Source organism: Lentzea sokolovensis, assembly GCF_033949975.1.
In the GTDB taxonomy this organism is placed as follows: Bacteria; Actinomycetota; Actinomycetes; order Mycobacteriales; family Pseudonocardiaceae; genus Lentzea; species Lentzea sokolovensis.
The window spans coordinates 397,068-506,651 of the sequence record NZ_JAXAVU010000009.1; the positions used below are offsets into that span (position 1 = coordinate 397,068).

The window sequence follows — 109,584 nt, forward strand, 5'->3', positions numbered from 1 at the left end:
AGGTCGACGTCGATCCGGGACCTCACCGCCTACATGGTGAAGATGCTGTCAGCGCCGCTCCAGCGCTCCATGCACGATCTGGTCGGTGACATCGCTGTCGGGCAACAGGAAGTGTGGACGCTCATAGCCGCTGTGCTCAGTGCGGCCGAGTCGCTGAATGGTGCTCCGCCTCGCGTGGGGGGAGCGGGGGGACTTCAGGTGAGGTCGATCGTGCACGACTGCGGCGGCGCCGCGCTGGCCTGGATGGCGATGGCCCAGGCGCACGGCAACCTCCGCGAGCCGTGGCAGTTCCGCGACGTGGTTCACGAGAGCGGTGCGTTGGCCACCACTTCTTCGGTTCTGCGCGGCACGGAGATCATGTTGTCGGACTACCTGAGTGTCGCGGTGCAAGCCGTGGACCACGGCCTGGCGGTGGGCACGGCCATCACTTCGCTCGCCCGCCCAGATCAGGGCGAGCACGCTCTCCTCGACGATGGTGCGCCGGCCGAGGACGACGAAGCCGACTCTCCGTCAGGCGAGATCGAAACTCTTTCGGAACCCGACTGGGATGGCCTGAACGAGGCGCTGTGGCCGGTCGTAGTCACTTCGGAGCTCGCCTGCATCGAGTCCGTGGGATACATGAGCGGCCTCGTCCTGCGAGGCCGCTTCAAGATCAAGCTGAGACGGTCCGACGTCATCGGCTTCGAAACCAATCACGCCGCCATCGTGCTGACGGTCAGCAACCGCAGGTATTGGCCTGACCGCGAGACGATGACCTTCGTCGTTCTCTTCGTCATGTCGACACCCGAACTCATAAGTGACCTGCACGCATGGCTGGCGTGACCGCTCACTTGATCTGCATGCCTGAGATCATGCGGGACACCACCAGCCGCTGAATCTCCGAAGTCCCTTCGAAGATGGTGAAGATCTTGGCGTCGCGATGCATCCGCTCCACCGGGTGCTCCCGCGTGTACCCGGCCCCACCCAGGATGTGGATCGCCCGCTCGGTCGCCCACACCGACACCTCGGACGCCTTGAGCTTCGACATCGACCCCTCGCCGGCGGTGAACGGCACGTTGTTGCGCCCCATCCACGCCGCCCGCCACACCAGCAGCCGTGACGCGTCGATCTCCATTCGCATGTTCGCGAGGTCGAACGCGATCGACTGGTTCTCGATGATCTTCCGCCCGAACGCCTCGCGGTCCTTCGCGTAGTCGAGCGCGTACTCGTAAGCGGCACGTGCGACACCGACCGCCATCGCGCCCACGGTCGGACGCGTGGTCTCGAACGTGGCCATCGCCGCCTGGCCGCCTGCCTTCAGGCCTTCGCGGGCACGGGCGAGCCGCGCCTCCAGTCGTTCCCGGCCGCCCAGGACGCAGCGACCTGGGACGCGCACGTCGTCGAGGAACACGTCGGCCGTGTGCGAGGCGCGCATGCCGTGCTTCTTGATCTTGCCGGGGGATGACAGGCCGGGTGTGCCGGGCGGGACGATGAAACCGGCCTGGCCACGAGAACCCAGCGCGGGATCGACGACGGCGGTGACCACGTGCACGTTCGCGATGCCGCCGTTGGTGGCCCATGCCTTCTGGCCGTTGAGCACCCACTCGTCGGTGGCCTCGTCGTAGCGCGCGCGAGTCCGGTAACCGGCGACGTCGGAGCCCGCCTGGGGTTCGGAGGCGCAGAAGGCGGCCAGCTTCGGGTCCGACTCGTCGCCGAAGCACTCCGGTACCCACTCGGCCAGCTGCTCGGGTTCGCCGCCCGCGAAGATGCCCGCGACGGCGAGGCCGGTGCCCATCAACGCCAGTGCGATGCCGGCGTCACCCCAGAAGAGTTCCTCGGTCGCGATCGGCAGCGACAGGCCGATCGGGTCGGCGAACCAGGTCGCGAGGGACTCGAAGCCGTAGAGGCCGATCTTCGCCGCCTCCTGGATCACCGGCCACGGCGTCTCCTCGCGCTCGTCCCACTCCGAGGCCGCCGGCCTGATCACGTCGCGGGCGAAGCCGTGCACCCAGTCGCGCAGGTCCGTCTGGTCTTCGTTCAGCTCGAGCGAGAAGCCACCCACAGAAAGTCTCCTAAGCCTTCGGGATGTTGAACAGGCTCATGAACCCGGCCGCGAACCCCAGGTCGCCCTTCACCTTCAGCTTGCCCGTCATGAACAGCACGGGCGCGGACGCGTTGCCGGTCGCGAGCTTCAGGAAGTCGGCGGGCGTCAGCGTCACGATGGCACGGGCCTCGCGCGTCACGCCCTTGTTGATGGTGCACTGGGCGTCTTCGATGATGGCCTCGTACACGTCTTCCAGCACGTGGAAGTGCACGACGGCACGAGTGGAGCCCGCCCGGTCCGAACGGAAGTGGACCTCCATGCGGCGGAACACCTCGTCCAGCACGCGCACGCGCAGGGCGGGATCCGCGACAACGGCCTCGATCTGGTCCTTCGAGGCGCGCGAGATGATGCGGGCGAAGTTGGACGGGTCCATCTTCGACAGGTCGAGGTCGGCGCCGCCGTCGGCGAGCGCGCCCAGGGCGTTCAGCAGTGCGGCGAAGTCGTCCTTGCCCAGCTTCTTCGGGTCGATGCCGCGGGCGATGACGTCGATGTTCACATCGACCAGCGCCGGGTCGTCCGGCGTGATCTGCTGCAACGTGCTGATCAGCTCGGCCGGGCTGAGCTTCGCGATCGCCTCGGTGGTGAGGTCGAGCGTCATGGACACACCTCCTGGTACCTACTCGCGAGTAAGACTACTCACCAGTAGATAGAGCGGCAACCCGATCGGATAATCTTGCTGCTCCGAACCGAGGGGTAATGATGCGCACAGAAGGTCGAGCCAAGCGCTTGCCACGCGCCGTGCGTGAGCGGCAGATCATGGATGCCGCCGTCGACGTGTTCTCACGGCTCGGCTTCCACTCGGCGTCGATGGACGAGATCTCCGAGGTCGCGGGCATCTCCAAGCCGATGCTGTACGCCTACCTCGGCTCGAAGGAGGAGCTGTTCGCGACCTGCATCCGGCGTGAGGCCACCCGCATGATGGAGGCCATCGCGACGGGCGTCGAGCCCGATCAGGAACCCGACGTGCAGCTGTGGAGCGGCCTGCGGGCGTTCTTCGGGTTCGTCGGCGAGAACCGGGCGAGCTGGCAGGTGCTGCACCGGCAGGCGTCCACGCAGGGCGGTCCGTTCGCGATCGAGCTCACGGACATGCGCGGCCGCGCGGTCTCACTGGTCGCGGCGCTGCTCACCCAGTCCACGAAGGCGCCGGCGACCAAGCTGGAGGCCGAGTCACTGGCCGCCGCGCTGGTCGGGGCCGGCGAGTCGCTCGCGGACTGGTGGCTCGATCACCCCGAGGAACCGGCCGGCGTCGTCGCGGCCCGCCTCATGAACCTCGTCTGGATGGGCTTCGGCGACCTCGTCGACGGCAACGTCTGGCATCCACCGTCACGCCGCTGAACCGACCAGGTGGGGCCCCTTGCTCCACACGGCGAACTCCCAGCCGTCCGCGCCCTCGGCCGCCGAGAACTCGACACGACCGGGGATGAGCAGCGGCTTCTTGAACCGGACGTCCACCGTCACGGCCTCGGGAAGCCGCCCCTCCAGCGCGGCCAGGCAGCGCGCCTTCGTCCACATCCCGTGGGCGATCGCCCGCTTGAAGCCGAACAGCCTGGCGCTCAACGGATGCAGGTGGATCGGGTTGCGGTCGCCGGACGCCGCGCCGTAACGCCGCCCGATGTCCGCGGGCATCCGCCACACCGCCGACCCGGCCGGACGCTGGAGCACCTCGCTCTGTCCCGAGGAGCCGCCGGTGCGCCGCAGATAGGTCGAAACCCCTTCCCACACACCGGAAACCGACGTCACCACGTCGACCTGCGTGCCCTGCGGGTGGGGCCGCAGATCGCGCGCGGACACCGTGATCTCCAGCGGTTCGCACAGCTTCAGCGGACGCGACTGCGTGATCCGGTTCGCGATGTGCACGAGGCCGGGCAACGGGAACGGGAACCCGGCGCCCGACATCAGCTTCATCTGCGACGGAAAGCCCAGCACGTGCGGGTACGTCAGCGGCAACGCGTCGCGCAATCCGAACCCGCACACCGCGTTGTACGCCGCCAGATGCTTCAGCGACACGTCCAAAGAAGCAGAAACCGGTTCCGCGGCAAGGGTTTCCCCGCGCCGGAACGACGTCAGAGCGGCACGCAGCAACATCAGGCCCCCAGCAGCATCTGACCGCACACCCGCACGACGTTCCCGTTCACACCACCGGAACCCGGCGACGCGAACCACGCCACGGTCTCCGCGACGTCCGCCGGCAACCCGCCCTGCGACAGGCTGTTCATCCGCCGCCCGACCTCGCGCGTCGCGAACGGAACGGCCGCGGTCATCTTCGTCTCGATGAAACCGGGCGCCACCGCGTTGATCGTGGCCCCGCGAGCGGCCAGCACGGGCGCGAGCGTCTGGACCATCCCGATCACGCCGGCCTTCGACGTGGCGTAGTTGGTCTGGCCGACGTTGCCCGCGATGCCGGCGATCGACGACACCCCGACGATCCGCCCGCCGTCGCGCAGCACGTCGCCGTCCAGCAGCGCGGCGTTGATCCGTTCCTGGCAGGCGAGGTTGACCTCCAGCACCGAGTCCCACAGCGAGGAGTCCATGCGTGCCAGCGTCTTGTCGCGGGTGATGCCCGCGTTGTGCACGACGACGTCGACGCCGCCGTGCCGTTCGAGCAGGTACGAGGTCAGCCGGGCGGGATCTCCGGTGATGTCGAGCTGCAACGCCGACCCGCCGACGGCGTTCGCGACCTTCGACAGTTCGTCGCCGGCCGCGGGCACGTCGAGGCAGACCACGTGCGCGCCATCGCGTCCCAGAGCCGTGGCGATCGCTTCGCCGATGCCCCGGGAGGCACCCGTGACCAGCGCGACCTTGCCGTCCAGCGTGCCTGTCGGAGAGTTCCCGGACACGTGGACGACCTGCCCGGACACGTACGCGGACCGCCCGGACAGCAGGAACCGCAGCGTCGACTCGACCCCGTCCTCGGCGCCGTCCGCCACGTAGACCAGGTTGGCCGTGCCGCCGCGGCGCAGCTCCTTGCCGACCGACCGCACGAATCCTTCGAGCGCGCGTTGTGCCACGGAGTCCGGCGACCGCCCGATCACGATCACCCGCCCGCACGGCCCGAGCTGCGTGATCGCCGGGTGGAAGAAGTCGTGCAGCTGCCGCAGGTCTCCGACCGAACCGATCTCCGACGCGTCGAACACCAACGCGCCGTAGGGAGCCGCGCCTGTTTCCAGCTGCTTCAGAAAGGGCAGCCGGGAAGCGCCACCGACCAGAACGGGTGTCGCCAGGGCGGCGTCACGGCGGAGTGGATACGGGTTCGGCAGGCCGAGCCTGCGCACGAGCTGGCGGCCCAGCCCCGACGTCGCGAACTTCTGGTACCTGTCCACGTCACACAACCTACTCGCTAGTAAGTCTACCCGCTAGTAGGTAGTATGGCGGCATGCGAGTAGCGATCATCGGCGGCAACCGCATCCCGTTCGCCCGCTCGAACGGCCCGTACGCCACCGCGTCGAACCAGGACATGTTCACGACGGTGCTGGACGGCCTGGTCAGCCGCTTCGGTCTGCAGGGCGTACGCCTGGGCGAGGTGGTCGCCGGCGCCGTGCTGAAGCACTCGCGCGACTTCAACCTCGTCCGCGAGTCGGTCCTCGGCAGCAAACTCAGTCCCGAAACGCCCGCGTACGACCTCCAGCAGGCGTGCGGCACCGGCCTGCAAGCGATCATCGCGGTCGCGAACAAGATCGCGCTCGGCCAGATCGAGGCGGGTATCGCGGGCGGCGTCGACACGACCAGCGACGCGCCGATCGGTGTGAACGAGAACTTCCGCAAGCTCCTGCTGGAGTTCAACCGCACCCGCAAGGTCAGCCTGCTGACGAAGCTGCGTCCCAGCCACGTCGTCCCGCACCTGCCCCGCAACGGCGAACCGCGCACCGGAATGTCCATGGGCGAGCACGCGGCCATCACCGCCGCCGAGTACGGCATCACGCGCGAGGACCAGGACGACCTCACCGCGCGCAGCCACCAGAACCTCGCGCGCGCCTACGACGAGGGCTTCTTCGACGACCTGGTCACCCCGTACTTGGGCCTGACCCGCGACCAGAACCTCCGTCCGGACAGCAGCGCCGAGAAGCTCGCCAAGCTCAAGCCGGTCTTCGGCGACACGATGACCGCGGGCAACTCGACCCCGCTCTCCGACGGCGCCTCCGCGGTCCTGCTCGCGACCGAGGAGTGGGCGGCTGAACGCAAGCTTCCGGTCCTCGCCTACCTGACGTTCGCCGAGACCGCCGCCGTCGACTACGTGCACGGCGACGAGGGCCTGCTCATGGCACCCGTGCACGCCGCACCGCGCATGCTCGACAAGGCGGGCCTCACGCTGCAGGACTTCGACTTCTACGAGGTGCACGAGGCGTTCGCGTCGCAGGTGCTCGCCACGCTGAAGGCCTGGGAGAAGGAACTCGGCGAGATCGACAGGTCCAAGCTGAACGTCAACGGCTCGTCGCTCGCGGCAGGCCACCCGTTCGCCGCCACTGGTGCCCGAATCGTGGCGACCTTGGCGAAGTTGTTGCACCAGAAGGGAAGTGGGCGCGGGTTCGTGTCCATTTGCGCCGCCGGCGGTCAGGGCATCACGGCTATCTTGGAACGGTGACGCTGCAGACGCTGCTCGAGTCCCACCGCGACACCGTTCCGGCCTCGGTCGCCGTCATCGCCCGAGGCGACGCCGTCGAGTTCGCGGCGGTCGGAGAGTCCCGCGAGGCGGTCTTCCCGATCGCCTCGGTCAGCAAGCCGATCGTCGCCACGGCGGCGGCGCTCCTGGTGCGGGACGGCAGGATCGGGCTCGACGACCCGATCGCGCACTGGCTGCCGGAACTGGCGAACCCGCTGGTCGTCCGCACGCCGGCCAGCGAGATCACCGACGTCGTCCCGGCAACCGGGCCGATCACCGTCCGGCACCTGCTGACGTCCCGTTCGGGCTGGGGCTTCACCGCGGACTTCTCGTTGCCCGCCACCGCCAAGCTCTTCGAAGAGGCGCATCTGCACGGCCACGCCGACCTGCCGTCCCCGGACGGGTGGCTCAAGCGCCTCGCCCAGGTGCCGCTGCTGCACCAGCCCGGCGACGGATGGCTCTACAACACCGGATACGACGTGCTCAGCGTCCTCGTCGACCGCGTCACGGGCTCACTGCCCGGCTACCTGGCCGACCGCTTCTACGAGCCGCTCCGCATGACGAACACCGGGTTCATCAGCGACACCTTCCCGTCCGGCGCGGGCGGCATGCAGTCCACTGTGGACGACCTGCTGGCCTTCTTCCGCTTCCTGCTGACCAGCGACCTGCTGCCGTGGCTGGCGACCGACACGACGTCCGAGCAGGAACGCGAGGCCGCGCGCATCTTCCTGGAGGGCCAGGGCTGGGGCATCGGCGGCAGCGTCGACATCGCCGAGATCGACCCGTGGAACTCGCCCGGCCGTTACGGCTGGGTCGGCGGTTCCGGCACGGCCGCGCACGTCGTCCCGGCCCAGGACGCGATCACGATCCTGCTCACCCGCACGGCCATGACGAGTCCCACCCCGACCGCGATCATGCGCGACTTCTGGCGGTACGCGGCCGAGTAAGGCTTGCCGAACCGGACGGTCCTTCATGCACACTCACAGTGTCGCGTCGCTGCGACACTGGGGGTGGGGGAATGCCGGACCTGCAGGTCGATCCCGAGAAAGATCCGGTGCTGGCGCGCGCACTCGTCGGCACCCTTCGCGACGAGTGGAGACCGGCCGCCGACGCGATGCGGTCGGCGCGAGAGTGGGAGCGCCGCGCCTACATCATGCTGACGCTGGCAGCGGCCGCCAAACGCCGCGTCAAGTGGCTCAAGAACTGGCTCAAGGCCCGTCCGGGCGACCGCGACGCCGTTGCGGTGCACAACACGATGGAATCACTCAACGGCCACTAGCGATCGTGCTGTCGATCCACGCCTGATGCGGCGCCACGGCGGTGTAGACGGTCCAGCCTTCGCCGCCGCACGGCCCGATGGGACCACGGCTCGTCACCGCGACGACCTTGCCGTCGACGACCGCGGGCGTGCCCGAGTCACCGTGGCACGCGGCGGCGTCGACGGTCTGCTTCACGCAGATCTCGTCGTCCCCGCCGCACTGGCCGAGCACCTCGGTGTCGAGCTGCTTCAACTCACGCGGTGACGTCGGCGACGACTGCGCGTCCATGCCCCAGCCCAGCAACCGGATCGGCCCGGACACCGGCATCGGTCCGACGGTCAGCGGCGCCTCTGCCACGGGGTTCTTCAGCTTGACCAGGCCGATGTCGCCGTAGTCGCCCTTGTGCACGCTCTCGACGGCGACGACGGTGCCGCCCTCCAGCCGGTCGTGCGAACCGATCCGGATCGGCGTGCCCACCGCGACCGTGCCCAGGCAGTGTTCGGCCGTCACGACCCACCGCGAGGCGACCAGACCGCCACCGCAGCCGTGCCCGTTGTCGTCGTGCCCCAGATCGGCGATCCACGTGTGCTTCCCGGCCGCCGTCTCCCCGCCGATGATCGCGTGCGCCGGCGCGATGGAAGCCATCGCGGCCGCCCCGACGACCATGCCGATCAACAAGTTCCGCATGGAGCAGAACGCTAGGTGCGGACGCCGTCAGCGCGGATCACGCCGCGGCATGATCCGCGCGTCAGACCTCAGGACTACCGCGTCACCCGCTGCCGGCCGCCGCACACGAGGACGAGTTGTCGTAGGTGCCGTTCGGCTTGGCGCGGTACTGGTAGCGCCCTTCCCCGCGCCCGCGCCGCACTCGGCGGCCGGCCAGGACCAGGCCAGTGAAGATGATCAGGAAGAGCACCGTCACGCCGACGATGCCCAGAAGCAGTCCTGTCGGCATCGTCAGTCCAGCAGCGACCAGGCGGCGGTGCACGAAGCCGAGACGGTGATCTGCTGCGCCTTCAGGTTCAGCTGGTCGACCATCCCGGCGGGCCCCGCCATGTCGAACGACGCGGCGCCGCTCATCATCCGCGGCTGGTAGTGCGCGCCGCCCTCCGTGTCGCCGATGCGCAGCAACGGCCCGAGCCGCCGCCCCAGTGCCGACGCGTAGCCCTCGGCACGGCGCAGCGCGTCCGCCACTGCTTCTCGTTGCGCCTCACGGATGGCCTCGGTGTCGTCGACGAGCGTCCACGACGGGCCGTTGATCCAGGACGGCTCCGCCTGCACGAGTTCGGCCAGCAGCCCGTCGAGGCGGTCCAGGTCTTTCACCCAGATCACGTACTGCTGCGACGCGCGGCTGCCGACGCGCTGGTTGTTGTCCCAGTTGTCGTGCGCGGACAGCTGCCGCGATCGCACCTCGAACTCCGTGAGCAGCGGCTCGATGGCGGAAATGCGCTGGTTGAGCGTGCTCACCGCCTCGGAGCGTTCGGCGCCGAGCGCCTCGAACGTCACGTCCACCTGAGCGCGGTCGGCGGTCCGCTCGACCTCGCCGGTCCCCTTTGTCACGACTTCAGCCACGTGACGCAGCCAACCGGCACCGGGGTTCATCCGCAACTATCAGCGTCTATTGCTCAATCACTAGATAAAGGTATACAGCGGCATCCGGCCCCACTTCGAGGTTCGTCTGCGCGTCTCTAGAGGCGTCGCTAGAAACGCGGATACGGTGCGAGCCATGGACCCGGTGCGCAATCCGTTCGCCCCCGGTGCAGGCCAGCGGCCTCCTGAGCTCGCCGGCCGGGACAAAGAGGTCGGCGCGTTCGAGGTGGTGCTCGAACGAGTGGCCCGCGGCCGTCCCGAGCGCAGCCTCGTGCTGACGGGGCTGCGGGGCGTCGGCAAGACCGTGCTGCTCGGCGAGCTGCGGTCGATGGCCGTCAAACGCGGCTGGGGCGCGGGCAAGATCGAGGCCAGGCCCGACGCGGATCTCCGCAGGCCCCTGTCGGCCGCGCTGCACCGGGCGATCCGCGATCTCGCGGTCCGGCACCGCGCGCCGGACCGGGTCGAGGCGATCCTCGGGATTCTCAAGGCGTTCGCGCTGAGGGCGGCCCCGGACGGCGCCAAGCTGCGCGACCGCTGGCAGCCAGGCATCGACGTCCCGGCGTCGTCCGGCCGTGCGGACTCCGGTGACATCGAGATCGACCTGGTCGAGCTGTTCACCGACGTCGCCGAACTCGCGCAGGACGTCGGCACGGGCGTCGCACTGCTCATCGACGAGATGCAGGACCTCAAGCCGGACGACATCAGCGCGTTGTGCGCGGCGTGTCACGAGCTTTCGCAGATCGGCGCGCCGCTGGTGGTCGTGGGCGCCGGCCTGCCGCACCTGCCGGCGGTCCTGTCCGCGAGCAAGTCGTACTCGGAACGCCTCTTCCGCTACGTCCGCATCGACCGGCTCAGCCGGGAGGACGCCGACCGCGCGGTGCTGGCCCCGGTCGAACGGGAGGACGCGGGCATCACGGACGAGGCGCTCGACGCGTTGTTCGACGCGTCCGGCGGCTACCCGTACTTCATCCAGGCCTACGGCAAGGCCGCCTGGGACGCCGCCCCGGCAGACCCGATCACCGCGACGGACGTCTCCGTGGCCGCCCCGGAGGCCGACGCGGAGCTGGCTGTGGGCTTCTTCGGCTCCCGATACGAGCGTGCGACGCCCGCTGAACGCGAGTATCTCCGGTCGATGGCCGAGTTGACCGACGGAAAAGATGCGGGCGTCAACACCGCCCAGGTGGCCGACCACCTGAAGCGCAAGCCCTCGTCGCTGTCGCCCGCGCGGGACTCGCTCATCAAGAAAGGCCTGGTCTACAGCGCGGAACGGGGTCAGATCGCCTTCACCGTGCCGCACTTCGGACGGTTCCTGCTCGGCCGCGAGGAGTGACCTGGCGCACCCCGACGTTGTCCGGCTGTTCACGTTGTCTGCCGATGATTCATCGGCATGTGCCCCAACTCACCGGATAATCGCGTGCTTTCACGCGCGTGCAGGTGCATACTTGGGTTACCAACCAAACAGACCTCACAGAGGGAAGTGCAGACCCAGATGAACTTCGCAGCGAAGCTCCGCGCCCGTCGTGCCGAGGCGCGTAACCGGAAGGCCGTGGCTCGCGCGATCGACATGGCGACCACCCCGTCCATGCGTCACGAGCTGATGGCCATCGCCCAGGCTCAGGTCACCACCCTCCGCTGACCACGACCCGGCACTCGCACGGCGCCCCGTCGCGAGTGCCTCCCTACGGGAACCCCTGGAGCACCTCCCGCGCTCCAGGGGTTTCATTCTGTTAAACGTGATCCACGCCACAGTATGATGGCGTTGTAACAGCGCACGTCGGTCCGCCGATGTCACTGTTGACCCCGCGGTGCTGTCGGACCCCCGACCTGGCAGCACCGCGGGGTTTCTTGTTTGCTGGGGGACATGAAGATCGCCGTGCTCGGCACCGGCCTCATGGGTGCCCCCATCGCAGCCAACCTCGCCGCGGCCGGACATGAGGTCCGGGTCTGGAACCGCACGCGAGCCAAGGCCGAACCGCTCGCCGCGCAGGGCGCCACCGTCGCCGACTCCCCCGCCGCCGCAGTCGAGGGCACGGAGATCGTGCTGACGGTGCTCAACGACGGCGCCACGGTCACCGCGGCCATCCAGGCCGCCGCCGAGTCCCTGCCGCACGACGCCGTGTGGATCCAGGCGTCCACGGTCGGCATCGCGTTCACCGAGGACCACATCGCACTCGCTCGTTCGCTCGGGCTGGAGTTCGTGGACGCGCCGGTGCTCGGCAGCACGAAGCCCGCCGCCGAAGGCAAGCTCGTCGTGCTCGCGTCCGGCGCCGAGGAGCTGCGCGAGCGCGTGCAGCCCGTGTTCGACGTGATCGGCGCACGCACGATGTGGGTCGGCGAAGCCGGTGCGTCGTCGAAGCTCAAGCTCGTCGCGAACAGCTGGGTGCTCGCGCTGACCGCGGCGGTCGGCGAGGCCGTGTCGCTGGCCGAGGCGTCCGGGATCGACCCGAAGCTGTTCCTCGACGCCGTGTCCGGTGGAGCGATGGACTGCGCGTACCTGCAGATGAAGGGCAACGCGATCATCGAGCGGTCCTTCCCGCCCGCGTTCACCGTGCAGAACGCGCTGAAGGACGCGTTGCTGGTGAACGAGGCCGCGGTGCGCGCCAACGTGCACCTCGACGTCGCACAGGCGTCGAGTGCGCGGCTGAACCGCGCTGTCACCAAGGGGCACGGCGACGAGGACATGGCCGCGTCCTACTACGCCAGCTACGAATAAGCCCGACGATCGGCCGGTCCGGCGGGGCGTGCGGGCTCAATAGCTTGGCCTGGTGAACAGACTCGCACGCTCCCTGCTGGCGTTCGGCCTGGCATCCGCGCAGGTCGTGGCCACCGCGGCGGTCGTGTCCGCCGCCACCGACATCAAGGACCGCATCGCCGCCATCCCCGGCGTGCGGATCATCAGCGAGGGGACGTCCGGCGCCGCGCGGACGTTCGTCCTCGGCATCCAGCAGCCCGCGGACCACCGCAGGCCGCGCGGCACGAGGTTCGAGCAGCGCTTCTCGTTGCTGCACAAGGCCGAGTCGAAGCCGATGGTGCTGCACACCACCGGCTACAACCTGCCCGGCACGATCAGCCCGTCCGAGCCCGCCCGGCTCGTCGACGGCAACCAGATCAGCGTCGAGCAGCGGTTCTTCACGCCCTCGCGGCCCACGCCGGCGGACTGGGACGACCTGAACATCTGGCAGGCCGCCAACGACCACCACCGGATCGTCGCCGCGTTCAAGAAGATCTACGGCGCTCGCTGGCTCTCCACCGGTGCCAGCAAGGGCGGGATGACGTCGATCTACCACCGCCGGTTCTTCCCGCGCGACGTCGACGCGACCATCGCGTACGTGGCGCCGAACGACGTGGTGAACGACCGCGACATCTACGGCGAGTTCATTCGCAAGGTAGGCAACGACCCGACGTGCAACCGTCGCCTCGAAGGCGTGCAGCGGCAGGTCCTGCAACACCGCGACGAGATCGTGTCGCGGCTGGAAGCCAAGGGCTACACGTACGAGCAGTTCGGCAGCGCGCACAAGGCGCTGGAGATCCTGGTGCTGGACACGCCGTTCACGTTCTGGCAGTACGGCACCCAGGAGCAGTGCGCGCTGGTTCCCGGCGCGGGCGCCTCGGTGGACGACCTCTGGACGTTCATCGACAAGACCGTCGGCTGGGACTTCTACAACGACGCGGGCGTCGCGCCCTACACGGCGTACTACTACCAGGCGGGCACGCAGCTCGGCTGGCCGGAAGCGGACGAGTCGGCGGTGCGCGACCTGTTGCGCCACCCCGGTTCCTCGGTGCCGCGCTCGATGGTGTCGCCGGACATCAGGTTCCCGCGTTTCGACCGGTCGGCGATGCGCGACGTGGACTCGTGGGTGCGCTACCAGGGCTCGCGGCTGCTGTTCGTCAACGGCCAGAACGACCCGTGGAGCGCGGAACCGTTCCGTCTCGGGCGGGGCACGCGCGACTCGCTGTCGTTCACGGTTCCCGGTGGCAACCACGGCTCGAACATCGCCAAGCTGCCCGAGAAGGAACGCGCTGCCGCGACGGCGGCCGTGCTGCGCTGGGCCGGAGTCTCCGCCGCTCCCGTTGCGGCACTTGCCGTGGACGAGGGCCCGGACTCGCTGGACGCACTGCGGGCACGCCGGGGCTGAGGCACCCTGAGGACGTGAAGCCGTTGCTCGTGGTCGATGCAGCCAACGTCGTGGGATCGGTCCCGGACGGGTGGTGGCGCGACAGAGCGGGCGCGGCCGAACGCCTCCGCGACGCCCTGCGCGGCCGCGACGAGGAGGTCGTCCTGGTCGTGGAAGGCAAGGCGCGCAACGTTTCTTCCGTCGACGACGTCCGGGTGGTCTCCGCTCCCGGCGAGGGCGACGACACGATCGTCGAGGTCGTGCGGGCCGAAGGTGCCGGACGAGTCGTGACGGTGGTGACCGCTGACCGCGCGTTGCGGCAGCGGGTGATGGCGCTGGGCGCCGGGGTGGCGGGACCCACCTCGGTGCCGCGCCGCTAGAGCCTGAAGAGCTGTTCGAGGACCTGCGCGACGCCGTCCTCGGTGTTCGGCGGCGCGTGGTTGGCGCAGGCCTGCTTCACGAGCGGGTGCGCGTTGCCCATCGCGTACGCCGTGCCGGCCCAGCCCAGCACCGACAGGTCGTTGGGCATGTCGCCGAACGCGATGACCTCGTGTTTGCCGATTCCCCTTGTGTTGCACAGGGATTCGAGCGTGGCCGCCTTCGAGACACCCGGCGGGCTGATCTCCAGCAACCCGAGCCCGCCCGAGTGCGTGACCGTGACGTGCTGCCCGACGGCCTCTCTGGCGATCTCCATCATGTGGTCGGCCTCGGCGTCCGGCGCCCAGGCGAGCATCTGCACGACCTGGTGCGCCTCCTCGAAGACGTGGGCGAGCAACTCCAGTGTCCTGTGTGGATTCTTCGGCCCGAACCCCTGGAAACCAGGCTCTGACAACACTTCCAGCCCGGTCTCGACCGCGATGCCGACGTTCGGGATCACCTCGGCCAACGCCTCCGACACCTTCCGCACGACGTCCAGCGGCACCGTCTGCGCGTGCGTGACCTCGCGGTTCGTCAGGTCGTAGATCATCGCGCCGTTGGAGCAGATCGCCGTGCCGGTCAGTTCCAGGTCCTGCACGAACCGCGGCGGCCGCGCCGTGACGACCACGACGTCCGCGCCGACGGCGTGGAGCGTGGCGCGGGTGCGGTCGCTCAGCACTCCGCCCGGTTGCAGCAGCGTGCCGTCGAGGTCGGTCGCGATCAACCTGATCATCGGCCGATTATCGGGCAGGGACTACTGATTGCGGGCGAGAAGCCCCGAAGCCGTCACCTCGACGGCACGGCGCACGACGTCGGTGAAGTCGACGCACATCACGTCCAGGGCCGGATCGGCGGCGTAGGCGTCGAGGACCGCCTGAGGGGGGCGGCTGGCCGGCCAGGCGGCGACCGCGACCAGCATGACCGTCTGCATCAGGGCGGCGGCGTCCTCGTGGCCCAGTTCGGGGAGGTGCGTTCCGGCGAACCGGACGAGCGTCTCGAGGTACCCGTGGACGGCGCGCTTGTGCTGGAGCGCGGTCTCGGCGGAGATGTTGTGCTCCAGCACGGTGGACTGGGCACTGACCAGGTCGCACAGCGCGGGGCGGCGCACCAGTGAGGTGGCCAGCAGATCTGCCAGCCGGTCTCCGCGTTCCCGGACGGTGCCGCCGCCGGGGAACGCCGCGGACTCCAGTTCCGCGATCCAGTCCGCGACCTCCGCTTCCAGCAGCGCCAGCAGCACGGCCTCCCGCGACTCGAAGTAGCGCAGGACGTTGGCCTTGGCCAGACAGACCCGGCGGCTGAGCGCGGTGAGGGTCAGGTCGGCGACCGGCATCTCGGTGAGCATCGCGGCCGCGGCGGCGAGGATCTGCCGCCGCCGTTCGCTGCGCTGCTCGTCCGTGCGCGCCCGCTGGAAGCTCATGTCACGCATATTACAGACCAGCGGTACTTTACTAAGATACCGACGGTCCGTTATGTTGGAGGAATAAGAGACCGACAGTACTTAAGGGGTGTTCGTCGTGTACCAGGTTCCTGACCAGCGAGGTAAGCGCATCGTCGTGACCGGCGCGAACAGCGGCACGGGCAAGGAGACGGCCAAGCGACTGGCGGGAGCCGGGGCCGACGTCTTGCTCGCGGTGCGCACGGAGGCCAAGGGCGAGCAGGCGAAGGCGGAGATCCTCGCCGCGCACCCCGGCGCCCAGGTCGAGGTCCGCCGGCTCGACCTGGCGGACCAGGGGTCGGTGCGCGTGTTCGCCGACGCCCTGATCGCCGAGGGCAAGCCGTTGGACGTGCTGGTGAACAACGCCGGCGTGATGAACGTGCCCGCTCGCACCGAGACCGCCGACGGCTTCGAGCTCCAGCTGGCCAGCAACTTCCTCGGCCCGTTCGCGCTGACCGTCCGGCTCCTGCCGTTGCTGCTGGTCGCTCCCGCGCCCAGGGTCGCCACGATGAGCAGCGGAGCCGCGTTCCGGGGGAAGATCGACTTCGACGACCTGCAGTCGCGCCGCCGGTACAGCCCGATGCTGGCCTACTCCCACTCCAAGCTGGCCGACCTGCTGCTGACGGTGCGCCTGGCGGACCTCGCGCAGGAGCGGGGATGGCCGCTGCTGTCGGTCGCCGCGCATCCCGGCTACACCCGCACCAACCTGATGACCTCCGGTCCGCATCTGAACGGTGGACGGCCCGGCCTCGTCGAGTCGGTGGGGTACAAGGTCCTGCCCTCGCAGGGCGTCGAGCAGGGCTCCGAGCCGCTGCTGTACGCGGCGGCCGACCCCGGCGTGGTCCCCGGCGGCTACTACGGCCCGCGCTGGGCGCTCGTCGGTCCGACCAGGCCCGCCTCGCTGCCGCGGCCCGCCAGGGACAAGGCGCTCGCCGCACGCCTGTGGACCGAGGCCGAACGCCTCACCGGGACGTCGGTGGAGGTCGTGGGCCGGTGACCCCACGTTCGGGCAAGATCGAAGCATGACCCATCGAGTTGACGACATGCCGTTGCCGGTTTGGCTCCCGGAGTCCGGTTCCGGCCCCGGCATCGTGCTGATCCAGGAGATCTTCGGCCTGGACGGGTACCTGCGCGGTGTTGCCGAGAAGCTCGCCGCGCTCGGCTACGTCGTGGCCGTGCCCGAGTTGTTCCACCGCTTCCAGCCGGGTTGGGTGGGCGAGCACGACGAGGCCGGCATCGCGAAGTCGATGGAGGTCGTCGGCAACCTCGACTTCCCGCTCGCCGTGCAGGACGTCGTCGCGTCGGTCGAGTACCTGCGCGGCCTGCCCGAGGTCACCGGCGGCGTCGGCGTGTTCGGCTTCTGCCTCGGCGGCACCCTGGCCTACTCGGCGGCCGTCGCCGACGGCCCGGACACCGCCGTGTCGTTCTACGGCTCGGGCGTGCCGGACCAGATCGGCGCGCTGGACCAGGTGTCCTGCCCGATCCAGTTCATCTTCGGCACCGAGGACGCGTTCATCACCGGCTACCAGAAGGTCGCGGACGCGGTGCCGTCGCACGAGGGCGCCGAGATCCACCTGGAGGCCGCGGGTCACGCGTTCCTCAACCACCTCGGCCCCTGGTACGACAAGGACGCCGCCGACCGCGCCTGGGACCAGTCCGTGAAGTTCCTCACGCGCACGCTTCCCGCCTAGGCGATGCACGGCACCGCGAGCTGCTGCGAGAAGAACCTCTCCAGCGGCTTGCGGTGCAACCGGCGTTCGACCGCGATCAGCTCGTTGCGCCGGTAGTGCCTCACCTGTGTGCTCGTGACGACGAACCCGTTGCGTTCGGCCGTCGGCATCTCGTCGTAGAGCAACGCGTGCTGTCCTTGCGTCACAACGACATCCGCCAGCCCGTCCGGAATCTCGCCGGCCCTCGTCGCGATGGTGGCGGCGAGCGCGTCCGGCCGGTTGCGCAAGCGGCGATGCGGCCACGGCACCCCGTGGTGCTCGGCCTCCAGCGTCCGGTGCAACGCCCTGGCCGCGTGCCGGATCGCCTTGATCGAGTCGCCGGTGAGCACGTGCGCCTCGGGCGCGTCCAGCGTCGTGTCCCTGCGGAACCCGGTGCACACGATCACCCTGTCGTACCGCAGCTCGCCGGTGCCGTCGATCGTCGCGACGAACTCGTTGCCCTCCTTGACGACCCGCTGCACCGTCCGCCCGACGGTGTGCGTCACCCGTGCCGTGGACGCGATGTTGTCCGCCGTCTCGAACGCGCTGTGCCCACGTCCGATGATCAGCACCCGCTTCCCCGCGTACTCGGTCGGATCGGTGCTGGCCGTCGCGTACGTCTCCGCGTGCTCGACGCCGGGAATGCTGGGCAGACAGGGCTTCTTGCCGGTGGCGACGATGACGTGCCGCGCGTTGTACTGCCCGGCGTCGCGGACCGGCGTGTTGTAGCGGACGTTCAACGGCCGCGCGAAGTCCTCCAGGTACCGCACCAGGTCGTCCGCGTTGGGGAAGGACCGCTTGCTGTAGCGCGCGAACGGCACGCCTTCGAACAGCGAGTTGTCGTCCGTCGAGAGAACACGATGCCGCGGGAACGTCCGGAAGAAGCTCGCCGGCTCCGGCCCCGCCTCGACGATCAGGTAGTCGCGGCCTGCACGGTGTAGAAAGCGCCCCATCTGCAAGCCCGCCGGACCCGCACCGATCACCAGGTACTCCACCATCACGCACCTCCCGGCGTCCTCTACGCCGAGCACGGCGAAAAGGTTCAGACGGGCGGTCTGCCTCCATGATGACCGCTACCGGCGAGTTCTGGCCAACCTTCCCGCCTGCCGGACACCCGGCACGCGGATAGGCTGAACCGATGAGGTTCATCGCGGTGCCGGCACTGGCTTTGCTGCTGGCCTCCTGCGCCTCCCAGGCCGCGCCTCAACCCACTCCATCCCCCGAGCCCACGAGCGAGTCCTCCATGCCGCCGACGCCACCCGGGCAGGAACCGTTCGAGATCACGACGGAGGTCAACGGCGTCCGCGAGTGGCAGAACTCCCCGGAGCAGATGGGATTCGTCTACCGCGTGCAGCCCATCGACTTCACCCTGACAGCCCGCAACACCGGCAGCACACCGCAGTCGGACGCCCGGATCAGGTTTGTCGTCGAGGACATGGACGGCGAGGGCGACCTGACCGTCGGCGGCGAAGGATGGACGTGCGAGGGCGGCCGCGACATCGCCTGCACCGCCACCGGCACCACAGCAGCAGGCGGCACCTGGTCCCCGCTCACGCTGACGATGCGGCACACCAAGGCCGGGCAGACCAGCGTCGTCGTCCACTGGGGAGACGTGGCGCCCGACGTGATCTTCCGTTACGACGCCGGCACCTGATCTCCGCCACTACGCTCGCGCCGTGGCGAAGGCTGATCGCGAACTCTGGTCGATCCGGACGCACATCGGCACGGTGGTGCTGATCGGCCTGGCGGTCTTCGCGGTGGCCGCCACCCTCCTGTGGCTGGCCCTGAGCATGCCGACCGCGGTGAACACCCGAGTCGACATCATCAAGATCGCGCTGTCGGTGGTCGCCGGCGTGGGCGGTGTGGTCGCGCTGGTGGTGGCCTACCGCAAGCAACGCGTGGGCGAGTCCGCCGAGAAACGCGAACACGCCAAGGTCCTCAACGAACGCTTCGCCACCGCCTGCAACCAGATCGGCCACGACAAGCCCACAGTCCGCCTGGCCGGCCTCTACGCCATGGCATCGCTGGCAGACGAGTGGACCGCGCAACGCCAGACGTGCATCGACGTCCTGTGCGCGTACCTCCGCATCCCGTACGAGCCGTCGCTGGACTCGGAATGGGACCACGACGAGGAGACCGAGGTCCGCCTCTCGATCACCAGCGTCATCGCCGCCCACCTCCGCGACGACGCCCCGACGAGCTGGCAGGGCCACGACTTCCACCTCACCAGGGCAGTGCTGCGCGCCGCGGACTTCGCCGGAATCCACATGACCGGCGGCAACCTGGTGCTCAGCCTGGCGCGCTTCCCCGGCGGCTGGGTGTCGTTCGACGGCATGAAGGTGAGTGGCGGCGAGGTGTGGTTCGGCGGCGCGACCTTCGCCGGCGCACGCGTCACGTTCCACGGCGCGCAATTCGCCGGTGGCCGCGTGAGGTTCGAGGGTGCGGAGTTCAACAGCGGCGAGGTGTCGTTCCGCGGAGCCCGGTTCGCCGGCGGTGAGGTGGACCTGTCGGAAGCGGTGATCACGGCGGCGCCGGTGTTCGACGACGGCGAGAAGCCGGGACTGAAGCTCCCGTGATTGTCAGGGGTGCCTGCCAAGATCGCCGCCATGGGCACCTGGGACATCGGTCATTTCGACAACGACACCGCCGCGGACTTCTCCGGTTCGCTCGACGAGGCACCGGAGGCCGAGCGCGAGAACATCATCCGCACCACGCTGACCCGCACGATCGAGGCCGACGAGTACCTCGACAGCGATGAGGCGTGCGAGGCCCTGGCCTCGGCCGCGCTGATCGCCGCACAGTGTCCGGGCGGAACGCCGATCACCACGGCGTACGGCCCCGACGAGCCGCTGCCGGTCTTCTCACCCGACCTGCGACCCCTCGCCGTGCGGGCCCTGGACCGCGTCCTGGCAGCGGATTCTGAGCTCCCGGAACTGTGGGACGACACCGAGCACGGCCCGCAGTGGCGGCAGAGCGTCGCCGACCTCAAAGCCGTCCTTCTCACCTGATGGACGTCGGAACACCCCCACCGTCCACAGTGTTGGATACGGCCGTGACGACTGTGAAGCGCCGTGCCCGTGTCCGTGCCCCTGAGCTGGTAGGACGGGGCTGGCTGAACACCGGCGGCGAGCAGATCAGCCTCAAGGACCTGCGCGGCAAGATCGTGCTGCTCGACTTCTGGACCTTCTGCTGCATCAACTGCCTGCACGTCCTGGACGAGCTTCGCCCCCTCGAGAAGGAGTTCGAGGACGTCCTCGTCACCATCGGCGTGCACTCCCCGAAGTTCGTCCACGAGGCCGACCACGAGGCGCTCAAGGCCGCCGTCGAGCGGTACGAGGTGCATCACCCGGTCCTGGACGACCCGGAGCTCACGACCTGGCAGCACTACGCGGTCAAGGCGTGGCCGACGCTCACGCTGGTCGATCCCGAGGGCTACGTGGTGCACGTCGCCGCTGGTGAGGGGCACGTCGAAGCTCTCAGGACCATCATCAAAGAGCTGATCGACGAGCACGACGAGAAGGGCACGCTGCATCGCGGCGAAGGTCCGTACCAGGCGCCGGAGCCGGCGAACACCACGCTGCGGTTCCCGGCGAAGGCCATCGTCACGCCGCGCAACACGATCCTCGTCAGCGACTCCGCCCACCACAGCATCGTGGAGCTCGAAGCGGACGGCGAGACCGTCATCCGCCGCATCGGCACCGGCGAACGCGGCCACCAGGACGGCACCTCGCCCACCTTCTCCGAGCCCGCGGGCCTCACCGAGGTCCCGAACACCCACGGCTACGACGTCGTCATCGCGGACACGGTCAACCACCTCCTCCGGGGCCTCAACCTGGAAACCGGCGAGGTCACGACCCTCGCGGGCACCGGCGAGCAGTGGCGTGACGGCGAGACGGACGGGCCCGCCGACAAGATCGAGCTGACCAGCCCGTGGGACGTCGCCTGGTGGAACGGCGGCGTCGCCATCGCCATGGCCGGCAACCACACGCTGAGCTTCTTCGACCCCGCCCGGAACACCGTCGAAAGGCTCGCCGGCACGACGGTCGAAGGCATCAACGACGGCGCGGCGAACCAAGCTTTCTTCGCGCAGACGTCCGGGCTCGCGGCGGACGGCGACCGGTTGTGGATGGTCGACTCCGAGACGAGCGCGCTGCGCTATCTCGAGAACGGCGAGGTGCACACGGTCATCGGCAAGGGGCTGTTCGCGTTCGGCCACAAGGACGGCGACGCGGACGAGGCGCTTCTGCAGCACCCGCTGGGCGTCACGGTCCTGAGAGACCACTCGGTCGCCATCAGCGACACCTACAACAACGCCATCAGGCGCTTCGACCCCGAGACGAACACCCTCACCACCATCGCCACGGACATCGCCGAGCCGTCCGACGCGCTGATCATCGACGACGAGCTCGTGGTCGTCGCGAGTGCGGCGCATCGGCTCGAACGGTTCGCGGCGGCCGCGACGAAGATCGACGGCGCGGCCCACGAGGTGAAGCGCCCGTCGAGCGACATCGGGCCGGGCGCGTTCGAGCTCGCGGTCGTCTTCACCCCGCCGACCGGGACGAAACTGGACGAAAGGTACGGACCGTCCACTCGTCTGGAGATCACCAGCTCACCGCCGGAGCTGATCCTGGAAGGCGCGGGCGTCGGCACGGAACTGGTACGCGCGTTGCGGATCAACGATCAGGTCACGAACGGCGTTTTGCACGTCGTAGCGCAGGCCGCCAGTTGCAGTGACGATCCTGCCGACGAACACCCGGTCTGTCGCCTGACCAGGCAGGACTGGGGGGTGCCGGTTCGAGTGGTTGCCGATGCACCTACCAGGTTGCCGTTGCTCATGGGCGGCATGGACGAGGAGCCTTCGCAAGCCACGTAGACTCTGCGGGTGCCTGATGTCAAGCTCGAGATCCAGATGCTGTACGACCGTGTCATGGTCCGCATCTCGCCGGAGGACGGCGAGCGGCGTTCCAGCGGAGGCATCGTGATCCCCGCTACGGCCCAGATGGCGAAGCGGTTGGCGTGGGGTGATGTGTTCGGAGTCGGTACCAGCGTGCGCCACGTGAAGGTCGGCGACCGGGTGATGTTCAACCCGGAAGATCAGCTTGAGGTCGAGGTGCACGGCACCACGTATCTCGTGATGAGGGAACGCGATCTGCACGCGGTTGCGACGGAGCTCACCGAGCACGGTACTGGTCTGTATCTATGAGCCGCCGGTTGTGATCGACGCCTGATAGCTGCACACATTTGCCACCTCAGGAGAGACAGGGCGACGGGGAGAGCTGTGCCGTACGACGCTGACAAGACGAGAGCGATGCCTCCGGTGGGTCCCGGCGGCACCTCCTCCGAGCAGACGACCAAGATCACTCCGGTCCGGGTGGACGCCTCGACCGAGGCGTGGCCGTCCGAGGAGCCGGACCCGAGCGAGCCGACCGTCACCGCTGCCGTGCCCGGTGTCGGGTTCCCGGCCAGCGAGGACGCCACCGAGTACATGAAGCCGGTGCTGCCGCCGGAACCGCGGCCGGAGGACTCCGGTGTCTACGGGCCGGTGATGATCGAGCCCGGCGAGGACGAGGCCCAGCCGAAGTTCAACCGGAAGCGAGCGGTCATCGTGGCCGCGGCCGTGGTCGGCGCCTTCGGCCTGCTCTACGGCCTCGACATTCTCGTCTCCAGCGGCAACGTGCCGCGCGGCGTGACGGTGGCGGGCGTCGACGTCGGCGGCATGAGCCACGCCGACGCCGAGAAGAAGCTGCGCGACGAGATCGGCCCGCGCCTCGACAAGCCCGTCGCGCTCAAGGCCGGCGATGTCACCGCCGAGCTCGACCCCAAGACCGCGGGTCTGGAGCTCGACTGGAACGGCACGATCGACCGTGCGGGCAGCCAGCCGCTCAGCCCGATCACGCGCGTCACCTCGTTCTTCACCAGCCGCGAGGTCGGTGTCGCGACGAAGGCGGACGACGCGAAGGTCTCCGGCGCGCTGGAGGCCCTGCGCCCCAAGCTCGACCACGATCCGATCGAGGGCACCATCAAGTTCGAGGGTGCCAAGCCCGTCGCCGTCGACCCGCACGACGGCCAGAAGCTCAAGGTCGAGGACGCGGCCGGCGCAGTGGTCTCGAACTGGGCGTCCGGGAACCCGGTCGAGGTCCCGATGGACTTCACCCCGGTCAAGACGACCAAGGAGGGCGTCGAGAAGGCGCTCAACGACGTCGTCAAGACCGCGGTCTCCGGTCCCGTCGTCATCAAGGGCGAGGGCAAGGACGCGACGCTCTCGCCGGAGCAGATCGGGGCCACGCTGGCCTTCGCTCCCGGTGACGGCGGCGCGCTGAACGTCACGCCCAACAAGGACAAGCTCGCCGAGGTGACCGCGCCGCAGCTCAAGGACACGGTCAAGGAGGGCAAGGACGCCGAGATCGTCTTCGAGGGCGGCAAGCCGACGGTCAAGCCGTCGGTGGACGGCCTCGACCTCGACTGGGACAAGAACCTCCAGCCCTACTTCGACACGCTGAAGAAGACGGACGCGCGCGAGATCAAGTTCGAGTACAAGCACACGCCCGCGAAGGTCACCACCGAGCAGGCGAACAAGATGGGCATCAAGGAGGTCATCGGCGAGTTCCAGACCGGTGGCTTCGCTCCCGCCTCGGGCGTCAACATCAGGGTCGTCGCCGAGAAGGTCAACGGCGCGATCGTGAAGCCCAAGGAGACGTTCAGCCTCAACAAGTACACCGGCCCCCGCGGTACCGCGCAGGGCTACGTCGAGGCGGGCATCATCGAGAACGGCATCCCCGGCACGGCGGTCGGTGGCGGCATCTCGCAGTTCGCGACCACGCTCTACAACGCGTACTACTACGCGGGCATGAAGGACGCGGGCCACAAGGAGCACAGCTACTGGATCACGCGGTACCCGAAGGGCCGCGAGGCCACCGTGTTCATGGACAACGCGGGCAACAGCCTGATCGACATCGCGTTCACGAACCCGGACGACACGGGCGTCGCCATCCAGACGGTCTGGACGGGCTCCTCGATCAAGATCGTGCTCTGGGGCACCAAGAACTACGACGTCACCGGCTCCACCAGCGGCGACTTCAACCCCACCCAGCCGCAGGAGAAGAAGGTCAACAAGGCCGGCTGCGCGCCGAGCAACGGCGCCCCCGGCTTCTCGGTGACGGACACCCGCACGATCAAGGACCGCCGCACCGGCCAGTCCCGCAACGAGTCGCGCACCGTCCGCTACGACCCGCAGTTCAAGATCATCTGCGAGCCTCCGCCCGGCGGCTGAGCAAACATTCAGGTTCACGGTGGCCACGCGGGGGTATTCACTCCTTCGTGGCCACTGTTGCGCAAGAGGCGAGAAGACACCCCGTCGTCCAGACGCTCGGACGCGCGGGGATGGTGCTGTACGGGGTCGTGCACGTCCTGGTGGCGTGGCTCGCGATCCAGGTCGCGTTCGGTGACTCCGAACAGGCCGACTCGAAAGGCGCGGTGAGCGACATCGCGCAGGGCGGCGCGTGGTTGCTGTGGACGCTCGGCATCGGACTCGTGTGCTTCGCGCTGTGGCAGCTGCTTCTCGCCTTCGTCGGGTACACCTACATCGGCAAGAAGCGGAAGCGCATCTCCAAGCGCATCGGCTCCGCTGCCCGCGCCATCACGGCGACCGGTATCGCCCTGGGTGCCTTCAAGTACGCGACGGGCTCCGGTAGCGGCGGCGACCAGAACCAGCAGCAGCAAGAACTCACGGCTCAGGTGCTCTCCTGGCCCGGCGGTCAGCTCATCGTCGGTGCTGTGGCGATCGGCATCCTCTCGATCGCCGGCGTGATCATCTACAAGGGCATCAAGAAGTCCTTCGAGAAGGACCTCGACATGGGCCGGGCTCCGAAGTGGATCGAGCCGGTCGGCAGGATCGGCTGGATCGGCAAGGGCACCGCGTACGGCGTGATCGGTGTCCTCGTCGGACTCGCCGCCGTCAACGCGGATCCCCAGCAGTCCGGTGGCATGGACAAGGCGCTGAAGACGTTGGCAGCACAGCCCTACGGCACGTTCCTGCTGTCCGCCGTGGCGATCGGTATCGCCGCGTTCGGCCTCTACTGCTTCGCCGCCGCGCGGGCGATCAAGGAGTGACGCCGGTGGCCGCGATCCAGTGCCGATGCCGGGCCGCGGCTGTCTGCGCCTCCACCGTCATCGACGCCAGGACCTGCCCCGCCGCCACGTAGAAGACGTTGGGGCTGGCGTTGTCCGGTCCCCAGCCGGGACTTCCCCGCAGCAGCAGGAGATCACCGGGATCCGGGTTCATCCCCTCGAACCAGGAGTCCTGCTCGACGCCGGTTCGCTGCCACACGATCACGGCCTTGGTGCCGCTCCCCGCTCGTTGGTACACCTGCGCGACGCTCGCCAGTTCAGCTCCTGGCGACGCGTCGCGCAGCTCGTTCATGTGCCGCCGGTACCCGAACCACAGCTCGTCCTGGCGCGCCTGCCGGTTCTTCAGGCGTCGCAGGACGATCGTCGCCAGCGCCGCGAGGCCGGCGATCGCGCACACCATCAGCAGGTACAGGAACACCGGCCAATCTTTGATTCCGAACGAGGGACTGTCAACTGACAACGAAATCAAGCTGCGTCTGGTGAGTTGATCGCGCTAGCGTGCCGGTCATGTCGAGTCCTGAGGCATCCAGGGTCGGGTCTGCGGTGTAGCCGTCAGCCCCGAAAACCCTTCGTCCCTCGGAGCTCCTCCGTGCCCTTTTCGCTGTACCTGCTTGCCCTGGCCGTGTTCGCCATGGGCACCTCCGAGTTCATGCTCTCCGGGCTCTTGCCCGCCATCGCCGTCGACTTCGACGTGTCCGTCGGCACCGCCGGCCTGCTCACCTCCGCGTTCGCCGGGGGCATGGCCGTCGGTGCGCCGCTGATGGCGGTGCTCGCCCGTTCCTGGTCGCCACGCCTGAGCCTGTTCGGGTTCGTCGTCGTGTTCCTGGTCGCGCACGTGGCCGGCGCCGTCACGACGAGTTTCACGGTGTTGCTGGTGTCCAGGGTGCTCGCCGCACTCGCGAACGCCGGATTTCTCGCCGTGGCACTGACAACGGCCACCGCGCTCGTACCGCCGCAACGACGTGGGCGGGCGCTCGCCGTGCTGCTGTCTGGCACGACGGTGGCCACCATCGCCGGTGTGCCGGGAGGGGCGTTGCTCGGCGCCGTGCTCGGCTGGCGTGCCACGTTCCTCGCGGTCGCCGTGCTCTGCGTGCCGGCTGCGATCGGTGTCCTGCAAGGGATTCCGGCGCACCGGGAGCGTGTCGTGCCGCCCGCGTTGCGTCCCGAACTCACCGAACTCCTGAAGCCACGACTGGCGTTGGTCATCGCGCTCGCGATCCTCGTGAACGCGGTGACGTTCGGCCACTTCACGTTCCTCGCCCCGGTGGTGACGGACGTCGCCGGGCTCAGCGAGTGGTGGGTGCCGGTCGTGCTGATGCTGTTCGGCGTCGGCTCGTTCCTCGGCGTCGCGATCGGTGGCAGGTTCGCCGACACCTCGCCACGGCCTGTCGTGGCGTTCGGCGGGCCGTTGACGCTCGCCGGCTGGGTGAGTCTCGACGTGCTCGGCAGGGAACCGCTCGTGTTGCCGGCACTGGTCTTCGTGCTCGGCGTGCTGTCGTTCGCGGTCGGCAGCACGTTGATCGCTCGCGTGCTGCACCACGCGACGGGGGCGCCCACGATGGCCGGTTCCTACGCGACCGCTGCGTTCAACATTGGCGCCGCCATCGGTCCGGTTCTCTTGTGAGGCAATGAAAAACGGGTCCGCGCACCCCGGGCAGGGGATGCGCGGACCCGTCGTCCTCGAGACGCTCAGAAAGCGCTCTCGTCGATGTCCATCAGCGCGTTGTCGGTCTGCTCGGCGATCTTGCGGCGCGAGGTGAGCTCCGGCAGCACGGTCTTCGCGAAGAACGACGCCACCGCGATCTTGCCCTCGTAGAACGCCTTGTCCTTGGCGGACGGCGTGCCACCGAGCTTCTCCAGCGCGACCTCGGCCTGGCGCAGCAGCAGCCAGCCGACGAGGACGTCGCCCGCCGTCATCAGCAGGCGGACCGAGTTCTGGCCGACCTTGTAGAGGTTGCGGACGTCCTCCTGCGAGGTGGTCAGGAACCCGACCAGCGCGCCGAGCATGCCCTGCAGGTCTTCGAGACCCTGCTTGAGCAGCGCCCGCTCCTCCTTCAGGCGACCGTTGCCGCCCTCGTTGTCGAGGAACTTCTGGATCTCGCCGTTGATGAACGTGAGCGCCTGGCCCTTGTCGCGGATGATCTTCCGGAAGAAGAAGTCCAGCGACTGGATGGCCGTGGTGCCCTCGTACAGCGAGTCGATCTTGGCGTCGCGGATGTACTGCTCGATCGGGTACTCCTGCAGGAAGCCCGAACCGCCCAGGGTCTGCAGCGACTGCGCCAGCTGCTCGTACGCGCGCTCGGAACCGACGCCCTTGACGATCGGCAGCAGCAGGTCGTTGACCTTCGCCGCCAGCTTCGCGTCCTCGCCGCCGAGCATCACCTTGTCCTGCTGCGTCGCGGTGTACAGGTACACGGCGCGCAGGCCCTCGGCGTACGCCTTCTGCAGCATCAGGCTGCGGCGGACGTCCGGGTGGTTGGTGATGGTGACGCGCGGAGCGGTCTTGTCCGTCATGCGCGTCAGGTCGGCGCTCTGCACGCGCTCCTTGGCGTAGGACAGCGCGTTCAGGTAGCCGGTCGACAGCGTCGCGATGGCCTTGGTGCCGACCATCATGCGGGCGTACTCGATGACGTCGAACATCTGCGCGATGCCGTCGTGCACCTCGCCCAGCAGCCAGCCCTTGGCGGGAACGCCGTGCTGGCCGAACGTCAGCTCGCACGTGGTGGACGCCTTGAGGCCCATCTTGTGCTCGACGTTGGTGACGAAGGCGCCGTTGCGCTCGCCCAGCTCACCGGACTCCGGGTCGAAGTGGAACTTCGGCACCAGGAAGAGCGACAGGCCCTTGGTGCCCGGCTTCGCCTCGACGCCTTCGCCCTCGGGACGCGCGAGCACCATGTGCATGATGTTCTCGGTCAGGTCCTGGTCGGCGGACGTGATGAAGCGCTTCACGCCGTCGATGTGCCAGGAGCCGTCCTCCTGCTTGAAGGCCTTGGTGCGGCCGGCGCCGACGTCGGAACCGGCGTCCGGCTCGGTCAGCACCATCGTGGCGCCCCAGCCGCGGTCGATCATCAGCTGGGCCCACTGCTTGTCGCGCTCGGTGCCGTTGTTGTAGACGACCGTCGCGAAGCTCGGACCCGCCAGGTACATGTAGACGGCCGGGTTCGCCCCGAGCAGCAGCTCGGACGCGGCCCACGTGACCGATGGCGGGGTGCCGAAGCCGCCCAGCTCGTTCGGCAGGAACAGGCGGTACCACTCGCCGTCCCACACCGCCTGGTACGACTTCTTCAGCGACTCCGGCAGGGTTGCCGAGTGCGTCGCCGGGTCGAACACCGGCGGGTTGCGGTCGGCGTCGACGAAGGAGTCCCCCAGGACACCCTCCGCGAGGTTCTTCACCTCGGCCAGCACGCTGCGCGCCGTGTCCTCGTCGGACTGCTCGAACGGCCCCGTGCCGAGGTGGTCCTGCACGTTGAAGACCTCGAACAGGTTGAACTCGAGATCCCGGACGTTGCTCTTGTAGTGGCCCATCTCGTCAGCTCACTCCTCAGGGTCGCGGCGGGGTCGCCTACTGACCGGTAACAACAGAGTATTACTCGACAGTAACCCCGGCAAGGCCGACCACCCACTGGTGGCGAAGTAGACAGTCCTCCGAGTGACCTGAATCGGGCATGAGGGCCGGTCAGACGCGTACCGGGCGTTCGGGCACCATCTCGAGCAGTGCGGAGTTCGTCCGTTCGGCGAAGCTCACCGAGCGGGGCACCATGACAGATTCGTAGGCCCGCACCCCGTCTCGGACACCGTCCGCGGCGATCGCCAGTGCCAGTTCGGCCGCGTCCTGCATGGCGAGGTTCGCCCCGACGCCCAGTGGTGGCTGCAGATGGGCGGCGTCGCCGAGCAGCGTCACGCCGGGCGTGTGCTCCCAGGTGTGGGGCACCGGCAGCGAGTACAGCGGGCGGTAGATCAGCTCGCCTTCGAGGAACGCCAGCAGCGACGGGTGCCAGCCTGCGTAGAGCTCCATCAGGTCGGTGTTGGAGGGCATCCACTCTTCATCCGCGCGCATGCACGCGTACGCGCGGATGTGATCTCCGCTGTTGCGCTGCGACCAGATCATCAGGCCTCCGCCGTCGGCGACCATCGTGCCCTGGCCGGTGAGATCGAGCAGCCGTTCGTCGTTGTCGTGCCGCGTCTCGACGAACATCACGCCGGTGTACAGCGGCACGGCCGGCGACAAGGCCGGACGGACCCGCGACCAGGCGCCGTCCGCCCCGATGACCAGGTCGAACGTGGACGTGGAGCCGTCCAGGAACGTGACCTCGCCCGGTTTCGCCGAGGAGATACCTCGACCCCACGTGACGGTTCCGGGCGCGAGCGAGTCGAGCAGGAGCCGGCGCAACTGGCCGCGGTCGATCTCCGGCCGGAAGTCGCCCTCCGCCGGTTCGTGCTCGATCAACGCGGCCGTGGCGTGGTCGACCTTGCGCTGCTCCTGGCCCTCGAAGCGGGCGAGCGCGCGCCACTGCTCGAACAGTCCGGCGGCGCGCACGGCCTCCTGGCCGCTGTCGGCGTGCAGATCGATGGTGCCGCCCTGCTGGCGGGCTTCCGGGGAACTCTCCCGCTCGAAGGCGGTGACGTTCTCGAACCCGTGCAGCTGGAGGACGCGGGCACAGGTGAGGCCGCCGATGCCGGCCCCTGCGATGGCGATGCGTGGTGAGGTCATGGCTCCATGAAAGCGTATCGACTTCGAAAGTGCAACCACTACACTTTTGAACCGGCTCAACTCTTGCGGTACGATCGGCAGGTGACCGAGCTCGGCCGCCGCGAGCGGAAGAAGCAGCAGACCCGTCAGTCGATCTCCGACGCGGCGACGAGGCTGTTCATCGAGCGCGGGTTCGACGCCGTGGGCGTGAAGGAGATCGCCGACACCGCGGACGTGTCGGTGACGACGTTGTTCAAGCACTTCCCCAGCAAGGAGGCGCTGCTCTTCGACGAGGACGAGCAGCAGGAGTCGGCGCTGGTCGCGGCCGTGCGCAACCGCGGGGGCAGGTCGATCCCGATGGCATTGCGCGATCACTTCGTGCAGGCGGCGAGAGGGCACGCCGACCACCCGCAGTTCGAGGTTTTCCAGCGGCTGGTGCTCGACACGTCGGCGCTGCGCGAGTACGGGCACCGGATGTGGACGCGGCATCAGCACGCGCTGGCGGCGGCCATCGCGGAGGAGATCGGCGCGCCGGCGGACGACGTCAGGTGTGCGGCGCTGGCCCGGTTCGCCCTGGAGGCGCGGGACGTGATCTTCGATCGGCCCGACCGCGAACGGGCTGCCGACGAGGTGTTCGGGTTACTCGAGCACGGCTGGGCGGCCGATCAGCAGGCCTGACCGGTAGGCGAGCGACACCGCGTGCGTCCGGTCACGCGCGCTGAGCTTGCGCAGGATGCCCTTCACGTGGGTTCGCACGGTCTCCACGGACAAGATCAGCTCGTTCGCGACCTGCTGGTTCTCCAGGCCGTCCGCGATGAGCGTGAGCACCTCGTACTCGCGCTTGGTCAGCGTCGGTCGTTCCTTCGGCCGCAGGTCGGGGTGCACGTACCCGCGTGAACGGAAGGTCTCGGCGATCACCCGGACGATCTGTTCCGGCTGGGCCGATCGCGGTACGACGCCGCGGACACCCGCCTCCAACGCCGTCGTCACGTAGTTCGCGTGCGAGTGCGCGTCGCGGACCAGTCCGATGATCAACAAGGTCGGATCTCGTTCGGCGAGCAGCCGGGCCACGTGGCCGACCGGGTCGAGCACGGAGTCGATGAGCAGCACGTCGGGACGCAGTCGTTCGTGCAGGCGAACGGCAGCGTGCAGATCGCCGGTCGAACCGAGCCAGCGCAGGCCCGGGGTCCTCCTGATCAGGGCGGACAGGCCTTCGCGGTAGAGCGGCACCGGGTCGATCAGCGCGACGCCGGGGGCAGGCCGGCTGGGCGGGAGCATCAGCACCTCCGTTCGTGCTTCCAGAGGAGTGACGTAGTTCCCTCGGACGTGTGACGCGGAATAGTCGGTTCATGTGGATGAACAAGGGTCACGAATGTGATTCAAGACGGCCGAAGGTCTTCCGCACCCCCGCAACAGTCTCGTAAGACCTACGTCACATATCCCGTGCGGATGTGCCAGGTTCCGCCGCCATGAGGCCTGGTGCTCTCGCGGGCACACGTGTGTGCACGCAAGGAGGTCACATGGGCACCCTCGATTGGGTCGTGGTTGTCGGCTATTTCTTCGTGATGGTCGGGATCGGACTCTGGTCGCGTGGGCGGGTCCACAACATCGCCGACTTCTTCACGGCAGGCGGCAAGATGCCGTGGTGGTTGTCCGGCATCTCGCACCACATGTCGGGCTACAGCGCGGTCATGTTCGTCGCGTTCGCCTCTGAGGCGTACCGGCTGGGACTCACCGTCTACGTGTGGTGGTCATTGACGATCGGCATCGGCGTCGGCATCGGCGCGTTCCTGTTCGCACCGCGGTGGAACCGGTTGCGCTCGAAGCACGACGTCAAGTCACCGCTCGAGTACCTGGCCAAGCGCTACAACGTGCCCACCCAGCAGGTCATGGCCTACGCGGGTGCGTTGCTCAAGGTCGTCGACATCGCCGCCAAGTGGGCGGCCGTCTCGATCCTGCTCCGCGGCTTCGCGGGTGTCCCGATCACCTGGGGCATCATCATCATCGGCGTGGTCACGATGATCTACTCCGTGCTCGGTGGCCTCTGGGCCGACGCGCTCACCGACTTCGGCCAGTTCATCATCCAGGCGGCCGCGGGCTTCGCGATGTTGTTCGCCGTCGCCGGCACTCTCGGCTGGGACTTCCCCGTGACGATCTGGGACAAGCTCCCGGAGAGCCACAGCGACCCGCTCGCCGGCCCGTACACGTCGACGTTCCTCATGGCGCTCTTCCTGATCAAGACGCTGGAGTACAACGGCGGCATGTGGAACCTGGCGCAGCGCTACATGGCCGCGCCGTCCGGCTTCGCGGCCAAGCGGTCCGCGCTGCTCTCGTCCGCGCTGTGGCTCGTGTGGCCGCTCGTGCTGTTCTTCCCGATGTGGGCGGCGCCGCTGATCGTGCCGGGCCTCGAAGGAGCGCAGGCGGAGAACGCGTACATCGAGATGGGCAAGCAGATGCTGCCCGCGGGCATGATCGGCCTGGTTCTGGCCGGCTTCTTCTCGCACACCATGGCCATGGTGTCGTCGGACGCGAACGTCATCGCCGCTGTCATCAACCGCGACATGCTGCCGCACCTCTGGAAGCGGGTGAAGACGTTCACGGCGGACAACCAGTTGAAGCTGGCCCGCATAACGACGTTCACCTTCATCGGCGTCAGCATGATCATCGCGATCGCGTCCGGAGGCCAGGGCTTCGTGCTCAAGGTGGTGGTCGACCTGGTCGCCGCCACGATGGGCCCGATCGCGATCCCGCTGATGCTCGGCCTGCTGCCGTGGTTCCGCAAGATCGGCTCGACCGCGGCGATCGCCTCGGTGGTCGGCGGCCTGGGCATGTGGGCGTTCCTGTACATCGAGCAGATGAACAAGGCGGCCTGGGTCACCAAGGGCGTGCTCGTGTCGTGGCCGCTGATGCTCTCGCTCGTGCTCTACCTGTCGATCGGCTTCCTGAAGAAGGAGCCCGACACCGAGCGCGACATCCTGCTCGACTCGCTCAACTCCGACGAACCTGAACCGGAGAAGGTGAAGGCGTAAGCCGTTCGTTCCGCATGATCCTCGCGGCGGCGCACCCGAACAGGGTCGCCGCCGCGAGCCACACGTAGGGCATGGGCGTGCCGGTGTAGGTCTGCGCCGTGGACGCCAGCACCACCGTCGCACCCGCGACCAGTCCGGTCGTGTGCGTCACCGGGTACTCGCTCCGCAGCACCGTGGCGACGGCGAAGGGCACGAGCAGGAACCCGTAGGCGAACACGCGCGTGATCAGGTTGGCGTGCTCGGCGATCTCGTACTGGAGAGCGGGGAGGGCGAACACCGTGAGAACCACGCCCAGGGCGAGCCCGCGAGCGAGGCTCTTCACGCTCTGTCCTTGCCAGGAACGCGTCATGCGCTACAAGACGTATGTGTGACCCGATGGTTGCCGTGGCGTGCGTCATCGTCACGAGACTCTTCCTCTTTACCCATGCACAGTGGATGCATGGGTAAGTGGTCTCCCGCAGACGACGCGGAACTCGCCACGGGCTGGCGGCTCTGGCTGGAGCTGAGCGACCGCGTGTGGCCGGACCCGTCGTGGGACGGCACGCCGGCCGACGCCATCCGCCAGGTCCGCTCGCTGCTCGCGGTCTGCGAGGAGATCCGGCTTTCCTACCTGGCCGAGTCGATGCGGCCCTCCACGGCGCTTCTGCAGCTGCTGCAGTCGATGTCCTTCGTCGCCTCGTTCGCCGTCGACCTGTGGCACGACGACACGCACCCGTTGGACGTGGAACGCGCCGAACTGCTGCACGGCGACCTGGCGTCGTTCGCCGACCACGTGGCCGGCGTGCGAGCGGCTCTCGCACGCGGCGGCGGCTGGGCGGAACTGGACCGCCGCCCGTGGGGCCTGCCGGTCGACTAACCGGCCTGTTGTTCCCGCGCCGCAAGACGTTCGGTGACCGCCTGCACGAGCGCCTTCGCATGCGGCTCGTCCTTGGTGGCCCACCCGCGCATCGCCTCGCACTGCACGACCCGCCCGTCGTTCATCAAGATCGACACGCGCTGGATGCGGCTCTGCTCGTGGTCGATGCCCTGGATGTCGTCCCACCGCAGGAACTGGTCACGCCACGAGTTGCGCACAAGCACCCCGTCCGACCTCACGACCACCGCCAGCCGCCAGGTCTGGAGCACCGCCACCGCCAGAAGAACGAAGAGCAATGCGGCGAGAACGTCCTCGACCAGCCCGTCCGCGAGGTCGTAGATCCGGAACGACAGAACGAAGTACGCGATCACCGCAATGATCACAACGGCGACACGGGCCGATGGCCTGCGGAAAGTAGTGATCCCCATGCGCCGAAGTTAGCGCCGTGCGGACCCGGCTGACCTGGAAACGACGAAAGCCCTCCGCTGGAGGGCTTTCGGGTGGAGCGGGTGACGGGAATCGAACCCGCCTCTACAGCTTGGGAAGCTGTCGTTCTACCAATGAACTACACCCGCGGGATCAAGCTCGCCGCCGATCATACACAGACCGGCAACGTGACGTCCCACGGTGCTGGCTCGCCAACGACGCCAACTCGGTTAGCCTGTCCCGGTGCTGCTGAGTGACCAGGATCTGCGCAAAGAGGTCGAGTCCGGCCGTCTCGCTCTCGACCCGTTCGACGTCGAGATGCTTCAGCCGTCGAGCATCGACGTGCGGCTGGACCGGTTCTTCCGGGTCTTCAACAACACCAAGTACACCCACATCGACCCCTCGCAGCAGCAGGACGAGCTGACGAGCCTGGTCGAGACACCCGAGGGTGAGCAGTTCGTGTTGCACCCCGGCGAGTTCGTGCTCGGGTCGACCTACGAGATGGTGACGCTGCCGGACGATCTGGCGGGGCGGCTCGAGGGCAAGTCCAGCCTCGGCCGGCTCGGGCTGCTGACGCACTCCACGGCGGGGTTCATCGACCCCGGCTTCTCCGGCCACATCACGCTGGAGCTGTCGAACGTCGCGAACCTGCCGATCACGCTGCACCCCGGCATGAAGATCGGGCAGCTGTGCCTGTTCAAGCTGTCGAGCCCGGCGGAGCACCCGTACGGCTCGGCGCAGGCCGGCAGCCGGTACCAGGGGCAGCGCGGGCCCACGCCCAGCCGCGCCTACCTGAACTTCAGCCGCACGGACACGCGCCGCTAGCTCAGGTCCCCGTAGCGCTCCAGCACGCGGCGGCGCAGTTCGGGGTCGGTGCGCGGGACCGGTTCCAGGAAGATCTCGTCGAGGTCCGTGAACTCCGCGCGCAGTTCCGCGGAGATGCGCACGCAGGCGTCTTCCAGCTGGTGGGCCGTCAGGGCGTCGTCGAAGTCCAGTCGTGCGCACAGCAGGACGCGGTCGGTGCCGATGAGCATCGTCAGCACGTCCACGACGGCGTCCACCTCGGGCACTTCGCCCAGCCTGCGCCAGATCGCCTTCACCATCACCGGGTCCGCCTGACGTCCGATCAGCAGGCCGCGGTTGGTGCGGGCCAGGACGTAGGCCACCGACGCCAGCAGCACGCCGATCGCCAGTGACGCGAGGCCGTCCCACAGCGACGAGCCGGTCAGCTGGTGCAGGCCGAGGCCCGCGAACGCGAGCAGCAGGCCGATGAGGGCGGCCGAGTCCTCCAGGAAGACGGTCTTGACGGTCGGGTCGTCGGACACGCGCAGGAAGTCCCAGAAGCCGCGGCCGTGTGCGGCGGACTCGGAGCGGACCTGTCGGAACGCCTGCGTCCACGAGACGGACTCGAGCGCGAACGCCAAGCCAAGCACGATGTAGCCGACCAACGGACGGGTCTGCTCTTCCGGCTCGCCGAAGACCGTGCGGAAGCCCTCGTAGAACGCGAACATCGCACCGGAGGCGAAGATCGAGACCGCGGCCAGCAGCGACCAGAAGTAGCGTTCCTTGCCGTAGCCGAACGGGTGGCGGCGGTCGGCCGGTCGGTCCGAGCGGCGCAGGGCGGTCAGCAGGAGCGCTTCGGTGAACGTGTCGGCCACCGAGTGGGCGGCTTCCGAGAGAATGGCGGCCGAACCGGTCAAAACGCCCGCAACGGCCTTCATGATTGCAATCGCCAGATTGACCAGCAGGGCCAGTACGACGGTGAGGGTGCTTTCGCCGGAGGCCTGCGGCTTCTCGCTCATGTCGATCAGCTTAGGACCGCGGACGGGCGTGCACCTGCTGCGACAGGCGGGGATCACGGTTGTGTCACGGGGGACAACCGGCGATGCCTCTCGAACGACTTCTATAGCGACCGGATGCTGGGGAGCGTCCGGGAAATCCGCTGAAGAATGCGCTGCTTCGTGCTGCGTGAAATGTTCCTGGGGGAAGTAAATGGGTATCAAGATTCGTGCTGCGTTCATCGCCGTCACGGCCTCGCTGATCGCGTTCGCCGGCGTCGCGTCCGCGCAGGCCGCCGAGCCGACCGGGTACGTCGGCGGCATCGTCTTCGAGGACCTCAACCACGACGGCGTGTGGCAGGACGGCGAGCCCGGCATCAGCGACGTCGACGTGGTGGTCACCGACGCCGACGGGGTGAGCGCGGACTTCCCGACCAGCAGCTATGGCGTCTGGACCATGAAACGCGCGCCGTACGGCTGGTACCAGGTCAGCTTCAACGACCCGGAGTTCGTCAACATCTCGGACTCCACCGTGCTCGTGGAGATCGGCGACGACGAGCTTCCGTCCGTCAACTTCGCTGTCCGCCGCGCCTGATCGTTACTGCATTCGAGTGACATTCGGGGGTCAGGGCAACATCCAGATGTCCTGAGGTGTCTTAAGGCTGGGATCTGCTCCGGGGGGACGCTGATCACCAGGGGGTAAGACGGAACGGCCCGCGTCCGGGAGAGACGCGGGCCGTTCTGCATGCGGGCGCAACTACCATCGCAGGATGGGCAAGCGTGGTGCGGACGACACCGATGCCGAGGTCGAGTCGTGGAGGGCCATGGTTCCGGCGATCGATCCGGTGGTCGAAGGCGTGGTCGACCGGGTGCACCAGATCAGCAAGTACCTCGACTTCCTCGCCACGGAGATCGCCGCGCCGCACGGGCTCAACCGAGCCGACTACGAGATCCTCGCGCGGCTCTTCTGGATCGGGCCGCCTCATCGGCTCACGCCCAAGCAGCTCGCGAACGGCACGCTGAGCCCGGCCACCACGATCACGAGCAGGCTCGACCGGCTGGAGAAGGCGGGCCTCGTCGTCCGCGAACTCGACCCGAGCGACCGCCGGTCGTTGCCCGCGACGCTGACCGACGCCGGCCGCGAGATCTTCCTGCGGATCGTCGCCGGCCAGGCCGAACGGGAGCGCGACCTCTTCACCGCGCTGCCGGGTGCCGACCTGGAGCGCCTGCGCGAGCTCCTGCGTCAGGTGATGGAGGTGCTGTCCGGCGAACTGGGGCCCGCGCACCGTCGCACGCGGCTCGCACTCGACAGCAAGGAGTAATTGCTACGAACTCGTACTATCCGATATCGTGCTAACTGGCGCGAGAGGGAGGGGTGCGAGATGGGTGGCTACCCGCTGTCCGAGTGACCGGTGTCATGCAACGCTGACCCCCGGCGTTCCGATGTCCCAAGTGGAGCAAACGAACGCTGGGGGATCAGTGAAGAAGTTCTTCGCCGTCGCGATGACGGCCGCCCTCGCCCTGCCCGCCGTGGCCACTTCCGCCGCCGCGCAGGACGAGACGATCACCGTAGAAGGCCTGTTCTACCTCGACCGCAACGGTGACAACACCTTCAACGAAGGTGAGAACGTCCGCGCCAACGGCAGCGGGGTCGTCATTCGCGTTCAGGGCACCAACGAACTGGTGGGGAACTTCCCGACCGGTCCGGACGGCAGGTACAAGGCCGTCCTGCCGAAGGGGCCGAAGTACGTGATCAGCAACAACGACATGACCGACTACTCGACCACCAAGGTGGGTCACGGCGCGTCGGAGTCCGCGTCCGGCCTCGACTTCCCGTTGCGCGGCCTCTTCCTCAGCGGCTTCACCTTCGTCGACGCCAACGGTGACGGCGCGAAGCAGGCCGACGAGAAGACGCACGGCGCCAGGGTCAAGGTCACCGGCAAGACGAACTCCGGTGCCGCCGTCGACGTGGAGACCGCGGCCGGCTCGGACGGCGCCTACCTGCTCGACCTCCCGCTGGGCGACCTGACCGTCACCGCGCCGGACCTCACGGCGGCCAAGCTGGCGCTGGCCGAGCCGAAGTCCGCCCAGGACGTCGACTGGCTGACCGGCACGCGCGCCGTCGCGCCCCAGGGTGGCGACCGCGACGTGCGGATCGACCTGCGCTACGTGGAGGCCAAGGCCGACGTGGCGCTCGCGTCCGCGATCACGCCGGTCAAGGACACCTACGCCATCGGCGACCAGCTCGACCTCAAGCTGACGCTCTCCAACAAGGGCAACGTGCCGATCGCGCCGACCTTCGTGCTGGGAAGCTTCTCCGCGAAGCTCTTGTCCCACAGCGACAACGTGACGTTGCAGCCGGGCACCGACGAGGACTTCACCGTCAAGGACAAGATCCTTCCCGGCAAGCAGACCGAGGTCGCGATCAAGATCGAGCTGAACGACCTCACGTACACCGAGGTGCACGCCATGGCGCGCTTCAACTTCGGCCGTCTGCCGGACGTCGACCACAAGAACAACGTGGTCAGCACGAAGATCAAGGTCGTGGAGAAGGGCGCGGAGACCACCGCGCCGACCACGACGGAGACGACCACCGCCGCGCCGGTCACCACGACCACCCAGGCCGTGGCCAAGGCGGGCAACAAGTCCGGCCTCGCGTCGACCGGTGCCTCGCCGCTCGGCTTCCTCGGCCTCGGCTCGTTGCTGCTCGCGGCCGGCCTGGGAGCGTTCTTCATGGCGCGCCGCCGCCGCTCCTGACCACTTAGGACCCGTCACGGTTAGTCTGCGGCATGGGCATCTTGGTGCATGTGCTGCTGACTGCCGTGGCGGTCTGGGTGTCGACCGCCCTCCCGGGCATCGACCTGGGCGAGGGCTCGACCGGTTCGAGAATCCTCACGCTGATCGGCGTCGCGGTGATCTTCGGCCTGATCAACGCGATCGTGAAGCCGGTAGTGAAGTTCTTCGGCTGCCTGTTCTACCTGTTGACGCTCGGCCTGATCGGGCTCGTGGTGAACGCGCTGCTGTTCATGTTCACCGGGTGGCTGGCCGAGCAGTTCGACCTGCCGTTCCGCGTCGACGGCTTCTGGCCGGCGTTCTGGGGCGCGATCATCGTCGCCCTGACCGGCTGGGTGCTGAACGTGGTCTACGACAAGGTCACCGACAAGGACTGACGCAACCTCGGTGTGCGGGGCACGTCCCTTGATGTGGAAGTTCACTTCACATCCTGGGGGATTTGAAATGCGTGCTGTGACAAGACTTTCCGCACTCGGACTCGCACTGGCCGCGTCGGCCTTCGTCGTTCAGCCGGCGATGGCCGACGAGCCCGGTGGGGTCATCACCGGGTCGGCGTGGTTCGACGACAACGGTGACGGCGTCCGGCAGCCGGGCGAAGCGCCGAAGACCGGGTACACGTTCCTGATTCCGGGGCTGTACAAGACGGCGAACACCGACGAGAACGGCAACTACCGGTTCGAGAACATCCCGGCGGGCACCTACGTGGTGACCATGTTCAACCGGGAGTGGTCGACGGCGTTCACCAAGAGCGGCGGCGACTCGGACTTCGACGAGAACACGCTCAGGACCGAGGAGTTCACCCTCGCGCCAGGCGGTCAGGCCGGTCCGTACGACGCGGGATTCGTGCAGGGGCGGTACGACGCGGCGGTCGATCGCGTGGACGCGCCCCGTTTCATGAAGGTCGGTGACGAGGTCGACGTCAAGGTCACCTACCGGAACAAGGGCAACACGCCCGCGACGATGCACGGGTATGCCACGCTGCCGGAGGGGCTGACCCCGTTGTCCGCCAACGCTCCCGTCTGGCACGTCGACGGACAGCAGGTGAGCCTGTCGAGTGTTTACCAGAAGAACACCTACATCGGCGAGTCCGTCACTTACACGGTCAAGGCGCGGGTGGACAAGCCGATCAGGCGTGGCGAGATCGTCGTGACCGCCGAGACCCTCGGCGCGCCGGACGTCGACTGGGAGAACAACGTCAAGAAGCTCAAGGTCTGGGCTTTCTGACGACAGAGCAGAACGGCCCCGGTCCACAGTGGACCGGGGCCGTTTCTCGTTGCCTGACTCAGACGTTCGCGTCCTCGGCTGCCGCCTCCGGCGTCGGCTGCCCGCGCTTCACGGACTCCAGCAGCATCTGCGCCACGTCCACGACCTCGACGTGCGCACCGGCCTGGCCGTCGGCCTGACGCGCGGTCACGCCGTCGGTCAGCATCACGCGGCAGAACGGGCAGCCGGTCGCGATCTTCGACGGCGCCGTGGACAACGCCTCGTCCACGCGGTCGACGTTGATGCGCTTGCCGATCCGCTCCTCCATCCACATGCGCGCGCCGCCGGCACCGCAGCACATGGAGCGTTCCTCGTGCCGCGGCATCTCGCGCAGCGTCGCGCCGGACGCCCCGATCAGCTCACGCGGCGCCTCGTAGACCTTGTTGTGACGGCCCAGGTAGCACGGGTCGTGGTACGTGACGTCCTCGGTGACCGGCGCGACCGGCACCAGACGGCGTTCGCGCACCAGCTTGTTCAGCAGCTGCGTGTGGTGCACGACCTCGTACGTGCCACCGACCTGCGGGTACTCGTTGGCCAGCGTGTTGAAGCAGTGCGCACACGTCACGACGATCTTGCGCTGGCCGGCGGGCCGGTCCTCGAACACCGAGTTGAGCACCTCGACGTTCTGCTGCGCGAGCATCTGGAACAGGAACTCGTTGCCGGCGCGGCGAGCCGGGTCACCGGTGCAGGTCTCCTCCGGGCCGAGCACCGTGTACTTCACGTCCGCGGTGTGCAGCAGCTCGGCGACGGCACGCGTCGTCTTCTTCGCGCGGTCCTCGTACGCACCGGCGCAGCCGACCCAGAACAGGTACTCCGCGTCGCCCAGTTCGCCGTCGAACACCGGCACCTCGAACTCGAGGCCCTCGGTCCACGCCAGGCGGTCCTTGGAGTTCTGGCCCCACGGGTTGCCCTTGTTCTCCAGGTTCTTGAACATGCCGCCGAGCTCGGACGGGAAGTTCGACTCGATCAGCACCTGGTAGCGGCGCATGTCGACGATGTGGTCGACGTGCTCGATGTCCACCGGGCACTGCTCGACGCACGCGCCGCAGGTCGTGCAGGACCACAGCACCTCGGGGTCGATGACGCCCAGCTCGTCGGGGCCGCCGACCAGCGGGCGCTCGGACTCGGCCATCGCCAGCACGTCGATGGACTCGAGGCGCTTCTTGTAGTCCTCGTACTTGTCCTCGGTGAGACCGACCTCGTCGCCCGCCATGTCGCGCGAGCCGCCGGCCAGCAGGTACGGCGCCTTCGCGTACATGTGGTCGCGCAGCTGCGTGATGACCAGCTTGGGGGACAACGGCTTGCCGGTGTTCCAGGCGGGGCACTGCGACTGGCAGCGGCCGCACTCGGTGCAGGTCGAGAAGTCGAGGACGCCCTTCCAGGTGAAGTCCTCCACCTTGCCGACGCCGAACACGTCCTTGTCCGGGTCGGCCTCTTCGAGATCGAGGACCTTGCCGCCGGACATCATCGGCTTCAGCGCGCCCAGAGCGACGCCACCGTCGTCCTCGCGCTTGAAGTAGATGTTGAAGAACGCCGAGAACCGGTGCCAGGCGACACCCATCGTGAGGTTGCGGCCGACCACGATCAGCCAGATCATCCCGCTCAGCAGCTTGACCAGCGCCATCACCGACACCCAGATGGGCGCGGACGGCAGGATCTGCGCGAGCGGCTGCGTCACGAACGACGTCCACAGCGGGGCGACCTCCAGGCCGCTCGACTGCTTGAACGCCTTGACCAGCAGGATGCCGACGCCCTCGATGATCACGACGGCCTCGACGAAGTACGCCGACTTGAAGTCCGAACCCTGGAAGCGGGAGAGCCGGTCGGCGCGGCGCGGGTGGTTGCGCTGGCGGATGACCGCCAGGGCGACACCACCGACGACGGTGCCGAGGCCCAGCAGTTCGACCAGCAGCAGCCAGACCGACCACGTGCCGATGATCGGCCAGTGGAAGTGCGGGTCGAACACCTCGCCGTACGCCTCGAACAGCACCGCGGACCCGATGAGGAAGCCCCACATCACCATCCAGTGCCACGGGGCGACCGAACGGAACTTCGCCATTCTGGTGTGCGCGACGAACTCGACGATCATCGTCTTCATGCGCGGCACGAACGGCCCGAAGCGGGTGCCGTCGGGCTGGCCGAGCCGGATGATCTTGATCTGCTTCAGCACGGCGGCGACGAACACGCCCCAGGCGACGACGCTCACCGCCACGGCGACGAGTCCGAGAACCAGCTGGAGGGTCATGGCGGGATTCTAGGCCACGTTACTGATCAGTAACCACTTGGACGTGGCCGGTGTCTCCTCACGTACCGGTCAAGTATCCGGAAATTGATCAAAAACTTGTGGAACACTTGTTCAGGTAGTTGTCCTGAACAGCCGGAGGTCGCCGTGTTGTACGTGTATCTCGCCGCGGCGATCGTGGGAGAGATCGCCGCCACCGTGTCGTTGAAGCTGTCCGACGGATTCAGCAGACTGTGGCCTTCGGTCGTTGTCGTCGTCGGATACGCCATCGCCTTCACCGCACTTTCGCGCGCGTTGAAGTTGGGTATGCCCGTGGGCGTCGCTTACGCCGTATGGTCCGCTGTCGGCGTTGCGGCAGTCGCGATCATCGGCTGGAAGTTCCTCGGCGAAACCCTCAACCCCACGATGGTCATCGGCCTGGTCCTGATCATCGGAGGCGTGGTGACGCTCGAACTCGGGAGGACGCACTGACCGCGCTGGCAGACATCCAGAAGGTCGACGGGCGAAAGGCGCGCGGCGAGAAGAAGCGCCGCGCCATCGTCGAGGCCACCCTGCGCGTGATCGAACGCGAAGGCGTCGCCGGCGTGACGCACCGCAGCGTCGCCCGGGAAGCCGGTGTGCCGACGACGGCACCCACCTATTACTTCGCCACGCTCGACGACCTGTTGATCGCCACGCTCGTGTGGTCGGCCGAGTCGTTGTGCGACGACATGCTGAAGATCGTCGCGAGCGGTGGCACCGCCCGTGAGATCGCGAGCAGCCTCGCGAAGGCCGTGAACGAGAACCGCGGCCGCACGCTCGCCGAGTACGAGCTGTACCTGCTGGCGGGCAGGCGTCCCGAGCTGAAGCCCGCCGCGCGCCGGTGGCTCGACCTGGCCGTGGAGGTCGTGCGGCCGGAGGACCCCGTCGCGTTCCGGGCGTTCCTCGCGGCCATCGACGGGCTGCTGATGCAGGGCCTGATCGCCGACGTTGCGCCGAACGAGGACGAGCTGGAGCCAATCGTGTCCTTCTTGATCCGCGGTCGCGACGAATTCACGGCCGCGCCGCGGGAACAATGAGGCCATGAGGTTCGCGCGAGAGGTGTCCGGCATCAGCCACGGGGTGAGCCTGGGGCTGCTCGCCGCGCTGTACGTGCGCGACTCGCTGGCGTTGTCGGTCGACGTCGAGCCGCACGTGCCGGGCCTGGACCCGTCGTTGCCGGTGCGGGTGCCGCCGGGCACCGACCGCGCCGCCGTGACGGCCGAGTGGCCGGGCTGGTGGGCCGACGCGCTGGACGCCTGCAGGCGCGGCGCCGAGCCCGCGATGCCCGAGGACGCCGAGGCGTTGCTGACCCGGCCGGCCAGCCGGGCCGTCGTGCTCGCGCTGAAACCGGGCATCGAGCAACTGCACCGCGTGCAGAGCCCGGCGGCGTTGCCGATCGGCGACGTGCTGCGCGGCATCGAGTCGCGCATCGGCCGGTGGGCGCAGAGCGTGGAGCTGCACATCGCCGAGGTGCCGGTCGAAGGCTTGTTGTGGGAACGCATCGCGCCCGCGCACGTGCTGGCGTCGACGAGGTTCCTGAACGACCCGGCGCGCACGGCTCCGGCGTTGCGCGCGGTGCTCGAAGACCTGGTCTGAGCTAGGTAGGGAGAACCCCACCCCGCCTTCGGGGGCTGACTGCCGTGTAGCTGAGCCCCGCCACCTCTAGTTTTGTGCTCATGATGAGGACTGCGCTGGTGGCGTTGGTGGTGGGGGCGGTGCTCACGGTGTCGACCGGCTGTGGCATCCGCATCATGAAGTACGAGTTCTCCGACGACCACGTCGTTGCTGAGAAGTTCACGTCGGTCAAGGTCCGCGGTGACCAGGACTCGGGGGACGTGACGATCCGCTTCCAGCAGGGCCTGGCCGAGACGAAGGTCCACCGCAAGGTCGAGCACAACAAGGACAACAAGCCCTCGGGCATTGCGCACCGCATCGAGGGCAGCACGCTGGTGCTGGACGGCTGCGGCAACGACTGCGAGATCAACTACGAGGTCCTGGTCCCCTCGGCGGACATCACGGTGGTCGGTGACATCGGCTCGGGTGACGCGACCGTCGAGGGGCTGTCCTCCGTCGACTTCAGGACCGGCTCCGGCAAGGTCATCGCCCGCGACATCGCGGGGGACGTCAAGGTGAAGACCGGATCCGGTGCCTTCGAGGGGGCTCGGATCGGTGGCGCCGTCACGGCGGACATCGGATCGGGCCGGATCCAGCTGGACGCGGTCAAGGGCAAGGCGCTGCTCGGCACCGGTTCAGGGGAGATCGACGGGACCTCGATGGAGAACGAGGTGATCGCGAACGCCGACTCCGGGGGGATCAGGCTGACGTTGTCGGCGGCGAAGTCCGTGCGGGCCACCACCGGGTCCGGCGACATCACCGTGCGGGTGCCGGGTGGTCCGTTCAAGGTCGTGGGTTCGTCGGGCAGCGGTGAGCGTGCGATCCACGTTCCGACCGATCCGGGTGCGCCGCTCGAACTCAACCTCAACGCGGGCTCGGGGGACGTCCAGGTGCTCGCGGCCTGAGGGCCGACCAAGGGGGACCGTGATGGAAGGCCGCTCGTGCGCGGCCTTCCATCACGGTCGTGGTTGTCTCTGGTTCGCGAGGGCACTGTGTCGAGGGCCACTCCACAAGGGGTGGCCCTCGTCGCGTTGTGAGGGAACAACCAGACTTTGTCGGCCGTTAGGACAGTCAGAAACCTTGAGTCGGGTAGGCTCAACGTTGAGCGGATGGCAAACTTGAGCCAGTAGCACTCAACAAGTACTAGCGGAAGGAACTCCAATGGCGCGTGCAGTCGGCATCGACCTCGGGACGACCAACTCGGTCGTCGCAGTCCTCGAAGGCGGTGAGCCGACGGTCATCGCCAACTCGGAGGGCTCCAGGACGACCCCGTCCATCGTCGCTTTCGCCAAGAACGGCGAGGTCCTCGTGGGCCAGCCCGCGAAGAACCAGGCCGTCACCAACGTCGACCGCACGATCCGCTCGGTCAAGCGCCACGTCGGCACGACCTGGCAGACCGACGAGATCGACGGCAAGAAGTACACCTCGCAGGAGATCAGCGCTCGCGTGCTGATGAAGCTCAAGCGCGACGCCGAGGCGTACCTGGGCGAAGAGATCACCGACGCGGTCATCACCGTCCCCGCCTACTTCGAGGACGCGCAGCGCCAGGCCACCAAGGAGGCCGGCCAGATCGCGGGTCTCAACGTGCTCCGCATCGTCAACGAGCCGACGTCGGCCGCTCTGGCCTACGGCCTCGACAAGGGCGAGAAGGAGCAGACCATCCTGGTCTTCGACCTCGGTGGCGGCACGTTCGACGTCTCGCTGCTCGAGCTCGGCGACGGCGTGGTCGAGGTCCGTGCGACCTCCGGTGACAACCACCTCGGTGGCGACGACTGGGACCAGCGCGTCGTGGACTGGCTGGTCGAGCGCTTCAAGCAGGCCAACGGCATCGACCTGACCAAGGACAAGATGGCCCTCCAGCGCATCCGTGAGGCTGCGGAGAAGGCCAAGATCGAGCTGTCGAGCTCCAACAACGCCTCGATCAACCTGCCGTACATCACCGTCGACGGTGACAAGAACCCGCTGTTCCTCGACGAGACGCTGTCTCGCGCCGAGTTCCAGCGCATCACGAACGACCTGCTCGAGCGCACCCGCGCGCCGTTCAACAACGTGATCAAGGACGCCGGTGTCTCCGTCGGCGACATCGACCACGTCGTGCTCGTCGGTGGCTCGACCCGCATGCCCGCCGTCGCGGAGCTCGTCAAGGAGCTGACCGGCGGCCGCGAGCCCAACAAGGGCGTGAACCCGGACGAGGTCGTCGCCGTCGGCGCCGCACTGCAGGCCGGTGTCCTCAAGGGTGAGGTCAAGGACGTCCTGCTGCTCGACGTCACCCCGCTGTCCCTGGGCATCGAGACCAAGGGCGGCATCATGACCAAGCTGATCGAGCGCAACACCACGATCCCGACGAAGCGTTCCGAGACCTTCACGACGGCCGACGACAGCCAGCCGTCCGTGCAGATCCAGGTCTTCCAGGGCGAGCGCGAGATCGCGGCGCACAACAAGAAGCTCGGCATGTTCGAGCTGACCGGCCTGCCGCCCGCCCCCCGTGGCGTGCCGCAGATCGAGGTCACCTTCGACATCGACGCGAACGGCATCGTCCACGTGTCGGCGAAGGACCTGGGCACCGGCAAGGAGCAGTCGATGACGATCACCGGTGGCTCCGCGCTGCCGAAGGACGACATCGACCGCATGGTCAAGGACGCCGAGGCCCACGCGGAGGAGGACAAGCGCCGCCGCGAGGAGGCCGAGGTCCGCAACCAGGCCGAGACGCTGGTCTACCAGACGGAGAAGGTCGTCAAGGAGAACGACGACAAGCTCCCGGCCGAGATCAAGGACAAGGTCAACGCCGCGATCGCCGAGGCGAACGAGGCGCTCAAGGGCACCGACATCAACGCCATCAAGACGGCGGTCGAGAAGCTCGCGACCGAGTCCCAGGCCATCGGCCAGGCGATCTACGCCAACGCTCCGGGTGCTCCCGGCGCCGAGGCCCCTGGTGCTGACGCGCCGGGTGCCGCCGGTGCGGGCGCCGGTGCCAAGAAGGACGACGACGTCGTCGACGCCGAGATCGTGGACGAGGACGAGAAGAAGTGACCGAACCGAGGCATGCCGCCCCTGACGAGGAGCAGCCTCAGGTCGTCGTGAACGACCGGCGCCGGATCGACCCCGAAACGGGTGAGGTCCGGGCGCCGGCCCACGTCGCCGAGGAAGAGGGCACTGCTCCGGCCGAACCTCTGGTCGCCGAGGTCGTGGACGAGGTGGCCGCCGAGCTGAAGACCCAGCTCGACGAGCGCACCGCCGACCTGCAGCGGCTCACCGCCGAGTACGCGAACTACCGCAAGCGGGTGGAACGCGACCGCGAAGCGGTGATCAACAACGCGAAGGCGTCCGTCGCCTCCGAACTGCTCTCGGTGCTGGACGACATCGAGCGGGCCGCCGCACACGGCGACCTGACCGGTGCGTTCAAGGCGGTCGCGGACAAGCTCGTGTCCACGCTCGCCAAGACCGGCCTGGAGCCGTTCGCGCACGACGGCGAGGCGTTCGACCCGTCGGTGCACGAGGCCGTGCAGCACAGCACGTCCCCGGACGTCGACGGCCCGACGGTCACCGCCGTCCTGCGTCGTGGCTACACCTTCGGCGACAAGCTCGTCCGGCCCGCGCTCGTCGCGGTGACCGACCACGAGCCCGCCGCGACGTCCGAAGAAGCCTAGGGAGGAGGAGCCGTCCGGTGAGTCAGAGGGACTGGATCGAGAAGGACTTCTACCGCGAGCTGGGCGTCTCCTCCGAGGCGACAGCGGACGAGATCAAGAAGTCGTACCGCAAGCTCGCCCGCGAGCTGCACCCCGACGCGAACCCCGGCGACGCCAAGGCCGAGGCCCGCTTCAAGGCGGTCTCCGAGGCCTACGGCGTGCTGTCGGACCCGGCCAAGCGCAAGCAGTACGACGAGGCCCGCCGCCTGTTCGCGGGCGGCGGCGGCTTCCCGGGCTCCGGTGGCTTCGGCTCCGGCGGGTTCGACGTGAACGACCTGTTCGGCCGTGCCGCGCAGAACACCGGTGGCGGCGGCCTGGGCGACCTGCTCGGCGGCCTGTTCAACCGGCGTGGCGGCGCGACTCCCGGGGCGGCCACGCGCCCGCGTCGTGGTGAGGACGTCGAGACCGACGTCCGCATCGACTTCACCGAGGCGGTCAAGGGGGCGACGGTGCCGTTGCGCCTGTCGTCCCCCGCCGCCTGCACGACGTGCGGTGGTTCCGGCGCCAAGCCGGGCACCACGCCGCACACCTGCGCGACCTGCACGGGCTCCGGGCTCGTCACGCGGTCGCAGGGAGCGTTCGCGTTCAGCGAGCCGTGCCGCGACTGCCGCGGCACGGGCCGGATCATCGACGACCCGTGCCCCGAGTGCGGTGGCGACGGCGTCAGCACCCGTACCCGCACGCTGACCGTGCGGATCCCGTCTGGTGTCGACGACGGCCAGCGGATTCGCCTTGCGGGACAGGGCGAACCAGGCCGCAACGGTGGTCCGAACGGTGATCTGTTCGTGCGCGTGCACGTCAACCCGCACAGCGTGTTCGGCCGTCAGGGCAACGACCTGACGCTGACGGCGCCGATGACGTTCTCCGAGCTCGCTCTGGGATCGACGTTGACCGTGCCGACGCTCGACGGCAAGGTCTCCTTGAAGGTGCCCGCCGGCACCGCCTCCGGGCGGGTGCTGCGGGCGCGGGGCAAGGGGATCACGAAGCGGGACGGGACCGCGGGCGATCTCCTGATCACCCTGGAGGTCGCGGTGCCGAACAACCTGTCGTCCGAGGCCCGCAAGGCGCTTGAGGCGTATGCCGACGTGACGCAGGACCACGATCCGCGAGGCGATCTGAACGCACTTCTTGAAGGGCGGTGAGTTCGGTGGGTTTTCCGTTCCCCCCAGGGACCGATGAGGACACGCCGTTCTTCGTGATCTCGGTGGCGGCCCAGCTGTCCGGCCTGCACGCCCAGACACTCCGGTCCTACGACCGGCTGGGTCTGGTCTCGCCGGGCCGCACGAACGGTGGCGGCCGCCGTTACTCCATGCGCGACATCGTGTTGCTGCGCGAAGTCCAGCGCCTCTCGCAGGACGAGGGCGTGAACCTCGCGGGCATCAAGCGGATCATCGACCTGGAGAACCAGGTCGACGCTCTGCGCTCGCGGGTCGCCGAACTCCAGCAGGAACTCGCACAGGCGTTGGCGGTGGCCGATTCCACGGCCGCCGCCGTACACGCCTCCTACCGGCGTGACCTCGTGCCGATCCGGCAGGAGACCGCACTGGTCGTGTGGAAACCCAAGCCGCGCAAGTGATCGAGCGCGTCTACGAGGTCTTCGCGACGCCGCGTCCCAGGGTGGTCGACTTCTGCGACCACTGCGTGGACGCGGCGAGCGTCGCGCCGTTCACCACCGTGCCGTTGCGAGAGCTGACTTCCAGCCAGGTCGAGAAGTTCTGGTTGAAGTCGGGCACGATCGGCGACGAGACCTTCGTGCGATACCTGCTTCCGCGCGTGCTGGAACTGATCGCACTCGGAGAGCTCGAAGCGGACTTCTTCTGGCTGCGCCTGGCGGCCGAAACCCACGCGAAGGGCGATCCGCGGGAGCGTTCGGCCGTGCAGGACTACTTCCTCGCGACGCCGATCGCGCTGGCGGGACTCGTGCGCGAAGGTCCGGACGTCGGTCCGCTGACCACGTGGCTGCGCCGACCGGAAACCCTTGCCGTGCTTGAGGAATCCGCTCTGGCCGGCCCGGACCCCGGCGGCGTCCTGTCCGAGGCCCACCTGAAACTCGAAGCTCAGCTCTGCTCGAAGTAGAACCCGGCCTCCAGGTCCTCCAGGATGCCGGGTTCCTTCGGTTCCCAGCCCAGCAACGCCTTCGTGCGCGCACCGGACGTCGGTGCGTCCCGCGAGACCATGAACGCGAGCGGCCCGAAGTGCTCCTGGGCGCGTTCCGCCGGGATGGCCTCGACGGGCACGTTCAGCTCCCGGCCGATGACCTCGGCGATCTCCCGCACCGTCACGGCCTCCTCGGCGACCGCGTGCAGCACTGAGCCCATCGGCGCCTTCTCCGCGGCCAGCCGGTAGAGCCTCGCCGCGTCCAGCGTGTGCGTGGCGGACCAGCGGTTCGTGCCGTCGCCGGGGTAGCCGGAAATCCCCGTGGCGCGGGCGGTCCTGACCAGGATCGGGATGAAGCCGGCCGTGTCCAGTGCACTGTGGACGGTCGGGGGCAGCACGACGACCGAGCCGCGGACGTCCTGGGCGTCGATGATCAGGTTGCGGGCGGCGCCGCGCGGGCCCTCGCTCGAGATCCGCTCCTCCTCGGTGGCGGTGCGGCCCAGGCCCGAGTACGCCAGCGTGCCGGCGGTGCCGATCAGCGCCTTGCCGGTGCCGGCGAGTTCGTCCAGGAACGCCCGGACGACGGCGAGGTCGGCGTCGGAGGCGCCCTGGTAGTCGCCCGCGTACATCTCCTCGTGCTTGAACGCCAGGTGGATCACGGCGTCCGCCTCGGCCGCGCCCTTGCGCAGTCCGTCGAGGTCGTCCAGATCGCCGCGCCGCACGCCGGCGCCCTGCGCTTCGAGCTTGGCGGCGGACGCGTCCGAACGGGCGAGGCCGACGACCTCGTGGCCCGCGTTCAGCAGTTCTGGGACCAGTGCCGAGCCGACGTGGCCGCTGGCACCCGTGACGAAGACCTTCATGACACTTCCTTCAAGTGATGGGACTTGGTCTCATCAACCGTAGCAGAGTGATGGGACTAAGTCGCATCACTTAGGATGGAGGCATGGGTCGATGGGAGCCGGACGCGCGGGAGCGGTTGGTGCGCGCCGCACTCGACCTGTTCAGCGAGCAGGGGTACGAGAACACCGCCGTCGCGCAGATCGCCGAGCGCGCGGGCCTCACGAAGAGCACGTTCTTCCGGCACTTCCGGGACAAGCGCGAGGTGCTGTTCGGCGGCCAGGACGTGCTGGCGGACCTGATGACCGGCGCGATCGCCGCTGCCCCCGCCGAAGCGAGGCCGCTGGAGGTCGTCGAGGCGGCGCTGGTGGCGACGGCGTCGACGTTCACGGACGAACGCCGGGCACACGGGCCGCAGCGGCTGGAGGTGATCGCGAGCAACGACGAGCTGCGCGAGCGGTCCGCGTTGAAGATGGTCGGGTTCGCCATCGCGATGACAGACGCGCTGAAGCAGCGCGGAGTGCCGGAGCTCGACGCCGCCGTGGCCGCCGAGCTGGGTGTGCTGGCGTTCAACCGCGGCTACGAGCGCTGGCTGGAGACCGGCGGGGACTTCGCGGAAGTCGTCCGCCGGACCCTCGGCGAGGTGCGTGAGGCAGTCGCCTCTCTAGAGGCTGCCGAGTAGTTCCCCGACCTCGGCGGCGATGCGGTCCAGCGCCTGGTCGTTGTCGTGGGCGGCGATCGCGCGATCCATCCAGTTCGCGATCAACGGCATCTGCTCCGGCTTGAGGCCGCGCGTCGTGACACCGGAGGTGCCGAGCCGGATGCCGGACGGGTCGAACGGCTTGCGGGTGTCGAACGGGACCGCGTTGTAGTTCAGCTCGATGCCCGCCCGGTCCAGGGCCCGCGCGGCCGGCTTGCCGCCGATCAGCTTGGACGTCAGGTCGATCAGGACCAGGTGGTTGTCGGTGCCGCCGGAGACCAGGTCGAAGCCGCGTTCCAGCAACGCCTCGGCGAGCGCCTGCGCGTTCTTCACGATCATGTGCGCGTACTCGCGGAACTCCGGCTGCGACGCCTCGTGCAGCGCCACGGCGATCGCGGCCGTCGTGTGGTCGTGCGGACCGCCCTGCAGGCCGGGGAACACGGCCCGATCGATCGCCTTCGCGTGCTCGGCGTCGCACAGGATCATCGCGCCACGCGGGCCGCGCAACGTCTTGTGCGTGGTCGTCGTGATCACCGGTGCGTGTCCTACCGGCGACGGGTGCGCACCGCCCGCGACGAGTCCGGCGATGTGCGCGATGTCGGCCACCAGGACCGCGTCGATCTCGCGGGCGATCTCCGCGAACGCCGGGAAGTCGATCGTGCGCGGAATGGCGGTGCCGCCGCAGAAGATCACCTTCGGGCGTTCGGCCTGGGCCAGCGCCCTGACCTCGTCCATGTCCACGACACCGGTGTCCTTGCGGACCTCGTACTGGACCGCGTTGAACCACTTGCCGGTCGCGGACACGCTCCAGCCGTGCGTGAGATGGCCGCCCATCGGCAGGGACATGCCCATCACGGTGTCACCGGGCTGCAGGAACGCCAGGTAGACGGCGAGGTTCGCCGGAGCGCCGGACAGCGGCTGGACGTTCGCGTGGTCCACGCCGAACAGCGCTTTCGCCCGGTCGATGGCGAGCTGTTCGACCTGGTCGACGACCTGCTGGCCCTCGTAGTACCGCTTGCCGGGGTAGCCCTCGGAATACTTGTTGGTCAGCACCGAGCCGGTCGCTTCGAGCACGGCGGCCGACACGTCGTTCTCGGACGCGATCATGCGCAGCTTGCTCGCCTGACGGCGTTCCTCTGCCTGGATGAGAGTGGCGATCTCGGGATCGACTTCGCGCAGCACGGCATCACTCCGTGCCGGGCACCCAGGCGTTCGGTGCGCTCGGCCGTCGCTTCCCGGTGGTCAGTTCCACCCTCGGCACGCCAGTCGCTTACGACGTGCCGAGTTTAGTCCAGCGTGAACGGGTCGTACTTGATCCGGTCGAGAGGAGTTCCGGCGACGAGCATGCGGGAGACCGTCGATCTGATCATGGCTGGGCTGCCGCAGACCAGGACGTCGCGCTCTTCCCACGCGCCGTAGCGGGTGACCACGTCGGCGAGGCTGCCCTGCTCGACACCTCGGACGCCGGGGTCCGACTCCAGCACCGGCACGACCGTGAGCCACGGGTTCGTGGTCGCGATGCGCTGCAGGTTGTCCAGGTCGTAGAGGTCCTCGCGGGTGCGGCCGCCGTAGAACAGGTGCACGCGCGGGTTCTCGCCGAACTGCGCCATCTCGTCGATGATCGCGTGCATCGGCGCGACGCCCGTGCCACCGGCCACCATCAGGATGTCCGAGCCGGCCGTGCGGTCGACCGACAGACGTCCCATCGGCGGTCCGATCCGCCAGGTGTCGCCGGCCTGCGTGTGGCCGACCACCGAGCGGGACACCCAGCCGCCGTCGACGGACCGGATGTGGAACTCGATGACGCCGTCCTCGCGCGGTGCGTTCGCCGGCGAGTAGTACCGCCACAGGCGCTTGCGCTGCGGCGTCTCCACGCTGACGTACTGACCGGCCTTGTAGCTGACGGGGTGGTCCGGTTGCAGCCGGACGACGGCCAGGTCCCACGAGACGCGCTGGTGCTCCAGCACCGTCGCGTGCCAGTACGCGGGCCCGTTGTCGGCGTCGGCCGCCTCCTGCATCGCCCTGGCCATGAGGGTGTAGGCCTCGGCCCACGCCATCTCGACCTTGGGCGTCCAGGCGGCGCCGGAGAACTTCTTCACCGCGGACAGCAGTGCCGTCCCGACCGCCTCGTAGTGGACGTTGATGACACCGAACTTCCGGTGGTCACGTCCCAGCTGACGCAGGAAGGGAATGAGGTCGTCCGGGCGGTCGACCATCTGCACCACGTGCACGAGGGCGCGCAGCAGACGGCTGCGTTGCACCTCCATGTTCGCGGGGAACATCTCGCGTGTGGCAGGCGAGAGCGAGAAGAGCATTCCGTAGAAGAACTTCGCCACTTCTTCGGAGTGCGGCTCCACCACCGCGAAGCTCTCCCGGATCATCCGCACCATCGCGGTGACACCAGGCGGGGGTTCTCGGTGGGGCGGGGTAGGGATGGGGCTCAGCACAGCGTTCGCAGTCATGGTCCGCGCGCAGTCTCCACGTTCTCATTGGCGTTCAGTGGCGCCGGCAAGGCGCTGTTCGTCCTCGTCAAGCATCCGTCCCCCGACAGGGTGGACAGTAACCCCTGATCGGGCTGTTTGACTCCTTGATGCCACCTTCGAGCGAAGCATGGTCACTCTAGGTGAGTAGTTGTTACCGCAACAGTGTGAATGTGAGGGTCCTTCTGTACCGGGTTGCGTGCTTGCGTGCTTGGGTTGGGCGCGTGTCCCTGCCTGAGTTGACTGATACCACCTCACCCGACCGTGACGAGCTTCCCGGCTCACGCGGTGAGCACTTCCTCCAATGTGCCCTGGAGACGTCCGATCGCGCTACGCGCTTCTACGCGGACCAGGTGCTGGACCACCTCAACCCCGCGATGGCCGAGTTCGTCGGCCGGATGGAGATGGCCTTCATCTCGACCGCTGATGCCGACGGGGAGTGCGACTCGACGCTGCGGGCGGGCCCGGCGGGATTCCTGCGCGTGATCGACTCACGGACCGTTGCCTACCCCGAGTACCGGGGCAACGGCGTGATGGCCTCGCTCGGCAACATCATGGAGAACCCGCACGTCGGGATGCTGATGGTGGACTTCGCCGACGACCTGATCGGGCTGCACGTGAACGGCCGCGCCCGCATCGTGCCTCGTGAGGAGTTCGAGACCGAGGACAAGAAGGTCGAGCGCTGGGTGGTGGTGGACGTGCAGGAGGCCTACGTCCACTGCCGCAAGCACATCCCGCGGATGGTCCCGGTCGACCGCGTCCGGAACTGGGGCACCGACGACGTCAAGAGCAAGGGTGGCGACTTCTTCGGGGTCAAGGCGGACCGGATGAGCAACGCCGACAGCTGATCCGCTGCGTCGTCTTGCGGGTCGCGGCTTTGCGCTGTGGTCGTCTTGCTAGCCGTGGCTTTGTGCCGGGGTCACCTTGCGAACCGCGGCTTTGCGCTGTGGTCGTCTTGCGGGCGGCGACCTTGAGTTGCGTGCTTCCCCTGGGCTCTGCCCCAGACCCCGGCAATCTGATCAGGGGGTCCACGCCGTGCGCAGGTAGATGGCACGCCTGGTGCTTTGGGCGGCTGCCTGTTGCGTAGCCGGGTGGCGTCGGTGGTGTGTCCCATCACGAGCCGCACCAAGAGCGGGCCACACGTGAGGAGGGGTGTCAAGCAGGCGAAGAGCGTGCCTGCTTGACACCCCTCCTCACGTGCAGCAAGAGCTGTGGCGCGACTCGTGATGGGACACACCACCCCTCGGTCTTGGCTCAAAGCGAAAAGCCGAACGCCTCGGCTTCGCCGTTGGGATTGCTCGCCTTCGGCCTCGCGGGTGATCAGGTGCTGCTTGCGACTGCGGCTTGAGCGGGCGGCGCGACGCTGGGGTGTGACCCATCAGCCACCGAATTAGTTGGCCTAGCTAACTATCTCCAGATATAGTTGTATGGCATCAACTAACTACTGGAGGTGTGCTTGAACCGGCCCTCGTCGCATCGGGAGATCCTCGAAGCGCTGTCCGGCATCTGGGTGGCGTTGCTCGTCGCGATCCTCAGCTCCACCATCGTCTCGAACGCTCTCCCGACGATCCTGGCCGAGCTCAAAGGCACGCAGACCCAGTACACGTGGGTCATCACCTCGATGCTCCTCGCGTCCACCGCCAGCACCCCGCTGTGGGGCAAGCTCGCGGACCTGTTCGACAAGAAGAAGCTGTTGCAGGCGGCGATCGTGATCTTCGTCGTCGGCTCGGTGCTGTCCGGGTTCAGTCAGAACATGGAGCAGCTCATCTCGTTCCGGGTCCTCCAGGGGCTGGGGATGGGTGGTGTGCAGGCCCTGGGGCAGGTCGTCGTCGGCGCGCTGCTCAGCCCGCGCGAACGCGGCCGCTACAGCGGCTACACCGGCATGGTGATCTCCGCCGGGACCGTGGGCGGGCCGCTGGTCGGCGGGTTCCTCGTCGACTGGCCCGGCTGGCGCTGGTGCTTCTTCGTCTGCGTGCCGCTGGCGCTGGTGGCGCTGGCCGTGCTGCACAAGACGCTGCACCTGCCGGTCAAGAAGCAACACGTGAAGATCGACTACCTCGGCGCCACGCTGATCACCGGCGGCGTGAGCCTGGTGCTGATGTGGGTGTCGTTCGCGGGCAAGGACTTCGCCTGGATCAGTGCGGAGAGCGCGCTGTTCGTCGCTGGGGCGGTGCTCGCGATCGTGGGTGCCTACTTCGTGGAACGGCGGGCGTCCTCGCCGGTCATCCCGCTGCACCTGTTCAAGAACCGGACCGTGGTGCTGGCGATGCTGGGTGGTGTCGCGGTCGGCACGGCGATGTTCGGGGCCTCGGTGTTCATGGGGCAGTACTTCCAGATCGCGCGCGGGTTCTCGCCGACCAAGGCCGGGTTGCTGACCGTGCCGCTGGTGCTCGGGCTGAGCATCTCGTCCACGGTGAGCGGGCAGCTGATCGCCAAGAGCGGCCGGTGGAAGAGCTACCTGGTCTGGGGCTCGTTCTCGCTGGTCGCCGGGCTGGCGCTGCTCGGGACGATCGACCACCGCACCAACCTCGTGCTGATGGGCGGCTACCTGGCGCTGGTCGGCGTCGGGGTGGGGCTGACCATGCAGAACCTGGTGCTGGCCGTGCAGAACGGCGTGGGGATGGCCGATCTCGGGGCCGCGAGCTCCACGGCCACGTTCCTGCGGTCGCTGGGCGGGACGGCCGGCGTCTCGGTGCTCGGGGCCGTGCTGGCCGCCTCGGTGAGCACGAAGACGCTCGACCGCGGTTCCCTCTCCCCAGTCGTGCGGGACTCCTACGGCGACGCGATGGGTGAGCTGTTCCTCATCGCCGCCGGTCTCGCGGTGTTCACGGTGATCGCGGTCCTGCTGATCAAGGAGCAGCCGCTGCGGGACTCGGTGGAAGACGAAATTGTCACTCCAACGGGTTCTGGTGCACAGACGGTCGCCACTGAGCTTGATTCACCTGTGGATACTGACCAGCGGATTGTGGACAAGTCAGTCCCCGCTGTGGACAAGCTGTTGGTGCTTTCGAGTGACAGCGATCAGGAGGTCGCGGCGCGTTCGGCTGCGCTGCGTTCCACGCAGAACTCGTTGCCCTCGGGGTCGCGCAGGGTGACCCAGCCGGTGCCGTCGGGCCTGCGCTGATCGTCGAAGATCGTCGCGCCGATGCCGACGAGGCGCTCCACCTCCTCGTCGCGGGTGCCGTCGGTCGGCTGCAGGTCCAGGTGCAGGCGGTTCTTGAGTTCCTTGCCTTCGGGAACGTTGATGAACAGGTAGCCGATGCCGTTCGGCAGCTGGATCAGCGACTCGGGGTCGCCGGGGTTGTCGTCGGGGTGCAGTGGCAGGCCCAGCACCTTGCTCCACCAGGAGGCGATCTCGTAGGAGTCGCGCGCGTCGATCGTGATGCTGTGGATGATTGAGGTCATGAGGTGATCTTCGCCTAGTCGGCGTGTGATCTGGACCGATTTCAAGGTTGAGCGGAACACACTCAACTTTTCTGACGTTGTGCGGGATGATGGTCCATGCTGGAGGCTGACCACGAGGTGGAGGAATGGACGCTTTCAACCCGACGACCAAGACGCAGCAGGCTGTTTCCGCGGCGGTGCAGGCCGCGACGCTGAACGGGAACCCGGACGTGGGTTCCGTGCACCTGCTCAGTGCACTGCTGGCGCAGACGGACGGGTTGACCGCCCCGTTGCTGTCGGCCGTGGGCGCCGACCCCGCCCAGGTGCGCAAGGAGCTGGAGCAGCTCTCCCGCTCGTTGCCGAGTGCATCCGGCTCGACCGTGTCCGCTCCGCAGTTCTCGCGCGACGCCGTGCGGGTGATCGGCAAGGCCCAGGAGCTCGCCACCGAGATGGGTGACGAGTACGTGTCCACCGAGCACCTGCTCGTGGGGCTCGCGCAGCACGGTGGCCAGGTGGCCGACCTGCTGCGGCGGCACGGTGCGACGCCCGAGGCGCTGACCGACGCCTTCGCGAAGGTGCGCGGGTCGGCACGGGTGACGTCGGCCGATCCCGAGGGCACCTACAAGGCGCTGGAGAAGTACGGCGTCGACCTGACCGAACGCGCGCGCAAGGGCGAGCTCGACCCGGTGATCGGCCGTGACGCCGAGATCCGCCGGGTCGTGCAGGTGCTGTCGCGGCGCACCAAGAACAACCCCGTGCTGATCGGTGAGCCCGGCGTCGGCAAGACGGCGATCGTCGAGGGCCTGGCGCAGCGCGTCGTGGCCGGTGACGTGCCGGAGTCGCTGCGCGGCAAGAAGGTCGTGTCGCTGGACCTCGGCTCGATGGTCGCGGGCGCCAAGTACCGCGGTGAGTTCGAGGAGCGGCTCAAGGCCGTGCTCAAGGAGATCACCGACTCGGCCGGGCAGGTCATCACGTTCATCGACGAGCTGCACACGATCGTCGGTGCCGGCGCGACCGGTGAGTCGGCGATGGACGCCGGCAACATGATCAAGCCGATGCTGGCCCGCGGTGAGCTGCGCATGGTCGGTGCCACGACCCTGGACGAGTACCGCCAGCACATCGAGAAGGACGCCGCCCTGGAACGCCGCTTCCAGCAGGTGCTGGTCGGCGAACCCTCGGTGGAGGACACGGTCGGCATCCTGCGCGGGCTCAAGGAGCGCTACGAGGTGCACCACGGTGTGCGCATCACGGACGCCGCCCTCGTCGCCGCCGCCACGCTGTCCGACCGCTACATCACCGCGCGCTTCCTGCCGGACAAGGCCATCGACCTCGTCGACGAGGCCGCGTCCCGGCTGCGCATGGAGATCGACTCCCGGCCCGTCGAGATCGACACCGTCGAACGTGCCGTGCGGCGCCTGGAGATCGAGGAGATGGCGCTGGCCAAGGAGTCCGACGCGGCGTCGGTCGAACGGCTGCACGCCCTGCGCGCCGAGCTCGCGGAGAAGCGCGAGGAACTCTCCGCGCTGACGGCCAGGTGGCAGAACGAGAAGGGCTCCATCGACCGCGTCCGCGGCCTGAAGGAGCAGCTGGAGTCGTTGCGCGGTGAGTCCGAACGGGCCGAGCGCGACGGCGACCTCGGTCGTGCCGCCGAACTGCGCTACGGCCGGATTCCCGAGCTGGAGAAGGAACTCTCCGTCGCCGCGGAGTCCACACAGGACGATGCGATGCTCAAGGAGGAGGTCGGCCCGGACGACGTCGCGGACGTCGTGGCGGCGTGGACCGGCATCCCGGCCGGCCGCCTGCTGGAGGGCGAGACCGCCAAGCTGCTGCGGATGGAGGACGAACTCGCGCGCCGGGTCGTCGGCCAGGCCGAAGCCGTGCGGGTCGTGTCGGACGCGGTGCGCCGCACGCGCGCCGGAGTCGCGGACCCGGACCGCCCGACGGGCTCGTTCCTGTTCCTCGGCCCCACCGGCGTCGGCAAGACCGAGCTCGCGAAGGCGCTGGCAGCGTTCCTGTTCGACGACGAGCGGGCGATGATCCGCATCGACATGAGCGAGTACTCCGAGAAGCACTCGGTGGCCCGCCTGGTCGGCGCGCCTCCCGGCTACGTCGGCTACGACCAGGGCGGCCAGCTCACCGAGTCGGTCCGCCGCCGTCCGTATTCGGTCGTGCTGCTGGACGAGGTGGAGAAGGCCCACCCGGACGTCTTCGACGTGCTGCTGCAGGTCCTCGACGACGGCCGCCTGACCGACGGCCAGGGCCGCACGGTCGACTTCCGCAACACGATCCTGGTGCTCACCTCGAACCTGGGTTCGCAGACCATCGTGAACCCGTCGCTGACCGAGCGGGAACGCAAGGACGCCGTGATGGCCGTGGTGCAACGGCACTTCAAGCCGGAGTTCCTGAACCGGCTGGACGACGTCGTGGTGTTCCACGCGCTCGCCACCGAGGAGCTGACGTCCATTGTGGACATCCAGATCACTCGCCTGGCGGACCGGCTCGCGGCCCGTCGCCTGACGCTGGAGGTCACGCCGTCGGCCCGGGACTGGTTGGCGTTGAACGGTTTCGACGCGATCTACGGCGCCCGGCCGTTGCGGCGGCTGGTGCAGTCGGCGATCGGCGACCAGCTGGCCAAGGAGTTGCTGGCCGGTGAGGTGCGGGACGGCGACACGGTGAGGGTCGACGTGCTGGACGACAACAGCGGCCTGATCGTGGGCCGCACCGCGTGATGTTCGTGAGGTATCAGGCGGCGCAGGCCAACGCCAACGGGAACTTCTCCGGAGTCTTCGGACTGGTGAACGGCCTGCGCCGGCGCGGTGAGCTCACCGCGGAGCAAGAAGAGTTCGTGCGCGTCAACAACGCCTGGTACAACGCCGCCTACGTCGATCCGTCGACGGTCGACCCGACGGTCTACGACCGGGAGGTCAACCCCGGTGCGCGCGCGTGGTTCAAGGCGGAGGCGACACACCTGGTGGAACGTCTGCCGGGTTACCTCGCCCTCCTCGACGCGCACGGGGTGCGATGGGAGCGACTGACCAGCGACGATCCCGGCCGCGTCGTCTACGAGGACGCGGACCAGGTCGTCGTGGTGCCCCACTCGTCAGCGGCTTTCGATCGTCAGCTCGCCTGACATCACCGTGCGGATGTGGTCGCCGCCGAGCAGGTCGTGCGGGTAGCCGAGGTCGATCGCACTGACCTCGTCGAGACGTGCCACCTGCTCGCCGGTCAGCTCGACCTCCAGGGCGTCCAGGTTCCCCAGCAACTGCTCGGGCGTGCGGGCGCCGATGACGGGTGCCGTCACGCCGGGCCGCCGCACGCTCCACGCCAGCGCGACCTGGGCGGGCGTGCGTTCCACCTCCACAGCCACTTCGCGCACGACGTCGGCGATGGCGAGCGTGCGTTCGGTGACCATGCCCAGTCCGGCGTTGAAGCTCCTGCGGGTGCTCTCACCGGCGCCGGGGTCGGGGCTGGAGTACTTGCCGGACAGCACTCCGCCGCCCAGCGGTGAGTAGGGGGACACGCCCAGCCCCAGCGCCCGCGCCATCGGGATCAGGTCGCGTTCGCCGCCGCGGTTGATGAGGCTGTGCTCGATCTGCAGCGCGACCAGCGGCGACCAGCCGCGCAGGTCCGCGACCGCCTGCATGCGGGAGATCTCCCAGGCCGGGGTGTTGGACATGCCCGCGTACAGGACCTTGCCCTGCCTGACCAGGTCGTCCAGGCCGCGCAGGACTTCCTCGAACGGCGTCAGCACGTCCCACACGTGCACGTACAGCAGGTCGACGTGGTCCGTGCGCAGCCGGCGCAGGCTGTTCTCGACGGACGCGAACAGGTTCTTGCGGTGCGAGCCACCGGAGTTCGGGTCGCCGGGCGTGCGCAGCGTCGAGTACTTCGTCGCCAGCACCAGGCTCTCGCGCCGGTCCTGGGTGAGTTCGCCCAGCAGTTCCTCGGAGCCACGGTAGGAGGCCGCGGTGTCGATGAAGTTGCCGCCGCGCTCCACGTAGATCCCGAACAGCTTCCGCGCGTCTTCCGGCGAGGAGCCCCAGCCCCACTCGTTGCCGAAGGTCGCGGTGCCCAGTGCCAGCGGTGAGACCCGCAGCCCTGAGCGGCCCAGCAGCCGGTAGGTGTCGAGCGACATGGTGTTTCTCCCGTGTTCGTGGTGTGGCGCAAGCCTGTGATCACCGGGAGCCGGGGGTAAGGGAAGGAACTTCCTGGGAACACGAGTCCTACCCGGACTGTTGCACCGGCCATGGCCACCGACGTGACGCAGGAACTGGCCGCGTTCCTGAGGAGCAGGCGCGAACGGCTGGACCCGCGGGACCTCGGCCTTCCCCCGCGCCGGCAGCGGCGGACTCCGGGGCTGCGCCGCGAAGAAGTGGCCGAACTGGCCGGCGTGAGCGTCGACTACGTCGTGCGGCTGGAGCAGGCGCGGGGGCTGAGGCCCTCCGCGGACGTCGTCGAGGCGCTGGCCGGTGCGTTGCGCCTGAGCGGCGACGAACGCGCCTACCTCTTCGGCCTGGCCCGGCAACGGCCTCGCGGTGAGGACGAGGCCGCCACCGAGGCGGACCCGTCGCTGGCCGGACTGGTCGCCGACCTGGCACCGCGGCCGGCCATGGTGATGAACCACCGCTTCGACCTCCTCGCGTGGAACAGCGAGATGGCGAGGGTGCTCGTGGACTTCGACACCCTGCCGCCGTCGCGGCGCAACGCGATCTGGTTGTGCCTGCTGCATCCGGAGATCCGGGAGCGCTACGTCGACCGCGACCGGACCGTGCGCGACGGTGTCGCCCACCTGCGCGCCGCGTGGGCCGCGCACCCCGAGGACCAGGTGCTGGCGGGCCTCATCGCCGAGTGCGTCACCGGCGACGAGGAGTTCGCGCGGCTCTGGGCCGAGGGAGACGTCAGGCTCAACGGCCGCGGGGACAAGGTGATGCGGCATCCGCTGGCCGGTCGGATCGCCCTGCGGTTCGAGACGCTCACGTCCCTTCAGGACCCCGGTCAGCTGCTGGTGATCTTCCGTGCGGCGGACGACGCGAGCCAGGAAGCGATGGACGGGCTGCGCCAGTCACTGACCTGAGGAAAGGCACGTCCAGGTCACGACGCGCGGAAGTGATCTTCGTTCCTCGCCCCCGACCCACTAGGCTCTGGCTGTGGGCATACCGGCGTGGGTCTGGTTCACCGTCGCCGCGGTGGCGGGCGTGGCGGGGTTTGCCCTGCTCGCGACCGACCGGGCGCAACGAACCGCGCGTAATCGTGAACGGCGCCGTTGGGCTGCCCTGCGTGGCTGGCAGTTCGAGGAGACAGACCACGTGCTGCCGACCCGCTGGGAAGCGGGAGCCATCGCGTACTACGGCACGGGTCTCGCCCGTGACGTCGTCGCGGGCTCCACCTTCACCGCGGACGGGCGCAGGCAGGTCTACGTGCTCGATCACGAGACCGGCGGCAAGGTCAACTCCGTGCTGGTCGGCGTGCGCTGTCGCAGGGCGCTGTCGGTGGTGATCGAACTGTGGCTGTCGACGGTCCCGTTCCAGCGCGACAACGACAAGATGCCGATGCCCGACCTGCTCGGGCCGGTGGGCTCGCGGTACGCGTTCGTCACGGACGTCCCGGCGGCTCGCAAGATCATCACGCCGGACCTGATCGACGCCGCCGAGGAGATCGGTGGCGACGTCACGGTCGTCTGGATGGAGAACGACTGGGTGCTGGCCGCGGCCCCGCCGAACTCGTCGCCCGCACGCCTGGAACGGCTGCTGCGCGACGTCGGTGAGCTGGCGGACGTCATCGACCCGTTCGACCCGGACCCCTCCGAGCGGGAGGAACCGGTGGCGGAGGACGACGAGGGTGGCGAGGTCTACCGGCCGTCGTTCGGCCGCAAGCCCTGACCGGAGCCCGCCGAGCGTTGGGTGATCACCGGCTTTCCGACTACCGTTCGGTGGCATGCCAACCGCACTGGTGACCGGATCGACCGTCGGGATCGGGGCCGCCTTCGCCCGCAGGCTCGCGGCCGAGGGATATGACCTCGTACTGGTCGCGCGCACCGCGTCCGCGCTCGAGGAACTCGCGAAGCAGCTGCACGACCGGCACGGCGTCCACGTCGACGTCCTGCCGGCCGACCTCAGCGACCACGAGGACCGGCTCAAGGTCGAGAAGCGGCTGGCCGAGTCGGCCGTCGACCTGCTGGTCAACAACGCGGGCTTCGCGAACACCGGCGAGTTCTTCGCCGCCGACATCGAGAAGCTCCAGGCCCAGCTGGACGTCAACGTCGCCACGGTGCTGCGCCTGAGCAGGGCCGCGATCCCGGCGATGATCGCGCGGGGCAAGGGCGACGTGATCAACGTGTCCAGCGTCGCCAGCTTCCTGCCCGGCCGCGGCACCAGCTACAGCGCCGACAAGGCGTGGGTGACGACGTTCTCCGAGGGCATGGCGCTCGCGGCCGAGGGCACCGGCGTGCGGATCATGGCGCTGGCCCCCGGTTTCGTGAAGACCGAGTTCCACCAGCGCGCGAAGATCGACATGTCGAAGACGCCGGACTGGCTCTACGTCGACGCCGACAAGCTGGTCCACGAGGCCCTGCGCGACCTGCGACGGGGCAAGCCGCTGTCGATCCCCGGCCTCCAGTACAAGGCGATCGTGACCATCACGAGGCTGCTGCCGCGGCCGTTCGTGCGCAGGATGGCGTCGCGGTTCGCCGGCGGTCGCGGTCGCACCTGAGCGGAACCGTTCGGCCTAACGGCGCGTCGGAGCCCTCGTGAGCGAACAGTTCCATGTCGAACCGGACGAGCTGCGCGGGTACAGCGAACTGCTGGACCGCAACGCCCAGCACTTTCTGACCATCAAGGACCACGCGATCTCCAAGGGCGGTGACACCAGCGGGTTCACCGGCCTGCTGACGTTGCTGCACCCCGTCGTGACCGGCGTCGCGAACCTCTACGGGGAGACGTTGGACTTCGCCAACAAGACGATGCTCAAGGACGCCGACGCCCTGAGGAAGACGGCGGACTCCTACGAGAAGGTCGACCAGTACGGCCTCAAGCTGATCCAGGGTGCGGGAGGTGGCCGATGACCACGGCGTACGCGGATGTCCAGGACCCGTCGGTCGCGCTCAGCGCCGCCGCGGAGGACCGCCCTGGCCGGCAGAGCACCAAGGAGCTGATCGAGGCCGCCGGCTGGAAGCTCCAGGGCGTCAACTGGATCTACGAGAAGGTCACCGGCGAGAACCTGATCGAGTCGCTGATCAGCCCGCTGGTCGGCGACTTCGAGAAGATCGACGCCAACGCCAACGCGTGGGACCAGGTCGCCAAGGCGCTGGACTCCGTGCGGCACAACGTCGGTGACGGCGTCGGTCAGCTCAACCCGCACTGGAACGGTGGTGCCGCGCAGGCGTTCGAGCGCCGCATGGACACCATGTGGGTCATCGCGATCGAGGCGGACTCCCAGGTCGCCCGGATCATCGGCAACAAGTTCCAGTCGATGGCCTCGGCGTGCCGGTCGGCCACGAAGATCGCGCTGTTCCTGCTCGACAAGCTCTGCACGATGCTGCTCGAAGCCGCCATGACCGCGGTGATCCCGGTCGTCGGCTGGGGCCGCGCGGTGTGGATGGTCTACGACGCCATCCAGATCGTCGACGCGATCCGCAAGATCATCCAGTCGATCATGACGCTGATCGAGGGTGTCAAGGGCATGGTCGACGGCATCGTGGCGATGGGCACGGCGCTGATGAAGCTCAAGGACGTCAGGAACGTGAACGACGCGCTGGACGTCGTCGACGGCGTGCAGGACGGCAAGCAGAAGTTCGACAACGGCGTGGCGGCCGCGAAGTCCGGTGCGATCGGCGTCGGTCTCGGCGCCTACAGCCTCGGCAAGGCCGGTTCCGCCGCGTCGGGCCGGTCGAGTTCGGCCCCGGCTCCCGCGCCCGCTCCGGCACCCGCGCCCACCGGCGGGGGTCAGCAGTGACGTTCCCCTACGACCAGGCACGCCTGCAGGCGCTGTTCTCCGAGGTCGACTCCCGGATCGACGACCTGGGCAAGGTCGCGACGGCCGCCTCGCACGTGCAGCGCCGGTCGCGCGGGCTCTCCGAACAGGACCTCGCCGCGATCGAACGGTTCGCGAAGTCGCCCGGCGCGCCGAAGGAGCTCAAGGACCTCCAGCGGCGCGTCGACGCCGGCGAGATGTCCTGGGCCGACGTGGCGGCGGGCCGTGCGATGAACGACCCCGGCGTGCAGCAGGCGCTCGCGGTCGGCGTTCCCGACCTCCAGCGCGCCTACCGCGCGATCGAGGAGGGTCAGGACATCGACGACATCATCGAGTCGGGCAACCCCGCCCCGCAGCCGCCGCCCAGGCCGCGCCGTGACGACGACGAAGAGGACGACGGCCCGAGCCACTTCCGCAAGGACGCCTGGTAGTCAGACTGGCCAGTCCACGCCGCCACTGCTGGTGTGGCGGGTTCCGGTGCCGCGAACGACGTCGAAGGCGACCGCGCAGGCGGTCGCCAGCGAGCGCAGCGGCTCGGTGACCTGAGGGTTGATCTGGACGCGGTCCCGGCGGACGCGCTTGCCGTGGCGCTTGGCCCGCGCTCCGGTGTCGATCCGCCCGATGTCGGTGAAGAAGCAGAGCTGCTGACCGCTCGGGTCGTGCAGCGACTGCTTCCACGCGCCGTGGGTCTTGATGGTCCCGATCAACTGACCGGCCGGGGTGCTGACCCGCACGTGCGGGCGTCGTCCGAACTGCTTGGCGATGTGCATGATCGGCTGGCCGTGCGGCGCGACCACGTCGAGGTCGAACGACGTCCAGCCGGAGAACCCGGTGTGCCGCAACGGTCGCTGCAGGCCTGGTCCGCTGCTTTCCCTCACCACCATGAGCGGCGTGTCGTGCTCGTCGAACACCTCCACCCGGTAGTGCGGCCGGAACAACAGGCTCATGGAGGTCCACGGCTGTTCGACGTAGAGGGTGCTCACAGTGATGCAGGGTACGAGGCAGCGACGGCGAGGGTGTGCGAAGCTGACGACCCGTGCGAACTGAAGTGGTCTTGGACGCGAACGCGAAGTCAGAACTCGCTCGTCTTGTGAGCGAATTGGCCGTGGTGCACGGCAAGGTGACCCTCTCCAGCGGCAAGGAAGCCGACTACTACGTCGACCTGCGGCGGGCGACGCTGCACCACGCGGCGGCCCCGTTGATCGGCAGGCTGCTGCGGCAGCTCACGTCCGACTGGGACTTCGTCGCGGTCGGCGGTTTGACGCTCGGCGCGGACCCCGTCGCCTACGCGATGATGCATTCCGCCGGAGCCGACGGTGACGTGCTCGACGCGTTCGTCGTGCGCAAGGCGAACAAGGCGCATGGCATGCAGCGGCAGATCGAGGGCATCGACGTGCGTGGGCAGCGTGTGCTCGCGGTCGAGGACACCTCCACCACCGGCGGTTCGGTGCTCACGGCCGTCGCTGCGCTGCGCGAACACGGGGCTGACGTCATCGGCGTCGCCACCGTCGTCGACCGCGGTACGGGCGCCAAGGAGGCCATCGAGGCCGAGGGTCTGCCGTACCGCTACCTGCTCGACCTGAACGATCTCGGACTCGCCTGAGGTTTTATCGAGAGCGCTTCGAGCCACCCCGTCCTAGGCTGGAGGACGGGGTGGTGCGAATGGCCAGATTGTTCGCTGAGGCGGTCATGACGTTGCACTTCGCGGTGCTGGCGTTCCTGCTCGTGGGCGGGTACGCGGCATGGCGATGGCGCGGCGTGATCTACCCGCACCTGGCGATCGGTGCGTGGGCGATCCTCAGTCTGCTGGTGCCGGTGACGTGCCCGCTGACGACCGCGGAGGAGTACTTCCGCGCGCAGGCAGGCATGCCGCCGCTGGGCACGGGTTTCATCGACCACTACATCGACGGCGTCTGGTACCCGGAGAGCGCGTCGACGCTGGTCCAGCTGGTGCTGGGGTCGATCGTGATCATCTCGTGGGTCGGCTTCTATGCTGGTCACCGTGCTGCTCGAAGGCTTTCACGCTGTTAAGCACGCGTTGCGCTTCGGCGCCGATGTGCACCCGCTGATCACGACGGACCTCGCCGCCGCGATCAGCCTCGCCGAGACGCACGCACCTGATCTGCGCGAGCGGTTCGCGGCCGCCACCGAGGTGGACCAGAACCACTTCAAGCTCCGTGCCGGCCGAACGCACCCGACGGGGGTGGCGGGGTTCGCGGAGAAGCCGGACCTGGCGTTCGACCGGGACGCTCCGATCGTCCTGCTCGACAATCCGCGCAACCTCGGCAACTTCGGTGCCGCGATCCGGGTGGCCGCCGGCCTCGACGCGGGTGGCGTGATCTCCACCGGCGACGTCGACCCGTGGCACCCCAACGTGCTGCGGGGATCTGCCGGACTGCACTTCGCGCTGCCGGTCGCCAAGGTAGACAACCTGGACTTCACGGGTGAGCTCATCGCGTTCGACGCGGACGGTGACCTGCTGAAAGGCCCGATTCCCGACGACGCCGTGCTGGCGTTCGGTTCGGAACGCCACGGGCTCTCCGCCGAGGTACGCGCGAAGGCGTCCAGGATCGTCCGGCTGCCCATGCGCGAGAAGGTCAGCAGTTACAACCTCACAACTTCTGTGGCCATGGGCCTCTACCACTGGGTGATTCATCGAGCTTCTTGACCGGTCAAGCACGCACGATGACCTGGTGGTGATCGCGAAACTGCTGGCGGCACGCGCGGGTGTCGCGGAGCGCGCGGTGTACTCCAGGCACCTTCGGCGGGTCTGGGGTGTGCCGGGCACGCTTCTCGGGGCGCGGGCGTGGCCCCCGCTCTTCAAGGACAAGATCCACACCAGCTTCAACTACTGGTGGCAGGCGCACCTGCTCGACTGCATGATCGACGGCTACCTGCGCTCGCCCAACGAACTGCGCAAGGCGGCCATCGCGAAGGTCGTGCGGGGCATCAGGGTGCGCAACGTCCTCGGCTGGACCAACGACTTCTACGACGACATCGCCTGGCTCGGCCTCGCCCTGCAACGCGCCCAGAACGAGGTCGGTGTCGCGAAGCCCAAGGCGCTCGACGCGATCGCCGTGCGGCTGCGGGACGGCTGGACCGACCACGCCGGCGGCGGCATCTGGTGGAAGCGCAACGACGACTTCAAGAACGTCCCCGCGAACGGCCCGGCCGCGATCTTCCTGGCCCGCCAGAACGAACGCACCGACCTCGCCCGCGCGCGGTCCATCGTGGACTGGGTCGAGGAGCACCTCGTCGATCCGGGCAACGGCCTCGCGTGGGACGGCCTGCACGTCCACCCCAACGGCGAGATCCGCGAGTACGAGAAGAACATCTACACGTACTGCCAAGGGGTTCTGATCGGCGCGTGCGTCGAACTGGCCAAGCACGGCCAGCACGACAAGTGGCTCGACAAGGCCGCCCGCACGATCACCGCCGTGCACGACGACCTCGCCACCAACGGCGTGATCAGGGGTCAGGGCGGTGGTGACGGCGGCCTGTTCGCGGGCATCCTGACCCGCTACCTCGCCGAGGCGGCGCTGGTGATCCCCGACCTCGACCCCGATCGGCACGAGACCGCGGACCTGGCCAGGGAACTCGTCGTCCAGTCGGCGGAAGCGGCGTGGAACAACCGCGTGATGGCGGTGAGCGGCCCGTTGTTCGGTCCGGAGTGGACGGTCCCGGCCGACGAGAAGGAGGGGCGTGACCTGTCCGTCCAGCTCGGTGGCTGGATGTGCCTGGAGGCGGCCGCCCTGCTCGAACGGCACGGCCTGAACGTCGCTACTGCTTGAGCCAGCTCAGCAACGTCCTGGCGTCCTCGCGGAACTGCTCCGGCGAGTCGTCCAGCACGAACTCCAGCAGTGCGTTGCGTTCGACGCCGTCACGCGCGAGCTCGGTCAGCACCGGCTTCCACAGGTCACGGCGTTCGGCGAGCGGGAACCGCTCCTTGAAGCCGCCGGAGCCCCACGAGAAGACGTGCGCAGTCACCGGTTCCAGCGTCCGCACCTCGTGCACGGCGGAGAACACGTCCTGGCCCCCGCGTGGCTGCCAGTACGACACCACGCCGTCGACCTCGTCGAGCAATCGCACCGCCGAGTCGAGCGTGTCCGTGAGCGTGTTCGGGTGGTACTCCAGCGCGATCTTCGTGCCCAGCGCGTCCGCGTGCTCCACGGCGTGCTGCAACGCCTCGATCACCGGACCGCGGTCGGGGCACTCGGCCGACCCCGCGGTGCCGGCCCAGACCCGCACGAACGGCGCGTCCAGTTCGGCCGCGGTCTCCAGGATCGGCGCCAGGTCGGCGCGATCGGAGACACCGGCGCGGTAGTACGACCCGTACGCGGCCACCTTCAGGCCGGTGTCCAAAGCCCGTCGTGCCGCCGCGACGTCGCCGGGCGGCACGTGCACGTCGCCGCCCCACTCCACGGCCCGCAGCCCGCACTCCGTCGCCAGCTCGCCGATCTCGGAGACCGTGAGCTGCCGGAACGTCACCGAGACGAGTCCGGGGATCAGCATCCGCAGGACTGCCTGTGCCGCAGGGACGGCGCCAGCCGGATGGTCTCCGGAGGCCGTTGCGGGTCGGCGATGCGGGAGAGCAGCAGCTTCACCGCGGTCCGCCCGATCTCCTCGACCGGCTGGGCCAGCGTGGTGAGCGGCGGTTCGATCAACGTGGCCCACTCGACCTCGTCGTAGGCGACGACGGCCAGGTCGGTGCCGAGCTTCAGGCCGCGGGCGCGGGCCTCGTGCAGCATGCCGACCGTGACGAGGTGGTCCGCCGCCACGACGGCCGTGGCCGGGTCCTCCTGGTCGAGCAGCGGCGCGAGCCAGCCGCTCTGCGAGACCAGGGCCTCGTCCCACTTCAGGCCCGCGCGGCCGAGACCGAGGCGGTAGCCGAGGATGCGTTCCTCGGTCGTCGCCACGCCCACCTGGCCACAGACGATGCCGATCCGCCGGTGCCCCAGTTCCGCGAGGTGCTTCACCAGACCCGAGGTGGCCTGCACGTTCTCCGGCCCGACCTGGTCGATGTCCTTGGCCACGGTCAGCCGGTCCACCAGCACGGTGGGGATGTTCAGCCGCTTGAGCTCCGGCAGCACGAGGCTTCCCCCGGTGCCGGCGGACGGTGTGAGCAGCAACCCGTCGACTCTTCGCGAGCGCAGCGTTCTGACCGCCGTCTGCTCGGACTCGGGGGTGTCTCTCGTGTCGATCAGCACGAGCGAATAGCCGTTGCGAGTCGCTTCGGACTCGATGGCGGCGATCAGCTCGGCGAAGTACGGGTGCGAGACCAGTGACACGGCCAGGCCCAGCGACTTCGTGCCGCCCATGACCAGCGAACGCGCGATCGCGTCCCCCGTGTACCCGGTCTCGTCGATCGCCTTCTGGACGCGCTCGCGCGTGTCCCCCGCGACCGGCCTCGTCTCGTTGATCACGTGTGACACCGTGGTGATGGAGACTCCCGCGAGAGCCGCTACATCCCGCATGGTGACCATGGCTCGGACCTTACCCGTTTGGAGGAAGCCCAGATGGCAGCCGTGCTGTGTGTCGGGCTCACAACTCTCGACGTGACCCAACGGGTGGACGCCTTCCCGGAACCGGGCCAGAAGATCCGCTCGCTCGGCGCGGTGCTGTCGCCCGGCGGTCCGGCGGCCAACGCGGCCCGCGCGGTCGCGGCACTGGGCGGCCGGGCGGCGTTGCTCACCGCGTTGGGCGCCGACGCACTGGGTGAATTCGTCAGGGCTTCCTTGGAACCGGTTCAAGTGACCGCTGTGCCGGGCACGACGCCTGTGAGCATGGTCGTCGTCAGAGACGCTGATGGGGAGCGCACGGTCGTTTCCCGCAACGCCTCAGTGCCGGTGGAGGCGCCGGATTTGTCTGATCTTCTGGACGCTGCGGACGTGGTGCTCTTGGACGGACACCACGAGGGCCTCGTGATCCCCGTCGCCCGGCAGGCGAAAGCCATGGGATTGCCTGTGGTGCTCGACGCCGGGAGCTGGAAACCTGTCCTCGATCACCTGTTGCCGCTGGTGGACGTGGCCGCCTGCTCTCACGGGTTCGAGCGGTCCGAGGCCGAGGTGCACTCCTACGGGGTGCCGCTGGTCATTCGCACGCAGGGTGCGAAGCCGGTCACCTGGTCGCGGAACGGCTCGTCGGGAGAGCTGCCCGTGCCCGCGGTGGAGGTGAAGGACACGAACGGTGCCGGCGACGTCTGGCACGGCGCGTACGCCTACGCGCTCGCGTCAGGGACGGACCCGGTGGCCGCCATCGGGTTCGCTTCGGAGGCGGCCGCCGTTCGCGTCGGTGCGGTCGGGGACTGGGTTGAGGAGCTGGCGCGGTGGCAGGACAGCAGGTCAGGTTCGACGAGCTGCTAGAACGGGCTCGAGTTCTCACCGATCAGGGTGAGCGCAAGATTCTCGGCATCGGCGGCGCACCCGGTTCGGGCAAGTCGACACTCGCGCGACGGCTCGTCGAGGCCCTCGACGGCCAGGCCGTGCTGGTCGAGATGGACGGTTTCCACCTCGCGCAGAGCGAGCTCGAACGGCTGCGGCTGGTGGAACGCAAGGGCGCGCCCGACACGTTCGACATCCCCGGCTACGTGGACCTGCTCGGCCGGATCAAGGCGTGCGGGCCGGACATGATCTACGCGCCGGAGTTCCGCCGCGAGATCGAGGAACCGGTCGCCTGCGCCGTGCCGGTGCACCCGGACGTCCCGCTCGTCGTCACCGAGGGCAACTACCTGCTGCTCAACTACGACAAGTGGAAACGCGTCCGGATCATCCTGGACGAGGCGTGGTTCCTGTTCATCGACGAGGACGTGCGCGTGCAACGGCTGATCGACCGCCATCTGCGGTACGGGCGCACCCTGTCGGAGGCGGAGGAACGCGTGCTGCACGGCACGGACCACGTCAACGCGTTGATGGTGAACTCGTCCAAGGGATCGGCGGACCTGCTGATCACCGAAGTCCTGTAGGCAACCGGATCGCTGGTCCGTGCGTGCTCTGCCGCGGGGGGATGAACCGTGGACTCTGTGCTGGGAATCCTGCTACGCCACCACCGGATCGCCGCCGGACTCACCCAGGAGGCGCTGGCCGAGAAGGCGGGCCTGAGCGGTCAGGCCATCGGTTCCCTGGAACGGGGCGATCGGCGCCATCCTCATCGCGCCACGGTGCTCCGGCTCGCCGACGCGCTCGGCCTGGGCGCGGACGAACGGGCCGAGTTCGCCGCGGCCGCCGCCCGCACGCCCAGACCGCGCCGCACGCCGTGTGCACCGGTCCGGCAGCTGCCCGCCGCGCCGGTGCGGTTCTCCGGGCGGGAGGCCGAGGTCGCCGAGCTGACCGGCCTGGTGGAACGATCGGGCGTCGTGATCGTCTCGGGCATGGCGGGCGTCGGCAAGACGTCGCTCGCGCTGCACGTGGCCCATCGCGTCGGTGACCTCTTCCCCGACGGTCAGCTCTACCTGGACCTGCGCGCGAGCCTCCCGCCGGAGGACGCGCTGGGTCAGCTGTTGCGCGCCCTTGGCAGGCCCGACCACGGCGGAACGCTGGCCGAGACGGCCGCGCGGTTCCGGTCCGCGCTGGCCGGGCTGCGGGTGTTGCTCGTGTTCGACGACGCGGCGACGGCCGCTCAGATCCAGCCGCTGCTGCCCGGCACCGTCGGTTGCGCTGCGGTCGTGACCAGCCGCCGGGCCATGGACACGCTGCCGCAGGCCCACCACCTGAGGCTGGACCTGCTGCCCGAACGCGAGGCGCTCGACCTGCTCGCGGCCTACGCGGGACCGGAACGGACCGGCGCCGACCCGTCGTCGGCGGTGCAGGTGGTGGAGCAGTGCGGACGGCTGCCGCTCGCCGTCCACCTCGCCGGTGCCCGGCTCGCGTCCCGCCCTGCCTGGCCGATCGCCCACCTCGCGCGCCGCCTGGCCGTGCGCAGGCTCGACGAGCTGGACCGCGACGACGCGGGAATCCGGGCGAGCTTCGCCGTGTCCGTCGACCAGCTGGACCCGTCCGACCTGAGCGCGTTCACGCTGTTCGGCGTCTTCGAGGACATCTCGCTACCGGTCGCCGCCCGCCTGCTCGACGTGGACGGGCTCGCCGCCGAACTGGTGCTGGAACGGCTGGCCGACCTGCACCTGATGCAGGCCACGACGCCCGGCCGCTACCGGATGCACGACCTCGTCCGGACCTATGCGCGCGAACAGCCGGCGGACCCCGAGGCGCTCGGGAGGGTCGCCGATCTGTTCGTCGCGGTGGCGTGGCGGTCGGTGGCGCTGGCCGTGCCGCACAGCTTCCGCGGGACCTGGGCCGACCCGGCGTGGACCGCCGGCGCACCGGACTTCACCACGGCCGCGGCAGCGTTCGCGTGGCTCGACGAGCACCGCTCGCACCTGGCCGATCTCTGCCGGACGCCCGGTGTGCCGGCTCAGGCGCTGGTCCGGCTCGCGACCGGGCTGTTCCCGTACTACCTGAGCCGTGGCCATCGCGCGGACTGGGCCGAGCTGTGCGCGCTGGCGTTGCCCGCGACGAGCGACCCGCTGGCGCACGCGATCGTCGAGATGGACCTGGGCGTCGCGCTGGGCGATGCAGGCCCCTTGCACCGCGCCTTGGCCTCGTTCCGGGAGCTGGGCGACACCAACGGCGTGGCGGTCTGCCTCACCAACCTCAGCGAGGTGATGGACACCGTCGAGACCGGTGAGGAGAGCCTCGCCGTGGCGCGCGAACTGGGGCTGAAGTGCGTCGAGGCCGCGGTCCTGGAACAGCTGGGCAGCGCCTACGGCAAGCGCGGCGACCACGAGCGCGAGCTCCGTTGCTACCTGGACAGCCTGCGGCTGAGCTCTCAGGAGAGCGACGAACGCGTCTGTGCGGGCGTGCTGCACCGGATCGGCGCACTGCACCGCCGTTCAGGCCGGACCGAGGACGCCGCGACGGCGCTGGCCAGGAGCCTGCACCTGTTCCGCGAGGGAGGAGACGCGACCGGCGAGGTGGCGTGCCTGGAGGAGCTGGGGCTGGTGCACCTGCTGCGCCGGGATCGTGCGGCGGCGGTCGAGACGCTGCGCCGGGGCCTGGGCATCGCCGAGCGGCACGGCGACCTGAGACGGCAGGCGAGCCTGCGGCAGCACCTCGCGAAATGTGGAGGTTCTTCGTAGAGGTTGTCGCTGTCGAGGTCCTTGCGTTCTCGCAACCATCAACGGCATGAACAACTTCTCGAGGAGCCTCGCCAGGACGGCCGTCGCAGGTGCACTCGCCGCCGTGGCCGTCGCCGTGGCCGCGCCCGCCGCCTCGGCCGCGGCGCGCGACGGCAAGTGCGACAACAACGAGTTCTGCTACTACTGGGCCAACAGCAGCACCGTTTCGCTGTCGGACTTCGCGTCGTCGCTCAAGAACTACGGAGAGACGCAGCCGTCGTGCTACGAGTACCGGACGCCGGGCACGCTCGGCTATGGCGAGTGCATCAAGAACAACGCCGTGAGGGCGTGCAACTTGAGGTCAAAGCCCGTGCGCGTGTACTTCAACAGCGACCACAAGGGCACTTACGACACGATCCCAGCCGAGACCTGCACGCTTCTCGACAACACCCTCTTCAACAACGCGTCGCACCTGTTCCTCTGACGGATCAGCGTGCCTGCGGGTGGCTGACGTGCTCCAGGTCTTCGCTGGTCTCGTCGATCGGCTTCGCCATCTCCTGGCGGTAGCGCCAGATGCCCCAGCCGGTGCCGCCCAGGAAGAACGCGACGCTGACGACGATCGCCGCCGTCTCGAGCCACGGGAACGTCTGCAGAACTCCCGCGCCGTAGTAGCCGGCCAGCACCAGCGTCGGCACCCACGCGATCGCACCGATGGTCGTGGCCAGCGTGAACCGGCGGAGGTCCATCCGGGCGGCGCCCGCGATCATCGGTGCCAGCGTGCGGATCCACGGGATCCACCGGGCGAGCACGACGGCCCAGAAGCCGCGCCGGTCGAGGAAGTCGCCCGCGCGTTTCAGGTTCTGCCGGTTCAGCACCTTGCCGCCCTTGCGGGCGAGCACGCGCGTGCCGGTGCCTCGGCCGATGAAGTAACCGACCTGGTTGCCGACGACGGCGACGATCAGAGCCGCGAGGGACAGCAGCCATGCCGACAACTCGCTGTTGTGCGTAGCCAGCACCACACCGGCCGCGAACAGCAGCGAGTCACCGGGCAGGAAGAGCCCGAAGATGAAAGCGCACTCGACGAAGATGAAGCTCAGCACGATGACCCAAACGGCCACCGGACCCGCGGTCTCCAGCGAGGCGAAAGCATGCGCCACGGTGAGCCAGCCTACGTCGTGCCGTGCGAGGGGCACGGCGACATCGGGTTAACGGGTGGACGAAATCTGGATTGAGCACGCCGAGTCACCGCGTGAACTCCCTTCGATTGAGATCACCATCGAGTGAACCAGTCGAATCGGGCTAGCGTTGCGGGTATGGAGAGCCTGCTCGCTGAACTCCGCATCGCCGTGGGTGACTCGGGTGTCCTGACCGATGCCGATGTCACCGCGAGCTACCAGCGCGACATGATGCCGTTGGCGCCGCACGGCAGCCCGTTGGCGGTGGTGTTCCCGCTGAACACCGAGCAGGTCCAGGCCGTGGTCAGAGCCTGTGCGAGCCATCGCGTCCCGATCGTTCCGCGTGGTGCGGGCAGCGGGTTGTCCGGGGCCGCGAACGCCATCGAGGGCTGCGTCGTGCTGGTCACGACCAAGATGAACGCGATCGTGGAGATCGACACCGACAACCGCCTGGCCGTCGTCGAGCCCGGCGTGGTCAACCTCGACCTGCGCGGTGCCGTCGAGAAGGACGGTCTGTTCTACCCGCCGGACCCGAGCAGCTACGACTGGTGCACGATCGGCGGCAACCTCTCCACCAACGCCGGTGGCCTGTGCTGCGTGAAGTACGGCGTGACCACCGACTCGGTGCTCGGTCTGGAGGTCGTGCTGGCCGACGGCGAGGTGTTGCGGACCGGCCGTCGCACGGTCAAGGGCGTCGCGGGCTACGACCTCACCAAGCTCTTCATCGGCTCTGAAGGCACGTTGGGCGTGATCACCAAGGCCACGCTCGCCCTGAGGCCCCTCCCACAGGCCCCCGCCACGCTGGTCGCCGCGTTCAGCAGCACCGCCACGGCCGGCGCCGCGGTCAGCCGGATCGTCCGCGAGGGCCTGGTGCCGTCCCTGATGGAGATCATGGACCGCACCTCGATCGAGGCCGTCGAGCAGTACCTGAAGACCGAGATCGGCGCCGGGCCGGGCTGCGCGGCGTTGCTGATCTGCCAGTCCGACGCGGGCGGCGAGCAGGCCAGGCACGAACTCCAGAAGATCGAGGAGATCTGCCTGGAGGCCGACCTCGTCTACGCGACCCACGACGTCAACGAGGGCCGCGACTTGCTGACCGCGCGCCGGGCCGTGCTCACCGCGCTGGAGATCTACGGCTCGTGGCTGACCGACGACGTGTGCGTGCCCCGCACCCGCATCGCCGAACTCATCCAGGGCTGCGAGGACATCTCCAAGGAGGTCGGCCTCAAGATCGCCGTCGTCGGCCACGCGGGCGACGGCAACATGCACCCGACGATCGTCTACGACCCCACCGACGCCGACCAGTTCGCGCGCGCCCAGAAGGCGTTCGACGACATCCTCGCGGTCGGACTCTCGCTCGGCGGCACGGTGACCGGCGAGCACGGCATCGGCAAGATCAAGCGCGAGTGGCTGGCGAAGGAGATCGGGCCGGTCGGCCTCCGGGTCCACCGCGAGATCAAACGCGCGCTGGACCCGGAGAACCTGTTCAACCCCGGTTCGATGTTCAGCCTTTAGTGGTGTGGCTCTGAACGGTGCCGGGGGAATTCGCGGTCAGACGGGTGCATCGTGGTGCCGCCCCCACGTCCTCGTACTGGTTGTACGGGGGCGTGGGGGCGGCGCCGCGAGGTGCCCTGCTGAGCGTGGATCACCTCGCCACCGTTCCGAGACGCGCCACTAGCAACAGGTGCGCGCGGCCGCGGGGAACGGTTCCTGAGCGGCCTTCTCCACGTCCGCGAGCATCTGCCGCCGTTCGGCGGGCCCGAGGACCTTCCCGCGGGTCAGCACGGTGTGGATCCGTTGCGTGTTGCGGATGTCCTTGAGCGGGTTGCCGTCGAGCACGACGAGGTTCGCGGCCTCGCCGGGCTTCACCACGCCGCCCCGCGTGCCGGCCTTCAGTGCCGCCTTCGGGGGCAGACCCGCCTCGACCAGCAGCTCCAGCTCGTCGTGCAGCGAGAAGCCGGGGAACGTGTACGGGTTGCCCGCGTCCGTGCCGGCCAGGACCTCGACGCCGTGGGCGTGCATCTCGGCGACCTGATCCATGCGGCGCCGGAGGAACTCCACCTGCTGCCTGATCTCCTGCTCGGTCACCGGAGCCCAGTTCTTCAGCCCGTCGCGCCAGAAGTCCCGGTAGAACGCGGGCATGTACTTCAGCCGCGGATCGTTCGCGAACCGGTCCAGCGGGCTGGCGAACACCCTCATCGTGACCATCGTCGGGACCAGTGCGGAAGTGTTGCGCTGCAACCGTTTCGCGAGTTGCGCGGCCTTGCTTCCGCTGTGCGACAGGGCTGCCTGCCGTTCGAACTCCAGCACCTGCCTGAACCACGCGAACGGGTTCGCCGGATCGAGCGGCAGGTCCGCGATCGCCTGGCGCAGCTGGGTTTCCCGCGTGCTCGTGGCGAGCGGCAGGCCGTACATGTGCTCGAACGTGCGCTGTCCCAGGTCGCTCGCGTCGCCCAGCGCCACGTGGTTCGAGCAGTGGCCGGCGAACGTGATGGCCTGCATCGCGCACTCGTCCGCGACGGCCGCGAGCGTTGCGCGGTCGAGGAACGAGTAGACCTTCACGAAGTCCGCGCCCTGGGCTTTCGCGTCCCGCACGGCCTGGCGGCCCTCGTCGGGCGTGCTGACGATCAACGCGTCGGGCAGCGTCGAGTTCGGCCCGTCGATGATGGTGCTGCCCACGATCAGCCGAGGTCCGAGCACCTCGCCACGCTCGATCCGGTCGCGCAGTTCGTAGATCGGCGGGAAACCCCACATCTCGCGGATGCCCGTCACGCCGTTGGCCAGGCACAGCGGCAACGTGATCCGGTCCATGTACGCGCCGTGCACGTGCATGTCCCACAGGCCGGGGATGACGAACTTGCCGGCGAGGTCCAGCACCGTGGAGCCGCGCGGCAACGGCAGGTCGCACGAGCCGACGGCGAGAACCTCGTTGTCCGCCAGCACGATCGTCGTATTGGATCGGACGCCGGACGAGTCGATGAGCGTGACGTCGCGCAACGCGGTGACGTTCGTGGAGGCGCCGGCCTGACCGGGCAGGAGCAGGCCGGCGCCCGCTGCCGCACCGAGTCCGGCAAGCCATCCCAGCACTTCACGTCGAGTGGTGTCGGTCATGCCGTTCAACCAACACCTTGACGTAACGGGAGACTCAAATCCTTTCGAGCACTTCCCGTGCCGCCGACGCCCAGAGCGGGCTGGTGCTCAACTCGTCGAGGTCGGGCACCAGCGCCGCGCGCTGTTCGGGGTCCAGTCTCTCGGCGACGTAGTCCAGCGCGGCCGACACCTGCCACGCGTCCCGGCTCCGCAAAGCCTGGCGCAGCAACGCGACGCGGTCCTCTGCCTGATGCATCGTCTAACGGGACATGGCCTTCAGCAGCGAGTACTGGGCGTCGTCGTGCCCGAGTTCCCACATGAACGTGCCGAGCAGACCACGTGCGCGAGCGAAGTCCGCGCGGATCCCGATCGACCGCGGGTTCTCGTACGACACGAACTTCTTCTCGGCCGCGTTGTACAGCCACGGCGACTGCGCGACCGGGTGCCAGTACTCCTTCCAGCCAGGAGTCGCCTTCAGCTTCAAAGCCTCGTCGTAGCCGTCGACCCAGAACGCGCTGTCGTAGGCCTGGTAGAGGCCGTGCTGCGGACCTTCGGTCTTCACGTTGAAGCCACGGCCGTAGAACGGGGTGCCGAGCACCATCTTGCGCGGCGAGACGCCGTGCCGCTGGTAGTAGTCGATGGCGCCGACGACGTTGTTCCACTTGCGGTCGGCGGCGGGCATCGGGTCGTCGGCGACCTCGCGGAAGCCCGCGTTGAACGTGGACACGGGCGAGAAACCGGTGCCCAGGTCGTAGGTCATGACGTTGATGAAGTCCATGATCTGCGACAGTTCGCGCAGCTCGAACGACTTCGCCACGTCGTACGGGCCGTCGGTCTGCAGGCGACCGGCGGGCAGCGCGGCGGTGACGAGCTTGCGCGAGCCCAGCGCCTTGCGGAAGTCGCGGGTCAGCAGCGTCATGTTGCGCTTGTCCGCGGGACGGTCCGTGATCTCCGTCGGGCCGCCGTAGACCGGGAACTCCCAGTCGATGTCGATGCCGTCGAACGTGCCGTCGCGGAAGAACAAGTCCACACAGGACTGAACGAGCGTCCTGCGCGAGGCGGGAGTCAGCGCGGCGTCGGAGAACCCGCCCGCACCCCAGCCGCCCAGCGAGATCAGCGCTTTGAGCGAAGGCTTGCGCTTCTTGAGATCCCGGATGTCCGCGAAGTCCTTGGGCGCGGTCTCCGCCGGCATCACGCACTTGCCGTTCTCGATGAGCGAGAACGCGTAGAACAGGTGCGTGATCGGCGTGTTCGTGGGGATCGACGAGATCGGCTTCGAGCCGCTGTACCAGTTTCCGTAGTAGGCGCCCACGATCTTTCGGGGCGAGGCATCGGCGACACCGATGCCAACTGAGACGGAAAGCGCGGCCAACGTGACCGCCACTCCCTTGCGGAACAACGACATCGCGCGCCTCCGGTGGTCCAGACCACTAGCAACCTAGGGCCGGTAACCGACCTGGTGCAACACCTTGTGGAGATAGGTCTCCAGTTCGTCCGGTGTGTTGTGTTCCGGGCGAGTCAGTGCGCGGTAGAAAAGCGCACCTCCGGCCATGTCCACGACGACGTCCAGGTCGGTACCGGGCGGAAAACCGGGACGTACCAGGTCCTTGAGCACCGCCCGGCGCGGCGCGATGAAGAGCTCCCAGTACCGCCGCATCAACCCGAAGTTGTCCGCGGACGCGCCGATGATCCGGCGCAGCAACTGGACCGCCTCGCCCGTCGACATCAGCGCGGCCCAGCCCTTGATGATCTCCTCCTGCGAGGAGACGGCCATCCGCGCGGGGTCGAGCGCCACGACGTCGCGCGGCAGCTCGATCACGCTGAACAGCAGCTCTTCTTTGGAGGCGAACCGGCGGTAGACCGTCGCGCGGGTCACTCCCGCACGACGAGCCACCTGCTCGATCGACGTGCCGTCGAGGCCGCGTTCCAGGAACAGCTCGAAGGCGGCCGTCAGGATCGCGTTGTCAGCCTCGGGGTCGCGGGGACGCCCAGCACTTCGTTCAGCCACGCAGAAAGCCTCTCCGGGGAAGACGGACCGCGCCACGCCAGGTGTCCGTCGGGACGCACCAGCAGCGTGTCGCCGGCGCGTTCATGGTGCACGACGTCCCCGAGCCGTTCCCGCGCCACCTCCAGGCACGTCGCGGGCCCCGCCAGCACCCACCGGCCGACCCGCGCGAACGCCGGCACCCGCGGTCCGCCCACCGGGCCCGAGTAGCGGACGCCGAGCTGCGAGGCGAACCGGATGAGACCGCGCTGCACCGGCGGAAGGCCCAGCAGCGGGAACAGCAGGCCGCGCACCAGCCGCGTCGCGCGCCCGGAGCCCATCGAGATCCGCGTCGCCGGCGTGGTCGACCCGAGCACCTTCGCGGCGACCGGCCGCCGTTCGGCCTCGTAGGTGTCGAGCAACGAGGCGGCAGCCCTGCCCTGCACCACCAGCGCGAGCTTCCAGGCGAGGTTCTCCGCGTCACCGAGCCCCGTGTTCATGCCCTGCCCGCCCAACGGGCTGTGGATGTGCGCGGCGTCGCCTGCCAGCAGGACGTTGCCGCGCCGGTAGGCGGAAGCCAACCGGCGGTGGATGCGGAACGTCGACTCCCAGTCCACGGCGCCGACCGGCCCCGGCGTCCACCGCCCGCCCTCCGGCGACATGACCCGCCAGAGATCGTCGCCGGGCAGCGGGAAGACCGCCGTCAGGTGCCCGTTCTCCAGGTAGACGTGCATCGACGACCGGTCGAGGTCCCAGTCGGCGTGCAGGTCGCGCAGCAGGAAGTTCTCCATCACCGCCTCGCCGTCGAACGAGATCCCCGCGATCTTGCGCACCGCCGAGTGCGCGCCGTCGCAGCCGACCAGCCAGTCGTCGCCGCGCACCGGGACCGAGGCGATCGGCGTGCCCCACTCGACGGCCACGCCCAGCTCGGCCAGCCGGTCCCGCAGTCGTTGCTCCACCCACGTCTGCGACGCGATCAACGCCCCCGCGTCGCGCATCGGCGTCAGGTCGAGCCGCTTGCGCCCGTTGATCCGCAGCGCCTCCATCCGGATCGCCTTCTCCGGCAGGTCGCCCAGTGCACCCAGCCTCGCCAGCACCTCCGCGCCGCGCGGCTGCACCCCCAGCGCCCGCGACGTCGTGGCCGGTCCGTCCGCCGCGTCCACGACCCGCACTTCCACCCCGTGCTTCCGCAGTCCGCACGCCAGCGCCAAGCCGGTCGGACCCGCCCCCGCGATGATGACCATATGAATACAGTACAGCCCTGTATTCAAACTAGGTGGGCAAAAAGCCCGCCTGTCGGAACAGGCGGGCTTCGGTGCTGGTCAGCGTTCGACGCGGGGGATGATCTGCGTCGAGTCGTCCTGGAGCTGAGCCTGCATGACCTGGGTGATGTCGTCCGCCTCTTCCTGCAGGAGCGACTTCTTCTCCCTGCGCGCCTTGATCACCTCGATGATGATCGGCACGATCGACAGGAAGACGATGGCGAGCAGCGTGATCTCGAGGTTGTTCTTGATGAACGAGACCTGGCCGAGGAAGTAGCCCAGGATCGTCAGACCCGCGGCCCACGCCACGCCGCCGATCGCGGAGTACGTGAAGTACTTCTTCGGGTCCATCTTGCCGACACCGGCCATCGCCGTGATGAACGTGCGGACGATCGGCACGAACCGGGCGAGGACGATGGCGCGCGCGCCGTACTTGTCGAAGAACTCCTGCGTCTTGTCGACGTACTCCTTCTTGAAGATCTTCGACTCGGGCTTGCTGAACAGCGCCGGGCCGGCCTTCACGCCGATGTAGTAACCGGCGACGTTGCCGACGAACGCGCACACCGTCAGCAGCACGCAGACGAGCCAGAGCGGGGTGTCGATGGTGCCCGCCGCGACGAAGAGACCCGCCGTGAACAGCAGCGAGTCGCCGGGCAGGAAGAAACCGACGAGGAGCCCGCACTCCGCGAAGATGATGAGGCACAACCCGATGAGCATGTACGGGCCGAGCCCGTTCAGCAGAACGGTGGGGTCCAGCCAGTCAGGGCCCAATGCAATCGTCACGGCGACAACGGTACAGGTCAGCTCAGGGTGATCACTGCGGCCACCGTGCCCGCTGCCAGGCCCAACAGGAGTGCGAGGCCCAGCACCCACCACACCGACATGGGTGCGGGACGGTCGTCGTCAATTGGGACAGGTACGGCAAATCCGGCATTCGTGCTGGTCGCCTGCGCTCGCAACGCGTCGGTCACCAGTCGTTCCGGATCGTCCGCCATCCACCTATTCCTTGACCCACTCGCCCCTGACCATCACGTCCTGCGGCTTCAATTCTGCATCGAGTACGACGATGTCCGCAGCGAGTCCGGCTTCGAGCTTGCCCGTGTCGAGGCCGAGCAGCTCGGCGCCACGGGTCGAGGCGGCGTGCGTGGCTTCCACGAGCGACAGCCCGCACGAATTGACGGCGTTGCGGAACGCCATGTCCATCGTGAGCGTGCTGCCGGCCAGAGAGGCGCCCCCTGCCAACGTTGGCACTCCGTCGACGACGCGGACTTCCAGGCCGCCGATGTCGTACACGCCGTCGCCCACGCTCGCCGCCGCGATGGCGTCGGTGATGAGGACGGTGCGCTGGAGGCCCGCGTGGCGCGCGGCCAGGCGGACGGCGGTCGGGTGCAGGTGCACCAGGTCGCAGATGAGCTCGACGGTCACGCGTTCGTCGTCCAGCAGCGCGCCGATCGGGCCGGGCTCGCGGTGGTGCAGCGGGCGCATGCCGTTGAACAGGTGCGTCGCCACGGACGCGCCGGCGTCGACGGCGGGCCTGACCTGCGCCTCGGTCGCGTCGGTGTGGCCGATGGCGGCGATGACGTTGTTGTCCACGAGCTGACGCACGGCGTTGACGGCGCCCTCCAGCTCGGGCGCGATGGTGACCATGCGGATGGTGCCCTTGCCCGCGTCGAGCAGCTTCGTCACCGCGGTCCGCTCCGGCGGGCACAGGATCGCCGGGTCGTGCGCGCCGCAACGGGCGGCGGACAGGAACGGGCCTTCGAGGTGAACGCCCGCGACGACGCCCTCCTGCACGAGCTCGGCCAGCGCGGACACCTGGTCGGCCAGTTCCGGCACGGGGCGCGTGACCAGGGAGGCCAGCATCGTCGTGGTGCCGTGCTTGCGGTGCGCCGCGGCGGCCTTGCGGACCTTCTCCGGGTCACTGCTGGTGAACGCGGCACCGCCACCGCCGTGGCAGTGGATGTCGACGAACCCCGGCACGATCGTGCAGCCACCGACGTCCTGGGTCGGGCCGTCGGGCGCGGCGCCCTCGCCGACCGCGGCGATCCTGCCGTCCCTGACGCTGACCCACCCGTTCTCGAGCACTCCGCCCGGCGTGACGACCCGACCCCCGGTCAGGATCACGTCGACAGGTCCACCCCACGTGCTCATCACGCCTCCAGCGTGTCGATGGCCAGCAGCGCCGCGCCGAGGAAGCCCGCCTCGTCGCCGAGCGCCGCGAGCCGAAGCTCCGGTCGGCGCTGGAAGGCGATCAGGCCGTCCAGCCGTTCCCTCAGTGGCTCCACCAGCAGGTCTCCTGCGAGTGCGAGCCCACCGCCGAGCACGACGGCCTCCGGACCGAGCAGCGTCGCCAGCACCAGGATCCCCCTGGCGAGCGCGTCCACGGCCTCGTGCCACACGGCGACTGCGTCCTGCTCCCCGTCCCGGACCCTGAGTGCGACCTCAGCGGCGCCCTTGACGGGGATGCCGGTACGTGCGGTGTACCGGCGGGCGATCGCCGCGGAGGACGCCACTGTCTCCACGCAGCCGATCTGGCCACAGGCGCAGGGCACGCCGTGGCCGACGTTCACATGTCCGATCTCACCGGCGAAGCCCTCGCCGCTGTAGATCTTCCCGTCCAGCAGCAGCGCGCCGGCGATACCGGTGCCGATGGGCATGATCACCGCGTTGCGCAGGTCCCTGGCGGCGCCCATGCGGCATTCGGCCAGGCCGGCGGCACGGACGTCGTGGCCGAACGCGACGGGCAGGCCCAGCCGTTCGGTGAGGACGGTGCTGAACGGGAACTGGCTCCACGGCAGGTTCGTCGTGTACACGCCGACGCCGTTGGCCTCGTCCACGATGCCCGGCGCCACGATCCCCACGGCGTCGATCTCGTGTTCGGAGGCGTTGCCCAGCTCGGCGACGAGCTCGGCGATGACGTCGAGGAGAGGCGCCAGCTCGCCGGGAGTCGCCCGGCGCGCGTGCTTCTGCGCCGCCACCGACTCCCGGGTCCCGGTGACCAGCGCCGCCTTGGTTTCGGTGCCACCGATGTCAACGGCGACCACGTGTCTGCGTGCCACGGGAACTGATCCTGCGGCATGGGAGGCCTATTGGTCTATACCAAGTACCGATTTGGGCGCGTGGTCTTACGAGCTGAAACCGCCCGCAACGGGCAAAACGGTCTCAACTGGGGATACGGTGAAGTTTGCTTACTGTCCCGGACGGGCCGGTCAGCCCGCCATGATCTTCTGCAGGGCGTCGAGCGCACGGGACGCCGTCGACTTCACGGTGCCCTTCGAGATGCCCGTGGCCTCGGCGATCTCCGCCTCGGACAGGTCGCCGTAGTAGCGCAGCACGAGCACCTCGCGCTGGCGCGGCGGCAGCTGCTGCAACGCCTTGACCACGGCCTGGTGCTCCGCGGTCAGCATCGCCAGCGACTCGGCCGAACGTGCGTTCGCCACGTGCGGCGGGATGTAGTCGCGGGCCGTCTTGCGCCGGCGCAGCACGCTGCGGGAGCCGTTGACCACGGCCGTGCGGAGGTAGCCGACGGCCGCCTGGGCGTCCCGCAGGCCCTTCCAGTTGCGGTGCAGACCGGCGAACGCCTCCTGCACCACGTCCTCGGCCGTCGACGGCTCGTCGACGAGCAGCAGCGCGAGCCTCACGAGGCGCATGCGGTGCTGCTTGTACAGGTCTTCGAGCGTGAGGGGCCCTGTGGGAGGTCCTGCGACGCCGTCCTTGATTCGCAGGTTGGTCAGGGTGTCCTGCACGGTGCGCGGGGTTTCTTCGCCAACCACAAGGTAGGACGGTACCGGTCACCGTCGCTACGGTGGACGCATGGCCCGCTTTGCAGTCGAATTGGTGTTCGGTCCCGACAGCGAGAAGCGCCTCGCGGTGCGCCCCGCACACCGCGAGTACATCGCCTCTCTCGCCGAGAAGGGCGTGGTCCTCGCCGCAGGTCCGTACGCGGACGACACCGGCGCGTTGATCATTTACGAGGCGGCGGACGAGGCCTCGCTGAAGGAGATCCTCTCCGCCGACCCCTACACGCCGGCGAACGTCATCACGAAGTGGGAGATCCGCGTCTGGAACGCGTTGCTCGGGTCTTGGCTCACCGACTAGCGGCTTGACCGCCCGGCCCGACCAGTCCTGAGGTGTCCGACCTGGCCATCTCGATGTCGGCTGCCGCCACCTCCTCGACCGCCTGGCGGTCCACGACCATCGGCGTGAACGCGCGGAAGTACTTCAGAGCGCCGACCCAGCCGGGGACGTGGACCGCCTTCGCCCGTTTCTCGATGCCCCTGACCACGGCTTTGCCGACGTTGCGGACCGGGTACTTCTTGCCGGCCACCCCCGGCATGCCCTGGCGCAGCTTGCCGAAGACCGGGTGCTCGTCGGCGCTGTTGACCATGTCCGTGGAGATCCACGAGAAGTACGCGGTGCCGACGTCGACGCCCAGGTGCCTGATCTCGGCGCGGAGGCTGTCCGCAAACGCTTCACAGCCCGCCTTGGCCGCCGAGTAGGCCGCGTTGCCGGGGATGTGGACGATCGCCGCGAGCGACGAGACGACCAGGCAGTAGCCGCGGCTCTTGATCAGGTGCGGCAGTGCCGTGCGGACCGTGCGCCACACACCGAGCAGATTGACCTCGATGACCCGTTCGAACGCCTTCGGGTCCATCGAGCGCACGAACCCGGTGGCCGCGATGCCCGCGTTCGCCACTACGACGTCGATGCCGCCGAAGTGAGCCGCGGCCTCGTTCATGACGCGATCGAGCGCGTCCCAGTCCGTGACATCGGCTTCCCACGCCTTGCCGCCGGTCTGCCGCGCGACCTCTTCGAGCTGCGCCTTCTCCAGCCCTACGAGCGCGAGACGAGCTCCGCGCGCGGCCAGTTGCCTCGCCACCTCGGCGCCGATGCCCCTGGCCGCGCCGGTGATCAGTACCACCTTGCCCGTGACGTCCATGCTCGTCACGGTAACGCAACCTACTCCCGGTAAGCTACTGGCAAGTTAAATTGCGCTGAGGCGGTCCACCTCGGCCTGGCCGAGCTCCAGGGTCAGCACCGGCAGCAGGTCGCTGAGCTGCTCCAACGTCCGGGCGGACGCGATCGGCGCCGCCACCGTCGGCTGCTGGGCGAGCCACGCCAGGGCGATCGCCGCGACCGAGGTCTCGTGCGTTTCGGCCAGCTCGTCGAGCACTTCGAGGACCTGCAGGCCGTGCTCGTCGAGGAACTTCGAGGCCGCGCCGGCCCGTGCGCTCCTGACCTCGACACCCGGCCGGTACTTGCCGCTCAGGAAGCCCTTCGCGAGCGACGAGTACGTCAGGGTGGCGAGGCCGAGCCTCGCCACGGTGTCCTGGAGCTCTCCCTCGAACTTGTCACGGCTGACCAGGCTGTACTCGGGCTGCAGCGCCACGAACTTCGCGAAGCCCTCGCGTTCCTGGATCTCCAGCGCCTTCGCCAGCCGTTCGGCGGAGAAGTTGGACGCGGCGACGTACCGGACCTTGCCGTCGCGGACGAGCTGGTCGTAGGCGGCCAGCGTCTCTTCCAACGGCGTGTTCTGGTCGTCCAGGTGGTTGTAGTAGAGATCGATGTGATCGACGCCGAGCCGCTTCAACGAGCGTTCGGCGGCCGTCAGCACGGTGTCGCGCTTCTGGTTGTTGAAACCGGCGAGCATGCCGACCTTCGTCGCCACCACGATCTGGTCGCGGTCACTTCGCCTCGACAGCCACCTGCCGATGATCGCCTCCGACTCGCCGCCGGAGTTGCCCTCACCCCAGGCCGAGTACACGTCGGCGGTGTCGACGAAGTTCCCGCCCGCCTCGGTGTAGGCGTCGAGCACTGCGAGCGACTGGTCCTCGTCAGCGGTCCAGCCGAACACGTTGCCGCCCAGGCAGAGGCGGGACACGTCCAGGTCTGTGGTGCTCAAGATCGGCATACTGCGAAAGGTAGTACGCCGCGACGATTGGGGTTCGCATGCTGGGAACGTTCGGAGTCTGGGGTTCGCACTACGAGTGGGCCGGGAAGCTCGGCGAGATCGCGGAGCTCGAAGCACTCGGCTACGGCACCTTCTGGATCGGCGGCTCGCCGGAGGTCTCCCTGGTCGGGCAGGCGCTGGACGCGACGAAGTCGATCACCATCGCCACCGGCATCGTCAACGTCTGGCAGACCGAGCCGGAAGCGGTCGCCGCCGAGTTCCACCGCCTCGCGAGCGACAGGTTCCTGCTCGGCGTCGGAGTCGGCCACCGGCAGCTCGACCAGGCCTACGAGAAGCCCTACGAGAAGCTCGTGGGCTACCTCGACCGGCTCGACGTGCCGGCCGACCGGCTGGTGCTCGCGGCCCTCGGCCCGAAGGTGCTGACGCTCGCCGCCGACCGGACCGCGGGCGCCCACCCGTACCTGGTGCCGGTCGAGCACACGGCCGAAGCCCGCAAGGCGCTCGGCGACAAGCTCCTCGCGCCCGAGGTGACCGTGGTCGTCGACGAGGACCCGGACGCCGCGCGGGCCATCGCGCGCGAGAAGCTCGCGATCTACTTCACGCTCACCAACTACGTGAACAACTGGCGGCGGTACGGGTTCACCGAGGAGGACGTCCAGGGCTCGGACCGCCTGATCGACGCCCTGGTGGCGCACGGCAGCCCGGACCAGGTGGCCGCGAAGCTGCGGGCGCACGTCGACGCGGGAGCCGACCACGTGGCCGTCCAGTCGCTGAACGGCCACTACGCGGAACTGGCCGGCGCCCTCGGGCTCAGGCGCTGATCTCGACGCCCTTCCAGAACGCCACGTGGCCCTTGATCTGCTTCGCCGCGTCCTTCGGCTCGGCGTAGTACCAGGCCGCGTTGGTGTTCTCGGTGCCGTCCACCTGCAACGAGTAGTAGTTCGCGTCGCCCTTCCACGGGCAGTGCGAGGTGTGGTCGGTCGGCTTCAACACGGCCGGATCGACCGACTCCAGCGGGAAGTAGTGGTTGCCTTCGACCACGACGGTGTCGTCGCTCGAAGCGATGATCTTGCCGTTCCACTGAGCGGTTGCCATGTCATCCACTATCCCCCTACCGGCGGGTAGCGCAGACCGGCTGGTCAACTGGTACTTGATCGATCACTCTGTGAGGACGGCCACCGAGTTGGCCCCGTGACTCGGCCTCGTAGGATGCGAGCTGACACCCGTTCAGGGCGCCTGAGGAGGACCACCGATGCCCATCGCAACTCCCGAGGTCTACGCGGAGATGCTGGACCGGGCCAAGGCGAACGAGTTCGCCTACCCCGCCATCAACGTCACGTCGTCGGAGACGCTCAACGCGGCTCTGCGCGGCTTCGCCGAGGCTGAGAGCGACGGCATCATCCAGGTCTCGACCGGCGGTGCCGAGTTCGCCTCGGGCACCAAGGTCAAGGACATGGTGACCGGCGCCGTGGCGCTCGCGGAGTTCGCGCACGTCGTCGCGGCCAAGTACCCCGTGAACATCGCGCTGCACACCGACCACTGCCCGAAGGACAAGCTCGACGGGTACGTGCGTCCGCTGATCGCGATCAGCCAGGAGCGCGTCGACAAGGGCGGCAACCCGCTCTTCCAGTCGCACATGTGGGACGGCTCGGCCGTCGCGCTGGACGAGAACCTCCAGATCGCGAGCGAGCTGCTCGACCTGTCCGCCAAGGCGAAGATCGTCCTCGAGATCGAGGTCGGTGTCGTCGGTGGCGAGGAGGACGGCGTCGACAACGAGATCAACGACAAGCTCTACACGACCGCCGAGGACTACCTGAAGACCCTCGAGGCGCTCGGTGCCGGCGAGAAGGGCCGCTACCTGCTCGCCGCGACCTTCGGCAACGTGCACGGCGTCTACAAGCCGGGCAACGTCAAGCTGCGTCCGGAGATCCTCAAGCAGGGCCAGGACGTCGTGGCGGAGAAGCTGGGTCTCCCGGCCGGCTCCAAGCCGTTCGACCTGGTCTTCCACGGCGGCTCCGGCTCGCTGCTGGAGGAGATCCACGAGGCCGTGTCGTACGGCGTCATCAAGATGAACATCGACACGGACACGCAGTACGCCTTCACCCGCCCGATCGCGGCGCACATGTTCGCGAACTACGACGGCGTGCTGAAGATCGACGGCGAGGTCGGCAACAAGAAGGTCTACGACCCGCGCAGCTACCTCAAGGCCGCCGAGACGGCCATGGGCGCTCGCATCGCGCAGGCGTGCGAGCACCTCAAGTCGTCGGGCCGCATGATCGCGGGCTGACACCGGTTGTGAGAAGGGCCCCGGCTTTGTGCCGGGGCCCTTTCGCATTTAACGGAACGCCTCGACGTGGCGCGCGATCCAGTCGGCGAACGTGCGCGGGGCGCGGCCGAGGACCTTCTCGACGTCCGGGCTCACCGCCACCTCGTCCGGGGTGGGCGATCCCAGGATGTCCAGGGTGTCGTCGGCGAGCTCGCCCGGCATCAGCTGTTCCAGGCCCGCCCTGGCCTCGGCGCGGGTGAGCTCGTGGAACCGCACGGGTTCGCCCAGCGCGGCCGCGATGGCCTCCGCCTGCTGCCTCGGCGTGATCACCTCTCGACCGGTGAGCTCCAGGACGCCGTTCCTGTCGCTGCGCAGGGCGGTGGCCGCGACCTCGGCGATGTCGGCCGGGTCGATGATCGGCAGGGCGGTGTCCCCGAAGGGCGCCGCGACGGTCCGCTGTGTGCGCACGGCCTCGGCCCACCACAGCGCGTTGGACGCGAACCCGCCCGGTCGCAGGACCGCCCAGTCGAGGCCGGACCCGCGTACCACGTCCTCCAGCCCGCGCAGTTCGATCCGCGTCGTGCCGAACGGCCTGGTCCGCACGCCCAGCGACGACAGCAGCACCACCCGGCGCACGCCCTGCGCGGCGGCCCGTTCGACCAGTTCGGCCGGGCTCGCCCCGACGGCGTGCAGGTCGCCGGACAGCAGCAGGAACAACGCCTTCGCGCCCCTCAGGTCGAGGCTCGCCGGATCGGAGAGGTCCGCCACCTGGTGCCGCACGCCGTCCGGCACCTCCGCCGCGTGCCGCGACACGGCCACCACCTGCTCGCCGGCCTCGGCCAGTGCCTTCGTGAGTGGGCGTCCGATGTTCCCGGTCGCTCCGGTCACCACGATCATGTCCAGCTCCTTCGTCGTTGTGCGGACGACGCTAGGAACCGGGCTTACATTTCGTAAGGACGTACCTCTGGGTAAGCTCCCGACATGGCGGTCGGAGCTCAGTTCACGCGCCCCGAGAACAACGGGCGCTATGACGTGTTTCACACCAACTGCCCCGCGCGCGAGATGGTCGACCACGTCACCAGCCGCTGGGGAATCTGGGTGCTGATCTCGTTGCAGAGCAACGACCTGAGGTTCTTCGAGCTGCGCGACGGCATCCAGGGCATCAGCGAGAAGATGCTGTCCCAGACGTTGCGCGGCCTCGTCGAGGACGGCCTGATCTGGCGGAAGGTCGAGCCGACGACCCCGCCCCAGGTCACCTACGGGTTGACCGAGTTCGGGCGGGACGTCGGCGAGCCGCTGGCCGACCTGTTCGGCCGGATCACCAGCAGGCTGTCAGCCCAGCTTGAGGCGTGACGCGATCAGTTGCGTCTCCGGTCGATGGATCACCATGTCCCCGACCGTCCACAGCACCGCCAGCAGCACGGCCGTGACCGCGGCCGACGAGAACGAGATCGGCGGCCCCCACAGGTACTCCTGCTGGAACCAGATGCCGACGTACCCGACCGTCGTGACGGCCGCCGACCCGAGCACGGCCGCAGCCGGCGTCGGCATCTTGATCACGTGCGCGGCGTCGATCGCGAGCCCGACCAGGATCAGGAACAACGGCACCGCGGACTTCGGGAAGTCGATCCCGGCGAGCAACGGCCAGATCAGGCACCGGTACGCGACGTATCCGGCGGCGACGGTCGTGGCAGCCCACGGCCTGGCGATCGTGCGCCGGGCGATGACCAGCACGAGGGCCGCCGCGACCAGCCCCCACACCGGGTAGACCCAGTCCGCGATCGGCAGCGCGAAGTGCACGACCGCCTCACGTCCGACCGGCACGCCCAACTGGTCCGCGGCGAACTGCAGCAGGATCGGCTCGGCCTCGGCCTTGCCGCTGTCCCAGGCCTGCAACGCGCGCACGCCGTACTCCTGGTGCTGGTTGGGGAACCAGACGTTCTCCAGGAAGAAGAACCACAGCGCGGTGAGCCCGAACGTCCTCGCGTTGCCCGCGGGGTAGTACTTCATCCACCCGCGGATCGCGCCGGCCAGCATCACCGCCGTGCCCAGGTAGAGCAGCGCGTGCGACCCGCTCCAGCTCGTGATGTCGAGCCCGTTGATCCGGTGGTTGATGATGTCGATCGGCAGGGCGATGAGGAAGATCCCGCTGCCGACCTGCATCAACCGGATGGTCAGCTTGTCGACGCCGTACCCCGTGAACGTGTGGAACAACGTCAGCCCGACCACGATGACCGTGCCGACCGTGTTGATCAGGTGCGGCGGCGCGAGGTCGTCGCGCAACCACTTGAAGTGCCACGAGACGTCCCACGACGACCCGATCAACTTGAGCAGGAGACCGACGAGCCACAGCTGGTAGAGCTGCTTCGTGAGTGCCGCCGGTGTCTCCCTGCCGGGCGCGCCCCGCTCCCAGTAGAGCTCCCGGAACTGCTTAACCCCCTGAATCATCCGAACATCATGAGCGCAGCTCGCGTGTCCAGGTAGGGCGAACGGCCCTGGTTTTACCCTGATGTTTCCAATTCGTGTGCACGATGGAGTGAACGGGAGTGCGCGAAGTTGAACTTCGGTGGGGTGGATCGGCAAGGTGCACGGCCATGAGCTCTGACAGTTACGACGACAGGTACAAGGCGACCACGAAGCAGCGGATCATCGCCGGGGTGCTCGTCACCGTGCTGCTGCTGGCGGTTGTGGCCGCCGTCATGAGGATGTTCGTCTAGCCCGGTCCTGGGGATGCGGCACGATGGGGCGCATGGTTGAGAACCTCCTCGGGCCCGAGCCGACTCGTCTTCCCGAACGTCCTGAGGCGCAGGCCGCTGCTGACGGCGGCACTGACCCGGCCAAGATCGTTCGGGCTTATCCGGATTTCTCCGAGGCTTGGGCGTTGCTGGCTGAGCGTTCGTTGCACGCTGGGGACCCTGTTGCCGCCTACGCCTATGCCCGTACCGGGTACCACCGCGGGCTTGACCAGCTGCGTCGGTCCGGGTGGAAGGGGTTCGGGCCTGTGCCTTGGTCGCACCGGCCCAACCAGGGGTTTTTGAGGGCGCTTGCTGCGCTCGCGCTGGCCGCTCGGGAGATCGGGGAGGACGAGGAGTGGGAGCGTTGCTCCAAGTTCCTCGCTGACTCCGATGCTGAGGCTCCGGCTGCGCTTGGGCTGGTCTGATCTGGCGCGTCCTACGTAGCGTTCCCCGGTTGCGGGCGGCGGGTTCTGTTGCGTGCTTCCCCTGGGGGCTCTGCCCCCAGACCCCCGGCAATCTGATCGGGGGAGGGCGCCACGCGTAGGTAGATGGCACGCCTGTTGCGTTGGGCGGCTGCCTGTTGCTTTGAGGGTTGCGTTGGCGGTGGGTCCCGTCACAAGTCGCACCAAGAGCGGGCCACACATGAGCAGGGGTGTCAAACGGACGAAGAGCGTGTCCGTTTGACACCCCTGCTCATGTGCAGCAAGTGCTGTGGTGCGACTCGTGACGGAACCCCACCGCCGGGCCCGCTCGGTAAAGACGGCTCGCCTTCGGCTTCGCGGGCGATGAGACTGGCGGCTTGTAGGGGTTCGGTAGAGGGCGGGTGAGTGGTGGGCGCGGTCAAGGACGCGGTCGGGCGTGGGTTTTCGCGGTGGCGCGGGGCCGCGTTGCCGATCGTCCAAAGTGCCCTGTCCGCTGGGCTTGCCTGGCTTGTGGCGACGCTTGTCATCGGGCATGAGCACCCGTTCTTCGCGCCGATTGCCGCTGTTGTGTCCCTTGGGGTTTCGCTCGGGCAGCGGTTGCGGCGGGTCGGTGAGCTCGTCGTTGGTGTTTCTGTTGGTGTCGGGGTTGGCGACGCGCTGATCAGCTGGATCGGCAGTGGGCCCTGGCAGATCGCGCTTGTCGTCGGGCTGGCGATGTCTGCCGCCGTGTTGCTGGACGGCGGGTCTGTCATCGCGTTGCAGGCTGGGAGTAGCGCGGTACTCGTGGCCACGTTGCTGCCGCCCAGTGCCGGTGGTGGGTTCGATCGGATGATCGACGCGTTGACCGGTGGGCTGGTCGGGCTGGCTGTGGCCGCGCTCATTCCGGCCAATCCGGTCACGGTGGCTCAGCGGCAGTTGAAGGCGCTCACGAACACGTTGAGCTTGGCGCTGCGGACTCTTGCGGAAGCGCTGGAGGAGAAGGACTCGGTCAAGGCCGCCGGGGTGCTTGCCGAGTTGCGGACCAGTCAGACGACCATCGACGACTACAAGTCGGCGTTGCAGACCGGGAGTGAGATCGCGAAGATCGCGCCCATTCGGTGGCGGTCCAAGGACGAGCTCAAGCGGTATCAGACGGCGGCTGGGCCCGTGGACTACGCGATTCGGAACACGCGGGTGCTGGCTCGGCGGGCGATGGCGGCGTTGAAGGCCGATGAGCCGATTCCGGACGGGGTGCCGGATGTCCTGAAGGACTACGCGAACGCTGTGGACTGTCTGAAGGGTGAGCTGGAGAAGGGTGCCGAGCCCAAGCTGACCAGGGAGGCCGTGCGGGACGCCGCGCGGCATCTCACCGCGCGGCGTCTCGGTGGGGACGGGTTCTCGTCCAAGGTCGTGCTGGCGCAGATCCGCAGTGTCGCGGTGGACCTGCTGCAGGCGACCGGGCTGAACCGGAGTGAGGCGATGGAGGCGTTGCCGCCGCTCAGCCCTCCGGCCGGTTCAGCAGGGCCAGCAGAAGAGAGTGCACCTGTTCGTGATCCCGGGGATCTGCCAGGACGCACGAAGCGCCCGTGATCGCGTACCACTCTTCCGCGCCCTCGTAGCGGACCAGTGCGCGGAACTTTCCGTCGTCGGAGAGTTCTGTGCTCAGTTCCAGGTCGCCTGTCACGACGCCGACCTCGTCGGTCATCACGCCGCCTGGGCCCGCTGCGAAAAGCGCGGAGAGTGTCGCCATCAGCAGGTGCTCAGCATGCTCGTCAACGCCGCCTTCTCAGCCGAATCGGTCTTGAGGTTGTACCGGTACTTGGTGTGTACCCACATTTTGGCGTAAGTGCAGTAGTAGGACGTCAGCGGTGGCTTCCAGGTGCCGGGGTCCTGGTCGCCCTTGGACTGGTTGACGTTGTCGGTCACCGCGATGAGCTGCGGGCCCGACATGTCGTTGGCGAACGCCTGGCGCTGCGGCGTCGTCCAGGTGTTCGCTCCTGACCTCCAGGCCTGCGCCAGCGGCACGATGTGGTCGATGTCCACGTCGGAGGCCGCGGTCCAGGTCGCGCCGTCGTACGGCGAGAACCAGCGGCCCGAGGTGGCCGCGCACGACGAGTCGGTCACCACGTTCGTGCCGTCGCGCTTCAGCACGGCCTCACGGGTGTTGCAGCTTCCCGACTGGGTGATCCAGTGCGGGAACAGGTCACGTGAATAGCCCGTCATCGAGCCCTCGGCGGCGACCGTGAGGCCGGCCAATTCGGACTTCGCGGTGGCGGCGCTGGGGATGTTCGGCGGTGTCGCGAGTGCAGGGGAAACAAAACCAATGGTGAGAGCTGCCGTGGCAACTAGAACACCAATGGTTCGGTTAACTTTTGACATCGTCCCGACCTTCCTTGTTGGAAAGTGATCGGGACCTACCCTCAGTCACATTATGAAATTAGGCAATGCCTTCGAGTGACACTCAAGTGAATGACAGGCGCACGCCTAGAGGCCTCGGACGAGCCTCAAGTCCTCGGTGTGGCGGTACCAGGTCCACTTGTCGACCGGACGCGGGTGCTTGTGGCCGTCCAGGACCGCGGTCGTGGGCAGGCAGCCGAGCTGGAACGCGCGCGGGCGGCTGACGCGGACCTTGGAGCCGAAGAGGCGCTTGTTGATGATCCGGATCTGCAGGCCGAGGCCGCCCTCCGGGTCGGGCGTGCACTCGATCCGGCTGGCCTGACCGCGCAGCACGTTGTCCGCGTCGCTGTAACCAACGCCACGAACAGGGGACAACACGCCGAGACCCATCAGCACTCCACCGACGTCGTCGCGGACGAGCGGAACGGGATCTACGTCACCGTTCAGGGCGACGTCCAGGGCCCGCGCGGGATCGGTCGAAAGCCCCCAAAGCGCGGCAACGGACGAATCGGCGACCGGCACGTAACCCAGTGCCACCGAACCGAGCTTCTCCTTGCGCAGCAACCTCAACGCGACCGCCGCGAGGTCGGCGTCGGTGCCCATGACGACCAGCCGTTCGGCGTCCAGATGCTGGTCGACGTGGTCCTTGCCGGGGCGGGCGGGGACGACCCGCACGTCGTCACGTTGAGCGATCATTGGCGACTGCGTGTTTCCGCAGGCCAACACGATTCCGCGCACGGTCATCTCCTGGTCTACCCTCACGTACCGGCATTCGCTTGAACCAGTCCAAGTGCTTGGAGTTTCACATGCCGGCCGTCGTGCTGATCGGTGCCCAGTGGGGCGATGAGGGCAAGGGCAAGGCCACCGACATCCTCGGTGAGCGTGTCCAGTGGATCGTTCGCTACCAGGGCGGCAACAACGCGGGTCACACCGTCGTCCTCCCGGACGGTCAGAAGTTCGCCCTGCACCTCATCCCGTCCGGCATCCTCACGCCCGGCGTGAAGAACGTGATCGGCAACGGTGTCGTGGTCGACCCCGGCGTGCTGCTCACGGAGCTCGCGGGCCTGGAGGAGAAGGGCGTCGACACCAGCGGTCTGCTGATCTCGTCGGACGCGCACTTGATCATGCCGTACCACGTGGCCATCGACAAGGTGACCGAGCGCTACCTGGGCAAGGCGAAGATCGGCACGACCGGTCGTGGCATCGGGCCCGCCTACCAGGACAAGCTCGCCCGCGTCGGCGTGCGCGTGCAGGATCTGCTGGACGAGAAGATCCTCCGGCAGAAGGTCGAGGCCGCCCTGGACTTCAAGAACCAGGTGCTGGTCAAGGTCTACAACCGCAAGGCGCTCGACCCCGAGCAGGTCGTCGACCAGGTGCTGGAGCACGGTCAGCACTTCGTGCACCGCATCGCGGACACCCGCCTGCTGCTCAACCAGGCGCTCGACCGCGACGAGATCGTGGTGCTGGAGGGCTCGCAGGGCACCCTGCTCGACGTCGACCACGGCACCTACCCGTTCGTCACGTCGTCGAACCCGACCTCGGGTGGCGCGACCGTCGGTTCCGGTGTCGGCCCGACCCGCATCAGCACCGTGATCGGCATCCTGAAGGCGTACACGACCCGCGTCGGCTCCGGTCCTTTCCCGACGGAGCTCAACGACGACATGGGCGAGTACCTGCGCAAGCAGGGCGGCGAGTTCGGTGTCACCACCGGACGCTCGCGCCGCACCGGCTGGTTCGACGCCGTGATCGCCCGCTACGCCTCCCGCGTCAACGGCATCACCGACTACTTCCTCACCAAGCTCGACGTGCTGTCGGGCCTCGAGAAGGTGCCGGTCTGCGTCGCGTACGAAGTGGACGGTCGCCGCACCGACGAGATGCCGATGACGCAGACCGACGTGCACCACGCCGTCCCGGTCTACGAAGAGCTGCCGGGCTGGTTCGAGGACATCTCGTCGTGCCGCACGTTCGACGAGCTGCCGGCCAACGCCAAGGCCTACGTCGAGTACCTGGAGAGCATCATCGGCGCCCGCGTCTCGGCGATCGGCGTCGGCCCCGGCCGCGACCAGACGATCGTGCGCCACGACGTGCTCAGCTGATAGCTCGTTTCTGGGCCTCGATCAGCGCGGTCTGCGTGACCTCCAGCTGGTCGAGGCCCTTCAGGAACTCGGCAGCCATCGAACCGTCGTCCTTGCCGGCGTCCCGGAACACGACGAGGCACGAGCGCGTGCCGTTCTCCATGGCCCGCAACCCTTCCGTCCACGTCGTGGCGATCTTCGCGTCCGGCGGCAGCGGGAACGGCTCGCGCAGCACGGGCCCGAGTTGCTCGCACCCGGCCGCGATCGCCGCCGGGTCCGCGGCCCGCACGCCCGCGAACACCTTGTCCTGGGCCTGCACCACGGCCATCATCCGGTCCCAGCCGCCGCCGTAGATCCAGGTGTTCACGGCCTGGTCGGTGTTGATCTCCGTTGCCGCGGGCGGTGGCGGTTCGATGACGGCCGCGCTCGCTTCCGCGACCGGGCGCCACACCGCCAGCGCGACACCCACGACGGCGATTCCGACCGCCCAGATCGGCGCTGAGCGGGCGTGGGCGCGCTGGAGGCCGTAACCACCCGCGACGAGTGCCGCGAGCGTTCCCAGGGCCGGCAGGACCTGGTGCGGTTGCCTCGCCAGGACGCTGTCGACCTGGCTGCCGTTCAGGTGCGTCAGCCAGATCGCCGCCGTCCCCGCGAGCCCGATCAGCCACGCGGTGAGCAACGCGCCCACCCTGTCCACCCGTGCCGCCGCCACCACGACCAGCTGCACGACCACGACGGCGATGACCTGCCAGGCCGTGGCCTCCAACGGTGTTCCGGCCGAGCCGAGCAGCAGCACCGCAACGGCGGCGAGCACACCGCCGGCCAGGCCGGCCAGCGCGGCCACGCGAGGGAACTCGCGGCGCAGCACCAGCGGCACCAGCCAGAGCAACGCCAGCGCGACCGCCGTGGGCACCCGGTTGAAGTTCAGCAGGTACGGGATCGTCACGGCCTTGAGCCCGATCTCGTTCGCGAGGTTCTGCGCGTGGCCGTGCAGGATGTCCATGATCGGCACCATGGTGTCGCGCCACACCGGTCCGGCGGCGCGCACCTCGGAGATCCAGCCCAGCAACGAGAACGTGACGAAAGCGATCGACGCGCCGAGGAACCACCCCTGCGGGCGGGTGCGCACGAGCGTCGCGCAGTGGCCGGCCCAGACCGTCACGAGGATCGCCGTGCCCGCCAGGGCGATCGTGGCGAGGACACCCGGCACCGTGATCTGGCCGGCGTTGCGGACGTCCAGCAGATCACCGAGCACCAGGCCGAGGCCGATGGCGAGACCGGGCAACGCGAACGTGCCTCTGCGGAGCCCGAAAGCCGTGCCACGCCAGGCGACCACGCCGATGAGCGCGGCCATCGGCAACGCCCAGACGATCCGCATGACCAGGTGCGACCCGTTGCCCTCGTGGTACCAGGTCAGGTCCTGCAACGCTGTCACGGTGTGCCACCACGCGAGCTGGACGGCGATCGTGCTGCCGAGCGTCTCCCAGAAACCCGGTCGCAGCAACGACTTCGGATCGCGCATGACGGCCTGGCGGCTGGACGGGGCCGGGTGGTGGCCGAGCCAGCGGCGCAACCGGCCCGCGGGTTGCAGCAGCCGGTAGGGGTCGCTCTCGCCGGTCCACCGCACCACCGTCGCGTCAGCGTGTTTTTCCCGTGCTCTCAACACGGCGACGCGGGCGGCGAACACCAGCAGCACCAGCACGGCCAGGTGCCACAGCACGAAGAACGAGAACCAGCCCTCCGGGAACCGGGGCAGTTTCCACGGGGTGGTCGTGAGCAACATCGGGTTGAGCCACGTGAGCGCGTACGGCGTCAGCACCGCGACGACGAAGGCACGCCAGATCGCCAGGGTGGCGTAGGTGATCGTGACGTCGTTGCGGACGTGCGCGAGCTCGTGCAGCACGATGGCGCGGAACGACTCGGGATCCGTGCGGCGCAACGGCATCATGCCCACGTTGAGCGCGACGTACTTGCGGCGGTGCGTGCCGAACGCGACGCCGCCCGCGCGGACGTTCCCCCGGTCGAGCAGGAAGGTGGGCGCCTTGCTCAGCCCGGCCTCCGCGACCAGCGCGGCGAGCGGTTCCACCAGTTCGTCGGGCACCGGAGCCAGGTTCCGGCGGTAGCGCAACCACGCCGGGCGCAGCGCGTAGATCAGCGACGCCACCGCGAAGAGCAGCACCAGACCGCTGATGAGCCACACCGCACGCCCGCCGAGGAACACGTCCATGCACGCCCGGTAGGCGTCCCACTTGGACTCGTCGGGATCGACCTGGAACGTCGACGTCAGGTAGAGGCCCGACCGCACCTGGCAACGGGCCTCGTCCAGCTTGGCCGCGGCCGGCCACACCGACGCGTACAGGCCGAAGATCTGCAACGTGGTCGCCACCGCCAGCAGCACCAACGACGCGAACCTCAGCGTGGTGCCAGAAGGCACCCCTGGTCTGTCCCCCACCGAATCCATGCCTGCATGTTGATCGTCGCGGACCCCGCTGTCACTAAGCCGTTGGCGGGAAATATGTCCGTGCGGGGAACATCTCCATGTCCGACGCATTTTCACGATTTGGGCGTCGTTGACTCATCTCGTGGGCTCGCCTGTACTTCCGCCCATGACCTTGTCCATAGCGGGAGTGGCCGCGCGGCCGAAAACCGCGACGCCTTCGCAGGCGCGGAAGTTCAAGCTGCCGCTGCGCTGGATCAGCCCGGTCGCGCTGGTCCTGCTGTGGCAACTGGCCAGCTCAACGGGTGTGCTGTCGTCCGACAAACTCGCTTCTCCGCTCACGGTTGCCCAATCGGCCGGTGAGCTGATCGCGGACGGCCAATTGGGCGAAGCGTTCGCGGTGTCGATCGGACGCGTTTTCTTCGGATTTCTGATAGGCGGCTTTGCCGGCGTTGTTCTGGGGCTCGCCTCCGGCCTTTCCCGCTGGGGCGAGACATTGCTGGATCCGCCGGTGCAGATGTTGCGGACGCTGCCGCACCTCGGCCTGATCCCGCTGTTCATCCTCTGGTTCGGCATCGGCGAGGAGCCCAAGCTCGCGCTGGTCGCGGCCGGGGTGGCGTTCCCGCTGTACCTCAACCTGCACGCCGGGATCCGGCAGACCGATCCCGGCCTGGTCGAGGCGGCGCGCGTGCTCGGCTACAGCCGGGTCGAACGGATCGTGCACGTCGTGCTGCCGTCCGCCGTGCCGCAAACCCTGGTGGGACTGCGGATCGCGTTCGGCACCGCCTGGCTGTCGCTGATCGTCGCCGAGCAGATCAACGCCGACGCCGGCCTCGGCTTCCTGATCAACAACGCCCGTGAGTTCCTCCGCACCGACGTCGTGGTCGTCGGTCTCGTGGTCTACGCGCTGCTCGGCCTGACGACGGACGCTCTGGTGCGGTTGCTGGAAAGGAGGATCCTGCGATGGCAAGCCCGGTGAAGCCGGCCGTGAGTGTTCGTGGTCTGCGCAAGGCTTTCGGTCCGCGAACTGTGCTGGACGGCATCGACCTGGAGGTCCAGCCGGGCGAGTTCGTGGCGTTGCTCGGCCGCAGCGGCTGCGGCAAGTCGACGTTGCTGCGCATCCTCGCCGGCCTGGACCGCGAGGTCGAAGGCCAGGCCGAGGTCCCCGGCACGGTGTCGATCGCCTTCCAGCAGCCGCGTCTGCTGCCGTGGCGCAAGGTCTGGCGGAACATCTCGCTGGGCCTGCACAAGACGGACGGCCGCACGGTCGCGTTGAAGGCGCTGGAAGAAGTGCGGCTGACCGACCACGCCGACGCGTGGCCGCTGACGTTGTCCGGCGGTGAGGCGCAACGGGTCTCGCTCGCGCGGGCGTTGGTGCGCGAACCGGACGTGCTGCTGCTGGACGAACCGTTCGGCGCGCTGGACGCGTTGACCCGGCTGGCCATGCACCACCTGGTGGAAGACCTGTGGACCAGGCACAAGCCCGCCGTGCTGCTCGTGACGCACGACGTCGACGAGGCGTTGCTGCTGGCCGACCGCATCCTCGTGCTCGACGAGGGCCGGATCGTCGCCACGCACCACGTCGACCTGCCCCGCCCGCGCCGCCGGGCATCCGTTGTGGAGCAACGCACCCGCGTGCTCGCCGATCTGGGAGTGGACGTTGAAGAAGCTGCCTGACCGAAAGCTGCTCGCCCTTCTCGCCGCGATCCTCTTCACCACCGGGTGCTCCACGGCCGCGCAGTCCCAGGACACCCCGGCCGCCGACGTCGTGCTCAAGGTCGGCGACCAGAAGGGCGGCGCCAAGTCGGTGCTGACCGCGGCCGGTCTGCTGAACGACTTCCCGTACAAGATCGAGTGGTCGACGTTCACCTCCGGCCCGCCCCTGCTCGAAGCCGCCTCGGCGGGCGCGATCGACGTCGGCGCGGTCGGCAACACGCCGCCGATCTTCGCCGCCGCCGCGAACGCCAAGATCGCCGCCGTCGGCGTGTCGAAGGGCCAGGTGGAGGCGGACGCGATCCTCGTTCCGGAGAGCTCGCCGTTGAAGTCGGTCGGCGACCTCAGGGGCAAGAACATCGCTGTGGCCAAGGGAAGTTCCGCGCACGGCCAGGTCCTGCTGACGTTGCGCTCGGCCGGTCTCACGACCAAGGACGTCACGCTGAACTTCCTGCAGCCCGCCGACGCGTACGGCGCGTTCACGCAGGGCAAGGTCGACGCGTGGGCGGTCTGGGATCCCTACACCGCGCAGGCGCAGCAGGAGGCCAAGGCACGCGTGCTGACCACCGGTGAGGGGAGGTCGAACGGCTACGGCTTCCAGGTCGCGGGCAAGAAGGCGTTGGAGGACAAGGGGAAGAACCCGGCGCTCAAGGAGTACCTGATCCGGTACTACAAGGCGCAGAAGTGGGCCGACACGCACCGCGAGGAGTGGGCGAAGGCGTGGGCGGCCGAGACGGGCCTCAAGTACGAGGTGGCGCTTGCCGCGGTTCAGCGCAACGGCGACACGGTGGTGAAGCTGGACGACACGGTGATCAAGTCCGAGCAGGAGCTCGCGGACGCGTTCACCGAGGACAAGACCCTGCCGGGCAAGGTCGACTTCGCGAAGTTCGTCGACACGAGGTTCCAGGGAGATCTCGCATGAGCATCACGCTGCACTGGTTCCTGCCGACCTCCGGTGACGGCCGCACGGTCGTGGAGCACTTCCACGCCAACCGCGCGCCGGCTGCCGGGGCACGTCGTGACCCGGACATCGACTACCTGGCGCAGATCGCGCGCACGGCCGAGCAGGTCGGGTTCACCGGCGTGCTCACGCCGACCGGCACGTGGTGCGAGGACGCCTGGCTGACCACGGCCGCGTTGATCGCGCAGACCAAGACGCTGAAGTTCCTGGTGGCCTTCCGGCCCGGCGTGCTGTCGCCGACGCTGGCCGCGCAGATGGCCTCGACGTACCAGCGGATCTCGCGCGGGCGGTTGCTGCTGAACGTGGTGACCGGCGGCGACTCCGTTGAGCAGCAACGGTTCGGCGACTGGCTCGACAAGGACCAGCGCTACGAGCGCACCGACGAGTTCCTCCAGGTCGTGCGCGGGATCTGGACCGGGAAGCCGTACACGTTCCAGGGCAGGCATTACCAGGTGCGGGACGCCACGCTGCTGGCCGCGCCGGACCCCGTTCCGCCGATCTACTTCGGCGGTTCGTCCGACGCCGCCCTACCGGTCGCGGCCGCACGGGCCGACGTCTACCTGACCTGGGGCGAACCGCCCGCCGACGTGGCGGAGAAGATCGCGCGGGTGCGGGCGCTCACCGATCGCCCGATCCGGTTCGGCATCCGGTTGCACACGATCAGCCGGGACACCTCGGCGGAAGCCTGGGCGTCCGCCGCGAAGCTGCTCGACGCGCTGGACCCGGCCGTCGTCGCGAAGGCCCAGGAACAGCTGGGCGCGTCGGAATCCGTTGGCCAGCAACGGATGTTGGCGCTGCACGGCGGAGACCTCAGCCGCGGCGTGCGCGGGCTGGAGATCTATCCGAACCTGTGGGCCGGTGTCGGACTCGTGCGTGGTGGCGCGGGAACGGCGCTGGTGGGGTCGCACTCCGAGGTCGCGGATCTCGTCGAGGAGTACCACTCCATCGGGATCGACGAGTTCGTGCTGTCCGGCTACCCGCACCTGGAAGAGGCGTACTGGTTCGGCGAAGGCGTGCGGCCCCTGCTCAAGCAGCGCGGGCTGCTCGACGGGGACCGCACGCTCGCACTCGCTACCGCTTGACCTTGGCCTCCACGGCCGTGTCGGGGTTGTCCGCGAACACGCCGTCGATGCCCTGCTGGAAGAACAGGTCGTACTCCTCGAAGGCCCGGCCGTACGCGGCCGGGTCGGTCGAGGACCGGAAGTCCGCCGGCAGGAACGAGTTCTCGTTGCGGAACGTCCACGAGTGCACGATCAGACCGGCCTTGTGGGCGTCCTTCACGACCGTGGTCGGCGCCTTGAGGAACCCGTTGGCGTCCCGCGGGATGATCAGGTCCTTGGTGAGCCCGACGCCGTCCGCGTAGCCGCGCACCTCGCGCAGACCGGCCGGGGTGACCAGGTCGGCGTAGGTGCGCTTGTCCCCGGCCGCGATGAAGTCGTACGGCGCGCCGGAACCGTTGACCAGCTGCACGATCGGCACCCGCAGCGACCTGTTGAGCTCCTTGAGGTTCGCGACCTCGAACGACTGCACGTAGACCTTGGCGCTGCTCCGGTTCAGGCCGTTGCGGTTCAGCGCGTCGACGAGCTTCGGCTCCAGCGCGAGACCGATCGACTTGAAGTACGTCGGGTGCTTGGTCTCCGGGTAGATGCCGATCTCGCGGTGCAGTTCGCGGGACAGGCGCTTCGAGAGGTCGATGACCTCCTGCAGCGTCGGAATCTCGAACCGGCCGTCGTAGAGGGTGTTGCGCGGGCGGATGGCCGGGATGCGTTCCTCGGCGCGCAACGTCTTCAGCTCGGCGAGCGTGAAGTCCTCGGTGAACCAGCCGGTGATCGCGACACCGTCGATGGTCTTGGTCTTCGTGCGGTCGGCGAACTGAGGCTTGGAGTCGACGTTCGTGGTGCCGCCGATCTCGTTCTCGTGCCGGGTGACCAGCTTGCCGTCCTTGGTGGGCACCAGGTCGGGCTCGATGAAGTCGGCACCCATGCGAGCCGCGAGCTCGTACGCCGCGAGCGTGTGCTCCGGCCGGTACGCCGACGCGCCGCGGTGCCCGATGACGATCGGACCCTTGTCGTCGTGTGCGGAGGCGGAGGGCAGGGACGCCACCACCGCACCCGCGAACACGAGAACTACGGCGGCAAGACCTCTCCGATACATCGTTCGACCTCCCGTTTTGTGTTGAGAGCGGAACCCAAGCATCGCAACACGAAAAGCAGGTGAACGGTTACTCACGGGACAGTGCCGCTTCCTCCAGATCCAGTTCCCGCATGACCCGGAACAGCACCTCGTCGTCGATCTCACCGGCGTCGCGCGCCTTGACGAACTCGTCACGTTCGGCGCTGAGCATCACCCTGCGCAGCCTGCGGTAGGCGGCCGCCGGGCTCTCCTCCTCCTGCCGCCCGAGCCGTTCCCACGCGGCGTTGCCCCGGTGTTCGGCGAGCGATCGCAGCTGGTCGCGGACGTGCTCGGGGACGTCCTCGATCTCCTCGTCGAGCCTGGTGACCGCCGCCTGCGCGGCCCGGTGCTGCACCTGCGCCTCCGCCAGCGCGTCCTTGCGGGCGTCGTCGCCCTCGAAGCCGATCTTGTTGATCACCCACGGCAACGTCATGCCCTGCAGGAGCAGGGTGCTGATCGTCACGACGAACGCGCAGAACACGATGATGTCGCGCCCCGGCACCTCCGGCGGGATCGCCGCCGCGGCCGCGAGCGTGACCACGCCGCGCATGCCCGCCCAGGCGATCACGGTGACCTGGCCCAGGTGCGGCGTGCCCTCGCGTTCCCGCCTGCGTTGGGACGTGTAGATCGGGACGTACGAGGCGGGGTACATCCAGATGAACCGCGCCGCGATCGCCGCGAACACCACCGCGGCCGCCCCGAGGAGCAGGCTCGCGTTCAGGTCGACGTTGCTGATGATCGACGAGACCTGCAGGCCGATGAGCGCGAAGACGAACGACTCCAGCAGCACGTCCGCAGACCGCCACACGGCCGCGTCCTGCAGCCGTGTCGAATACTTGCCGCGCGGTGAGTTGTGGCCGATGTAGAGGCCGGCGACGACGACAGCGAGCACCCCGGAGAACTGGATGCCGAACGCGTGCAGGCCCTCTTCCGCGAGCAGGTAGGCGCCGAACGGCACGAGCAGGCCGAGCGCGCTCTCCAGCACGCCCTCGCAGAGCCGTTTGCGCAGGTAGCGGACCACCACGCCGACGAGCAGCCCGACCGCGATGCCGCCTGCCGTGATGTACACGAACATCCAGACGCTCGCGATCGGGTGCATGGCCGTGCCCGCTGCGGCCGCCACCGCGACCTTGAACGCGGTCAGCGCCGTGGCGTCGTTGATCAGGCTCTCGCCGACCAGCAGCGTCATCGCGCGGCGTTGCAAGCCCAGTTTGCGGCCGATCGCGACCGCGGCGACGGCGTCCGGCGGCGCCACGACCGCGCCCAGCACGAGCGCGGCGGCGAACGGCAGGTCCGGGAAGACCAGGCTTGCCGTGATGCCGACCAGCAGCGTCGTGAACAGCACCAGCCCGACCGCGAGCAGTCCGATCGGCCGCAGGTTCGCGCGGATGTTGAGGTACGAGCTGTCCAGCGCGGCGCTGTAGAGCAGCGGCGGCAGCACCAGCACCAGGATCAGGTGGGGATCGAGCTGGAACTCCGGTACGCCGGGTATGAACGAGACCACCAGGCCGACGGCGACCAGCACCAGCGGCGCCGACCAGTTCAGGCGGCGCGCGATGGACGTGACGATCAACGCCCCGAGGAGAAGCAGCAGTAGCTCAGGCCCTTGCATGCCGCTCATTCTGCGTAATGTTGGACGTCATGACCTGTTCGCACGTGGCAGCTCTGCCTCAATTGGTGGAACCGGAGTCGGCCGAGGACTGCGTCGACTGCCTTGCCCTGGGCGAGCGCAACTGGGCTCATCTGCGGATGTGCCTCTCCTGCGGGCACGTGGCGTGCTGCGACTCAAGCCCCCACCGGCACGCGACGGCGCACTTCGGCTCGTCCCAGCATCCGGTCATGCGTTCGTACGAGCCCGGCGAGAACTGGCGCTGGTGCTATGTGGACAGTGCCATCGTCTGATCTCGCTCTGAAGTCTTTGCAGTTCCTTTGGAATGATCCTCTGGGGCTGTGATCGGCCCCACAGTACGGTCGGTTCGTGGCCAACCCGGACCTCGCCCGCATCGTCGCGGAGCATGACGAGGAGATGCCGTCGCGTTCGCTCTCACCCCGGTGGGAGCGGGCGCTGTGGATCGCCGGCCTGCTGATCGCGCTCCTGGTGCTCAAGCAGGTGTTCTTCCCGTTCGCCAAGGGAAGCCAGTACTACCTGATCATCTTCCTGGCGGTGACGCTGCCGTTGGTGTTCCTCGCGTACGGCCGCGGGCACACACCGCCCTGGTGGGACTGGATCTTGGCCGGGCTCGCCTTCCTGGTGGGCGCGTATCCGCTGTTCGGGGGCTTCGACGAGTTCCTGAACCGGCAGGGCCAGCTCTCGACGCTGGACGTGGTCGCGGGCTCGGTGCTGCTGGTGCTGATCCTGGAGGCCTGCCGGCGCACGACCGGCTGGGTGCTTCCGGTGGTGTGCCTGGCGTTCATCGCCTACGCCTACTACGGCGGGTTCCTGCCGCCGGCGTGGTCGATCTCGCACTCCGGCGTCGACTTCCCGCAGATCATCAACGGCTTCTTCAACGACGCCAGCGGGTTCTACGGCACTCCGCTGGACGTCGCGGCGACCTACATCGTGCTGTTCACGATCTACGGCGCAGTGCTGAACGCCTCCGGCGCGGGCAAGTTCTTCGTCGACGTCAGCTTCGCCGCTTTCCGGAAGTCGCGGACCGCTCCCGGACGGACGGCGGCGACCGCGGGCTTCCTGCTCGGCACGGTGTCCGGTTCCGGCACCGCCACGACGGTCTCGCTGGGCGCCGTGACGTGGCCGATGCTGCAGAAGGCCGGATACCCCAAGGAGAACGCGGGCGGGCTGCTCGCGGCGTCCGGCATCGGGGCGATCCTGTCGCCGCCCACGCTGGGCGCGGCGGCGTTCATCATCGCCGAGTACCTGCAGGTCTCGTACCTGGAAGTGCTGATCTGGGCGATCATCCCGACGCTGCTCTACTACCTGGGCATCGCGCTGGCCGTGGAAGCGGACGCGCGGCGGTTCGGGGCGCAGCCGGTGGACGTGGACGCGCCGCGGTTCTGGGACGTGCTGAAGCTCGGCTGGTACCACTTCCTGTCGCTCTTCATCATCATCGTCTTCCTGGCGCTGGACATCCCGGTCTACAAGGCCGTCGTGTACGCGACGGGCGTGGCCGCGCTGTTCGCGTTGATCAACCACCGGCGGGAGTGGCTGCGACTGATCGCGGACGCGCTGTCGGTGGGCGTGCGCTCGGCGTTCCCGGTGATCGCGGTGTGCGCGGCGGCCGGTGTGGTGACCTCGACGATCACCAAGACCGGGCTGGGGCAAGCGCTTGCGGGGTCGTTGGTGGACCTGGCTTCGGCGCTGACCTCGGAACCCGTCGTGGTGCTGATGCTGACGGCGGTGCTCGCGGCCGTGGCGGTGTCGGTGCTCGGGCTGGCGGTGCCGGTGACGGCGTCGTTCATCATCTCGTGGGTCGTGATCGGGCCGGCGTTGATCACGCTGGGCGTCGAGCCCGCCGAGACCGCCATGTTCATCTTCTACTACGCGGTGTTGTCCGAGGTCACGCCGCCGACCGCGCTCGCCGCCGTCGCCGCCGCGGCGCTGACCGGCGGCGACGTGATGAAGACGATGTGGCAGACGTGGAAGTACACGCTGCCCGCGTTCCTCGTGCCGCTGGCGTTCGTGCTGACCGACGGCGGTGCCGCTCTGCTGCTGCGCGGGCCGTTGCTGGACTCGGTGTGGGCGTTCGGCGCGTCCGCGCTGGGGGTGGCCGCTCTCGCCGTGCTGACGGGCGGCTGGTTGTTCGGTCCCGCCCGCCTGCCGGAACGCCTGCTGTGCGTGCCGGCCGCGTTGTTCCTGCTCTATCTGCAGCCGTTGACGATCGCCATCGGGGCCGGGTTCCTCGTGGTGGCCGTGGCGGTACACCTGGTTTCCCGTGGGAGGGTTCGTGATGCTGCGTAGGTACGCGATCGGTGCGATCGCATTGGCGCTCGTGGTTTCCGGGTGTGGCGGCAAGCGCACACCCACGACGCCGGACGCGTCGGGTGGCGGCGCGTCCTGTGAGGCGTCGGACGGGCGGATCACGATCGCGACCGGCAACTCCGGTGGCGTGTACTTCGTGGTCGGCGGCGGTCTGGCGAAGCTGATCTCCGACAACTCGAAGCTGAAGGCCTCGTCCGCCGAGACCGGCGCGTCGGTGCAGAACATCCAGCAGCTCGTCGCCGGCACGTACGACATCGCGTTCTCGCTGGCCGACACCGCCGCGGACGCCGTCAACGGCACCGGGGCGTTCAACGGCAAGAAGGAGAAGATCGCGGCGCTGACGCGGATCTACCCGAACTACACGCAGGTGCTCGTCCGGGCGGACGCCGGGATCAACTCCGTGGCCGACATGAAGGGCAAGCGGATCTCGACCGGCTCGCCGAAGTCCGGCACCGAGGTGATCGCCGGGCGCCTGCTGAAGACGGCCGGGCTCAACATCGACTCCGACGTCCAGGCCCAGCGGCTCGACCTGACCAAGACCGCGGACGGCATGAAGGACGGCAGCATCGACGGCCTGATCTGGTCGGGCGGGCTGCCGACGCCGCAGATCACGGACATCACTACGTCGCTGAAGGACAAGGTGAAGTTCATCGACATCACCCCGCTGCTGCCGGAGATGAAGAAGATCAGCCCGGTGTACGACACGGCGCCGATCCCGGCGGCGACCTACGGGGTGGCCGAGGTTCCCACGATCGTGGTGCCG

Annotated in this window: 119 protein-coding genes, 1 tRNA gene, 1 pseudogene and 1 riboswitch (2 of these 122 running past the window's edge); of the genes and pseudogenes, 73 read left to right on the forward strand and 48 right to left on the reverse strand. The window is 68.5% G+C overall.

What is annotated here, in order from left to right; genetic code table 11:
* Nucleotides 1-822: the 3' portion of a hypothetical protein gene (locus SK854_RS19285; RefSeq protein ID WP_319976484.1), read on the forward strand. 162 nt of this gene lie to the left of the window's left edge; 822 of the gene's 984 nt are visible here — the last part of the coding sequence; its start codon lies beyond the left edge, outside the window; its stop codon occupies nucleotides 820-822.
* A 4-nt stretch (nucleotides 823-826) separates the two neighbouring features.
* On the opposite strand, the gene SK854_RS19290 is transcribed toward SK854_RS19285, so the two are convergent.
* Both SK854_RS19290 and SK854_RS19295 read right to left on the reverse strand, forming a co-directional pair.
* Nucleotides 827-2,041 (reverse strand): acyl-CoA dehydrogenase family protein, encoded by a 1,215-nt coding sequence (locus tag SK854_RS19290; RefSeq protein WP_319976485.1) that lies wholly within the window; start codon nucleotides 2,039-2,041, stop codon nucleotides 827-829.
* 10 nt (nucleotides 2,042-2,051) lie between these two features.
* Nucleotides 2,052-2,681 (reverse strand): SCP2 sterol-binding domain-containing protein, encoded by a 630-nt coding sequence (locus SK854_RS19295; RefSeq protein ID WP_319976486.1) that lies wholly within the window; start codon nucleotides 2,679-2,681, stop codon nucleotides 2,052-2,054.
* A gap of 98 nt (nucleotides 2,682-2,779) precedes the next feature.
* Between SK854_RS19295 and SK854_RS19300 the strand changes: the two genes are divergently transcribed.
* On the forward strand, nucleotides 2,780-3,418 hold the full coding sequence (locus SK854_RS19300) for a TetR/AcrR family transcriptional regulator (protein WP_330271900.1): 639 nt from the start codon (nucleotides 2,780-2,782) through the stop codon (nucleotides 3,416-3,418).
* Here SK854_RS19300 and SK854_RS19305 read toward each other — a convergent pair.
* A complete protein-coding gene (locus SK854_RS19305) occupies nucleotides 3,407-4,168 on the reverse strand; it encodes a MaoC family dehydratase (RefSeq protein ID WP_319976488.1) in 762 nt (253 codons plus the stop codon). The two genes, SK854_RS19300 and SK854_RS19305, sit on opposite strands and share 12 nt — an antisense overlap.
* The gene (locus SK854_RS19310; RefSeq protein ID WP_319976489.1) at nucleotides 4,168-5,403 is read right to left on the reverse strand and encodes a 3-oxoacyl-ACP reductase; all 1,236 of its coding nucleotides are present in this window, start codon (nucleotides 5,401-5,403) and stop codon (nucleotides 4,168-4,170) included. Before SK854_RS19310 ends, SK854_RS19305 begins: the two co-directional genes overlap by 1 nt.
* 53 nt (nucleotides 5,404-5,456) lie before the next feature.
* Here SK854_RS19310 and SK854_RS19315 point away from each other — a divergent pair, with 53 nt between their 5' ends.
* From SK854_RS19315 to SK854_RS19325, 3 genes are all read left to right on the forward strand, one after another.
* Nucleotides 5,457-6,662, forward strand: a complete 1,206-nt coding sequence (locus tag SK854_RS19315) for an acetyl-CoA C-acetyltransferase (protein WP_319976490.1) — start codon at nucleotides 5,457-5,459, stop codon at nucleotides 6,660-6,662.
* Complete coding sequence (locus SK854_RS19320; RefSeq protein WP_319976491.1) at nucleotides 6,659-7,627, forward strand: serine hydrolase domain-containing protein; 969 nt, start codon at nucleotides 6,659-6,661, stop codon at nucleotides 7,625-7,627. Before SK854_RS19315 ends, SK854_RS19320 begins: the two co-directional genes overlap by 4 nt.
* A 71-nt stretch (nucleotides 7,628-7,698) precedes the next feature.
* Nucleotides 7,699-7,959, forward strand: coding sequence for a hypothetical protein (locus tag SK854_RS19325; protein ID WP_319976492.1), 261 nt, complete (start codon nucleotides 7,699-7,701; stop codon nucleotides 7,957-7,959).
* Here the strand turns inward: SK854_RS19325 and SK854_RS19330 are convergent.
* From SK854_RS19330 to SK854_RS19340, 3 genes are all read right to left on the reverse strand, one after another.
* On the reverse strand, nucleotides 7,946-8,626 hold the full coding sequence (locus tag SK854_RS19330) for a S1 family peptidase (RefSeq protein WP_319976493.1): 681 nt from the start codon (nucleotides 8,624-8,626) through the stop codon (nucleotides 7,946-7,948). The two genes, SK854_RS19325 and SK854_RS19330, sit on opposite strands and share 14 nt — an antisense overlap.
* Nucleotides 8,627-8,708: 82 nt before the next feature.
* Nucleotides 8,709-8,894 carry a hypothetical protein gene (locus tag SK854_RS19335; protein WP_319976494.1) on the reverse strand — a complete coding sequence of 62 codons (186 nt, stop codon included), beginning with the start codon at nucleotides 8,892-8,894 and terminating at the stop codon, nucleotides 8,709-8,711.
* 2 nt (nucleotides 8,895-8,896) lie between these two features.
* The gene (locus SK854_RS19340) at nucleotides 8,897-9,511 is read right to left on the reverse strand and encodes an SIMPL domain-containing protein (RefSeq protein ID WP_319976495.1); all 615 of its coding nucleotides are present in this window, start codon (nucleotides 9,509-9,511) and stop codon (nucleotides 8,897-8,899) included.
* A 154-nt stretch (nucleotides 9,512-9,665) separates the two neighbouring features.
* On the opposite strand from SK854_RS19340, the gene SK854_RS19345 reads away from it, so the two are divergent.
* From SK854_RS19345 to SK854_RS19365, 5 genes are all read left to right on the forward strand, one after another.
* Nucleotides 9,666-10,859 carry an ATP-binding protein gene (locus tag SK854_RS19345; RefSeq protein WP_319976496.1) on the forward strand — a complete coding sequence of 398 codons (1,194 nt, stop codon included), beginning with the start codon at nucleotides 9,666-9,668 and terminating at the stop codon, nucleotides 10,857-10,859.
* A gap of 159 nt (nucleotides 10,860-11,018) precedes the next feature.
* Entirely contained in the window at nucleotides 11,019-11,165 is a 147-nt protein-coding gene (locus SK854_RS19350; RefSeq protein WP_169746017.1) for a hypothetical protein, read from the forward strand.
* A gap of 225 nt (nucleotides 11,166-11,390) precedes the next feature.
* Nucleotides 11,391-12,242 carry an NAD(P)-dependent oxidoreductase gene (locus SK854_RS19355; RefSeq protein ID WP_319976497.1) on the forward strand — a complete coding sequence of 284 codons (852 nt, stop codon included), beginning with the start codon at nucleotides 11,391-11,393 and terminating at the stop codon, nucleotides 12,240-12,242.
* 52 nt (nucleotides 12,243-12,294) lie between these two features.
* Nucleotides 12,295-13,665: a S28 family serine protease gene (locus SK854_RS19360; protein WP_319976498.1), complete on the forward strand. Its 1,371-nt coding sequence runs from the start codon at nucleotides 12,295-12,297 to the stop codon at nucleotides 13,663-13,665.
* Nucleotides 13,666-13,679: 14 nt separating this feature from the next.
* Nucleotides 13,680-14,024 carry an NYN domain-containing protein gene (locus SK854_RS19365; protein WP_093595428.1) on the forward strand — a complete coding sequence of 115 codons (345 nt, stop codon included), beginning with the start codon at nucleotides 13,680-13,682 and terminating at the stop codon, nucleotides 14,022-14,024.
* On the opposite strand, the gene SK854_RS19370 is transcribed toward SK854_RS19365, so the two are convergent.
* Together SK854_RS19370 and SK854_RS19375 are read right to left on the reverse strand one after the other, a co-directional pair.
* Nucleotides 14,021-14,794 carry a Cof-type HAD-IIB family hydrolase gene (locus SK854_RS19370; protein ID WP_319976499.1) on the reverse strand — a complete coding sequence of 258 codons (774 nt, stop codon included), beginning with the start codon at nucleotides 14,792-14,794 and terminating at the stop codon, nucleotides 14,021-14,023. The two genes, SK854_RS19365 and SK854_RS19370, sit on opposite strands and share 4 nt — an antisense overlap.
* Nucleotides 14,795-14,815: 21 nt before the next feature.
* Complete coding sequence (locus SK854_RS19375; RefSeq protein ID WP_319976500.1) at nucleotides 14,816-15,478, reverse strand: TetR/AcrR family transcriptional regulator; 663 nt, start codon at nucleotides 15,476-15,478, stop codon at nucleotides 14,816-14,818.
* Between the two features lie 97 nt (nucleotides 15,479-15,575).
* Between SK854_RS19375 and SK854_RS19380 the strand changes: the two genes are divergently transcribed.
* Nucleotides 15,576-16,493: an SDR family oxidoreductase gene (locus SK854_RS19380; protein WP_319976501.1), complete on the forward strand. Its 918-nt coding sequence runs from the start codon at nucleotides 15,576-15,578 to the stop codon at nucleotides 16,491-16,493.
* Between the two features lie 25 nt (nucleotides 16,494-16,518).
* A complete protein-coding gene (locus SK854_RS19385) occupies nucleotides 16,519-17,187 on the forward strand; it encodes a dienelactone hydrolase family protein (RefSeq protein ID WP_319976502.1) in 669 nt (222 codons plus the stop codon).
* On the opposite strand, the gene SK854_RS19390 is transcribed toward SK854_RS19385, so the two are convergent.
* Nucleotides 17,184-18,236 (reverse strand): NAD(P)-binding domain-containing protein, encoded by a 1,053-nt coding sequence (locus SK854_RS19390; protein ID WP_319976503.1) that lies wholly within the window; start codon nucleotides 18,234-18,236, stop codon nucleotides 17,184-17,186. The genes SK854_RS19385 and SK854_RS19390 overlap by 4 nt on opposite strands.
* Nucleotides 18,237-18,343: 107 nt before the next feature.
* Between SK854_RS19390 and SK854_RS19395 the strand changes: the two genes are divergently transcribed.
* The 7 genes from SK854_RS19395 (at nucleotide 18,344) to SK854_RS19425 (ending at nucleotide 25,314) form a co-directional block, all read left to right on the forward strand.
* The gene (locus SK854_RS19395; protein WP_319976504.1) at nucleotides 18,344-18,859 is read left to right on the forward strand and encodes a hypothetical protein; all 516 of its coding nucleotides are present in this window, start codon (nucleotides 18,344-18,346) and stop codon (nucleotides 18,857-18,859) included.
* Nucleotides 18,860-18,881: 22 nt separating this feature from the next.
* Entirely contained in the window at nucleotides 18,882-19,781 is a 900-nt protein-coding gene (locus SK854_RS19400) for a pentapeptide repeat-containing protein (RefSeq protein ID WP_319976505.1), read from the forward strand.
* 9 nt (nucleotides 19,782-19,790) lie between these two features.
* On the forward strand, nucleotides 19,791-20,213 hold the full coding sequence (locus SK854_RS19405) for a DUF4259 domain-containing protein (protein WP_319976506.1): 423 nt from the start codon (nucleotides 19,791-19,793) through the stop codon (nucleotides 20,211-20,213).
* A complete protein-coding gene (locus SK854_RS19410; protein WP_319976507.1) occupies nucleotides 20,213-22,078 on the forward strand; it encodes an NHL domain-containing thioredoxin family protein in 1,866 nt (621 codons plus the stop codon). The genes SK854_RS19405 and SK854_RS19410 overlap by 1 nt, the downstream gene beginning before the upstream one ends.
* A 36-nt stretch (nucleotides 22,079-22,114) precedes the next feature.
* A complete protein-coding gene (locus SK854_RS19415; protein ID WP_084401587.1) occupies nucleotides 22,115-22,408 on the forward strand; it encodes a GroES family chaperonin in 294 nt (97 codons plus the stop codon).
* A 282-nt stretch (nucleotides 22,409-22,690) separates the two neighbouring features.
* A complete protein-coding gene (locus SK854_RS19420; RefSeq protein WP_406601801.1) occupies nucleotides 22,691-24,475 on the forward strand; it encodes a VanW family protein in 1,785 nt (594 codons plus the stop codon).
* Nucleotides 24,476-24,522: 47 nt separating this feature from the next.
* Nucleotides 24,523-25,314: a DUF1206 domain-containing protein gene (locus SK854_RS19425; RefSeq protein WP_319976509.1), complete on the forward strand. Its 792-nt coding sequence runs from the start codon at nucleotides 24,523-24,525 to the stop codon at nucleotides 25,312-25,314.
* On the opposite strand, the gene SK854_RS19430 is transcribed toward SK854_RS19425, so the two are convergent.
* Nucleotides 25,304-25,750: a hypothetical protein gene (locus tag SK854_RS19430; RefSeq protein WP_319976510.1), complete on the reverse strand. Its 447-nt coding sequence runs from the start codon at nucleotides 25,748-25,750 to the stop codon at nucleotides 25,304-25,306. The two genes, SK854_RS19425 and SK854_RS19430, sit on opposite strands and share 11 nt — an antisense overlap.
* A gap of 171 nt (nucleotides 25,751-25,921) precedes the next feature.
* Here SK854_RS19430 and SK854_RS19435 point away from each other — a divergent pair.
* Nucleotides 25,922-26,950, forward strand: a pseudogene (locus SK854_RS19435) (Cmx/CmrA family chloramphenicol efflux MFS transporter); the annotation flags it as partial.
* 71 nt (nucleotides 26,951-27,021) lie between these two features.
* On the opposite strand, the gene SK854_RS19440 reads toward SK854_RS19435, so the two are convergent.
* Together SK854_RS19440 and SK854_RS19445 are read right to left on the reverse strand one after the other, a co-directional pair.
* Nucleotides 27,022-28,857, reverse strand: a complete 1,836-nt coding sequence (locus SK854_RS19440; protein WP_319976512.1) for an acyl-CoA dehydrogenase — start codon at nucleotides 28,855-28,857, stop codon at nucleotides 27,022-27,024.
* A gap of 151 nt (nucleotides 28,858-29,008) precedes the next feature.
* Nucleotides 29,009-30,043, reverse strand: coding sequence for an FAD-dependent oxidoreductase (locus SK854_RS19445; RefSeq protein WP_319976513.1), 1,035 nt, complete (start codon nucleotides 30,041-30,043; stop codon nucleotides 29,009-29,011).
* A gap of 81 nt (nucleotides 30,044-30,124) precedes the next feature.
* On the opposite strand from SK854_RS19445, the gene SK854_RS19450 reads away from it, so the two are divergent.
* Entirely contained in the window at nucleotides 30,125-30,700 is a 576-nt protein-coding gene (locus tag SK854_RS19450) for a TetR/AcrR family transcriptional regulator (protein ID WP_319976514.1), read from the forward strand.
* Here the strand turns inward: SK854_RS19450 and SK854_RS19455 are convergent.
* Nucleotides 30,662-31,300 (reverse strand): response regulator transcription factor, encoded by a 639-nt coding sequence (locus tag SK854_RS19455; protein ID WP_319976515.1) that lies wholly within the window; start codon nucleotides 31,298-31,300, stop codon nucleotides 30,662-30,664. The genes SK854_RS19450 and SK854_RS19455 overlap by 39 nt on opposite strands.
* 242 nt (nucleotides 31,301-31,542) lie before the next feature.
* Between SK854_RS19455 and SK854_RS19460 the strand changes: the two genes are divergently transcribed.
* Nucleotides 31,543-33,051 carry a sodium:solute symporter family protein gene (locus tag SK854_RS19460; RefSeq protein ID WP_319976516.1) on the forward strand — a complete coding sequence of 503 codons (1,509 nt, stop codon included), beginning with the start codon at nucleotides 31,543-31,545 and terminating at the stop codon, nucleotides 33,049-33,051.
* On the opposite strand, the gene SK854_RS19465 is transcribed toward SK854_RS19460, so the two are convergent.
* Nucleotides 33,011-33,373: a hypothetical protein gene (locus SK854_RS19465; protein WP_319976517.1), complete on the reverse strand. Its 363-nt coding sequence runs from the start codon at nucleotides 33,371-33,373 to the stop codon at nucleotides 33,011-33,013. The genes SK854_RS19460 and SK854_RS19465 overlap by 41 nt on opposite strands.
* Nucleotides 33,374-33,490: 117 nt before the next feature.
* On the opposite strand from SK854_RS19465, the gene SK854_RS19470 reads away from it, so the two are divergent.
* Nucleotides 33,491-33,907, forward strand: coding sequence for a hypothetical protein (locus tag SK854_RS19470; RefSeq protein ID WP_319976518.1), 417 nt, complete (start codon nucleotides 33,491-33,493; stop codon nucleotides 33,905-33,907).
* Here the strand turns inward: SK854_RS19470 and SK854_RS19475 are convergent.
* Entirely contained in the window at nucleotides 33,904-34,335 is a 432-nt protein-coding gene (locus SK854_RS19475) for a PH domain-containing protein (protein WP_319976519.1), read from the reverse strand. The two genes, SK854_RS19470 and SK854_RS19475, sit on opposite strands and share 4 nt — an antisense overlap.
* Before the next feature lie 73 nt (nucleotides 34,336-34,408).
* Nucleotides 34,409-34,482, reverse strand: a tRNA-Gly gene (locus SK854_RS19480).
* A gap of 94 nt (nucleotides 34,483-34,576) precedes the next feature.
* Between SK854_RS19480 and dcd the strand changes: the two genes are divergently transcribed.
* Nucleotides 34,577-35,158, forward strand: coding sequence for a dCTP deaminase (gene dcd / locus SK854_RS19485; protein WP_319976520.1), 582 nt, complete (start codon nucleotides 34,577-34,579; stop codon nucleotides 35,156-35,158).
* On the opposite strand, the gene SK854_RS19490 is transcribed toward dcd, so the two are convergent.
* On the reverse strand, nucleotides 35,155-36,135 hold the full coding sequence (locus SK854_RS19490) for a cation diffusion facilitator family transporter (RefSeq protein ID WP_319976521.1): 981 nt from the start codon (nucleotides 36,133-36,135) through the stop codon (nucleotides 35,155-35,157). The genes dcd and SK854_RS19490 overlap by 4 nt on opposite strands.
* Before the next feature lie 190 nt (nucleotides 36,136-36,325).
* Between SK854_RS19490 and SK854_RS19495 the strand changes: the two genes are divergently transcribed.
* The 5 genes from SK854_RS19495 (at nucleotide 36,326) to SK854_RS19515 (ending at nucleotide 40,128) form a co-directional block, all read left to right on the forward strand.
* Nucleotides 36,326-36,706, forward strand: a complete 381-nt coding sequence (locus tag SK854_RS19495) for an SdrD B-like domain-containing protein (RefSeq protein WP_319976522.1) — start codon at nucleotides 36,326-36,328, stop codon at nucleotides 36,704-36,706.
* Between the two features lie 175 nt (nucleotides 36,707-36,881).
* The gene (locus SK854_RS19500; protein ID WP_319976523.1) at nucleotides 36,882-37,433 is read left to right on the forward strand and encodes a MarR family winged helix-turn-helix transcriptional regulator; all 552 of its coding nucleotides are present in this window, start codon (nucleotides 36,882-36,884) and stop codon (nucleotides 37,431-37,433) included.
* A gap of 157 nt (nucleotides 37,434-37,590) precedes the next feature.
* Nucleotides 37,591-38,868, forward strand: coding sequence for a hypothetical protein (locus tag SK854_RS19505; protein WP_319976524.1), 1,278 nt, complete (start codon nucleotides 37,591-37,593; stop codon nucleotides 38,866-38,868).
* Between the two features lie 32 nt (nucleotides 38,869-38,900).
* On the forward strand, nucleotides 38,901-39,281 hold the full coding sequence (locus SK854_RS19510; RefSeq protein WP_319976525.1) for a phage holin family protein: 381 nt from the start codon (nucleotides 38,901-38,903) through the stop codon (nucleotides 39,279-39,281).
* A gap of 67 nt (nucleotides 39,282-39,348) precedes the next feature.
* On the forward strand, nucleotides 39,349-40,128 hold the full coding sequence (locus SK854_RS19515) for an SdrD B-like domain-containing protein (RefSeq protein WP_319976526.1): 780 nt from the start codon (nucleotides 39,349-39,351) through the stop codon (nucleotides 40,126-40,128).
* Between the two features lie 58 nt (nucleotides 40,129-40,186).
* Here the strand turns inward: SK854_RS19515 and SK854_RS19520 are convergent, their stop codons facing one another.
* Nucleotides 40,187-42,412 (reverse strand): (Fe-S)-binding protein, encoded by a 2,226-nt coding sequence (locus SK854_RS19520; RefSeq protein ID WP_319976527.1) that lies wholly within the window; start codon nucleotides 42,410-42,412, stop codon nucleotides 40,187-40,189.
* A gap of 144 nt (nucleotides 42,413-42,556) precedes the next feature.
* On the opposite strand from SK854_RS19520, the gene SK854_RS19525 reads away from it, so the two are divergent.
* The 9 genes from SK854_RS19525 to SK854_RS19565 all read left to right on the forward strand — a co-directional run bounded on the left by SK854_RS19525 (nucleotide 42,557) and on the right by SK854_RS19565 (nucleotide 49,806).
* Nucleotides 42,557-42,880, forward strand: coding sequence for a DMT family transporter (locus tag SK854_RS19525; protein ID WP_319976528.1), 324 nt, complete (start codon nucleotides 42,557-42,559; stop codon nucleotides 42,878-42,880).
* Nucleotides 42,881-42,894: 14 nt separating this feature from the next.
* Nucleotides 42,895-43,467, forward strand: coding sequence for a TetR/AcrR family transcriptional regulator (locus tag SK854_RS19530; protein ID WP_093596257.1), 573 nt, complete (start codon nucleotides 42,895-42,897; stop codon nucleotides 43,465-43,467).
* Between the two features lie 4 nt (nucleotides 43,468-43,471).
* Nucleotides 43,472-44,026, forward strand: a complete 555-nt coding sequence (locus tag SK854_RS19535) for a hypothetical protein (RefSeq protein ID WP_319976529.1) — start codon at nucleotides 43,472-43,474, stop codon at nucleotides 44,024-44,026.
* Nucleotides 44,027-44,106: 80 nt separating this feature from the next.
* Complete coding sequence (locus tag SK854_RS19540) at nucleotides 44,107-44,949, forward strand: DUF4097 family beta strand repeat-containing protein (protein WP_319976530.1); 843 nt, start codon at nucleotides 44,107-44,109, stop codon at nucleotides 44,947-44,949.
* A 256-nt stretch (nucleotides 44,950-45,205) separates the two neighbouring features.
* Complete coding sequence (gene dnaK, locus SK854_RS19545; protein ID WP_319976531.1) at nucleotides 45,206-47,074, forward strand: molecular chaperone DnaK; 1,869 nt, start codon at nucleotides 45,206-45,208, stop codon at nucleotides 47,072-47,074.
* The gene (gene grpE / locus SK854_RS19550; RefSeq protein ID WP_319976532.1) at nucleotides 47,071-47,691 is read left to right on the forward strand and encodes a nucleotide exchange factor GrpE; all 621 of its coding nucleotides are present in this window, start codon (nucleotides 47,071-47,073) and stop codon (nucleotides 47,689-47,691) included. The genes dnaK and grpE overlap by 4 nt, the downstream gene beginning before the upstream one ends.
* Before the next feature lie 17 nt (nucleotides 47,692-47,708).
* Nucleotides 47,709-48,872 carry a molecular chaperone DnaJ gene (gene dnaJ, locus SK854_RS19555; RefSeq protein ID WP_319976533.1) on the forward strand — a complete coding sequence of 388 codons (1,164 nt, stop codon included), beginning with the start codon at nucleotides 47,709-47,711 and terminating at the stop codon, nucleotides 48,870-48,872.
* Between the two features lie 5 nt (nucleotides 48,873-48,877).
* Nucleotides 48,878-49,306, forward strand: coding sequence for a heat shock protein transcriptional repressor HspR (locus SK854_RS19560; RefSeq protein ID WP_406601791.1), 429 nt, complete (start codon nucleotides 48,878-48,880; stop codon nucleotides 49,304-49,306).
* Nucleotides 49,303-49,806 carry a hypothetical protein gene (locus SK854_RS19565; protein WP_319976535.1) on the forward strand — a complete coding sequence of 168 codons (504 nt, stop codon included), beginning with the start codon at nucleotides 49,303-49,305 and terminating at the stop codon, nucleotides 49,804-49,806. The genes SK854_RS19560 and SK854_RS19565 overlap by 4 nt, the downstream gene beginning before the upstream one ends.
* Here SK854_RS19565 and SK854_RS19570 read toward each other — a convergent pair.
* Nucleotides 49,788-50,687, reverse strand: coding sequence for an SDR family oxidoreductase (locus SK854_RS19570; RefSeq protein WP_319976536.1), 900 nt, complete (start codon nucleotides 50,685-50,687; stop codon nucleotides 49,788-49,790). The genes SK854_RS19565 and SK854_RS19570 overlap by 19 nt on opposite strands.
* Nucleotides 50,688-50,770: 83 nt before the next feature.
* Here SK854_RS19570 and SK854_RS19575 point away from each other — a divergent pair, with 83 nt between their 5' ends.
* The gene (locus SK854_RS19575) at nucleotides 50,771-51,346 is read left to right on the forward strand and encodes a TetR/AcrR family transcriptional regulator (protein WP_319976537.1); all 576 of its coding nucleotides are present in this window, start codon (nucleotides 50,771-50,773) and stop codon (nucleotides 51,344-51,346) included.
* On the opposite strand, the gene SK854_RS19580 is transcribed toward SK854_RS19575, so the two are convergent.
* Together SK854_RS19580 and SK854_RS19585 are read right to left on the reverse strand one after the other, a co-directional pair.
* A complete protein-coding gene (locus tag SK854_RS19580; RefSeq protein ID WP_319976538.1) occupies nucleotides 51,329-52,546 on the reverse strand; it encodes a serine hydroxymethyltransferase in 1,218 nt (405 codons plus the stop codon). The two genes, SK854_RS19575 and SK854_RS19580, sit on opposite strands and share 18 nt — an antisense overlap.
* 13 nt (nucleotides 52,547-52,559) lie before the next feature.
* Nucleotides 52,560-52,644, reverse strand: a riboswitch (ZMP/ZTP riboswitch).
* Nucleotides 52,645-52,650: 6 nt separating this feature from the next.
* On the reverse strand, nucleotides 52,651-53,754 hold the full coding sequence (locus SK854_RS19585) for an FAD-binding oxidoreductase (protein ID WP_319976539.1): 1,104 nt from the start codon (nucleotides 53,752-53,754) through the stop codon (nucleotides 52,651-52,653).
* A gap of 314 nt (nucleotides 53,755-54,068) precedes the next feature.
* Between SK854_RS19585 and SK854_RS19590 the strand changes: the two genes are divergently transcribed.
* Nucleotides 54,069-54,692, forward strand: coding sequence for a pyridoxamine 5'-phosphate oxidase family protein (locus tag SK854_RS19590; RefSeq protein WP_319976540.1), 624 nt, complete (start codon nucleotides 54,069-54,071; stop codon nucleotides 54,690-54,692).
* A 608-nt stretch (nucleotides 54,693-55,300) separates the two neighbouring features.
* Nucleotides 55,301-56,968 (forward strand): MDR family MFS transporter, encoded by a 1,668-nt coding sequence (locus SK854_RS19595; RefSeq protein ID WP_319976541.1) that lies wholly within the window; start codon nucleotides 55,301-55,303, stop codon nucleotides 56,966-56,968.
* Here the strand turns inward: SK854_RS19595 and SK854_RS19600 are convergent.
* Complete coding sequence (locus tag SK854_RS19600; protein WP_319976542.1) at nucleotides 56,866-57,249, reverse strand: VOC family protein; 384 nt, start codon at nucleotides 57,247-57,249, stop codon at nucleotides 56,866-56,868. The two genes, SK854_RS19595 and SK854_RS19600, sit on opposite strands and share 103 nt — an antisense overlap.
* Nucleotides 57,250-57,374: 125 nt before the next feature.
* Here SK854_RS19600 and clpB point away from each other — a divergent pair, with 125 nt between their 5' ends.
* Nucleotides 57,375-59,957, forward strand: coding sequence for an ATP-dependent chaperone ClpB (gene clpB, locus SK854_RS19605; protein ID WP_319976543.1), 2,583 nt, complete (start codon nucleotides 57,375-57,377; stop codon nucleotides 59,955-59,957).
* Nucleotides 59,957-60,358: a hypothetical protein gene (locus SK854_RS19610; protein WP_319976944.1), complete on the forward strand. Its 402-nt coding sequence runs from the start codon at nucleotides 59,957-59,959 to the stop codon at nucleotides 60,356-60,358. The genes clpB and SK854_RS19610 overlap by 1 nt, the downstream gene beginning before the upstream one ends.
* Here SK854_RS19610 and SK854_RS19615 read toward each other — a convergent pair.
* Complete coding sequence (locus tag SK854_RS19615) at nucleotides 60,329-61,363, reverse strand: aldo/keto reductase (protein ID WP_319976544.1); 1,035 nt, start codon at nucleotides 61,361-61,363, stop codon at nucleotides 60,329-60,331. The two genes, SK854_RS19610 and SK854_RS19615, sit on opposite strands and share 30 nt — an antisense overlap.
* A 111-nt stretch (nucleotides 61,364-61,474) precedes the next feature.
* Here SK854_RS19615 and SK854_RS19620 point away from each other — a divergent pair, with 111 nt between their 5' ends.
* From SK854_RS19620 to SK854_RS19645, 6 genes are all read left to right on the forward strand, one after another.
* Nucleotides 61,475-62,302, forward strand: coding sequence for a helix-turn-helix transcriptional regulator (locus SK854_RS19620; RefSeq protein ID WP_319976545.1), 828 nt, complete (start codon nucleotides 61,475-61,477; stop codon nucleotides 62,300-62,302).
* Nucleotides 62,303-62,375: 73 nt separating this feature from the next.
* A complete protein-coding gene (locus SK854_RS19625) occupies nucleotides 62,376-63,107 on the forward strand; it encodes a type III secretion system chaperone family protein (RefSeq protein WP_319976546.1) in 732 nt (243 codons plus the stop codon).
* Nucleotides 63,108-63,162: 55 nt separating this feature from the next.
* The gene (locus SK854_RS19630) at nucleotides 63,163-63,936 is read left to right on the forward strand and encodes an SDR family NAD(P)-dependent oxidoreductase (protein WP_319976547.1); all 774 of its coding nucleotides are present in this window, start codon (nucleotides 63,163-63,165) and stop codon (nucleotides 63,934-63,936) included.
* Nucleotides 63,937-63,973: 37 nt separating this feature from the next.
* Entirely contained in the window at nucleotides 63,974-64,288 is a 315-nt protein-coding gene (locus tag SK854_RS19635; RefSeq protein ID WP_319976548.1) for a hypothetical protein, read from the forward strand.
* Entirely contained in the window at nucleotides 64,285-65,178 is an 894-nt protein-coding gene (locus SK854_RS19640) for a WXG100 family type VII secretion target (protein WP_319976549.1), read from the forward strand. The genes SK854_RS19635 and SK854_RS19640 overlap by 4 nt, the downstream gene beginning before the upstream one ends.
* Nucleotides 65,175-65,627 (forward strand): hypothetical protein, encoded by a 453-nt coding sequence (locus SK854_RS19645; protein WP_319976550.1) that lies wholly within the window; start codon nucleotides 65,175-65,177, stop codon nucleotides 65,625-65,627. Before SK854_RS19640 ends, SK854_RS19645 begins: the two co-directional genes overlap by 4 nt.
* Here SK854_RS19645 and SK854_RS19650 read toward each other — a convergent pair whose 3' ends face one another.
* A complete protein-coding gene (locus SK854_RS19650) occupies nucleotides 65,628-66,179 on the reverse strand; it encodes a hypothetical protein (RefSeq protein ID WP_319976551.1) in 552 nt (183 codons plus the stop codon).
* A 65-nt stretch (nucleotides 66,180-66,244) separates the two neighbouring features.
* Here SK854_RS19650 and pyrE point away from each other — a divergent pair, with 65 nt between their 5' ends.
* From pyrE to SK854_RS19670, 4 genes are read left to right on the forward strand one after another with little or no spacing between them, the layout of a single operon-like run.
* Nucleotides 66,245-66,799, forward strand: coding sequence for an orotate phosphoribosyltransferase (gene pyrE / locus SK854_RS19655; protein WP_319976945.1), 555 nt, complete (start codon nucleotides 66,245-66,247; stop codon nucleotides 66,797-66,799).
* A 59-nt stretch (nucleotides 66,800-66,858) separates the two neighbouring features.
* Entirely contained in the window at nucleotides 66,859-67,227 is a 369-nt protein-coding gene (locus SK854_RS19660) for a DUF2784 domain-containing protein (protein WP_319976552.1), read from the forward strand.
* Entirely contained in the window at nucleotides 67,187-67,864 is a 678-nt protein-coding gene (locus SK854_RS19665; RefSeq protein ID WP_319976553.1) for a TrmH family RNA methyltransferase, read from the forward strand. Before SK854_RS19660 ends, SK854_RS19665 begins: the two co-directional genes overlap by 41 nt.
* 25 nt (nucleotides 67,865-67,889) lie before the next feature.
* A complete protein-coding gene (locus SK854_RS19670) occupies nucleotides 67,890-68,987 on the forward strand; it encodes a glycoside hydrolase family 76 protein (protein WP_319976554.1) in 1,098 nt (365 codons plus the stop codon).
* Here SK854_RS19670 and SK854_RS19675 read toward each other — a convergent pair.
* Together SK854_RS19675 and SK854_RS19680 are read right to left on the reverse strand one after the other, a co-directional pair.
* Complete coding sequence (locus SK854_RS19675; RefSeq protein WP_319976555.1) at nucleotides 68,977-69,708, reverse strand: sugar phosphate isomerase/epimerase family protein; 732 nt, start codon at nucleotides 69,706-69,708, stop codon at nucleotides 68,977-68,979. The two genes, SK854_RS19670 and SK854_RS19675, sit on opposite strands and share 11 nt — an antisense overlap.
* Nucleotides 69,702-70,679, reverse strand: coding sequence for a LacI family DNA-binding transcriptional regulator (locus SK854_RS19680; protein ID WP_319976556.1), 978 nt, complete (start codon nucleotides 70,677-70,679; stop codon nucleotides 69,702-69,704). The genes SK854_RS19675 and SK854_RS19680 overlap by 7 nt, the downstream gene beginning before the upstream one ends.
* Nucleotides 70,680-70,712: 33 nt before the next feature.
* Here SK854_RS19680 and SK854_RS19685 point away from each other — a divergent pair, with 33 nt between their 5' ends.
* From SK854_RS19685 to SK854_RS19700, 4 genes are read left to right on the forward strand one after another with little or no spacing between them, the layout of a single operon-like run.
* Nucleotides 70,713-71,558, forward strand: coding sequence for a PfkB family carbohydrate kinase (locus SK854_RS19685; protein WP_319976557.1), 846 nt, complete (start codon nucleotides 70,713-70,715; stop codon nucleotides 71,556-71,558).
* Complete coding sequence (locus SK854_RS19690) at nucleotides 71,522-72,157, forward strand: nucleoside/nucleotide kinase family protein (protein WP_093595565.1); 636 nt, start codon at nucleotides 71,522-71,524, stop codon at nucleotides 72,155-72,157. Before SK854_RS19685 ends, SK854_RS19690 begins: the two co-directional genes overlap by 37 nt.
* 48 nt (nucleotides 72,158-72,205) lie before the next feature.
* Entirely contained in the window at nucleotides 72,206-74,326 is a 2,121-nt protein-coding gene (locus SK854_RS19695; RefSeq protein WP_319976558.1) for an ATP-binding protein, read from the forward strand.
* 46 nt (nucleotides 74,327-74,372) lie between these two features.
* Entirely contained in the window at nucleotides 74,373-74,789 is a 417-nt protein-coding gene (locus SK854_RS19700; protein WP_319976559.1) for a hypothetical protein, read from the forward strand.
* Nucleotides 74,790-74,793: 4 nt separating this feature from the next.
* Here SK854_RS19700 and SK854_RS19705 read toward each other — a convergent pair whose 3' ends face one another.
* Nucleotides 74,794-75,462, reverse strand: coding sequence for a DedA family protein (locus tag SK854_RS19705; RefSeq protein WP_319976560.1), 669 nt, complete (start codon nucleotides 75,460-75,462; stop codon nucleotides 74,794-74,796).
* A gap of 156 nt (nucleotides 75,463-75,618) precedes the next feature.
* Between SK854_RS19705 and SK854_RS19710 the strand changes: the two genes are divergently transcribed.
* Nucleotides 75,619-76,995: an FAD-binding oxidoreductase gene (locus SK854_RS19710; protein ID WP_319976561.1), complete on the forward strand. Its 1,377-nt coding sequence runs from the start codon at nucleotides 75,619-75,621 to the stop codon at nucleotides 76,993-76,995.
* Between the two features lie 159 nt (nucleotides 76,996-77,154).
* Here SK854_RS19710 and SK854_RS19715 read toward each other — a convergent pair whose 3' ends face one another.
* The 10 genes from SK854_RS19715 to SK854_RS19760 all read right to left on the reverse strand — a co-directional run bounded on the left by SK854_RS19715 (nucleotide 77,155) and on the right by SK854_RS19760 (nucleotide 85,589).
* Nucleotides 77,155-78,591: an amidohydrolase family protein gene (locus SK854_RS19715; RefSeq protein ID WP_319976562.1), complete on the reverse strand. Its 1,437-nt coding sequence runs from the start codon at nucleotides 78,589-78,591 to the stop codon at nucleotides 77,155-77,157.
* A gap of 34 nt (nucleotides 78,592-78,625) precedes the next feature.
* Entirely contained in the window at nucleotides 78,626-78,826 is a 201-nt protein-coding gene (locus SK854_RS19720; RefSeq protein ID WP_319976563.1) for a hypothetical protein, read from the reverse strand.
* 3 nt (nucleotides 78,827-78,829) lie between these two features.
* Nucleotides 78,830-79,975, reverse strand: a complete 1,146-nt coding sequence (locus SK854_RS19725; RefSeq protein WP_319976564.1) for a glycoside hydrolase family 18 protein — start codon at nucleotides 79,973-79,975, stop codon at nucleotides 78,830-78,832.
* Between the two features lie 33 nt (nucleotides 79,976-80,008).
* A complete protein-coding gene (locus SK854_RS19730) occupies nucleotides 80,009-80,578 on the reverse strand; it encodes a TetR/AcrR family transcriptional regulator (protein WP_319976565.1) in 570 nt (189 codons plus the stop codon).
* A complete protein-coding gene (locus tag SK854_RS19735) occupies nucleotides 80,521-81,798 on the reverse strand; it encodes an FAD-dependent monooxygenase (RefSeq protein ID WP_319976566.1) in 1,278 nt (425 codons plus the stop codon). The genes SK854_RS19730 and SK854_RS19735 overlap by 58 nt, the downstream gene beginning before the upstream one ends.
* A 78-nt stretch (nucleotides 81,799-81,876) precedes the next feature.
* Nucleotides 81,877-82,593, reverse strand: coding sequence for a DedA family protein (locus tag SK854_RS19740; protein WP_319976946.1), 717 nt, complete (start codon nucleotides 82,591-82,593; stop codon nucleotides 81,877-81,879).
* Nucleotides 82,594-82,616: 23 nt separating this feature from the next.
* On the reverse strand, nucleotides 82,617-82,811 hold the full coding sequence (locus tag SK854_RS19745) for a hypothetical protein (RefSeq protein ID WP_319976567.1): 195 nt from the start codon (nucleotides 82,809-82,811) through the stop codon (nucleotides 82,617-82,619).
* Between the two features lie 4 nt (nucleotides 82,812-82,815).
* Complete coding sequence (nagA, locus tag SK854_RS19750; RefSeq protein ID WP_319976568.1) at nucleotides 82,816-83,967, reverse strand: N-acetylglucosamine-6-phosphate deacetylase; 1,152 nt, start codon at nucleotides 83,965-83,967, stop codon at nucleotides 82,816-82,818.
* Nucleotides 83,967-84,875: an ROK family protein gene (locus tag SK854_RS19755; protein ID WP_319976569.1), complete on the reverse strand. Its 909-nt coding sequence runs from the start codon at nucleotides 84,873-84,875 to the stop codon at nucleotides 83,967-83,969. Before SK854_RS19755 ends, nagA begins: the two co-directional genes overlap by 1 nt.
* A 150-nt stretch (nucleotides 84,876-85,025) precedes the next feature.
* Nucleotides 85,026-85,589: a SigE family RNA polymerase sigma factor gene (locus SK854_RS19760; RefSeq protein WP_093595593.1), complete on the reverse strand. Its 564-nt coding sequence runs from the start codon at nucleotides 85,587-85,589 to the stop codon at nucleotides 85,026-85,028.
* A gap of 40 nt (nucleotides 85,590-85,629) precedes the next feature.
* Between SK854_RS19760 and SK854_RS19765 the strand changes: the two genes are divergently transcribed.
* Nucleotides 85,630-85,914, forward strand: coding sequence for a YciI family protein (locus SK854_RS19765; RefSeq protein ID WP_319976570.1), 285 nt, complete (start codon nucleotides 85,630-85,632; stop codon nucleotides 85,912-85,914).
* Here the strand turns inward: SK854_RS19765 and SK854_RS19770 are convergent.
* Both SK854_RS19770 and SK854_RS19775 read right to left on the reverse strand, forming a co-directional pair.
* Nucleotides 85,904-86,755 carry an SDR family oxidoreductase gene (locus SK854_RS19770; protein ID WP_319976572.1) on the reverse strand — a complete coding sequence of 284 codons (852 nt, stop codon included), beginning with the start codon at nucleotides 86,753-86,755 and terminating at the stop codon, nucleotides 85,904-85,906. The genes SK854_RS19765 and SK854_RS19770 overlap by 11 nt on opposite strands.
* 45 nt (nucleotides 86,756-86,800) lie before the next feature.
* Complete coding sequence (locus SK854_RS19775; RefSeq protein ID WP_319976573.1) at nucleotides 86,801-87,727, reverse strand: aldo/keto reductase; 927 nt, start codon at nucleotides 87,725-87,727, stop codon at nucleotides 86,801-86,803.
* A gap of 38 nt (nucleotides 87,728-87,765) precedes the next feature.
* On the opposite strand from SK854_RS19775, the gene SK854_RS19780 reads away from it, so the two are divergent.
* Nucleotides 87,766-88,548: an LLM class F420-dependent oxidoreductase gene (locus SK854_RS19780; protein WP_319976574.1), complete on the forward strand. Its 783-nt coding sequence runs from the start codon at nucleotides 87,766-87,768 to the stop codon at nucleotides 88,546-88,548.
* Here the strand turns inward: SK854_RS19780 and SK854_RS19785 are convergent.
* Nucleotides 88,538-88,822 carry a DUF427 domain-containing protein gene (locus SK854_RS19785; RefSeq protein ID WP_319976575.1) on the reverse strand — a complete coding sequence of 95 codons (285 nt, stop codon included), beginning with the start codon at nucleotides 88,820-88,822 and terminating at the stop codon, nucleotides 88,538-88,540. The two genes, SK854_RS19780 and SK854_RS19785, sit on opposite strands and share 11 nt — an antisense overlap.
* 157 nt (nucleotides 88,823-88,979) lie before the next feature.
* Between SK854_RS19785 and fbaA the strand changes: the two genes are divergently transcribed.
* Nucleotides 88,980-90,014 carry a class II fructose-bisphosphate aldolase gene (gene fbaA, locus SK854_RS19790; protein ID WP_319976576.1) on the forward strand — a complete coding sequence of 345 codons (1,035 nt, stop codon included), beginning with the start codon at nucleotides 88,980-88,982 and terminating at the stop codon, nucleotides 90,012-90,014.
* 48 nt (nucleotides 90,015-90,062) lie between these two features.
* Here the strand turns inward: fbaA and SK854_RS19795 are convergent, their stop codons facing one another.
* Nucleotides 90,063-90,890 carry an SDR family oxidoreductase gene (locus tag SK854_RS19795; protein WP_319976577.1) on the reverse strand — a complete coding sequence of 276 codons (828 nt, stop codon included), beginning with the start codon at nucleotides 90,888-90,890 and terminating at the stop codon, nucleotides 90,063-90,065.
* Nucleotides 90,891-90,974: 84 nt separating this feature from the next.
* On the opposite strand from SK854_RS19795, the gene SK854_RS19800 reads away from it, so the two are divergent.
* Nucleotides 90,975-91,346, forward strand: a complete 372-nt coding sequence (locus tag SK854_RS19800; protein ID WP_319976578.1) for a winged helix-turn-helix transcriptional regulator — start codon at nucleotides 90,975-90,977, stop codon at nucleotides 91,344-91,346.
* Here the strand turns inward: SK854_RS19800 and SK854_RS19805 are convergent.
* Entirely contained in the window at nucleotides 91,326-92,441 is a 1,116-nt protein-coding gene (locus SK854_RS19805) for a hypothetical protein (protein WP_319976579.1), read from the reverse strand. The genes SK854_RS19800 and SK854_RS19805 overlap by 21 nt on opposite strands.
* A 146-nt stretch (nucleotides 92,442-92,587) precedes the next feature.
* Between SK854_RS19805 and SK854_RS19810 the strand changes: the two genes are divergently transcribed.
* From SK854_RS19810 to SK854_RS19820, 3 genes are all read left to right on the forward strand, one after another.
* Complete coding sequence (locus tag SK854_RS19810) at nucleotides 92,588-92,710, forward strand: hypothetical protein (protein WP_319976580.1); 123 nt, start codon at nucleotides 92,588-92,590, stop codon at nucleotides 92,708-92,710.
* Between the two features lie 32 nt (nucleotides 92,711-92,742).
* Nucleotides 92,743-93,153, forward strand: coding sequence for a DUF3151 domain-containing protein (locus SK854_RS19815; RefSeq protein WP_319976581.1), 411 nt, complete (start codon nucleotides 92,743-92,745; stop codon nucleotides 93,151-93,153).
* 507 nt (nucleotides 93,154-93,660) lie between these two features.
* A complete protein-coding gene (locus SK854_RS19820) occupies nucleotides 93,661-94,719 on the forward strand; it encodes an FUSC family protein (protein ID WP_406601792.1) in 1,059 nt (352 codons plus the stop codon).
* A 159-nt stretch (nucleotides 94,720-94,878) separates the two neighbouring features.
* Here the strand turns inward: SK854_RS19820 and SK854_RS19825 are convergent, their stop codons facing one another.
* Both SK854_RS19825 and SK854_RS19830 read right to left on the reverse strand, forming a co-directional pair.
* Nucleotides 94,879-95,508 (reverse strand): HNH endonuclease family protein, encoded by a 630-nt coding sequence (locus SK854_RS19825; protein ID WP_319976583.1) that lies wholly within the window; start codon nucleotides 95,506-95,508, stop codon nucleotides 94,879-94,881.
* A gap of 105 nt (nucleotides 95,509-95,613) precedes the next feature.
* Nucleotides 95,614-96,222, reverse strand: coding sequence for a hypothetical protein (locus tag SK854_RS19830; protein ID WP_319976584.1), 609 nt, complete (start codon nucleotides 96,220-96,222; stop codon nucleotides 95,614-95,616).
* Nucleotides 96,223-96,332: 110 nt separating this feature from the next.
* Here SK854_RS19830 and SK854_RS19835 point away from each other — a divergent pair, with 110 nt between their 5' ends.
* On the forward strand, nucleotides 96,333-97,622 hold the full coding sequence (locus tag SK854_RS19835; RefSeq protein ID WP_093595627.1) for an adenylosuccinate synthase: 1,290 nt from the start codon (nucleotides 96,333-96,335) through the stop codon (nucleotides 97,620-97,622).
* Here the strand turns inward: SK854_RS19835 and SK854_RS19840 are convergent.
* The gene (locus SK854_RS19840; RefSeq protein ID WP_319976585.1) at nucleotides 97,615-100,062 is read right to left on the reverse strand and encodes a M48 family metalloprotease; all 2,448 of its coding nucleotides are present in this window, start codon (nucleotides 100,060-100,062) and stop codon (nucleotides 97,615-97,617) included. The two genes, SK854_RS19835 and SK854_RS19840, sit on opposite strands and share 8 nt — an antisense overlap.
* A 145-nt stretch (nucleotides 100,063-100,207) precedes the next feature.
* Between SK854_RS19840 and SK854_RS19845 the strand changes: the two genes are divergently transcribed.
* Genes SK854_RS19845 through SK854_RS19860 form a run of 4 tightly spaced genes read left to right on the forward strand, consistent with a single transcriptional unit; the run spans nucleotide 100,208 to nucleotide 103,794 of the window.
* Nucleotides 100,208-101,017 (forward strand): ABC transporter permease, encoded by an 810-nt coding sequence (locus SK854_RS19845; protein ID WP_319976586.1) that lies wholly within the window; start codon nucleotides 100,208-100,210, stop codon nucleotides 101,015-101,017.
* Nucleotides 101,002-101,715 (forward strand): ABC transporter ATP-binding protein, encoded by a 714-nt coding sequence (locus tag SK854_RS19850; protein WP_319976588.1) that lies wholly within the window; start codon nucleotides 101,002-101,004, stop codon nucleotides 101,713-101,715. Before SK854_RS19845 ends, SK854_RS19850 begins: the two co-directional genes overlap by 16 nt.
* Nucleotides 101,699-102,673 (forward strand): ABC transporter substrate-binding protein, encoded by a 975-nt coding sequence (locus SK854_RS19855; protein ID WP_455032264.1) that lies wholly within the window; start codon nucleotides 101,699-101,701, stop codon nucleotides 102,671-102,673. Before SK854_RS19850 ends, SK854_RS19855 begins: the two co-directional genes overlap by 17 nt.
* Nucleotides 102,670-103,794, forward strand: a complete 1,125-nt coding sequence (locus SK854_RS19860) for an LLM class flavin-dependent oxidoreductase (protein ID WP_319976589.1) — start codon at nucleotides 102,670-102,672, stop codon at nucleotides 103,792-103,794. Before SK854_RS19855 ends, SK854_RS19860 begins: the two co-directional genes overlap by 4 nt.
* On the opposite strand, the gene SK854_RS19865 is transcribed toward SK854_RS19860, so the two are convergent.
* Nucleotides 103,784-104,866: a glycerophosphodiester phosphodiesterase gene (locus SK854_RS19865; protein WP_319976590.1), complete on the reverse strand. Its 1,083-nt coding sequence runs from the start codon at nucleotides 104,864-104,866 to the stop codon at nucleotides 103,784-103,786. The two genes, SK854_RS19860 and SK854_RS19865, sit on opposite strands and share 11 nt — an antisense overlap.
* A gap of 67 nt (nucleotides 104,867-104,933) precedes the next feature.
* Nucleotides 104,934-106,505 carry a Na+/H+ antiporter gene (locus SK854_RS19870; RefSeq protein ID WP_319976591.1) on the reverse strand — a complete coding sequence of 524 codons (1,572 nt, stop codon included), beginning with the start codon at nucleotides 106,503-106,505 and terminating at the stop codon, nucleotides 104,934-104,936.
* A 20-nt stretch (nucleotides 106,506-106,525) separates the two neighbouring features.
* Between SK854_RS19870 and SK854_RS19875 the strand changes: the two genes are divergently transcribed.
* The 3 genes from SK854_RS19875 to SK854_RS19885 all read left to right on the forward strand — a co-directional run.
* Nucleotides 106,526-106,786 carry a UBP-type zinc finger domain-containing protein gene (locus SK854_RS19875; RefSeq protein ID WP_319976592.1) on the forward strand — a complete coding sequence of 87 codons (261 nt, stop codon included), beginning with the start codon at nucleotides 106,526-106,528 and terminating at the stop codon, nucleotides 106,784-106,786.
* A 124-nt stretch (nucleotides 106,787-106,910) separates the two neighbouring features.
* The gene (locus tag SK854_RS19880; RefSeq protein WP_319976948.1) at nucleotides 106,911-108,800 is read left to right on the forward strand and encodes a TRAP transporter permease; all 1,890 of its coding nucleotides are present in this window, start codon (nucleotides 106,911-106,913) and stop codon (nucleotides 108,798-108,800) included.
* Nucleotides 108,790-109,584, forward strand: the 5' portion of a protein-coding gene (locus SK854_RS19885) for a TAXI family TRAP transporter solute-binding subunit (RefSeq protein WP_319976593.1). 183 nt of this gene lie beyond the right edge of the window; 795 of the gene's 978 nt are visible here — the first part of the coding sequence; its start codon is at nucleotides 108,790-108,792; its stop codon lies off the right edge, out of view. The genes SK854_RS19880 and SK854_RS19885 overlap by 11 nt, the downstream gene beginning before the upstream one ends.

What these genes read in the sequence shown, in the direction of transcription:
- SK854_RS19295 (WP_319976486.1), bottom strand. Translation starts at nt 2,681, where the DNA reads ATGACGCTCGACCTCACCACCGAGGCGATCGCGAAGCTCAGCCCGGCC.
- SK854_RS19300 (WP_330271900.1), top strand. Translation starts at nt 2,780, where the DNA reads ATGATGCGCACAGAAGGTCGAGCCAAGCGCTTGCCACGCGCCGTGCGT.
- SK854_RS19305 (WP_319976488.1), bottom strand. Translation starts at nt 4,168, where the DNA reads ATGTTGCTGCGTGCCGCTCTGACGTCGTTCCGGCGCGGGGAAACCCTT.
- SK854_RS19315 (WP_319976490.1), top strand. Translation starts at nt 5,457, where the DNA reads ATGCGAGTAGCGATCATCGGCGGCAACCGCATCCCGTTCGCCCGCTCG.
- SK854_RS19325 (WP_319976492.1), top strand. Translation starts at nt 7,699, where the DNA reads ATGCCGGACCTGCAGGTCGATCCCGAGAAAGATCCGGTGCTGGCGCGC.
- SK854_RS19330 (WP_319976493.1), bottom strand. Translation starts at nt 8,626, where the DNA reads ATGCGGAACTTGTTGATCGGCATGGTCGTCGGGGCGGCCGCGATGGCT.
- SK854_RS19335 (WP_319976494.1), bottom strand. Translation starts at nt 8,894, where the DNA reads ATGCCGACAGGACTGCTTCTGGGCATCGTCGGCGTGACGGTGCTCTTC.
- SK854_RS19345 (WP_319976496.1), top strand. Translation starts at nt 9,666, where the DNA reads ATGGACCCGGTGCGCAATCCGTTCGCCCCCGGTGCAGGCCAGCGGCCT.
- SK854_RS19350 (WP_169746017.1), top strand. Translation starts at nt 11,019, where the DNA reads ATGAACTTCGCAGCGAAGCTCCGCGCCCGTCGTGCCGAGGCGCGTAAC.
- SK854_RS19355 (WP_319976497.1), top strand. Translation starts at nt 11,391, where the DNA reads ATGAAGATCGCCGTGCTCGGCACCGGCCTCATGGGTGCCCCCATCGCA.
- SK854_RS19370 (WP_319976499.1), bottom strand. Translation starts at nt 14,794, where the DNA reads ATGATCAGGTTGATCGCGACCGACCTCGACGGCACGCTGCTGCAACCG.
- SK854_RS19375 (WP_319976500.1), bottom strand. Translation starts at nt 15,478, where the DNA reads ATGAGCTTCCAGCGGGCGCGCACGGACGAGCAGCGCAGCGAACGGCGG.
- SK854_RS19385 (WP_319976502.1), top strand. Translation starts at nt 16,519, where the DNA reads ATGACCCATCGAGTTGACGACATGCCGTTGCCGGTTTGGCTCCCGGAG.
- SK854_RS19395 (WP_319976504.1), top strand. Translation starts at nt 18,344, where the DNA reads ATGAGGTTCATCGCGGTGCCGGCACTGGCTTTGCTGCTGGCCTCCTGC.
- SK854_RS19410 (WP_319976507.1), top strand. Translation starts at nt 20,213, where the DNA reads ATGGACGTCGGAACACCCCCACCGTCCACAGTGTTGGATACGGCCGTG.
- SK854_RS19415 (WP_084401587.1), top strand. Translation starts at nt 22,115, where the DNA reads ATGCTGTACGACCGTGTCATGGTCCGCATCTCGCCGGAGGACGGCGAG.
- SK854_RS19420 (WP_406601801.1), top strand. Translation starts at nt 22,691, where the DNA reads ATGAAGCCGGTGCTGCCGCCGGAACCGCGGCCGGAGGACTCCGGTGTC.
- SK854_RS19440 (WP_319976512.1), bottom strand. Translation starts at nt 28,857, where the DNA reads ATGGGCCACTACAAGAGCAACGTCCGGGATCTCGAGTTCAACCTGTTC.
- SK854_RS19445 (WP_319976513.1), bottom strand. Translation starts at nt 30,043, where the DNA reads ATGACCTCACCACGCATCGCCATCGCAGGGGCCGGCATCGGCGGCCTC.
- SK854_RS19455 (WP_319976515.1), bottom strand. Translation starts at nt 31,300, where the DNA reads ATGCTCCCGCCCAGCCGGCCTGCCCCCGGCGTCGCGCTGATCGACCCG.
- SK854_RS19460 (WP_319976516.1), top strand. Translation starts at nt 31,543, where the DNA reads ATGGGCACCCTCGATTGGGTCGTGGTTGTCGGCTATTTCTTCGTGATG.
- SK854_RS19470 (WP_319976518.1), top strand. Translation starts at nt 33,491, where the DNA reads ATGGGTAAGTGGTCTCCCGCAGACGACGCGGAACTCGCCACGGGCTGG.
- SK854_RS19475 (WP_319976519.1), bottom strand. Translation starts at nt 34,335, where the DNA reads ATGGGGATCACTACTTTCCGCAGGCCATCGGCCCGTGTCGCCGTTGTG.
- SK854_RS19490 (WP_319976521.1), bottom strand. Translation starts at nt 36,135, where the DNA reads ATGAGCGAGAAGCCGCAGGCCTCCGGCGAAAGCACCCTCACCGTCGTA.
- SK854_RS19495 (WP_319976522.1), top strand. Translation starts at nt 36,326, where the DNA reads ATGGGTATCAAGATTCGTGCTGCGTTCATCGCCGTCACGGCCTCGCTG.
- SK854_RS19500 (WP_319976523.1), top strand. Translation starts at nt 36,882, where the DNA reads ATGGGCAAGCGTGGTGCGGACGACACCGATGCCGAGGTCGAGTCGTGG.
- SK854_RS19510 (WP_319976525.1), top strand. Translation starts at nt 38,901, where the DNA reads ATGGGCATCTTGGTGCATGTGCTGCTGACTGCCGTGGCGGTCTGGGTG.
- SK854_RS19515 (WP_319976526.1), top strand. Translation starts at nt 39,349, where the DNA reads ATGCGTGCTGTGACAAGACTTTCCGCACTCGGACTCGCACTGGCCGCG.
- SK854_RS19520 (WP_319976527.1), bottom strand. Translation starts at nt 42,412, where the DNA reads ATGACCCTCCAGCTGGTTCTCGGACTCGTCGCCGTGGCGGTGAGCGTC.
- SK854_RS19535 (WP_319976529.1), top strand. Translation starts at nt 43,472, where the DNA reads ATGAGGTTCGCGCGAGAGGTGTCCGGCATCAGCCACGGGGTGAGCCTG.
- SK854_RS19540 (WP_319976530.1), top strand. Translation starts at nt 44,107, where the DNA reads ATGATGAGGACTGCGCTGGTGGCGTTGGTGGTGGGGGCGGTGCTCACG.
- dnaK (WP_319976531.1), top strand. Translation starts at nt 45,206, where the DNA reads ATGGCGCGTGCAGTCGGCATCGACCTCGGGACGACCAACTCGGTCGTC.
- SK854_RS19570 (WP_319976536.1), bottom strand. Translation starts at nt 50,687, where the DNA reads ATGAAGGTCTTCGTCACGGGTGCCAGCGGCCACGTCGGCTCGGCACTG.
- SK854_RS19575 (WP_319976537.1), top strand. Translation starts at nt 50,771, where the DNA reads ATGGGTCGATGGGAGCCGGACGCGCGGGAGCGGTTGGTGCGCGCCGCA.
- SK854_RS19585 (WP_319976539.1), bottom strand. Translation starts at nt 53,754, where the DNA reads ATGGTGCGGATGATCCGGGAGAGCTTCGCGGTGGTGGAGCCGCACTCC.
- SK854_RS19600 (WP_319976542.1), bottom strand. Translation starts at nt 57,249, where the DNA reads ATGACCTCAATCATCCACAGCATCACGATCGACGCGCGCGACTCCTAC.
- clpB (WP_319976543.1), top strand. Translation starts at nt 57,375, where the DNA reads ATGGACGCTTTCAACCCGACGACCAAGACGCAGCAGGCTGTTTCCGCG.
- SK854_RS19610 (WP_319976944.1), top strand. Translation starts at nt 59,957, where the DNA reads ATGTTCGTGAGGTATCAGGCGGCGCAGGCCAACGCCAACGGGAACTTC.
- SK854_RS19615 (WP_319976544.1), bottom strand. Translation starts at nt 61,363, where the DNA reads ATGTCGCTCGACACCTACCGGCTGCTGGGCCGCTCAGGGCTGCGGGTC.
- SK854_RS19620 (WP_319976545.1), top strand. Translation starts at nt 61,475, where the DNA reads ATGGCCACCGACGTGACGCAGGAACTGGCCGCGTTCCTGAGGAGCAGG.
- SK854_RS19630 (WP_319976547.1), top strand. Translation starts at nt 63,163, where the DNA reads ATGCCAACCGCACTGGTGACCGGATCGACCGTCGGGATCGGGGCCGCC.
- SK854_RS19640 (WP_319976549.1), top strand. Translation starts at nt 64,285, where the DNA reads ATGACCACGGCGTACGCGGATGTCCAGGACCCGTCGGTCGCGCTCAGC.
- SK854_RS19660 (WP_319976552.1), top strand. Translation starts at nt 66,859, where the DNA reads ATGGCCAGATTGTTCGCTGAGGCGGTCATGACGTTGCACTTCGCGGTG.
- SK854_RS19665 (WP_319976553.1), top strand. Translation starts at nt 67,187, where the DNA reads ATGCTGGTCACCGTGCTGCTCGAAGGCTTTCACGCTGTTAAGCACGCG.
- SK854_RS19675 (WP_319976555.1), bottom strand. Translation starts at nt 69,708, where the DNA reads ATGCTGATCCCCGGACTCGTCTCGGTGACGTTCCGGCAGCTCACGGTC.
- SK854_RS19680 (WP_319976556.1), bottom strand. Translation starts at nt 70,679, where the DNA reads ATGGTCACCATGCGGGATGTAGCGGCTCTCGCGGGAGTCTCCATCACC.
- SK854_RS19685 (WP_319976557.1), top strand. Translation starts at nt 70,713, where the DNA reads ATGGCAGCCGTGCTGTGTGTCGGGCTCACAACTCTCGACGTGACCCAA.
- SK854_RS19700 (WP_319976559.1), top strand. Translation starts at nt 74,373, where the DNA reads ATGAACAACTTCTCGAGGAGCCTCGCCAGGACGGCCGTCGCAGGTGCA.
- SK854_RS19710 (WP_319976561.1), top strand. Translation starts at nt 75,619, where the DNA reads ATGGAGAGCCTGCTCGCTGAACTCCGCATCGCCGTGGGTGACTCGGGT.
- SK854_RS19715 (WP_319976562.1), bottom strand. Translation starts at nt 78,591, where the DNA reads ATGACCGACACCACTCGACGTGAAGTGCTGGGATGGCTTGCCGGACTC.
- SK854_RS19720 (WP_319976563.1), bottom strand. Translation starts at nt 78,826, where the DNA reads ATGCATCAGGCAGAGGACCGCGTCGCGTTGCTGCGCCAGGCTTTGCGG.
- SK854_RS19725 (WP_319976564.1), bottom strand. Translation starts at nt 79,975, where the DNA reads ATGTCGTTGTTCCGCAAGGGAGTGGCGGTCACGTTGGCCGCGCTTTCC.
- SK854_RS19735 (WP_319976566.1), bottom strand. Translation starts at nt 81,798, where the DNA reads ATGGTCATCATCGCGGGGGCGGGTCCGACCGGCTTGGCGCTGGCGTGC.
- SK854_RS19745 (WP_319976567.1), bottom strand. Translation starts at nt 82,811, where the DNA reads ATGGCGGACGATCCGGAACGACTGGTGACCGACGCGTTGCGAGCGCAG.
- nagA (WP_319976568.1), bottom strand. Translation starts at nt 83,967, where the DNA reads ATGAGCACGTGGGGTGGACCTGTCGACGTGATCCTGACCGGGGGTCGG.
- SK854_RS19765 (WP_319976570.1), top strand. Translation starts at nt 85,630, where the DNA reads ATGGCCCGCTTTGCAGTCGAATTGGTGTTCGGTCCCGACAGCGAGAAG.
- SK854_RS19770 (WP_319976572.1), bottom strand. Translation starts at nt 86,755, where the DNA reads ATGGACGTCACGGGCAAGGTGGTACTGATCACCGGCGCGGCCAGGGGC.
- SK854_RS19775 (WP_319976573.1), bottom strand. Translation starts at nt 87,727, where the DNA reads ATGCCGATCTTGAGCACCACAGACCTGGACGTGTCCCGCCTCTGCCTG.
- SK854_RS19780 (WP_319976574.1), top strand. Translation starts at nt 87,766, where the DNA reads ATGCTGGGAACGTTCGGAGTCTGGGGTTCGCACTACGAGTGGGCCGGG.
- SK854_RS19785 (WP_319976575.1), bottom strand. Translation starts at nt 88,822, where the DNA reads ATGGCAACCGCTCAGTGGAACGGCAAGATCATCGCTTCGAGCGACGAC.
- fbaA (WP_319976576.1), top strand. Translation starts at nt 88,980, where the DNA reads ATGCCCATCGCAACTCCCGAGGTCTACGCGGAGATGCTGGACCGGGCC.
- SK854_RS19795 (WP_319976577.1), bottom strand. Translation starts at nt 90,890, where the DNA reads ATGATCGTGGTGACCGGAGCGACCGGGAACATCGGACGCCCACTCACG.
- SK854_RS19800 (WP_319976578.1), top strand. Translation starts at nt 90,975, where the DNA reads ATGGCGGTCGGAGCTCAGTTCACGCGCCCCGAGAACAACGGGCGCTAT.
- SK854_RS19805 (WP_319976579.1), bottom strand. Translation starts at nt 92,441, where the DNA reads ATGATTCAGGGGGTTAAGCAGTTCCGGGAGCTCTACTGGGAGCGGGGC.
- SK854_RS19810 (WP_319976580.1), top strand. Translation starts at nt 92,588, where the DNA reads ATGAGCTCTGACAGTTACGACGACAGGTACAAGGCGACCACGAAGCAG.
- SK854_RS19815 (WP_319976581.1), top strand. Translation starts at nt 92,743, where the DNA reads ATGGTTGAGAACCTCCTCGGGCCCGAGCCGACTCGTCTTCCCGAACGT.
- SK854_RS19825 (WP_319976583.1), bottom strand. Translation starts at nt 95,508, where the DNA reads ATGTCAAAAGTTAACCGAACCATTGGTGTTCTAGTTGCCACGGCAGCT.
- SK854_RS19830 (WP_319976584.1), bottom strand. Translation starts at nt 96,222, where the DNA reads ATGATCGCTCAACGTGACGACGTGCGGGTCGTCCCCGCCCGCCCCGGC.
- SK854_RS19835 (WP_093595627.1), top strand. Translation starts at nt 96,333, where the DNA reads ATGCCGGCCGTCGTGCTGATCGGTGCCCAGTGGGGCGATGAGGGCAAG.
- SK854_RS19840 (WP_319976585.1), bottom strand. Translation starts at nt 100,062, where the DNA reads ATGGATTCGGTGGGGGACAGACCAGGGGTGCCTTCTGGCACCACGCTG.
- SK854_RS19845 (WP_319976586.1), top strand. Translation starts at nt 100,208, where the DNA reads ATGACCTTGTCCATAGCGGGAGTGGCCGCGCGGCCGAAAACCGCGACG.
- SK854_RS19850 (WP_319976588.1), top strand. Translation starts at nt 101,002, where the DNA reads ATGGCAAGCCCGGTGAAGCCGGCCGTGAGTGTTCGTGGTCTGCGCAAG.
- SK854_RS19860 (WP_319976589.1), top strand. Translation starts at nt 102,670, where the DNA reads ATGAGCATCACGCTGCACTGGTTCCTGCCGACCTCCGGTGACGGCCGC.
- SK854_RS19865 (WP_319976590.1), bottom strand. Translation starts at nt 104,866, where the DNA reads ATGTATCGGAGAGGTCTTGCCGCCGTAGTTCTCGTGTTCGCGGGTGCG.
- SK854_RS19870 (WP_319976591.1), bottom strand. Translation starts at nt 106,505, where the DNA reads ATGAGCGGCATGCAAGGGCCTGAGCTACTGCTGCTTCTCCTCGGGGCG.
- SK854_RS19875 (WP_319976592.1), top strand. Translation starts at nt 106,526, where the DNA reads ATGACCTGTTCGCACGTGGCAGCTCTGCCTCAATTGGTGGAACCGGAG.
- SK854_RS19880 (WP_319976948.1), top strand. Translation starts at nt 106,911, where the DNA reads ATGCCGTCGCGTTCGCTCTCACCCCGGTGGGAGCGGGCGCTGTGGATC.